Here is a 115,343-nt window from a genome sequence, read left to right as displayed (position 1 = left end):
GTTTCTTGGACATGATTAGAACCGTTATAGCAGGGACTTTAGTTTTCAAAGATACCGATGTCAGCATACAAGTTCCACCTAACCTCAATAACGAAACTGCACAAATATTTTTATTATGTGGCGCTGATGATTGGGGCGGTGTTTCACCGGTAAGCCCCGATTATGTAAATATTACATCACCGTGGCCAGGCATTGCCGAACTTGAAAAATTAACCGACGATGCTGGATTTGAATTAACAGAAAGGTTATGCGTTTATGAAAAATACATCAATGAGGAATGGCTGAGTAAGTGCATTCTAGACAAAATAGCTAACTTATCCTAGCATCAACAACCACATGCTCTACACCGGGAGCATATTTTTTTATCTTATTTATCTTCAACAGCTCAACATCCCTATCTCCAGCCTGTGCAACAATTCTCTCAATAGGCCTTTTATCCATTAATTTTTCAGGAACGGTTTCGTGATAATGAATTATTCCTCCCTCATTTAAACTGTCAATGGCCACCTTCAGGTAATGATGAGTGGTTTTCACATAACCCATTACAATGCGGTCGGCCTTTAACTTGGGAGTGTGTTCCTTGCAGTCGCCTAAAATCGGTGCGACATTATTCAGCTTATTCAGTTTTATATTTTCACACAGGTAATGGTAAGAATTGGGATTGATTTCGATTGCATAAACTTTTTGGGCATTCGAATGAACTCCAATAGGGATTGAAAAATAGCCAATTCCCGCAAACATGTCAATGACTGTTTCACCGTCCTCAACCAATTTGGCAATCCTTAATCTTTCATTGTTGTTTCCTTTAGACCACATTACTTTAGATAAATCCAGCTTAAATAGGCAACCGTTTTCTTTGTTAATCGTTTCGGTTTCATGTCCAAAAAGAATTTTATAAACCGGTTCCCTTCTTATTCCCTGAATATGGTCTATCCTCATGATCGTTTTCACATTATGCTTTCTAGCCAGATACTCACAATCTTCTTCCAAGTATTCATTATTTATGATAAGGATGTCACCGATTTTTTTATATTTCATTTACTCACCGTTTGAAAGAAAAGTTTATATATGCAAATGGATAATATTAATATTGTTAGTTTATACTAATAATTGATTCTGATTTTAAATAAAATTAATAAAAATATAAAAGATTTTAATATATTACCTATGAAGTAGTTGAAATTAGATATTTTAAATACTATATGAGGTGTGTTTAAATGGATGACAAAATATTAGAAGGTACAACAACCGTCGGAATTACTTGTAAAGATGGCGTTGTATTTGCAAGCGAAAGAAGAGCTAGTATGGGAAACTTAGTAGCTCACAAAGTCGCAGAAAAAATATTTAAAATTGACGATCATATTGTAACAACCATAGCTGGTTCTGTTGGAGATGCTCAAAGTCTCATGAAAGTCATTGAAGCTGAAGTATCATTATACCAAATGAGAAACAACGATGAAATTAGTGTTAAAGCAGCAGCATCCCTAACAGCAAACATATTGCGTTCCGGTCCAATGTATGTTCAAACATTACTTGGCGGAATGGATGGAGACAAACCATCTCTTTACTCATTAGATCCTGCAGGAGGTATGATTGAAGACACATACATTTCTACCGGATCCGGCTCCATTGTTGCTTACGGAGTTCTTGAAGATAGATTTAGAGATGATTTGACAACTGACGAAGGAATTGAAATAGCCATAAGAGCTATCAGAGCTGCCGCTGAACGTGACACATACTCCGGTAACGGATACTTAGTTGCTAAAGTGGATAAAGACGGCTTTGAAATGTTAGATAATGAAAAAATTAATGAGATTTTGGATAAGATATAAAGCAAAAGAGACTAATTTTTCATAACTAACTATTTTTTTATATAAATTGTGTAGATAGTTTATGAAATTCAACTGATTATAGCTAAATGCTTTTCATAAACTATAATAATACACATAACTTTTTTTGAAGGGATTATATGACTTCAGACATTTTAGAAGGAATTAAAAAAGAAATTTTGCAAAAGCTGCCGAATGAAATTCAGGTATCAAAAGTAGAATTTGAAGGACCTGAAGTGGTAGTTTATACCAAAAATCCAGAAATTATAACCGAAAACGGCGATTTAATAAGATCACTTGCTAAAGAATTAAGAAAAAGGATCATTATTAGATCAGACAAAAGTGCATTGCTTGAACCTGAAGCGACTATTAACAAAATTCATGAAATAGTTCCGGATGGTGCTGAAATTACTGATATTTATTTTGATACCGTGACCGGTGAAGTGGTAATCACCGCTAAAAAACCAGGACTCGTTATTGGAAAATATGGAGTGACTTCCAGAAATATTGTTAAGAACACCGGTTGGGCACCTAAAATATTAAGGACCCCTCCAATTAGTTCAGACATTATTGGAAAAATAAGAACCATTCAAAAGAATTACAGTAAAGAAAGGAAGAAAATGTTGCAACGCCTTGGACGTCAAATCCATCAAGGAAGCAAATACCCTAATGATTGGGCAAGAGTTACTTCAATGGGAGGATTTAAGGAAGTAGGACGTTCATCAATGCTTTTGCAAACACCAAACAGCCGTGTTTTATTGGATTGCGGTGTCAATGTTGCAGCATCAGACAATAAAAATGCATTTCCATATTTAAATGCTCCTGAATTTTCAATCGAGGAATTGGATGCTGTTATTATTTCTCACGCTCACTTGGACCACTGCGGATTTGTACCATACCTTTATCATTATGGATATGAAGGGCCTGTCTACTGTACAACTCCAACTAGAGATTTGACTACACTTTTACAATTCGATCATTTGGATATAGCCCACAGGGAAGGCAATCCCTTACCATTTACATCAAAACATGTAAAGCAAGCTATTAAAAATACCATTACTCTAGATTATGGAGAAGTGACTGACATATCCCCAGATATCAGATTAACATTACACAATGCAGGACACATTCTCGGTTCAGCAATATCACACATGCATATTGGTGACGGAGCCCATAACTTAGTCTACACTGGAGACTTTAAATATGAACCATCAAGATTACTTGAACCTGCGACAATCAGATTCCCACGTGCTGAAACCGTAATCATGGAAAGTACATACGGTGGAAGAGAAGATGTGCAGCCTTCCAGAAACAATGCTGAAAAAGAAATGATGAAAACCATCTACAGAACACTTAAACGTGGCGGAAAAGTATTGGTTCCGGTATTTGCCGTAGGAAGGGCGCAAGAGCTTATGGTAGTACTTGAAGAATACATGAGACATGGATTAATCGAAGAAGTACCAATTTACATTGACGGAATGATTTGGGAAGCTACCGCAATCCATACTGCAAGACCTGAATACTTAAGCAAAGATTTAAGAGACCAAATCTTCCACATGGGAAGAAACCCATTCGTTTCAGAAATGTTTAAAAAAGTTCAAAATTACGAACAAAGAAAAGAGATTGTTGAAAGCAGAGACCCTGCTATCATCTTATCCACTTCAGGTATGTTGACTGGAGGAAACTCCGTTGAATACTTCAAATGGTTATGTGAAGATGAAAGAAACACATTAATCTTTGTAGGATATCAATCTGAAGGATCAATGGGAAGAAGAGTTCAAAAAGGATGGAAAGAAATTCCTCTTGAAGATGATGATGGCAGAACTAGACAATTCTGTGTAAAGATGGAAGTAAAAACAATTAATGGATTCAGTGGACACTCTAACAGAAGACAATTAATGGAATACGTCAAAAGGCTTAATCCTAGACCTGAAAAGGTCATTACTTGTCACGGAGACCCTTACAAAACTGTGGACTTGGCCTCTTCAATACATAGAAGTTATAAAATTGAAACCAAAACTCCAATTAATTTAGATTGTGTTAGAATACATTAATAATTAAATAGTAAATAAGACATAATATTACTATAAAATAATGTTGTAAAAGATTACAACATTAATTAATTTTATTTTTAATGAACAAAATGAACCAATAGGTGTAAAAAATGGTTACTTATTCAGAATCTGGTGTTGACATAGACCTTGAAGCAGTCACTGTTTCAAAATTAGCTGACAAACTCAAGTCAACATTATCATGTAGAGATATTATTACAGACAGTGGTCATTATGCGGCTTTAGTGAAATTAGGAGATAAAGCCATTGCAATGAGTACTGACGGTGTTGGAAGTAAAATTTTGATTGCTGAAATGATGAATAAATACGATACAGTAGGTATCGACTGCATTGCCATGGTTGTAAATGACATTTTATGTGTCGGAGCAGAACCAATAGCCTTAGTTGATTACCTTGCTGTTGAAAAACCTGACCCTGAAAGAGCTTCCGAAATTGCAGAAGGACTTGTCAAAGGTGCAGAAGAATCAAGAATTGCAATTATCGGTGGAGAAACTGCGTCACTTCCGGGAATCATTAAGGATTTTGACCTTGCAGGAACAGGCATTGGATTCGTAGACATCGATAAAATAATCACTGGTGAAAATATCCAACCAGGAAATGTTTTAATAGGTATTGAAAGCAATGGAATCCATTCCAACGGATACAGTTTAGCAAGAAAAGCTTTATTTGATGATGCCGGATTTACTGTAGATGATAAGATGCCTAATGGTGAAACTACCATTGGGGAAGAATTGATAAGACCAACTGAACTTTACGTCAAACCTATTGTGGCATTATTTGAAAAAGAATATAAAATTAATGGACTTGCCCACATTACCGGAGGAGGTTTCACCAACCTTAGACGCCTGAAAAAAGGTGTTGGATATGACATAACCGACCTTCCAGAAGTTCCAGAAATATTCAAGTTAATATACGAACAAAATGTCGACATCAAAGAGATGTACAAAGTTTTCAATATGGGTGTCGGCTTTGTCGTTATTGCTGATGAAAGTGAAGCTGAAAAAATTATGGATACTTTAAAAGAATACTGCAACTGCCAAATTATAGGCAAAGTAACTGATGATGAAAAAATCACCGTCAAAGCTTTTGAAGGATCTGAAATCGAATACTGATTTGATAAAAATTAAGAGGTGTGTAAATGAAGATAATGAAAGATAAGGAAATAGCTCTCGTGAAGGAAATATTGAAAAAATTGGGAGCTAGTGAAGAAGACAGCGAATTTGTAGCTGAAGCAACAATAGATGCTGATTTAAAAGGATTTACATCACATGGGTTAGGTAGATTCCCACAATACTTAATTAGTATCGAAGCAGGAACCATAAACTTAGATGATGATATTGTTATTGAAAAAGAAACTCCTGCAATTGCTTTAATTAATGGTAACAGCGGATTTGGACAAGCAGTCTCATATAAAGCTATGCAATTAGCCATTAAAAAAGCCAAAGAAGTTGGTATTGGATGTGTTGGAGTACACAATACAAATCACTTTGGAGTCACTGGATTTTATTCTGATTTAGCATTAAGGGAAAACTGCATCGGTTTAGTGCTTGCAAATACCGACCCGGCAATCGCACCATTGGGAGGCAGTGAACCTTTAATCGGAACCAATCCTCTCGCATTAGGAATTCCTTCCAAGACATACATAACTGTAGATATGGCAACTTCCGTAACTGCACGTGGAAAAATCATCGAATCAAAAAGAAAAGGTCTCGATTTGCCTGACGGATGGGCATTAGATAAAGACGGAAACCCAACAAATGACCCTGAAGCAGCGCTTGAAGGATCAATCTTACCATTTGGTGGATTTAAGGGATATGCAATTGCAGCATTGATTGAGATATTAACTGGACCATTGGTACAGGCAGGATATGGACATGGCGTGACCGGAACCGCTTCACCAACCAAGGACTGTACTAAAGGGGACTTGTATGTTGCAGTCGACCCATCCAAATTTGGGGACTTCAATGAATTCGTCGAACATACCGAAGACTTTGTCTCACAAATTAGGGCAACCGGTGAAACTGTAGCAATTCCAGGAGATTTGGAAGTTAAAAGAATTGCTGAAGCTGAAGCCAATGGAATCGCTATTGATGATAAATTATATGAACAACTAAAAGAAATCTGTGGCAATTTAGACATTGACATCGATTCTTACATGGAAGAATAGGCTCTATTCTTCTTAAAACTCTTTTTTTATAAATTTCGAAGATATGATATTTCATGCCGATTCGAAATAAAATTCATTTTAAAAATAATAAAATGAAAATGATTATATAATATATGAACAAAGATATATATGCTAAAAACAACTTAAAGTTATAACACTAGAAAATTTAACTGTTTTTTAAAAAAAATTTTCTTTTCGAAAAGGAGGATTAAAAGTTATGAAACTTAAAAACTCTCATATCTTATTGATAGTAATGTCAATATTTCTATTGATAAGTATTGGATCTGTCAGTGCAGGCGATGCTGCAATGGATGCAGATGCACAATTAGCAAATGACGGACCTGATGTTGCATTAAATGATGCAGCACAAATAGATACAAAGGTAGTTTCCCAAGACGTAAAGATTAACGAAGGAGAAACTGCAAACATACCAGTAACAGTCCAAGACAATGAATCTCAAAGTTTGAAAATCACAACTAAAGATTTGAATGTTACTGAAAAGAATAAAACTATAAAATTCGATTATAACAATTCAATGATTACAATTAAAGATAAATTATCCGCTGGAAATCACAACCTAATCATTAGCTATTTAGGTAATGCGAATTACGCTAGCTCTTCAGTGAAAGTGACATTGTCCATCGTTGGAGACACCATACTTTCCACACCAGATTCCGTTAACGTTAACAGCACTAAAAAAGCTGTCATACCAATTAACCTTACGGATAGCGTTGATGTATATCCTATAGATAAGAATAACTTAACTTTAGTATTATCTTACAAAGACGGCAATGATACTGTTAACAAGACAATCAGTGAGTTTGAACTAAATGGAGCAATCAAATTCAACTATGACACAAAAATTACCAGTTCAACTTTAACAATTAATTACGCTAATGGAAATAAAACATTGACCAAGGAAGTTGCATTGAAATATCTCATTAATGCAAAAATAATTCCGATTAATCTTGAAGCGGAATACGTAAGCGGCAATTTTACTTTCAAACTGGAAGATATTGATGATTCCACCAATATTCTAGCAAATAAAAAGTTGTCATATTTAATCCCATCCGGTACTATCAATACTGGAGGATCAATAACTACCGATGCAAATGGTATAGCAACCCTTGACAATTCAAATTTAAGAATATACAAATTTGAAAACGGCACTCTTTCTTCAGAGGGACCTATCCCTGTTGGAAAACAGCCATTCACCATAAAGGGTGATGACTCCAGCATCAGCGCACCGACAATTGAAGATGATTTCACAATTATAAAGGCGAACATCAATATTGTAATAAACCCATATAAAGAGCCATATAAATCAGGTAAACAAGTAGTGATTAATGTTACCAATGCTAAATCAGGAGCGCCAATGAAAGGAATTATCCTTCACTTATACATGGCAAATACAACCGCAAAAGACTACTACCTCCAAACCGGCTCAAATGGAATATGTGAAATTAATGTATCAGGTTTAGTTTCTGGAGTGTACCCATTGACCATAAGTAACAACGATACCAAAAATATAAATTACAAAGAGGTTAATGGAACCATTACAATCACTGGAAAACCAGTTAAATTGACCACAAAAATGACAAATCCATACTACTACAATACTGGTATTTTAGGAACAGTCACTGTAACCGACAGGGCTACAGGAGAACCAGTGCCTAATGCTATATTATTAGTATATACTGATGCATCATCTCAAGGATACCTTTATCAGGCTAATGACAAGGGTGTTGTAACCATAGATTATGCTATTCTTCCTGTTGGAAGTCATAAGGTTACCATTACCAGTGCAGATTCCAGATACAGTTCTCCTGAGTTGACAAAAACTGTTAATGTTAAAAAAGCAAGTGGAAAATTCACTGCTCCGGCATTAACCACATATTACAAAAGTGGAGATAACTTTGTAATCAAATTGACTAACACTAAAACTCAACAAGCAATTTACGGTGCAAACGTGGATATTAAGGTCTACGTTTCCGGAGGTTACTACCAATATTCCGCTCAAACCGGAATGGAAGGTACTGTTCAACTTTCACTTGAATCCTTGACCCCTGGAACTTACAAGGTAGTAATTTCACCAAAAGATTCCAAAAACTATACTGCAAGCAAGGTTACTAGCAAAATTGTAATTAAAAAGACTCCTGCAAAATTAATTCCAACTAAAGTAACCGCTAAACAAGGAGAATCCAAATACTTCAAAGTTACTGTGAAAAACACAAAACTCAATAAGGTAATTTCTGGAGTTAAAGTGAAAATCAAAGTTTACACTGGTAAAACAGCTAAAACTTACACTGCTACCACCAATTCAAAAGGAATTGCACAAATAAATGTTAAGTCAATGAGTGTTGGAACTCATAAAGTTGTAGTAACATCTGGAGATAAATACTGTACAGCAAGTGCTGTTACATCCAGCATTACAATTAAAAAAGCTTAAAGAGAATTAATTTTCTCTTATTTTTTTTCTATTTTATATTTAGCGTAAAAACCATCCGTATCCGCATATATTGCATAAAATCCGTATTCTTCTGCTTTTTTTATAGATGATTTGATGTATTGCCTTCCCCATGAAGTAATGGCCTTTGCGCATTCAAAAGAATACCATCTGAATCTAGGGAAACCATAAATACCGTACATTGTATTTGCAAGCCGCTTAATGGCTTGTTGTTGAACATCCAAAGCTTTCTTTTCAGTTTCATCAGTTGATGCCTTCATTTCCCTTTTAATTCTGAAACGTTCCTGTAAAATCTTATCAATAACTGATGGAATAAACCCTTTCGGTGACTTTTTAAACTTTATTCCATGCTCGGGAGATATATTATATTCCTCTTCATCATCTACATCGCCTAAGGTCATGACATCCGGTGAAATATTTTTTGAGATTATGATGCTTGGATACAGGCTTCTAAAGTCAAATTGGACCAAATTCTCATGAAGGCCTGTTTCAGGTTCCTTTACATATCCTCCTTCATTATCCTCAGCATTAGCGCGATCTGCAAAATTAGAGCCTTGCTTGTTTGGAACCACTTCTCCATCAAAATAAGCCTGCTTTACTAAAAACCATTCCGCCTGCTGGCCGGTGGCCATACGGGAAACGTCAAATAAGGGTTGGCCAATAATACGGGTGAGCTCTAAATTAAGAGGCAATGTCTGTTCGGCGATCTTTAAAGTGGAAATTACATCATCAAGTGAATAATCAAATAAGTTATCCAGCGCTTCACCACCATTATCCCAGAATTCCCAGATTTTCTCGCCGGGAACATCAATCTTTTCTTCTCCAAACAATTCATAATAAACACGTTCCAACGTATATCTCTCTAGAGTCATGTAACGTCTCATGACAAGATACAGGTCTACATGAATCAAGCCTTTAAGGGAAGCTGCGTTGGCATATCCCCTTCTAATATACTTAACTTCTGATTCATCCATTCCAATGTCCAAATCAACACCCAATATCTTTGCACGGTCTTTGAGATATGGGAAATCAAAATTATCTGAATTGTAACCAACAATGATATCAACATTGTTTTCCTTGATGATTTTCACAAACTCCTGAATCATCTCACGCTCCGATGAAACCTGATTGACAAAATCATCCCTGCTTTCTGAATTAGTTTTTGTGGAAATAACCTGATTGATGCCAAAATTGCTAGCCACTCCTATCATGATAATTTCATCTTCTTCGGAGTTTGGCATGCCGTGAGGGTTTCTGACTTCCAAATCGAAGCTCAAAATTCTAAACTTTTGAGGATAATCCTTAACGCGCTTCAAATTTTCAGTTAATTTAATTATCGTAACATCCTGCTTTGAACTATCGAGATTTAAAAATGAATCCAATTTCTCACCGACTGCAACAACCTCTGTCATAGGAATCACATCACGGTCCATCAGATATCTTCTGTAAAATGGAATGTCAAACTCCCTTATCTGAACAACACTTTCCAAATCTCTTAATGCATCCCTATTTTTAGCTAGTTCCTGAGGATGCTTGAACGTTACTTTGATGAATTCCTTTTCAACCTGGAAATCTTTTTTAATGACTTTTTCCATGCGAACAACATCTAAATTCTCATTAATTTCATCAATGCACTCATCAAGATCATCAGATACGACATACAAATAAGGTTCGAATGTATCATCCAACAAAATTACATTTTTATCTCCATCTTTGGAGAATAATCTAATTACAGGCTTATCTTCAAAAGTAACATAATCAATGTCCAGGATGACAACATTCTTTTCCATTTTACTCCTCCTTAATAAGATATTCTCTCCTGTAGCTATCCAATACGGCATAGGTGATTCCTAAAATCAAAGGGCCCACTATAAAACCTACAATACCATAAACAAGTGGTCCTGCCAAAAATCCAATAAGCAAAATCAGCGGATGGATATCAGCATAATGGCTTGATAGAGCAGGCCTTATATACATGTCGATTGTGCTTAGGAAAAATCCGAACAATAGCACTACGATTGCCCTCGGATAATTTCCCATAGCCACATCAATAAAGAATAATGCCCAATAAATCGGCCAAGGCCCGAATACAGGAATCAGTTGCAGGATACCTGTTAGAACACCTAAAAATATTCCATATGGATATCCCAAAAGGGAATAACCGATGCATCCGAAAATACCTATGATTACTGAAGTCAAGAAATGTCCATAAAATATGCTTTTCAATACATCCTTAACCGATTCCACAGTATTGTCAAAGAAATCTTTGGAATCATCAGGCACAAATGATTTGATAAAATTTAAGCATTTTTCCCCATCACGAACAAAGTAAAACACGGAACAGACTAAAATGAATAAGTCTATGGTAATGTTTGCAAATTTACTGACAAATGTGACAATATACTTTAAAATATAGCTTCCGACATTATTGATTGTGGACTCGATGTAAGTGTTAAGTGATCCCACATCAATTTGAGACGGTAAAAATGATGATATGTTCGAAATAATGCCATTAATGTCTGAAGCGGAATTGTTAACCAAAATCCACGATACAAAAGTGGAGATTTCAAACAGAATGTATGCAATTAATAGGATCAATGGAATCAAGACCACTATCATTGCAATTATGATTGATAGTGATGAATATTTCAATTTGGATTGAATCTTGCGAGCCACAGGTCTTATTCCATAAGCCAAAATGGCTCCTAAGATAATCATGTTCAAAACTGGAGATATAAACATCAAAGAGATGACTAACAAGAACAATATTAACAAAATTGGTGGAGTCAAGTAATCTTTAATGTTAATTGCCATGATATCATCCATAAATTAATATTTCACGCCTGAAGCATCCCTTCTATATTTTCCGAATTCGGTAATCTGGTTAATCTTATCGTTTTCAAAAACAGGCCCTTCCACACAAATTCTCCATCCTTCACCATCAACACAACACTGGCCGCAAACTCCAAGAGCGCATTTCATGTATCTTTCAAGAGAATATTGGGCAGGTATTGACGCATCTTCAAGAATATCAAATATTCCTTTCATCATTATTTCAGGCCCGCAAACAAATGCATAATCATAGGTTGAATCTTCAAGCAAATCTAAAGTGCAATCAGTGGCAAATCCCTTGAATCCGAAACTTCCATCATCAGTGCAAGGATGGATATCAGCACCCAAATACTGAAGTGCATCAGTGAATAACAATTCATCCTGTGTAACTGCAGCAGCAACAACATCAACATTATTTCCTTTTTTAACTAAATCACTGGCTATTGCATTAATTGGCGCCATTCCAACACCACCTCCGATAGCCAAGATGTCTTTATCTTCAAATGAATTGTTGAAACCGTTTCCATAGCTTCCTCTAACGCCTATCTCATCACCGATTTTCAGTTCATGCAACTGGGAGGTGAACTCGCCGATATTCTTAACTGTTATTGCCAATTCATTATCGTTAATTTGGGAAATGGACATTGGTTTTTCATTTCTAAAATTCCAGACCATCACAAATTCACCAGGGTTTGGACGGCCCAATTCCTTCATGTCCCAATTGAATTTAAAAGTCTTTATTGTAGGAGTCTCTTCAATAATATCTTTGATTTCCACTATTTTCGGTTCGTTAATCATGTTTACAACTCCCTGTGTGCAAGACCTACCATTTCATCGATTGATGAATATCCTTTTTCGGCCATGAATTTTTCTAATCCAATATTTATTTTATCGAATACATCAACGCCTTCATCCATGATTGCAGTACCAATTTGAACTGCCCTTGCACCTGCAAAAATAAATTCGACAACATCTTCAAAAGTGTATATTCCTCCAACACCGATCAATGGAATATCAACTGCCTCATAAACGGAATAAACATTACTGATTGCTATCGGCTTGATTGCACGGCCACTCATTCCGCCGGATTTATGAAACAAAACCGGACGGGCAACATCAATATTAATCTTCATTCCAGGGCCCAGCGTGTTAATGAGAGACAATGCATCGGCACCTGCATCTTCACAGGTTTTTGCAATCTCAGTAATATCAGTTACGTTAGGAGTCAATTTTGCAATGATTGGAACCTTGGCCGCATCTTTTGCAGCAGCTACAATAGTATGGCTCAAATTACAGTCCTGCCCAATTGATGCCCCGAAACCTTCCATCGCATGAGGGCATGAGATATTCAATTCAATCATGTCAACATATTCCTGGACTTCACTGACCAATGTAGAAAATTCATCCGGAGTAGCCCCATAAATTGAAGCTATAACAACATTATTTTCCTTTTCAATTTTCTTTAATTCCTCTTTGAAATTATCTACTCCCGGATTTGAAAGCCCGATTGCATTCAATATGCCTCCTTCAACTGCAACAGTTGTAGGATTCGGATAACCCGGATGAGGATTTAATGAAAAAGATTTTGAAACCACTCCTCCAGCACCTGATTTTAAAATCCAATTCATAGATGAGGCATTACTTCCCATAATACCTGCAGCCAACATCAATGGATTTCTAAATTCTACTCCACAAACACTTGTTCTTAACATACTATCAACTTTGTAATTAGTTATTTAATTAGTTTTTGTTAATTTATCAATGATTTCTTGATACTTTTCATTTTGTAATTTCAAGCTGATTATATTGGTTTTATTTGATTTAATAATTTCTTCTTTGGATTTCATCAAGTTAGATATCTGTTCATCCTGTTTTTGTATAATCGCATCTTTCTGTTCGAGCAAATCATCGTAAGTTTTAGATATTTTTCTGATTTGAACCTCCAAGTTTTCCGTGTTTTCCTTTAATTGCCCCTTATAGTCATCAATTAGTGACCTTAAATACTTAACCTGGTCCTGCTTATCTTCAATAATCAAATCCTTCTCTTTTAATTTTTCAGTCAAATCGTCCAATTCCTTCATCCGGGATTTGTCATAGTCTATTTTGGTATCCAACTTATCCTCCAAATTTTTCTTTTCATATTTCAATTTGGTTGAATACAATTTAAACTTGTTAATTTCTTCAATCTTGTTTTGAAGGTCCATTGTAAGCTCATCAATTTCTGCATTCTTAAGTTCCAACTCATATCTTAAATCATCTAAACTTTCATCTGACATACAGTTAATAGTTTAAATTTCATCCTAAAAATACTTTGAAAACATTATTTTGAAAATGCTTATTAAAAATAAAATGAATAAATTATTGCATGGAATGCTATATTACTTACAGTGTCAACGGATTTTATGCTTTTAATAGTGAAAATAAACTAATTGCTAAAAAATTATTTCAGGAAACTGAAATAATTAACAGATTGATTGAAATAGATGATAAAAAAATCCCCCTTGAGGAAGAAGAGCTAATTTGTGAGGTATCAAAAGATTATGATGAAATCATGATTGAATCAAACAAAAGATTATCCGATTATGATAATGAAAAAATAACTATACAGACCCCAAATCAAGGTGGAGATTATTTAAGAAGCAATTATGAAGAGTTTGGATTGAATCAAACCGAAATTACTGAAACATATCAAAGATTAGCCATTTATAAAATTAAAAAGGAATCTGCAAGTGAAGACAAACACCTGATTCAGGCCATCAATTCCATAGATGAAATTGATGAAAGCATTTCCAAACTAATTGAAAGAATCAGAGAATGGTATGCACTATATTTCCCGGAAATGGATACTGTAAAAAACAATGAGACCTACATAAAACTAATTTCACAAAATGAAACAAAAGAAAAGATTATTGAAGCCAAACCTGAAGCATTCCCAACCAATGTCATGGACTTGGAAGATGACATTAATCCACAGGATTTGGAAATAATGAATACGTATGCAAAATCCATTTATGAACTTCAAAAAACAAGAAGGGAAATTGAAGAATATGTTGACACTAAAATGGAATCCATTGCCCCTAATTTAAGGCTTTTGGTCGGGCCGTCACTTGGTGCGAAGTTGATTTCACATGCCGGAGGACTAAAAAGACTAGCAATCTATCCTTCAAGCACCGTTCAGATAATGGGTGCTGAAAAAGCGTTATTCAGACATTTAAAAAGTGGAGACAGACCGCCGAAATACGGATTGATCTATCAACACCCCCAGGTAAGAGGCGCAAAATGGTGGAATCGGGGAAAGATTGCACGAATGCTTGCAGGCAAAATATCACTAGCAGCCAGACGGGACGTGTTCACCAAAACATTTGATGAAAATACTTATGATGATTTTATCCAAAAAGTAGAGGAAATCGAAAAGAACAATCCTTTTCCAACAAAAACCACCAAAAAAAGGAAAGAAGAAAAAGGAAAATCAAAAAATAAGAAGAGAAAAGGTAAAAAAAGAAAGAAAAGGAGATAAAGCATGAATGTTTATTTTAAAGATGGAAACATAGCAACTAAGAATTTAACTCCTGGAATTTCAGTTTACGGAGAGGAATTGATTAAGGAAGATGTAGAATACAGGATATGGAATCCTAGAAGGTCAAAATTGGCAGCTGCTCTTTTAAACGGATTGGAAAATCTAGAGATTCTAGACACTTCAAAAGTACTTTACTTAGGCGCATCAACCGGAACAACCGTTTCACACATTTCAGATATCGCAATTAATGGAAGAATATATGCAGTTGAATTTTCACCGACAACAGCCAAAAAATTGGTTCAGCTTTCACGTCAAAGATTTAATATTGCTCCGATTTTAGGAGATGCGACCAAACCAAAAGGATATCTCAACATTGTTGAAAAAGCTGACCTGGTATATTGTGATGTTGCCCAACCAACACAAAGCGAATTGTTCATGAAAAATATGAATTTATTCGCAAAAGATGATGGCGTCGGTCTTTTAATGATAAAAGCCAGAAGCATTGACGTTGTGCAAAAACCTAAAAAGATTTTCAAGGAACAGGAAAGGAAATTGAAAGAGAAAGGGTTTAAGATTATAGAAAAAGTTAAACTAGAACCTTACGAAAAAGACCATATTGCCTTTTTAGTGGAAAAAAATTTTTAAATATGAAAAATAACTAAAAAAACTAGAAAAAGTATTACTTAGATACTTATCAGAATATATCACACTGTGTTTCTCAACTAATACTTTGAATTTAAATAAATTTGAACTAATGGTGGATATGGTCCGCATTATAGTATTTTTAGCATTACCTGCAATATTTTACAAGAGAAAATCATCAAAAACTAGAATATAATCATTGAAACTTTTTAACACCTCATCAAAATCGATTAATCAATTTCATGACCTGACCTTTTTTTGAAAGATTAGAAAAAATTATTAGATATTATTTAAATACATATTAGTGAAAATATTTTTACTAATTGATTTTAGGTGCAGGGGTTTTTATGTTAAACAAATTTTTCAAATTGGACGAAAATAATACAGATTTAAGAACTGAGTTTCTGGCAGGTTTAACTACCTTTTTAGCAATGGCATATATTTTAGGTGTAAACCCAGCATTGCTTTCCCAGGGAGGAATGCCGGCAACAGGAGTATTTTTTGCAACAGCTGTTGCTTCAGGGATTTCCTGTATCATCATGGGACTTATTTCAAAATACCCCGTTGGCCTTGCACCCGGCATGGGAATAATCCCCGTGTTCGTATATACCATAATTATAAGTATGGGCAACACTTGGGAAACTGCTCTTGCAGCAGTGTTTGTTTCAAGCATACTCTTTTTATTGATTACCATATCCGGTTTAAGGGAAGCCATCCTTAATGCCATTCCCTTTGACCTAAAATTAGCAATTGGTGCAGGCATTGGTTTTTTCCTTGCATTTGTAGGTTTAAAAGGTGCCGGAATTATTGTAGGTAACCCTTCCACTTTAGTGGGAATGGGCAACATTTCATCCGCCCCTGCACTTTTAGCAGTTATCGGCATCATGCTTACTTTAATATTATACCTTAAAAAAGTGCCAGCAGCAGTATTCCTCGGTTTAGTGATAACTTCAATTATCGGAGTGATATTCACATTATTCGGCTTTGGTACTGGAGATGCTTTAATGCCCTCCATTCCAGTGCACTTCATTTCATTTAACTTTGATATATCCCTAGTCGGCGCGTTTATAAGTGGATTCGGCCAGTTATTCTCCAACATCCCTAATTTGCTCACAATCCTGTTCTCATTATTGTTTGTTACATTCTTTGACACTACAGGAACATTAATTCCCTTAGCAAATCAATGCGGTTTCATTGATGAAGAGGGCAATGCAGATGGTATTGATAGAGCCTTCCTCGCAGATGCACTTAGCGGGATCATCGGAGCCGTTTTAGGCACTTCAACATTAAATGCATATGTAGAAAGTGCAACAGGTATCGGTCTTGGAGGCAGAACCGGATTAACAGCCATATTCATAGGCATTTTCTTCCTACTTTCACTTGTCTTTGCCCCTACTGTCTTATCACTATTCACTTCATCAGTTACAGCGGCGGCATTAGTAATTGTAGGTATACTAATGGCCATTCAATTGAAAGAAGTGGACTGGAACAACATGGTAATGGCATCTTCCGTATTCATGACAACCATAATGATGATTTTATCCTACTCCATCACAATAGGAATCTCATGGGGATTCATCACTTACGCAATTGCATCCATTGCTACCGGAAAAACAAAAGAATTCAGTCTAATTACATGGCTAATGATTATCGTGTTCGCATTATCCCTATTTTTGGGACTTTAAGTTGTTAGAGGAAAAATTCAATTTCCTCAAACACTTCAGAATTTTTTCGACAATCGGCCAATCCCTTTTACACTATTATTACATAATTTTATAGCATGTCTCTTTCCATAATTTACATTTTTTCATTCAATGAAGATAAATTACCAAATATTACATTAAACTAAAAATTATAAATGGTTTTTATTTGAAATAAAATCAATTTTACAAATTTAAAGCGATATTACTATATTAATGAATTTCTTTCATGAAAAGTATAATCTTTTCAAAGTTAATGAAAATTGTGAAAAACAACCATACACAATAAAAAGAAAAAATCTTCTATTTAAAAAATTGAATGCATAAATCAAATCTAAATAAAAAAGAGATATGATTTTCAATTTCAAATAAGAATCAAAAAGATTACATCAATTTAATTTTTCATGAGTTCACAAAAAAGAGATGATATCAAGTAACATCTGAAAACACCACCCATAATACCCTAATAAATATCACCACCTTAAAAAATCACATGACTAAAAACATCAAAATATTTTACAATGAAGAATAGCTGACAAATAGTTTTACGCCGAAAATAAACCCCAGTCAAAATACATAAACTCTCAAACTAGAATCCCCCAGATATCCGATGAAAACAGTAGATAAATTTTTTAAAATCAACCAAATTCAAAAACTAGGGAAGTACAAAAAAGGCGATAATGCGTTGTCATTATAATAAAAATTTTTAAAAAAAACCACCCGTTTTTCAAGTGATAATCAACTAAAAAACACCTCTAAGAAATATAAAAAATTACTACAAAAACCGCCAGAAAGTATTACTTAGATATGTATCAATATATATCAAGCTTTTGCAATCTACTCAATTAATCAATACCACATTCCCCCATAGTTATGTTAAAAATAATTTATAAAATTATAAATATTTATATACATATATATAATAATATAAGATTTTTATACAAATAGGAGGAATTTTTATTAAGCATAAACTTATAATTGCTACTATAATTTTATTTGCTTTAATCAGTTTATCTGGTATAAGTGCAGTAGACAACAATGCAACTGCCGAAATAATATCACAAGATACTGGCATAAATGTTGATGAAATAGTAACACAAGACAAAGATATAAATACTGAAGAGATATTGACAAATGGAGAAAATGAGGTAATTTCATCTTCAAACGGAGAAATTTTAAATGCGAAAGATAACGGGACTTTCAAGGATTTGCAGATTAAAATCAATGCTGCCGGAGAAGGTGGTGCGATTAATTTAACAAATGATTATACTTACAATGGAACAGATGAAGAAATAATCATAAATAATGCCATTACTATCAATGGTAATGGTTTTACAATTAACGGTTTGGAAAAATCCAGAATATTCAACATAAATGCTTCCAGCAATATTTTTCTAAACAACATTACATTTGTAAACGGTAAATCTGATTTGGGTGGAGCCATCATATTCAATAATGACGTTTCAAATGTAGTCCTTGACAACTGTAAATTTATAAACAATATTGCTACTAAAAATGGTGGTGCATTATATGTTAATGGCGCTTTTACCAGCAGTACCATTAAAAATACGGAATTTACAAACAATGCCGCTGATAAAAATGGGGGTGCAGCCTATATTTTCAACAGTACCAGCAAAAGTCTGTTTGAAAACTTGACTTTTACAAACAACAAGGCAAAAGGCGCAGACGGTGGAGCAATTAATTTCCATTGGGAACTAATAAACACAAGGTTTAACAACATCACATTCTACAAAAACAGTGCTAAAAATGGTGGAGGAGCAATAAACACCGATCAAAATGTAAATGATAATAATGCATATGTTAATGTTAATTTCACTAGCAACACCGCATCCAAAGGCGGAGCATTAAACGGATATGGTCAATCACATGGCAACTCATTCAAAGGATGTTCATTTACCGACAACTCAGCCACCAATAATGGCGGAGCAATATATTACGCAAGAAACATACAATACAATATCTTTGAAAGCTGTTCATTCATCAAAAACACTGCAAGCAATGGTGGAGCAATAAACACCAATATGGCTTTCAATTACAATAAATTCTATAATGATTCATTCATTAACAATAGTGCAACAGCAAATGGTGGTGCTTTATATGTTTATGATAAATTTACCAAAAATGCCGTTGCAAATACTGATTTTATAGACAATGTTGCTGCCAACAATGGTGGTGCAGTTTATATTCGTGGAAGTTCCAGCGAAAGTCTGTTTGAAAACTTGACTTTTACAAACAACAAAGCAAAAGGCGCAGACGGTGGAGCAATTAATTTCCATGGAGAAACCTCCAAAACAAGTTTCAACAATGTTACATTCTATAAAAACAGTGCTAAAAATGGCGGAGGAGCAATAAACACCGACAATAATGTAAATAATGATAATACATATGTTAATGTTAATTTCACTAGCAACGCCGCATCCAAAGGTGGAGCATTAAACGGATATGGTCAATCCAAAAACAACACATTTGAGAAATGTTCATTTGACAACAACACAGCCATCAATGATGGTGGAGCAATATACTACAAAGGAAATATAGTATCCAATGTATTTGAAGACTGTTCCTTCATCAAAAACACCGCAGGTAATAATGGAGGCGCAATAGGTACTTATAGATCTTTTATTTCCAATAGATTCAATGAAAGTCAATTTATAAGGAATATTGCAACTGTAGATGGTGGTGCAATTTATATTAATGCTTCAGTTTCCAATTGTGAAATCAATTCCAAATTCATCAATAATAGTGCATATCGAGGCGGAGCAATATTCTTTAACAATGAAACTAATAATGTTATAATTAATGGTTATTTTGAAGGTAATGAGGCTGAAAGAATTGGAGGAGCCATAGTTTTCCAAGCTAAAGCATCCAATAACATAATTTCCGCTGAATTTAATAATAATATAGCAAACAAAGCCAGCGGTGGAGCCATATTCTTCCGCAATCTCGCTGAAAACAATCAATTCGAAGGTATCTTCACAGCCAACTATGCAAATCAGGGCGGAGCAATCTTCTTCTACAATAAAGCAAACAATAACAAATTCAACAGTGAATTCAAATCAAATATAGTTAATTCATCTGGAGGTGCAATTGTTTTCTATGGAGCCACAGACGGCAATAACTTCACAGGATCCTTCATCAACAACTCCGCTTGGGGAATAAGTTCTGGAGATAGTGTTGGTAACGGTGGAGCAATAACCTTCACCGGTGTGTCAAGCAATTGCATATTTACATGTGACTTAATCAACAACACTGCTGCTAAACATGGTGGAGCAATAAACTACAGACAAACCCCACAAAACATTACATTCAACAGCAATTTCATCAACAACAAAGCATCATATGGAGCAGGAATCAATTTCTTCAAAAGCATCGAAAATGCAGAATTTAACGGAGAATTCAATGGCAACACTGCTTTCCAAGCAGGTGCAATTTATATTAATGCTTCCGCTTCTAATTGTAAAATCAATTCCACATTCATCAATAATAATGCATATCAAGGTGGAGCAATATTCTTCAACAATGAAACTGACAATGTTATAATTAACGGTTATTTTGAAGGTAATGAAGCTGAAAGAATTGGTGGAGCAATAGTTTTCCAAGCCAAATCAACTAATAACATAATTTCCGCCGAATTTAATAATAATAAGGCAAACAAAGCCAGCGGTGGAGCCATATTTTTCCGCAATCTCGCTGAAAACAATCAATTCGAAGGAATTTTCACAGCCAACTATGCAAATCAAGGTGGAGCAATCTTCTTCTACAATAAAGCAAACAATAACAAATTCAACAGTGAATTCAAATCAAATATGGCCAATTCATCTGGAGGTGCAATTGTTTTCTATGGAGCCACAAACGGCAATAACTTCACAGGATCCTTCATCAACAACTCCGCTTGGGGAATAAGCTCCGAAGATGGCAGCGGTAACGGTGGAGCAATAACCTTCACCGGTGTGTCAAGCAATTGCATATTTACATGTGACTTAATCAACAACACTGCTGCTAAACATGGTGGAGCAATAAACTACAGACAAACCCCACAAAACATTGCATTCAACAGCAATTTCATCAACAACAAAGCCTCATATGGAGCAGGAATCAATTTCTTCGAAAACATCGAAAATGCAGTATTTAACGGAGAATTCATTGATAATAATGCTATTTATGGTGGGGCAATTGCTGCTAAATCCGGAGCCATTGAAAACATACTCTTTAAGAACAATATTGCGGAATTTGGTGGAGCAATTTTCTTTAATGGTACAAGTACTGTAGAAAATTGTAATTTTACTAATAATGTCGCTTCCCAATATGGTGGTGCCATATACTCTGAAGAGGGCAAACTAACAGTGTTAAATTCAAAATTCATCAATAACACTGCATATGTTACTGGAGGTGCCCTATCTTTTGAAGGAGAAGAATTGTCCATATTTGAATCTGAATTTGTCAACAATACTGCTTTAGATGATTGTGGTGCAATATTTACTTACTCTAACAAAGCAACCATTATTAAATCAAAATTTGAAAGAAATAATGCACCCGAAGTTGGAGCAGTATATGTATCCTGTGGCAATGCTTTGATTAATGAATCAGATTTCATCAGTAATGTCGCAACAGATTTCATTTCAGCAATACTGAATATAGGTAATCTAACTGTTGACAATTGCCAGTTCATTGACAGTTCTGCAGATTCAGGATGCACAATACGCAATGCAATGTATTCGACTTTAACATTGTCCAATTCAATATTTGAAAGCGATTGTCTTAAAGGAAAAACAGTTGACAACAATTACGGAATTTTATACCTGCATAACAACACAATAAACGTTCAATCCAGTGAAATCCACAATTATGGTGGAAACATTACCTCACCATGCACTGCAATAGTCGTGTCCCGCACACCTTTCGTTTATGGGGTTAAAACCAGGTTATTTGCTTTTATTACTGATGACAATGGAAATCTAATTGAAGAAGGATATTACGTATACTTCAATGTAAACGGCACTTTGGTTGAGGCTGAATTCAATTTAGAAATAAGTGGATATGTGGCTGAATATGTGTTCAATAATTTAGGTCCGGTCGAAATATTCACTGTATGTCCAAGCATCAACATAACCGATAATCAGGGCATTAACAGCACTGTTATTAAAGCAAAATCAACAATCAATGCATCAGATATTGTTTTTGATTACGGATTATTTGGCACTGCAACAGTTACAGTAAATGGAGCTACTGGATTTAATGCGAATGTTGTAAATTGTTCAGATGCTTTTGTAGCTATCAGCGGCAATCAAATTTTTGTTTCAAATTTAGATGCTGGAAATTATAGCTTAAATATCACAACCATTCCAGACAGAGACCATGAGTCTGTAAGCAATATTGTTAAAATAACTGTAAATAAGGCAAATGCAACACTAATCATCCCCGTAACTGCATTTGAGTATGGTAAGGACATTGTTATTGATCCTATTCTTAATGGTATTATCAAAATTGATTTGGCTTTTGTTCCATATCATGATGAGGCAGTTGTTAATATTTCTGAAAATAATGTCATCACCATTTCTGGTTTGAGCATTGGGGATTATAAATTGGTTGTTTCAGCAATTCCTGATAAAAACCATATAATGTCTACTATTGTTCAAGATATTAGTGTTACCAAATCAAAAACACAATTAACTGCATCAAGTGTAACTGCCACATATAATGTGGCTAAAAAACTTATCGTTACACTTAAAGATTCCAATGGAGTTTTAGCGAACAAAAAAGTGACAGTTAAAGTGGGCAAGATTTCAAAAACATTGAAAACCAATTCCAAAGGACAGGTTTCAGTTGATATCTCCAGTTTAGATCCAAAAGCATATACTGCATCAATCAAGTTTGCAGGAGATGCCAACTACAGCGCTTCAAGCAAATCTATCAAAGTAACTGTTAAAAAAGCTACTCCAAAATTGACTGCAAAAGCAAAATCATTCAAAAAATCAGTTAAAACCAAAAAATACAGCGTAACATTAAAAACCAACAAAAACAAAGCAATAAAAAAAGCAAAGGTTACCTTAAAAGTTAAAGGTAAAACATATGCTGCTAAAACCAACAGCAAAGGTAAAGCAACATTTAAAATTACCAAATTAGCTAAAAAAGGAACTTACAAAGCAATTATCAAATATAACGGAAACAGTTACTACAGCAAAGTAATCAAAAACATTAAAATTAAAATCAAGTAGGTGCAACACGCATCTACCCTTCTTCTTTTTTTCTAGTGTAGCAATCAATCATCTTTTAAATTTTGCAATATCCCTAATGATAATTTTGATAAAATAGATTGGATTTTAAGAATCTGTTAAAAAAAATAAATTTTTCAAATTTAAATAAAAATCAAAAGATTCGTATAGATTTAAATTTTTATGAAACTGCCAAAAAGAAATGTCATACCCCAATAGACAAAAATATATACCCAGAATACCTTAACAAATATCAAAACATTAAAAATCACCCCATTAAAAACACATGAAAATTTTGTCAAAAAGAATAATCGACCAATAGTTTTGCAATGAAAATCATCAAAACCAGAAATATATAAAATCCTAAAGGAAAATCCAACAAATATCAAAAGAAAACCTACGATAAATTTTTTAAAATTAACCAAATTTCAAAACAAATGCAGTACAAAAAAGGCAATAATGCATTGCCAATATAAAAAAATTTTTGAAAAAAATCACCCAATTTTTGAGTGATAATCAACTAAAAAACACCTCTAAGAAATATAAAAAATTACTACAAAAATCGCCGAAAAGTATTACTTAGATACCTTTTTATACTATAAAATAAAATATTATATATGCTAATGCAAATAAAATAAAAGTTCATTTAAGCGTCCTTTAGGTGGATTCACTCTATTAATCACTCCATTTAACTAAAGCCTAAAGGCATGAACTTATTTTATTGAAATAACTATTTTTACAAGAAAAATTTTAAAAGATTAATTTGCTTATTTTATTTGAAAAAGTATTACTATTTTGAGCTTAATATTGCATAATAAAATACATCCTAAAGCAAATAATTATAGGATTTCACCATACATATTCAAAACAAAATTGCATTTAAAATGTATTCACAATCAAAAAATCAAATATAACTACAATGGCAAATAACAAATAAGACAAATACAATGCAATTTAGTATGACCTAAAAAATTTTGAAAAAACAATCTAATGGTGTGAAAATAACTCCCCTTTATTTTGATTTTCCAGTTGATAAAATGAATAATATGAAAATAAGCATCCCAATAAATGACGCTACCATCAAAATAATGTAACTTGTTGATGAAAAAATAGGATTAATTAAAGTAGATGTAGATTAATCTATATCTTTTTGGATATTACATCAATGATTGTTTTCGCAACTTCCTTTTTCGAAGCCAATGGAACAGACATCACATCTTCATCCACAATTAAAACCTCATTATTATCAGATCCAAAATGACATCCGTTTTTAGACACGTCATTTGCAATGACCAAATCAGTGCCCGCATCTGAAATCTGCTTTCTTGCGCAATTAATAATATCCTCATGGGAAACATTAAACTCCGCCTTAAAGCCAACCAGAAATATATCCGGGTTAACCTTCTTAATCTGGCGAATAATTTTGGTTGTCGGTTTAAGATTTAAAAAAAGAGAACTGCTAGAATCAAGCTTTTTATCAGATTTTTGCCTAAATTCAAAATCAGACACTGCGGCAGTGGATATGAAAATATCATATTCAGATATCAAATCCAAGATTGCATCATTCATTTCACTGCTGGTTTCAACACGAACCACATCAAAAACAGAAGGAATATCGACACTCACATTAGCTACAACCAATTTTAAATCAGCACCTCTAATATATGCCTCTTTTGCAAGCTCCAAACCCATTTTTCCGGAAGACTTATTTGTAATTCCTCTCACAGAATCAATAGGTTCAAATGTTCCCCCCATACTTATTAAAACTTTTTTGCCTTTAATAAAATCAATCCTGTTTATTTAAATTAATTGTTCTTAAAGATTCCAAAACAATATCCTCTTTTGATGGGAATTTGGCTTTCCCCTCATCCATGCGAGGGTTTATGAATATTGCCGAACCCTCATTCTTAATCTTCTCAACATTCTCGCTAATGGCCTTATACATTGAATCATGCATTGACGGGACAAAAATAATTGGAGTGTCATGGCCATATGCAGTAATTAAAAGAGTGGAAATTGGATTGTCCGCTATCTTATATGCAAATTTTGAGATTGTATTTGCAGTGGCTGGAGCAACAAGTACTAAATCTTCCTGAGAATATTTAACATGCTCAATTTCTCCAGTGAGTTCAGTCACCACAGAATTGCCTGTTGCAAACTCCATAGAATTAGGATGTATAAGTTCACAAGCAGCATCACTCATAAAGCATTTAACTTCAACATCATTGCGTCTAAATTCACGGGCTAATTTAATAGCTTCACCGGCAGCAACACTACCAGTAACACATAAAATAATCATCATAACACCTAAAAAAAGAATTAAGTAATTTGAATTTTTGATAAAATAAAATCGAAAACATTCAAATTATCTTCAAATTGATCCAACGGAGCACTATACATTATAACATACGCTTGGCCTCCTTTTTCAAACCAAACCGCCTTGTGTTCCCTTTCAACGCCATTTTCGTTGGAAACATATATGTATTCTAATGCGTCATTACCATCAATAGAAACACTTCCAGATGAAACCAATTGGAATGAGGTATCCTTTTCCATGGATTTGTAACTATCATTAACGAACTTGTTAAAATTGCCACCTTCAATTTGCTTTTTTTCAACAAGGACATTGACCTGACCAACACCAAATGAATCCACAGAATCAATTTTGGAGATTGCCATTATGGAATAATTAGATGTTGCCTGTGAAACTCCCCAATTAGAAGGATAATAAAGAGTTATGCCTCCTTTTGATATGGACAATGTAGTCAAATCAGAATTATCGTCTTCAGCACTCACCATTGAAGTAGCAGAAATTAAAAATAATAAAAGTATGAAAGCTATAACACCTGCATTTAAAATTTTATTTTTCATAATCTCACCCCTAATGGAATAAATTACTATCCATTTCCTCCATGTCCAGATCCGCCTGAACCACTACCGGAACCGCCATTAGAACCGCCTGAACCACTACCAGAGCCACCAGAACCACTACCAGAACCTCCAGAACCACTACCAGAGCCACCAGAACCACTACCAGAACCTCCAGAACCTTGATGATTGTCTGAATTTGAGTCATCCGTAGTAGTTTCAACATCATTATTATTGTTAGTATTATGGCTGCTGGCATTGCTATTAGAGGAGGTTGTGTTATCTGTAACATCTTCGTTAATATCAGGGAAAGCTGTATCACTTACAATTGCAACAGCGTCAGAATCCGGCACAGATCCAAAATCTAAATTAAAAATGCCATAAGCAGTGCCTGCAGTAAATCCTATTACCAATATTAACACTAAGAATAATTTAAATGTACCACTATCCATTGAAGATTTTTCCTTCTTATTATATTTAGAATCATCCTTTTTAGGATTAATAATATATTTTTGAACTAAATCTTGTTCCTCTTTTCTCTTATTTTTGGTAGGTCTTCTACGTCTTCTTCTTTTACCGTCATTAGAAGCGGGTTTGCCTTGCATAGACCTGATTCTTTTTGTGGCGGCTTTAGCATCTATTGAATTTAGCTTATCTTCATATTTAGAACGGAAATAACTGTACTTTTCTGCAGATATCTTTCCGGATTTATAATCAGATTCTAAATTTTTCATGACCCGTAGAAGTTTTTCTCTTTCATCTGACATGCCTACCCCTCCATGGAATTAGTACATATATAAATCTATATAAACATTAATTTATAGTTTACTTATATTCAGGGTACGAACCTAAAACTTTTAAAAAATAAGTATTATCTTCAATCTCTTTTATGATATCTTGGATTGTTTTATCCTCAATATGGCCATTAAAGTCAACGAAAAACAAATATCTGCCCAAACCCTTTTTAGATGGTCGAGACTCGATTTTAGTCAAGTTTATATTATTTTTTTCAAAAATTCCCAATATTTTATATAGCTGACCTGGCTTATCTTCAAAAATAGAAAATATAATGGATGTTTTATCCTTTCCAGTCATTTCATGCTCTTTTTTTGAAACCACTACAAATCTGGTTTCATTATTGTCCATATCCTGAATGTTTGATTCAAGAATTTCCAAACCATATATTTCAACAATCTTCTTATTGCCAATAGCGGCCTTATTCCTATAGCCGATGATATCTTTAGCGGCTCTGGCAGTACTTACAGCATAATGTGGTTGAATTTCATGGGAATTTACAAAATCGCTGCATTGTGCTAATGCCTGAGAATGGGAGTAAACATCTTCAATATCCTCCATCTCACATCCCGGATTGACAATTAAATTTTGATTAATGGGAATAATGATTTCCCCATATATATTTAAATCAAATTTATGAGCCAATGAATCCAGGGTAACTCCAACTGGACCTTCTATAGAATTTTCAATTGGCACGACCCCATATTCACATTCATCATTTGCGACGCTTTCCATGACCGCAGGAATGGTGCAATATGGAATCAGATCATCCCCCATCAAATTGGCTGCCTCATGAGTGAATGTTCCTTTGGGACCTAAAAATGAGATATATGTAATAATGAAACCCCCTAAAAATAAAAAAAAGAAGTATAGTAAAAAACTATACTAAATTTAAGATTCTAATTTTTCAATTAGTTTTAAAATATCTGTTTGTGTAATAATACCTATTACATCGCCATCTTCAACAACAGGCAATCCATTGAATCCTGTTTCCATTATTATTTCAGACACTTCAGTAATAGACATTTCTTTTGACACGAACGTTGGATTAGTAGACATTATGTCTTCGACTAAAACCTCTTTAATTTGAGATTTTTGATACTTTTCCGGAACTTTTTTTCTAAAATCGATGAAGGCTCTCATCAAATCTTTAGATGTAATCATTCCAACAAGTTTTTCTTCATCAACAACAGGCAATCTTCCAACATGAGATTCAAGCATCACTCTTCTTGCATGAACTAACCTTTCTGTTGAAGAAACTGTAATCGAGCCTTTAGACATTATTTCTTTTACAGCAATTTTATCGAATGCAATTCCTGTTGCAAGAGTAACAAAATCTGCTTTTGAAACAATACCCACCATTTTATCATCATCCATGACAGGAACTGACCCAATGCCATTTTCTAACATTAATCTTGCTACCTCTTCCAATTGCATTGTTTGAGGTACTGTAAATACATCTTTAACCATTACAGATGAAATATGAAGTCTTGATGCTGGCATGCTTTCATATTTTGAAGAACCAAGCTTATCAGCTATATCCCTCTCTGAAATAATACCAACTAATTCTTTATTATTAGTTACAGGTAAACGTGAAACATTATGTTTACGCAATAATTTTAAAGCATCAGAAAGATTTTGATCTTTGTCTACAGTGATTAAATCCTCAGACATCAAATTCTTAATTTGCATATTATCATCTCCTTATTATTTTAATATTTAAACTCTTTTAACTGCGTTTAATATGTCTCTTTCAGTAATAATTCCAATTACATCATCATTTTTAACAACTGGCACTCCACCAATATTCTTATCAGCGAAAATTTCACATAATTCCCCAATGGTCATGGTAGGTCCAACAGTTATAGGTTCTTTAACCATGATATCTGAAATTGTTGTCTTTAAAACATCAGTTGCTAAATTAGAATTTAAATGATCAAATAATTCTTTTGCATTTAAGAATCTTATAACATCAGTAGAAGTTAAGATACCCAATAATTTTTTAGCCGCTTTAGAAATGTCTGCTTCTCCACCAATGACAGGAATTCTTCTTAAACCATTTCTTACCATGATTTTACATGCATCCCCAACTGGTGTTCCTGGAGTAGTATTGAACACTTTAGTACTCATATAATCTTGTACAGTTTCTTTGCCAGCCATTCCTGCAAGTGATAGGGCAATATCCCTTTCAGTTACAATACCTGCAAGTTTTCCATCACCATCAACAAGAGGTATAGCACCCAATTGATGGTCCAACATGGTTTGAATAGTCTCGCCAATAGATGCCTTATTAGACAAAGTAATCAAATCACGAGTCATAATTTCTTTAATAGGTTCGTTAATAGCTGCTAAGAAATTATCTTCGTATTTTTTCTCAATAATGTTGAATTTTTTTCCTCCACCAAAGAAATCTAATATATCCATTACTGTTACGATACCTAATAATTTACCAGAACCAGGATCAGCGATTGGCAATCTTCTAAATTCGTGTTCCATCATTACTTTAGCAGTGTCTTTGATACTTTTTGAAGGAGGAATAGAAACTACATCTCTGGTAGCAATTGCCATGATGTCCCCTTCCTTATCATGAACTTTAGTTTCGCGTTCAACTGCGCCTGTATTTGATTTTCTGTTAATGGATGTCTTATCTTTCATTTTCACACCTCAGTTTACGATTACGCTTCAAAAAAATAAAATCAATATTAAAAACAAAATTACTCAATATCCAAAATTTTATGGATTTGAGGAATGGTGGAAACTTCAAAATATTGCCCAACAATTTCAGAAAAGGTAAATAATCTAAAATTAATGTCCTTCCATTCAGTTAAAGGACTAGAGGGTTGGATAATAATTTTAAGGTCGCTTTTGTTTGAAATATTCTGTGATAATTTTTCAACTACCTCTTTAAATGACTTTATTTTTGTTGAAGGCAATATAACTACTTTACAATATACATTTATGCACTTCGCCATTAATAAATTTAGTGATTTAATCTCATTTAAAAATATTTCTTCATCAAAATCATCATCAAAATGCTCAGGTAATTTAATATCCAATGAAACAACATCTAATTTATCGATTAAATCAATATTGTCTGGCAAAGTCCCATTAGTTTCTAGCATAATCTTTAAATCGAAGTTTTTACTAACCTCAGAAATAAAGTCAGGATATAAGCTAGGTTCACCTCCAGTAAATGAAATAGTCCTACAATCAGGAGTTAAAATATTATTAATTTCCTCTGTGACCTCCTTGGAAGTCATCAATTTTCCTGAATCCCGTGATTTACTATCATTGGTGTCACAATAATTGCAATTTAGATTGCAACCTGCAAATCTAACAAATATCTGTCTTTCACCTATCAGAAGACCTTCGCCCTGAAAAGATGAAAATATTTCTATAATCGGAGCTTTCATCATAAATCTTTCCTATATTCGGCTCCTTGACCTATTCCCTCATTAACACAAACTGCAACATAACTTAAGTTATCATAAGTCTCTGAGAGTTTTTTGGCTAGAGTCTCTGCAAAAAACTTAGACAATTCTTCAGCAGAAGTGTAAGGAAGAGGTAAAAATACGCAATCTTCAGAGGGAATGGAATATCCCTTTCCATCGATTCTGAAATAAACAGAACCTTCTTTTTTTAAATCAAATATGGAATCTTTATCTTTGTCAAAATCTTTAAAGTCAATCAAATTATTATAGACCGGAATCAATAGCCTGTGATCCAACTCATCGCAAATTGCCTTAGTATATCCCTTAACATCTTTAAAATCGACTACAAATTCGAATTCACCTTCCCTTTCGCCTTCAATTTCAACATCCACAAAGTAGGAATGTCCATGAATAAATCCGCATGATTCATGTCCAGGAATAACATGAGCAGAAGAGAATCTTAAATTAGATTGAATACCATTTACTAAAATTTTCATCCTAACACCTTGGTTTTGCTTATATCATTTTCAATTGTTTCCAATTCATCTATGAATCTTTTTACAGTTTCATTAATTAACTCCAATAAATTATTATCATCAAATACTGGTTTATCATTGACTTTAATATCACATAATCCAATAGTTTCAACATCATTTGGAGTTCCCTTATCTTCAAGGTTAAGTGCAAAATGAATCTTTGCAGAGCTTAAAGAAACACTGGCTATTGAAATGGATAATTTTCTGCCATCAACAAAGATGTCATCTCCATCCCTCTTAGTTTGAACCCCATATTCTGTCAGAATTTCTCTAAAAATCATTACTAAAAGTCTTTGTCTTAAATAAGCAATCCTCATATTTGGAGGCTGCTGGTCAAAAAATTCACAAATAAAGTTAACCATGTAATCTGATTTGATTTCAAGCCCCACATCTGCAAAGTCCTTTAAATTATCAGGAGAGATATTGACCGGACCAATCCAGGTTATGATTGATGATCCGTAAATTCCAAACTCTTGAAATGCCCATGAAGGATCAATTTGACTTCCGTCATATTCAAAAATTTCATCAATATGTTTATGAGTGATTGTCATATTAAAAACCTATTCAAAATTAAGTATACTATTTAATATAGTAACCTCAAGGTATATAAACTAAACTCAAAAAAGTAATAACTTTAAATTATTCCAAAATCAAAATATCTAATTATATGAATACAATTGAAATTATTAAAAAGGCCGTTTCCCTACCATTTAGAGCCTACAAAGGGTTTATATTGGTTACATTTCTCTTTTTCGTGTCCGAAGTCATTAATGAAACCAATAACCTAGGAACCATTAATGAATTGACCCCAATAAAATTAGTTATTGGAGGAATAATAAGCATAATTGTTCTTGGAATCAGCATAGCAATTGTTTATCACTATATTTTCGATTCGTTTGATGTGCGAGAAGTATCTATCAAATACACCACCAAAGTAGGATTTAGAGATACATTAACAGAATTATATTATTATCTTTTGACATTTCTCTCTACAGGCATCATATGTTACGCATTAGGCATTTACCGCAACATCGATTCAATTTTAAACAATTTCGAGTATATAGACACGAAATTACATACATTGACTTTGCCGAAACTGATTAATTTATTATCCCCTGATACATATCAACACCTTGCATTCTCAGTTATGGTCACATTGGCAGTATTCATGATTATGTTTGCAATATTTTTCTCATATTGTTCACTTGCCAAAATCCGACTAAAAGAAACAGAATCCTTAAAAGAGTCAATGAATTTCATAAAGCTCACAAAAATTATTAGAAAGAACGGTATTAAAAAATATTTAAATTTCGTTATTTTAACTTTAATAGTATTTTCAGTGGCACTGATGTTAATGAAAACATTAGAATCTTATTTTATTGTAGGAAGTTTAATATCTGCACTTGCAGAAGCATTTGGCCTGTTTTTCATATTAGATTCATTTAGCCTATTCTATTTCACTTAGCAAAATATTAATTATTTAAAAAATTAACTTTAAACAAGGAGAAAAAATTATGAAACAAGTAAGAACAAGAGATTTTATTTATACAAGCGATGATTTATACTTCGCATCTACAAATTACATTCACCCGGAAAATAGGGTGATTTCATTTTTAAGGTATGTGCCTGACCCTGAAGGCGACCGTGAAAAAGGTGGCAAACGCTACAGAAAGGTAGGGTCTGAAGAAGCCTATACCTATTTAAGAGAAAATCATCCTGATTATTTATATTTCAGTGATGTGACCAATGTTGAAATGATGGGCGTTCCTTTAGATAAAGTTGAAAGAGTCATTAAACCAGAAGACAGACTTCATGGCCTTAAAAAGACCTTTGAAAGTGGAGGCGAAGTCAAAAATCCAGAATTGATAGCCAAACTAATGGATGTTGCTGACTTTTTCCACTTTATGGCAGGTATCCCCTATGACCATCTGGGAATTTCCGGCTCAATCTTGCCGGGCCTTCAAAAAAGGGATGTCAGTGATTTGGACTTCGTTGTTTATGGCCTTGACAACCACAGAAAGGCAATCGCCGCCTTTAAAGAGCATCGCGGAAAAGAAGTCTACATTGAAGAGGTGGACAAACACATTACCGTTGAAGGAATCACTAATGATTATTGGGATTTCGTATACGATAAAAGAATGTTCGATGAAAGCTTGACAAAAGAAGAATTCAGATGGTATGAAAACAGGAAAGCAAATAGGGGAACAATAAATGGAACTTTATTTGATATTTTAGCCACCAAAGATTATGATGAAATAGAAGGAACTTGGGGAGATACAGTTTATGAACCTCAAGGAATAGCTCAAATTGAATGTGACATTGTCAGTGCCCTTGGAGCATTCGATAACCCTTCACTTTATACAATTGAGAATGTTAAAGTCATTGATGGTGTTGATTTCCCATTAACTGAAGTTGTATCATTTACACACACCTACGCTGGAGAGGTCGTTGACGGTGAGCATGTAATAGCTAAAGGAAAAGTGGAAAAAGTCATTGTCAATGGTAAAGATTCACATTACCGTCTGGTTGTTGGAACTACCCGTGAAGCGATTGATGAATACTTAAAACTTAAAGAGAGTCCCGCTTAAAATATTACATTAATCAAAAATAAAAAAGAACTATTTATATACTTTAAAGCTCAAATACATTAATATAAAAGCATTTAGGTGATAAAATGGAATATGAGATAACTGGAGGTTCATTCCCTACTGTAGTATGCAAATTACAAAAAGGAGAAACCATGAAGGATGAAAGTGGTGCAATGGCATTCATGACATCCGACATTAAAATGGAAACCAATACTGGTGGAGGACTTTTAAAAGGACTTGGAAGAGCATTATCCGGAGATACAATATTTTTAAATTTCTTTACCGCAGAATCAGACAATCAAAAAATAGCATTCTCAGCCTGCTATCCTGGAAAGATTATTCCTATCAGATTAAACGGAAACAATACAATAATTGGTGAGAAAAATGCATTTTTAGCTGCTGAAGAGAGTGTTGACATTGACATATACTTCAAAAAGAGCCTTGGAGTAGGATTGTTCAGTGGTGAAGGATTCATTCTTCAAAAATTTACCGGAACAGGAATGCTATTTTTAGAAATTGACGGAGAAGTAATTGAACACGACTTACAACCGGGAGAACACTTGCTTGTAAATCAAGGACACGTTGCCGCAATGGAAGAAAGCGTCACTTTTGATGTCGAAAGAGTCAAAGGAGCCAAAAACATGATATTCGGTGGAGAAGGCCTATTTTTCACCAAATTAACCGGACCTGGAAAAGTGTGGATACAAACCATGCCGGTCAGCAAATTGGCTGAAGCAATAATTCCTTACATACCAACCAGCAAAGATTAAATATCATTCAAAAAGAGTTTATTTTTTAAAATAAACTTTTTTAAACTTTTTTTTTAACAATTAAATTAACATTTTAGAACTATTTTTCAAACAATAGGATATTATTTAAACTTCTATGACCTAAATAATAATATTCAACTTAATGTGATAAAATGACTGGAACAAAAAAACAACAATGGAATAGTAATTTTGCATTTATGATGGCGATGATTGGTTCTGCTGTTGGACTCGGAAACATTTGGCGTTTCCCATATATCCTATACTCCAATGGTGGAGGATCATTCATGATTCCTTATATCGTTTCACTATTTCTTTTAGGAATTTCCTTCGTTTTAGTTGAATATGCTGTCGGTTATAAGTTCAAACGATCCCTTGCAAGAATATTATTTTCAATCAGTAAAAAACTAGAGCCCGTTGCATGGTTTATACTTTTAATAGTTTTCCTAATCACAACGTATTACGTTTGCGTTGTTGGATGGGACTTGATTTACCTGATTTTAAGTTTCACTAAAGCTTGGGGAACAAATCCGGATTTGTTCTTTGCAAATAACGTTTTGCAAGCAACAGATTCCATTTCTGGAATATTTAATATTGTTCCAATTGTTATTGGAGCAACATTTGCAATTTGGTTTATGGCATGGTTCATCCTTAAAAGAGATTTGAATGATGGGATTGGCCGTGTGACAAAAACTTTAATACCATTACTCGCTTTGATAGTGGTAGGCATCGTCCTATTTTCATTAACATTACCTGGCGCATCTGCCGGATACTCACAGATTTTTACACCGGACTGGAGTGCCCTTGCAAACACTGACGTTTGGTTAGCTGCTTTCGGACAAATTGTGTTCTCACTCAGTTTGGGAATGGCAATAGCTATGACTTATGCAAGTTACCTTCCAGAAGAAACCAAACTAGTGGATAATGCCCTAATTGTTGCATTTTCAAATTCCGGTATTGAGGTGTTTAATTCAATTGGAATATTCTCCATTTTAGGATTTATGACAGTGACTAGCGGAATTCCATTTAATGAACTCGTAACTGAAGGGACAGGACTAGCATTCGTAGTTTTCCCACAGGTATTCAATACAATGGGAAGTGCCGCCTACATTATCGGACCATTATTCTTTTTATGCATTCTGTTTGCAGGAATCACATCCATCATTGCACTTCTGGAAGGAGTTTGCTACTCAATTTCGGAAAAATTCCTTATTGAACGTAAAAAGACTGCAACTGCAGTATGCCTCGTTGGATTCTTAATATCAATAATATTCACAACCGGCATTGGAAGCACAATATTGGGAGTGTTTGATGCTTACCTGAATAATTTCGCACTATTGTTTGCTGTACTTCTCGAATGCATAATCTTTGGTTGGATTTACAAATTCGATGATTTAATTGAAACATTAAATAAGAATACAACAATTAAAGTGGGAAAACTCTGGAAAACAGTTATCAAATACATATTGCCAGTCTGTATAGTCTTCCTTTGGATTCAGGGAGTATGGACAACAGTAAAATCTGCCGATAGTTTAAGTGCCACAATCATGATAATATTGACTGTCGTGCTAATAGTCGTTCCAATTATTTTTGCAAAATTGCCTGCAATAAACAAGGATTACTATAATGTGTAAAATTGATTTTAAATAGCTAAATAAATAGCTATTTACTTTTTTTATTTTATTTAAAAGAATTTACATTATTTATAACTTCTAATTATTTATATTATTAATAACTAAGTAATATTACGTAATTTAAGAGGTTATTTTATGATGAATGTTTCTTCGATTAAAACACATATGTACTGTCCAATGAAGCTATACATTCAAACTCATGTGGACACTAAAGAAAACAAGGATTACCAATTGGCAATTGAAATTAAAAAGCTTAAAATAGACATTCAGGATTTAATTCAAAAAAACATGCGCAAGATTAAAAAGGATATGGATTTAAACCAGATAGAGCAGATTCTATCACAAACCATCAACCCATATATCAAGAACACCTCCGATGCAATCAGGTCAATGGATTTAAACTTGGAGTTATCCCAAATAAATCAGATAATTGATGACACATATTTCAACATAAAAATTAAAGCGCTGAAAATCAAACAGGCTATGACAATACTTGACAAGAATGCATTTGAAATAATAGACATGTTTTTCCCAAACACAATGTATTCCTACCTTTTAAAAGACACCCAGCTTGAACTGATTGGCATGTGTGATAAAATAGAAATAATAGATGGAAAATACTATCCTGTTTCCATTAAAAGCTCAAATCCTCCAATTAAAGGCGTTTGGGATCAGGATGCCATAGAGCTGGTGGCTCATGCAATCCTTCTTGAAGAGGAATTTGAAACAGAGGTGTTTGTGGGTTTCATTGATTATGAAAAAATAGGTGACAGACGACCTGTCGTTATGGACGTTAATCTAAGAAAAGGACTATTTGATATAATGAGAGAGGTAAAAGAGATTACCGAGAATAAAAAGCTACCTAACGTTAAAAAAAACATTAAAAAATGTGAACTTTGCGAATACAAAGACATCTGTTTAAACGAGTAAATAAGGATTGTAAAAATCCTTATTCACCTAAAGGAGTTATAAAACTCCCCTATATGCCCATAAACATGAATTAAAATTTTATATTGTCTCCAAGTCGGTTGATATCAAAAACAGCAGTATCTGCTATTGACATTACGGCTATAACGCCAGCCTGAATTGGGTCTGTAATAATCAAATCAGCATGTTCCGTTACGCTTCCAGGCATATTAAGACAAATTACAATTAAATTGCTTTGCTCTTTGACTTTCTTAACGGCTTCTGTGATTTCTCCACCCATCAGTGATCCTGCTAAAACCAATGCGCTTACACGTGGAAGCCTTGAAATAGCTTCAACAGCTTCAGCCAAGTCACTTTCACCAACAAGCGGAATTGTATCTATACTAATACGTTCGCCACGTATATTATGCCTGTCCGCTTCGGTTATTGCACCCAAGGCAACTTGAGATACCTGTGCTCCTCCACCGACAATAATTATACGTTTACCATAAATGTCCAACTGAGAGCCATGAAGTTCAACCGATTTGATTTCTTCGATATTTTTCAAATCTGCAATCAAATCATCGATATTCTCAACATGTTCAAGTTCCAGATTGATTGAACCCATGTTATTTTTCTCTACGAAAAGATGGACATAACTGATATTAGCTCCGTGGGATGTGATAACATCAGTGATATCATCCAATACGCCTTTCTTTTCATCTGACTTTATAGTTAATGTATAATCACTCATTTTGCGGCCTTACTTTATCTAGTTCTGCATGTGCCCTTTTCCACATGCTTAAATAATTATCATCTTTAGTTACAGGAATGACTTCAAGACCTAAATTCCTGTGTTCCTCAATCCATTCTTCATGAAATACAGGTATTTCAATTTTAATTGGTTCAGAGGTTTTATTTACAACTATGAGATTTCTGTAAGGAAAATCCCATTCAACAATGTATCCTCCAAGACTTACCATATGATACGGCCTCATAACAAATTTCAAAATAATCACCTCATAACAATCCAATTATAACCGCCAATATTCCAAGCAGTGTTGCGCCAAGAATGGTTGGCAATAACTGCCTATTTGTAAATACCGGGCTGAATGCTGAAAAAATTCCCATCATGAACACAAATATCAAAGCAACTGCAATATTGACTAAAATACCCCATGACATGATGTTTGGAGGTATTCCAATGAACAATACTGAAAATATTGCTCCAAGCACAAACATGAAAAATCCTCTTGTTAAATATACGACAGCACGATATTTAGCGGCATATTCCATATATGGCCCTTCAATAACATCACATTTAGCCTTAATTATTGAAAATGGATATTCATTTAATATTATCATGTAACCAATGAAAAATACGATAGCTGCAATTCCACCAGCTACAGTGAACAAGAACGGTCCGTGAGCTTGCTGATATGCGACAATGTCTGCCAAAAATATGCTTCTAGCGGCGGTTACCGGTGCAAACAATGCCAAATACAATGGGAAAGACCCATAAGTAATCATCCTTAAAGACCTTTTTGCACTTATGTCTTCAACAAATGACCTGTTTGCCTTTTTATGAGCTGCACCTTTAATCTGGTCCGGAAACGGCATTCTAACAGACATTATGGATTTTGATAATGCCCCCATCAGCACGTAACAGATTTCCTCAACTTTCAAAAATCCAACAATAGCCACTAAACTTGCCAGTGCAGGTATCTTGTAAGCTTGAGGAGTTAATGCGACAAGGATGCATAAAACAACTATAAAGCAAATTATAGGCAATGACTTATATAACCCTGAAACAGGAGATGAAACCTCAACATTTTCCTTAAACATGAACTTAATAGGAGCCATTATTCCTGGAGAAATCACAAGAGGTCCAATCCTTTGTTGAATTCTTGCATGAATATATTTCCTTTCAATTCCAGGGAGCAATGTTGAAATCACAAAACAAACAAGTACTGTAACGACTACTGCGAAAACTGTATCGATAATTGCATTTCCAAACATTTTTCTATCTCCTAATTATTTCAATTGCCCTGTCCGTACATGTGAAACAAGGGTCACATTGTACAATACACAATTGGGCATCTGTAATCTGATCTCCAATGCAAGCATATTGCATTGCACCAATATTTGCCATTGAAGGAGTTCTTATAATACAGTGCCTTACTCTTCCACTTTCCAAAGCATAAGAATGATACAGGGTTCCCCTTGGAACTTCAATATAACTTTCGGTAATGTCAGTGTCAAACATTTCCCAATCCCTATTAATAACTTTGCCTTCAGGGAGATTGGCTATAGCCTGACGGATGATTTTAATTGATTCAAATGATTCAAGAGCCCTCATTATTAAGTTAGATTTCACATCCCCATCAGGCTGGGTAATCACATTATAATCAAAGTCATCATATTCAAACATTGTTGTTCTTAAATCTCTTGCAACACCTGTAGCCCTGAGAGTCGGTCCGGTTACAGCAAGCTCGATGGCTTGTTTTTGCGGTAAAACTCCAATTCCGGAAATCCTTGACATTACAATTGAATCTGAGGTGAATCTTTCAACAAAACCTGTAAGGCCCTCCTCTATTGCATCCATATCATTTTTAAGCCTTAAAATTTTTGCATCGTCCAAATCACATCTTGGTCTCACTCCACCTAAAACAGAACAGCCATATTGAACCCTGTTACCTCCAATCATTGCGAGCAATTCCATTACTAATTCTCTTAAGTAGAATACCCTCATGGAAAATGTTTCATGAGACAACACTTCACAACCATGTGCTAAATACAAGAAATGTGAATGTAAACGTTCAAGTTCCCCCATAATGACGCGAATATAAACAGCTCTTTGAGGAATTTCAATGCCTAAACCAATTTCTGCAGTTCTGCATGAATTCCATATATGTGAATTGGAACAGATCCCGCAAATTTTTTCAGTAAGTGAATTCGCTTTTTCAACCGGAAGCCCTTCCATAATTCTTTCAATACCACGATGGTTGACACCGATTGTGATTTCTGCTTCCTGAACTATCTCATCCTCAACGAAAAATCTTACCCTATAAGGTTCCAATGCAGCAGGGTGAACCGTACCCATTGGAATTTCCGTTTCAATAATATTGCTTCTTGGTACTTTTTCATCCATTTAATCCCCTCTTTAATCCGCATCCAATAATATAGGTAACAGTGATACAACTCCCGCCAGAACATCCTGTGGCCTTACGGCGCATCCCGGAATCTTTGCATTCACTGGTATAATATTTTCAACTGGCCCTTCGATTTCTTCTGATGGAATGTCCCCATAACAATTTTTGTATACTCCTCCCATCAAAGCGCAACTTCCCGCAGCCACAACTAATTTAGGATTAGGAATAGCTTCATAGATTGCCTCCAATGGTTTTCTATTCAAGTGTGTTACTGGTCCTGTGACAACCAATACATCCGCTTCACGAGGATTCCAGGTTAAAAACACATTATATTGTTCAGCATCAAATCTTGGTGATAATATTGAGTTTACAATTTCAATATCGCATCCATTACATCCACCGGTATAAACCAACATGACGTGTATTGCTCTTGCTCTTGAAAATGATTTAATACCCATCTAATCACCTTCCTCTTTATTTTTCAACACTGTTTTATCTGATAAATATTGTGCAATAATTTTAAGTTTGTCATCTGATATCTTGAACGGCTGTTCGAGACATTCGGAAATATTTACTTCTTGGTCTCCTACACAACTTGGGTGAATTGTTCCTTTTTCACCATAAAGTGAAAATACCGGACAGAAATCATGACAATAATAACATACAACACATTTTTCAAGATTAATTTCAGGTACTTCATCTTTAGTCCATCCATCAGTTAATTTAACAGGACTTGTCAATTTTTTCATCTCAATTGCACCGGTTGGACAGACATTTGCACAGCCCGCACATCCGATGCAGGCATTTTCATCGACCCTATCATCCACTTCTACTGAAAGTGTTGAGATTTGTCTTTTAAGTTCCATGTCTGTAACTCTATCTGCTGCAAAAAAGATTCTTTTAAAGTTAGTAAAAGCTCCTTCTAAAGCTATTCTAAGTACATTTCTCATTTAAATACCCTCTATTGAATCTTTAAAATTTCTTTCGAATAAAAATGCCCTTGCAGGACATGCATTCTTACATGCGCCACAATAAGTACATTTTTCATCGTTGACAACAAAATTACCATCAATTTCATCAATTGCATCATATGAACATGTCTTGTGACATAATCCGCAATGCATACACAATTCCTGTTCGATGAAATTAAATCCATCTTTAATTTCGTTTTTATACATTGTAGACTTAGGAATTGCATCAACAGGACAGTGAACAGCACAGTTTTCACATAAGATACATTTATCCAAATCGACTGAAATTGTTCCCCTGTGAAGAGTGATTGCATCTTCCTGACATACTTCAGAACAGATTCCACATGAAATACAATCATCTGAAACACTGCCATCCCAACTGGCAGTCATGAATTGACGAGCACCAACTTCATCACATACCTGGAAGCATTTTCCACAGGATACACAAAATCCAGATAGTGTAGGAAGTTCCTCATCGTCAAACTCGTCATAAATAAACATTTCCTCATCTTCCCTTAATGTATGGACAGGACATGCATTAATGGCCAATTCATGAGTAATGTTTTCCGTATCTTCTGTTGGATCATATCTTAATTTGCCTTCAATATTCTTAAGTGATTCATTTTCACATAAATCTGCACATAATCCGCAATTTAAACAAGATATTATTTTTCCAGTTGGTTTTTGATTGAGCTTATTGACAACAATCGCAAAATCATCAACAGAAATTGCATTGCGAGGGCAAGCCTTCATACAATTAAGACAAAGTGTACAGGTTGATGTATTAACCATCTGATGCTTATTCATTGATTCATTAGGACATACATCACTACATAATCTGCATTCACTGCAAATTCCTTCATCCCTATCGATTTTCACATGAATTGCAGTTGTTGGACAATATTCCTGACATCTTCCACATAAGATACACTTCTCCGTATCGGTTCCGAAGTAATTCCTTGTTACTTCTTTAACCTTACTTGATGTTTTATGTGGAACATTATCCAACGGAGGATATAATATTTTCAATGACTCAATTAAATTAAGCTGCTTTGATTTTTCAAGTTCATATCCATCAACTCTGGAGTGACTTGGACATGCCCCTTCACAAACCCCGCAACGTGAACAGATACCGTATACAATTCCATCCTCGATAGAAATATTATTTGTAGGACAATTGTACATGCACATTCCACAGCCATTACATTTAGCTCTGTCTACAACATATCCCCCATAGCTATTTTGGAATATAGCACCATTAGGACAGTTTTTATAACATATCCCACAGGTAAGACAGCTAAATGCTTTGCCATTAATCAATTTAATAGCTTTTGTAGGGCATTGTTTAATACATTCTCCTTTTCCATCACATGTATTAGCTGATAAAAACATTTTAAAAACCCCTTATTTACTCCTTGCAAATAGTAGTTTGCCTACAAAAATTCCTATTAAAGCAGATAAAAATGCAGTTGAAATAGGCAAATCGTTATAAAATGGATATGGACCTAATTGCCATGCTACAATAATTCCTGCAATTAATATTACCACAAATGAAGCGAGAGTGAACTTCACACCAAGTGCATCAAGTTTAATTTGAGATCCGATAATCAAACCCAATATAACACCAAATATGATTGGCCCTAGACTTAACATTATTCACCCTCCTCAACTAATTTCTTAAATCCTGCAAATGCTATAACAATTGAGGATAAACCTGCAAATACTTTTAAACCTACAAATATGTTGAGATATGGAATAATTCCAGCATTAGTGACATCAGGATAATGCAAGACATTCTGTATGGTTGCAGGAATGATATTCAATACATCGGTTCCGACATTGTAGAGATAAAATCCTCCGACAAACAAACCGATTAAACCCAATATCACAAAACCTAATGCGCCAATTGATTCTAATACTTCAACATAAAAGTGAGAAAATTCTAGCGGGGAATTGCCTATGCCATAAACAAGAATGGACAATATAATTCCACTAGTAATCATTGCACCACCTTGGAAACCTCCACCAGGAGTGATATGGCCTCCAAGAATAGTCATTATACCTAAACAAATCAATATAATTGAAATCGGCAAAGATATAATCTTTAAAATCATACTACCCTGACTCATTGTTTATCCCCCAATAATCCTCTGCCGAATATTAGTAAAACCACTAATCCGGCAGTTAATAAAATGATTGATTCTCCCAATGTATCATATGCTCTGAAATCAAAAATAACAACAGTTACCATGTTTGGAGCTATTTGAGTTCCCAAAGCATTGTAAATATTACTTACACCAGGATTAATTATGCTGCTTAGATGGAATATCGCATCCAATAAAGTAATAGAAAATATTGCTGTTAAAACCGCAGCAATCAAATTACGAACAGTACCCTTACTAGACAAGATTACCACCCCAGTATAAGAATATGATAATAATACTAAGTGTCACCACTGCATAGAACAGCATTTTCTCCAAAGAATCTTCCTGCTCAATTTTGAACTTTGGAATGAGCGGAATATTTGAAATCAATACGATTGCCAATATCAAAGTTACCAAACCTGCAAGAAGAATACTCACATGCCTTAATAAAACTGCCGCCAACACCAATGAAACAATTAAAAATATTTCTGCTGTGATACTGCCTGAAACATCAGCATTTGTTACAGGGCCTGGTGAGAACAGTTTTCTAAATTGCTTTACAACATTGAATATCTGATCATAAAGTTTCATAATATCCCTCCTACAAAGTTAGAAATTCCATTTGTCACAACATCTGGGAATATACCAAGTAAAACGATGATAATCAGTAACACTCCCATTGCAAAAATCATTGCACGTGGAACATCCTTTTTGCCAAGCTCCAAATCGTTTGGTTTTGGCCTTAAAAACATTGCATAGAATGTTTTTACAAACACTACGAATGTGGCTATACTTACCATGATTGCCAAAATGGATATTTCAGGGAATCCACAACTTAAAGATGCCTGAACAAGCATTAATTTTGATTGGAATCCGCTTAAAGGAGGAACTCCAGCCATTGCCAAACCACCAATCAGAAGCATTATGCTGACTTTTGGATGATATGCCAAAAGACCTCCGAGCTTACGGGTGTCCACTTCATTCGTTGCGTTCACTATTGCGCCAAATCCTATGAATAATAATGCAGTAATAATAATTTCATTCAACGCTTGGAAAAGCCCAGCAGTCAATGCATACTGAGTTCCAAGACCTATACCCAATCCAATGAATCCTAACTCACCGACAGCTAAAAATCCAATCATCCTTCTGAAGTCAGTTTGGGTAAGTGCAAGAGAGACGCCCAATATCATAGCCAAGATAGAGAAGAAGACTATGAGAACTTCAAATATTGGTAGGGATGAATAAATTCTAAACATGATTAATACGATTGAAATCATTGAGATAACTGTAAATGATTGAAGCAAAGCGGCTCCATGAGGTTCAGCTTTTGAATAAATTCCAGATTTTATAGTATGGAATGGTGGCAAACCAGAGGCATATAACCAACCAAAGAATATTAAGCCGAGTGAAAATAAAAATACTGGAGAAGTAATATCAACTAAACCATTATGTACCGCAGCTGCGATATCTGTAACATTTACACTACCTGTCAATGCAAGCAGGAATCCAATTCCCAAAAGCATTATAGGAGACCCAATTGATCCCAAAATCATATATTTTAAAGCCATTTCATAACTGTAGTCTATTGATGAAGCCGCAACGATACCCACCTGTGCCAGAGCCAATATCTCGAAGAACACAAACATGTGGAAAATATCATCTGTCAGCAGCATTGCAGTAACTGCAGCAGTGCCCAAGAACAGCAAGAACAAATAAGGTCCGGAAACTTTCTTATATTTGGTCAGGTAAATGAATACGACCAAAAATGTCAAAAGACCCACACCTGCAATAAATATTTGCTGCAAGAATGTGAATGAATAGGTAATTGCCGGATGATAGAATACACTTGTCACGTTATCCACTAATGGCTCATAACCTCCAAAGTAATGAAGACCATAATTAGAGGCTATAGGTATGATTGGAAGGCAGATTGCAACGACAAATGCAAAAATCTTAGTAGCCTTATTGAATCTTGAAAAAGCACTGATAAGTAATGCTGCCATCAATGGAACAATAACCATAAGTGGAATTAACTCATTCATCGTATTCCTCCTGTTTTGATGTGTCTGCCAACATTACTTTAGTAGATAATGTGCCGTATCTTCTGTATAAAACCATCACTAAAGCAAGCATTACAGCCAAAGTACTTGCACCAATTACAATACTAGTAAGTACCAAACCAAAAGGCAATGGATAAGCAGCATTTGTTGCAAACCAAGATGTATCCATTCCCGGCATTAAAATAGGAACAACACCACCTGGCTTATAACCAATAGCAACTATGAATAAATTAGCGCCTTCTTCAATAAAGCTAATACCAATTATCTTTTTTATGATATTGTCAATGAAAATCGCCGAATATAGTCCAATAATAACCAAAGCAGCGGATGTGACCAATATCGCAAGTTGAACGTATGCCATTAGCTATCCTCCCTTTGAGTCTTTTTAACAGCCAAAGCAATAAATACCGGGACAATCACCGCACCAACAATGGCTTGAGTTAAAGCAACATCGGGCGCAAGTAAAACTTGGAAAAGAACTGCAATAGCTCCACCAGCAAATCCTGTTAAAATTGCGGCCTTTAATAAGTCTTTTTGAACAAGAGCAAGAATTGCGCTTACAACTATAATTATCATTAATACAAACTCTAGCATCTTACTCCCCCTCATAAATTTCCAAAGTAGTAACTGAGAACCTGTCATCCGCTTTTAGTTTTTCTGAATCTTCACTTTCAAAAGCCTGCATCTTATCTTTAGGATGTATGAATGGATGATTATAATCAACTTCCTGTTCAACAGTTATCTCCTCTAAATTATTTTCTCTATCTTCCTTTTTCCAATAAGCATTAGCTATTGCATGTGCTGCAAACGGCGCTATAATAAAGTATATGCCCGCAAGCAGATATTGGCCAAGACCAATCATAGCAATAATACAAGCAATATCAAAAATACCGACAATGTGGATTCTTGCATAGACTGCATTTTTGGTATCTTTTGATATGCTGATAAGCCCTATTGCCGATACAATAATCAGAAATGCTGATATAATAAGAAGGGCAGATGATATATACTTAATCATTCGTCATTCCCTCCCAAAACAGCAGCGAAAGCAACAGTACCTATAAAACCAAAAAATATTAAAGCTAATGATATATCTTTATAGAATTCAAGATTATATATATCTCCCCCAACAAGCAATACCATAGCAAAAGCTACAACAACTACAGAGCTTCCTAAAAGCCCCATTGAGTTAGATTTATATGCACTTGCTCTTAAAGCGGCCAACATCATAATAATTAATGCTATAACCACAATATATTTCGAAATAAACAATATATCCATACTATCTCACTCGATTACTTTAAAAGAAAATGACTATTCAAGCATTTTCTTAATATATTTTTCAAAAGGAATAATATCCTCTTTTTCTCTTGGAGAAATAGCAGCTACTTTAATAATGTTATTTTCACTGTCCAAATCAACAGACAAAGTACCAGGAGTTAAAGAAATACTATTTGCTAATATTGTCTGTGAAACAGGTCTCTCCAATACTGTTTCAATGTCGACAACAACAGGATCAATATTTCTCCTCATTACTGAATTAAAAGCAACATCAATAGTTGATTTAATTATCTGATAAATAAGGTCTAAGAAATAAATAATTCCATAACCGATTCTTGTCAAAAACATTAAATAAGCTCCATTTCATTAATATTAATAATAGCCAAAATATTGACTAAATAATAATATTATTATTTATCATGATTATTTATTATAAATGTATGCTTTTTTAAAAAAATCATATGAATTTGAAATAAAGTAATAAAAAATTTATTGAAAAATTCTAAATGAACAAAATAATTGCTGGATATAAAAATCACGAATAGATTAATAGCCAAAGTTAAAATCAAACAAAAATTATCAAAATTAAAAAACATTATATATTACGATAACTAAATTTAGTCATGCCTAAAGTGATAATATGGAATTAATGGAAAAACTGGAACCCACAATAATATTTCTGGCAATCATCATCGGACTAGTATTTTCCAATGTTGACCTGATAGCTAAAAATGCCAGCTCTCTAATAACCATATTCCTATGTTTAATGCTTTATGGCCTATTTTTGGAGGTTCCTTTAAGCGAACTGAAAAACAGTTTTAAAAACACCAAATTCAGTATCACAAGCCTCTCAATCAATTTTATATGGACCCCATTGTTTGGATACTTTTTAGGTTCAATATTTTTTAAAGGAAACATTGACATTTTCATAGGCTTTTTCATGCTAATATTGACACCATGCACGGATTGGTACTTAGTATTTACAAAACTTGCAAAAGGCGACTTGAAATTAAGTTTATCAATACTGCCAATTAATCTAGTTTTGCAGTTAATCTTGCTTCCAATCTATCTAATACTATTTTTTGCAGCTGAAAATTCTATGGATTATTCACAACTTGCCTATTCACTTTTAACCGTTATTGTAATTCCATTTATTGCAGCGCAGATTACAAAATTCATTCTTAATGACAATTATAGGCAAAAAGCAACGGATTTATTTGCCAAAACTCAAATTTACTTTTTGGCGCTTGCGGTATTCTGCATATTCGCAAGTCAAGGAGAACTATTATTTTCAAATTTAAACTCGCTAACAACCATATTCATTCCATTAATCATATTTTTTGGCGTTAATGTTATTATTGACTTGCTGTTATCCGAAAAAATTAACTTCACTTACTCTGAATATGCCAGTCTGACAATGACAACCCTTGCACGCAACTCACCGCTGGCGCTGGCCATCGCAATAACATCTTTTCCTGGCCATGAGCTGATAGCCATCGCCCTTGTAATCGGACCGTTAATAGAACTGCCTGTGCTATATATTGTCTCAAAATTCTGCTTATGGGTTAAAGATTCAGGATTATTCTTTGTATGCATGAACAATTTATTTTAATGATGATGTAAATTTCCTTAATGGTTTGGTCACTTTCCAGCTTCTGGATTCCTGCATTGATTTGACCCTTCTTTTGCAATCATACAACTCTAAAGCCAACTTACATTCCTTTAAGTTGTCTGAATCGAGAACTATATTCATTTTGTCGAGGTCTTTATCTGCAATTGATAAAGATGCCGCATTGATATTTGATAGTTCGTCCTTAGCTTTCAGGTAATACACATCAGAATCCGCAAATCCCATATAATAAACCAGCTTAACCACCCTGAATGCATCAAATTCATCTTTAAACTCATCAAAAAAGTTATTTTCCCTCAAATAATTTTCGATAATGTCGGAAAGCTTGAAAAAATTAATAGTATTCGAAGACGAATGAACCAAAGAATCATCATTTTCACGATAATAATAGAGATATTCAGGGACAAATGATATCCTGGAGGCTTTCAGCATTGTCTTCACATGGAAAGGAGCATCAGAATACGATTTCATCTCAGGGAAAGTAAATTCTTCGCTGCCCTTTAAAAATCCGGCACTGTACAACTTAAGCCAAGGCGCAAACAAGTCATTTAGAACATGGCTTTTGATATCCTTATAAGTGAATGTGAACCTATTGAAATTGACCTTTTCAAACTCCTTATCCAAGTCAAAAGCGGGGAATTTATACTCCTCATCACCATTTACGAAAATCGCTTTCATGATGCAAAAATCAGAATTGTTTGAGGTGATATTGTCATGCAATTTTTTAAATGCATTCCTATCCAGGAAATCATCGGAATCCATGAAATAGACATAATTGCCATTGATTAATTCCAAGGCCTTGTTTCTGGTTTTTGCAACGCCCATGTTCTCTTGGCTAATTACAGTTATGCGATTGTCTGCTTTTTCATATTCCTTCAATATATCTGGGGACCCATCACTAGAGCCATCATCAATGCATAAAATTTCCATGTCCTTGAACGTCTGATTCAAAAGACTGTCCAAACACCCCTCCAAGTAATCTTCGCTATTGTAAACGGGAAGTATAACTGAAATTTCAACCATGATATTAATTATATGTCTTACTCCTTATTAAATGCCAACGATTAATAGTGAACCAGACACATATTGTTCAAAGAGATTGAATAGGAATGGGGCATGATACAGGATAGCCAAAACGATTAAGGCAAATATAGAACATCTGCCAAAATTCTTATAGACTTTCTTTGAAGACAGAGGAGCAAATATTTTAATTCCTGAAGGCGTGAAGGAATCAAGAACTATGTGAGAAAATACTCCTAAAAATAAGCTCATGACAATTTCAATATAAGAGATGCTGCCGGTTTTAAATATGAACAGGCTGATGAAAAATACTGGTAAAAATATTAACAGCATACGTTTATTCAAAAATAAAAAGCTTAAAAGAGCTATCAAAATTGCCATCAACAGATAATAATCAGATAAAAGAGATATGCTTGCAATTAACTCCAAGCCCCAAATCAGGATTAACGAGACGGCTGAGGTCAATGTCAAAACACCGAAAATCGAATGCGTAAAACTCCTATGCTCTGAAAAATAAAAAGTGACACCCAAAAACACTATCATAAGCCCGATATAATAAGGTAATTTAAGGATATAAAGTGAAATAAACACTATCAATCCTAAAATGATCAACTTATAGACATTATCCTTTTTGAACTTATGGTCAAAGTCTGGAATATTTGCACCAATCAGAGTTAAAGCAATTAACAGAGGACTATGAAAAAACATCAATGAAAGAATTAATGCAAATATGGAATGCCCTTTATAAGACGACATTTTCAAAATCACCTTATTTTTTAATATACCAATATTTAATTATAACATTTTTCCAAGAGCATTTGAAAAGTAATATTTTGAAAAAAAGATAAATAAAGATTTATTTACTAATAAACAATATATTAAAATATATGAATACTAATAGATTTGAAACTTTTTATGATGCAGTTTTGGCAATTGTTATAACAATTTTGGTGCTGAAAATTCCTCAACCTTTAAGTCCGGAATGGGGAGCTTTCTTTTCAAATTATTTGAATATCGCAACATATTTAATAGTGTTCCTATCAATTATCAATATCTGGTACAGCAACCAGAACCTATTTCAACATATTGACACTATAAACAACAAGGCCCTAATCACATATGGAGTTTCAATCTTCTTATTCTCACTATTTCCATATTTCGCATCATGGCTTTCTCTGAATTTGTATTCTTTAACTGCCGAGACAATTTTCGGATTACTAATCCTTTTTGCTAACATTTCCCATATCATATCCGTGGTTGTGGTCTATGGAGCTAACAAATCAAATGAAAAATTAAAAGAGTTGAACATTAAAAAGACTCACTTCATACTGCCTTTACTAATCATAATTATTGGTTTTATAATATCATATACAATATTTATTCCTGGAATCTATCTGGCCTGTTTAGTTGCCGTGGTCTTAAGCATTATCTACAATAGAATGCAGGGTAAGGAATTTGAAGATACTGAAAGATTTGAAGCATTGATTGATGCAATCATAGCCATTATCATAACAATCATTGTGCTTGAAATTCCAATAGCTGCAAATGGCAGTTTAAGCGGTTTATTGGAATTAAAACTTGAATTCATAGCATATGCAGTCAGTTTCATTGTTTGCTTTAATGTGTGGAACTTTACCTACAACTTATTCAGTATTGTAAACAAGATCAATTATAAAGCAATATGGACCATATCACTAGGACTATTCTTTTTATCATTAATCCCTTACTTAACAACATACGTTTCCATGAACTTTCACAGCTTTGTGCCACAATGCATCTATGGGATAGATTTTATCATTATCAATGTCTGCTCTCTAATTGCCACATATGAAATGAAAAAAATAGACCAATCAAACTCATTCCTGCAGGAAGCATTCCAGAACTACAACACCTATTTCTTAAACATCGTGTTCACATGCATTTTCATAATTATCGGCTACTATTTCTATCCTCCGATAATAATCATGTCCTGTATATTTTCAATTATTGTGACATGGATATTCATGCTGAAAAAAATAAACTTGCTCAAATACATTTAAATTTGCAAAAAAAATAATTTTTGAGGAAAATTAATTCCTCATAATTTTGATATTATAAAACAAACTTCTTTAAGCCAATAATACTTAAAATTATAGCTATTATATACCCAATTAAAGAAATCACAGGCATGTCAAATACCATTGGCCCAAATGAAACAACAGAAGAACCAATTAGAAGCGCGGATATCAAGGCGACTATTGAGACCTTATCGTTGATGTCAACTTCGAACTTCAATTTCAATTCTTCATTTTCAATCTTGTGAATTGTCCTTGTAAGAAGCTTCGGCAAGGCCCTAAACATGTGTTCATATAAGATTATGCTGCTCTTTTTGCCTTTCAAGTACTCTTTAGGATTGACTCTTTGTTTAGCTATTTGTTGGGCAATAGGTTTGATTGATGCGAAAACATCGATTTCCGGATCCAGATTGTGTGCAATAGCTTCAACCATGGATATTCCCCTTGCCATTGTAACAATTTCATTTGGAAGAATGACACCGTACTCCTGCATAAGCCCTAGCAGTGCCTCCAACACTCCGTCGAAACGATTTAATTGAACTCCAAAATACCTTCCGAACAAATCATTCAAGTCCCTTCTTAATGTTTTTGTGTCAATATCATAATCCAAGATGTCCATGTACATCAGCTGATTTATCAGTCCGTCTACATCCTGGTCTACAAACAATAACATTACTTCAGAGAGATTGCGTTTAAATTCTTCATCAAAGAATCCCATCATACCCAAATCAAGATAACATACAACATTATTCTCTAAAATCATGATGTTACCTGGATGAGGGTCTCCATGGAAAAATCCGTCGATGAACAGTTGTTGAAGATAAGAATCTAGAACATTCTTTGCCAAAAGTTTCTTATCGAATTCATCGCCTTCACTTTCATATACGTCGTTTAATTTTGCACCGGCTATAAATTCCATTGTTAAAACTTTTGATGAACAATATTTGGCATAGGTGGCTGGAATATGAATATCAGGATTGTCTTCGAAATTCAATTCTATGCGTTGCATATTCATGAATTCATTATTATAATCGATTTCCTTGTGAATTGAACGGTCAAACTCTTCCATGATTCCTGGCAAGTTCAATTTTCTTAAATCAGCATTCCATTTATCGGCACGGTTGGCAATATATTTCATTATCCTTAAATCAAGGTCTATCTTATCAGTGATGCCCTCTTTTTGGATTTTAACTGCAACCCTTTCACCAGTGCTTAATTTAGCTTCATGAACCTGACCAATGGATGCGGTTGCTAAATGTTCATGATGGAAATCTTCAAATAACTCGTCAATATTGCCGTTGAGCTCCCTTTCAACTATTGCCTTAACCTGTTCATAGGTTATGGCAGGATTATCATCTTGCAAGTTGGCCAATTCATCTGCAATTTTTTCGCCGACAATATCCGGCCTTGTACTTAACAGCTGGCCTAACTTAATGAAAGTAGTTCCCAATTCCTGAAGCATCAATCTTAATTTTTCAGGAATTTCATCATCCAACAAAAGACTATCTGAATCATCGTCTTTTGAACGTATTTTACTTTTAGCTGTTTGAGCTAAAATCTTATCAAAGCCATACTTTTTTAAAGCTGCTCTGATTTCTCCCAAACGTTGTTTTGTTTCCTTATCCATAAATATCACTTATCCAATTAATCCTCAACTGCACCAGTTGTCAAGAAAGCTATTCCTTCCAAAATCAGACATAATCCAACGAGGATTGATGTATATAGCGGTTGTGCGAGTGAATAAAAAGCAAGACCGCATGCTATTATGCCCAAGATTAAAATCAATACTGAGGTGATTTTTGATATTGACCCCACTCCGAAAATAATTCCTGATATACCAATAAATATCATTACAAATGCAATTAAATAAAATAAGAATCCAACAAGGAAAGACAATACATCAATTTCATAAATAAATAATAATCCAAATAGTATTGCACAAATTCCCAATAATATATTAATCACTGAAACATGAGCCATCATGCTCCATACAGAAAATCCGTCAATGATAGAGGCAAATCCAAATACTATTAAACATATGCCTGCAATCCAGGATACTGCTGCTGCACTATACAAGGGGCAAATTATAAAAATTAAACCCAATATAATCAATATAATTCCAAGCATTTTCTTATAATCCATAAAAATCACCTTATTTAAGATTATAGTAAAAAATATTATATATATTTTAATATAATATTTATTAAAAGTTAAAAAATTGAATATTAACTCTATTAATTAAAAAAAAGGTGGGAAAAAATGTCAAAAATGTCAAAAATTGTGGAAACCGCTTTGGACATAAAACATCGCGAATATGTCGACGATGCTGAGAAAGCTGATGAACATATGAAAGAGCGTTCCCTTGAAGAAGATGAAGATTATAAAATACCAAAAAGGATTTACCGCACTAAAGTTGAAAGCAAAGATTTGTTCGGATGCCAAATGGTGATTTTCAATGAAAATGAAGATGTTGAACGCCTGGTCATATATCTTCATGGAGGAATATATGTAAACGAGATTAGAAACCCTCACATCTCATTTTGCGATAAACTTGCAAAAAAAATTAATGCAACAGTATTTGCTCCACTTTATCCGCTTGCTCCAAATCATACTTATGAGGAAACCTATGAAATTGTTGAAAAATTGTATAAAGATTTACTAACAATTAACAAACCTATTATTGTCATGGGGGATTCTGCCGGAGGAGGATTGTCTGCAGCATTTTGTGAATATTTGGCGATGAATGAATTGCCTCAACCTAAAAACCTGATTTTGATATCACCATGGCTTGATGTATCAATGTCTGGGGATTATGATGAAGTCGAATTTGATCCTATGCTTGGGGTAGACGGCTTGCGCGAGATGGGTGAAACCTGGGCTGGTGACTTGGATCCAAAAGATTATAAAGTAAGTCCCCTATTTGGAGATATAAAAAAGCTTCCAAAAACTACACTATTTGTAGGAACCCATGAAATATTCTATCCGGACGTAGTTAAATTTTACAACAAACTAAAAGATAACGGCATTGACGTTGAGTTGAACATTGGCGAGGAAATGACTCATGTTTATCCTATCTATCCGTTAGTTCCGGAATCAAAAGAGGCGTTTAAACATATTGTTGAAATAATCTTAGAGAAACATTAAGATTTAAATATGTTTTGCCGAATTTAAAATTATTGTAAATACTCTAGAGTATTTTACATTCTTTTTAATGAAATTAGTTCAGTTCGCATGAAAATAAAATTTTCTAGCAATGCGAATATTACAATATTGAATTATACGATTATCTCTAGAAAGATTCATACCCCAAAATAATCAAGAAAACTTTTCATTTGCCCAATAGATGTCTTAACGCTACCTTCACTAACACTGGAAAAAGGACATAAGACTTCACATGTAACTGCTGGAATGCCTTTTAGATTACATACGTCTTCAACAGCACCTTTATAAGAAGTGCCTGCAAAATCAAAGGCAATCATTTCAGAGCCTACATCTTTTGAAATGTAATTAGCTATGAGATAACTTTCTGGAGATGGGGCTTTTGATGAGAAAACAGACTCAAAACCGGGATTTGAGTTATATGCAGTGGAGTGGAAATCACCTACAAAATTAACACCTAATTTCAATGCGGTCTGCAAAATCAAATTGCTAAGAGAATTATTAACATGAGCAGACCTATTCAAATCCAATGAATTGAAAGTTCTCTCACTGTTCATCGAAGACTTCGGAGCTGCAAACGGAATGAAATATATGGTATGTGAAAGGTCACGGCCAATTAATTCATTGAATAACTTAACGCTAGCTATTTGGGGAGGCAATTCGTTTCCATGAATACCGGATATCATTAACAGTTTATTGCCTCCATCACCCATCTTAAAAATCGGCGTTCCAAAAACAGACTTTTCCAAAATAAGTTTGCTTAAATCAGTCAATTCAATCTGTGAAAATAAATTCTTATTTCTGGAAATGTAGCCCCCTGAAAAATCACAAACATATGCCATTTCCAAATTTTCAAATTGACTAACTTTTTTAAATTCCATATATTTAATTACATTAACGCCCTTATTTATAAATTAGTATGAAATTGAAGAAATATATCAAAAATTTAATCAGATTGGTCAATTATGAAAGGGATGCTGAAATTGAACTGATGAGATTCGAAATAGCCCATATGTCCGGTCAAAAAAGAGAAGAGCTAGGCCGTGCCATAAACAAAGTTAAAGGAAAGTATATTGGAGAGGAATTAGGGCTTAAAATAGTTCAATTTGGAAGGTCTGAAATCATAGAAACCGAAATATCCGTTGGGGATATGGTATTGGTAAGCACTGCCAATCCATTAAGCAGCGATTTTACAGGAACTGTCACTGAAAAAGGCGCCCGTTTCATTAAAGTGGCATTCGACAAAAGAATCCCAAGATGGGTTTTAAAAAAGAAAGTGAGACTCGATTTATATGCCAATGACATCACATTCAGAAGGATGGAAGATAATCTAAAACACTTAAGCTTAAAAGGAAAAAATGCGCTAGAGTACATTTTAAGCGAAAGAAATCCTAAAAAAAATAGATCTACACCTTATATTGACTATATCGATGAATCACTTAACGAATCTCAAAAAAGCGCTATCGAAAATGCCCTTTCATGTGAAAACTTTTATCTGATTCACGGCCCCTTTGGAACTGGAAAAACAAGAACCCTAGTTGAATTGATATCGCAGGAAACCCGGCAAAATCATAAAGTACTGGCAACAGCTGAAAGCAATGCTGCAGTCGACAATATTCTAGAGAGATTGATGGAAAACAAAAAACTAAACCTAACAAGGCTAGGGCATCCTCAAAGAGTTTCAAAACACAACATCACACAAACTCTAGCGTATAAAGTTGAAAATCATAAGTTAAATAAGAAAATTAAAAAGATTCGCAAGAAGATTGATAACTTAATTGAAAAAAGAAGCGTTCATACGAAGCCAACTCCACAATACCGCAGAGGATATGGGGATTATGACATTTTATTCAATGCATCCAAAGGAAAAGGCGGTCGGGGAATTTCACCAGAGAAAATGAAATCAATGGCTCAATGGATTGAATATAACCAGCAGGTTGATGAGCTTCACGATGAGATAAGAAGGGTGGAAAATAAAATGATTCGAGATATCATTGAAACCAGTGATGTCATTCTATCCACAAACTCCTCTGCAGCACTGGAATCAATTGCAAGGACAAAATTCGATGTTGCAATCATCGATGAAGCTTCACAGGCCACCATTCCAAGCGTTTTGATTCCAATAGCCAAAGCCCATAGATTCATCCTTGCAGGAGACCATAAACAACTTCCACCGACAATAATAAGTGATAAAGCAGGGTCACTTGAGAAAACATTATTTGAAGAGCTGATCAGATTATATCCATTTAAATCACAATTATTGAATGTTCAATACCGTATGAATTCGCTTCTAATGAAATTTCCAAATGCAGAATTTTACAATAACAATTTAAAAAGTGACTCCTCAGTTGATGACATAACAATCAATGACATTATAAACACAGATAGTGAAGAGGAAGCTATGCTATTTGTCGATACTTCAAAACTAGATTCAGAAGGTGAAAGACATCTCAAAGATTCAAAATCAATCATTAATAGATTAGAAGCAGATATTGCCGTGAAATTAGCAGACGATTATTTAAATATCGGCCTTGAGGAGACCGACATCGGCATAATAAGCCCCTATGCTGACCAAGTGAAAATCATTCAGGATAAAACACCGGTTGAAGTGAAAACGGTTGACGGTTTTCAAGGAAGAGAAAAGGAAATCATCATCATATCAACTGTCAGAAGCAATGATGGCGGAAATATTGGTTTTTTAAGTGACCTTCGAAGATTAAATGTCGCAATAACACGTGCTAAAAGGAAACTCATAATTATCGGCAACATAAACACATTAGAAAGCAATCCGACATATTCCCGACTAATAGATTTTGCAAGGAAAAATAATGTTTTAGTGGAAATCTAATTTTTAGGCATACCTAAACTTTTATATACTAGTAACTACAACATTATAAACAAGAGAACAAAGTCAAAGCTTTCTTCTCTTATAACTCTTAATTGAGATTTCATTTTTAAAAAGCCCATATAACATTCAACCTCAATTATTAGCTCAATTAAGAGTTTTCTTCTGCCTCATTTTTTCAAAAATTATTAAATACTATTAAAAACAAAAATATTTTTTGATAATCATTCTTATCAAAACAATTATGGTGATTAAATGACTGATAAAGTACTTTTAGCATTCAGTGGTGGACTAGATACCTCTGTATGTGTTAAATTATTAGAAGAAGAATACAATGTAGAAGTTATCACTGCATGTGTAGATGTAGGACAAGGCGAAGAAGAAATGGAAAAAGCAAAAGCAAGTGCGGCCAAAATTGGAGGCTTAAAACATTATAATATAGATGCTAAAGAAGAATTTGCTAACGAATACATCGCACGTGGAATAAAAGCAAATGCCGAATACGAAGGATACCCATTAAGTACTGCATTTGCAAGACCCCTGATTGCTCAAAAACTTATAGAAGTAGCTGAAAAAGAAGGGGCAACAGCTATTGCACACGGCTGTACCGGAAAAGGAAACGATCAATTCAGATTCGAAGCAATTATTCTTGCAATGTCTGATTTGGATATCATTGCACCAATCAGAGAAATGAATCTAACAAGAACAGAAGAAAAGGCATATGCAGAATCAAAAGGTATCGAATTAAGCTATGATAAAATTTACAGTATCGATGAAAACCTTTGGGGAAGAGCAATAGAAGGAGACGTCTTAGAAGACCCTGCAAACGAACCTCCTGAAGACATTTACGAATGGACCGCATCATGGGAAGATGCTAAAGGCGAACCAGAAAAAGTATCCATTGAATTTGAAGAAGGCATTCCTGTAGCAATCAACGGCGAAATGATGCCTTTAATTGACATTATCAAAAAAGCAAATGAAATTGCAGGATCTCATGGCATCGGCAGAGTAGACACAATTGAAAACAGAATGATTGGCATTAAAAGTAGGGAAATCTACGAAACCCCTGGTGCAAAATTATTAATTGCAGCTCACCAAGCATTAGAAGAATTAGTTTTAACAACTGACGAATTAAGATTTGCTGAATACATGTCAACACTCTATGCTGATTTAGTCTACGGAGCACTATGGCAAGAACCTTTAAGAGAGGACCTTGACCAAGCAATCGATAAAATGCAGGAAAGAGTGAGTGGAGAAGTTGTAATGAAAATTTTCAAAGGCTCAATCCAACCAATAGTCAGAAAATCTCCATTCAGCTTACATAGCATAGAACAGATTACCTTTGAAGACAAGGAAACAGAACAAAGTGAAGTTGAAGGCATGATTAAATACCATGGTCTTCAAGCTGCAAATTATCAAAAATTAAACAGATAGCTTTCAAGCTATCACATTACTTCTTTTTTTGTACCGCTTCGATGAAATATTCATTGAAAAATCCACGATTATAATCAAATAACTGTTTAAAGCTGGAATCGATGATATACATTACACACCAATCATCCACATCCCTAATCCCACGGCCATATGCCTGCATTAGTGCCATGACTGTTTGATAATAAAACCATTTAGGGTCCAAATTTCTACGATATTTCACCTGCTCATTCAATTGAGGATAAGGAATCTTAAATACAATCTGGAACCTGCATAAATCCCCTTTAAAATCAACACCATCCTTAATGGATGCACCTATAAGAACAATACTTTCATTCGATTCTGTGAATTCCTTTAAAACGATGTTTCTATCTTCACCACCAACAAAAACCAATGGATAATCTTTTAGATTTTGAATAATCCAGAAAGCCTGTTCATTGCTTGACGTGTGAATAACACCTTTTTCATCCTGATGCTTATCCAGCAGTTCTTTAATCTTTTTGATGGCCCTCTTATTTTTCCAATTAGGAATGCCTCTTGTTTTTCCACTCATCCTGCCGACAAAATCTGTATAAATGGGCCTTTTAGCCACATCAAAAGGACTTTTCTCATAGATATAAAATGTTTCATCAGGATTGATATTATTCCATTCACAGAACTTATCCTTACTGCCCAATGTTCCTGTCAAAAATATGCGAATGTTGCCCAATTCCAGCAAGTTTTGAGTATCATCCAAAACGGAAAAGGGTTTGAATTCGGCGGAGATGTCCATCTCTCCAGATAAAATAGCATCCCTGTTAGGCAAATCAATGATTAAATCTTCAGATGACAGGCCCAAACTGATTGATGCAAAGGATTTCATGTCCTGCTCCAAATTTTGTTTTTCGACATAGTCGAAATTAGAATATTTGGAGGGGTCACTTTCAAATTCATCCAACGTGACCTGAACTGACTTATTGGCATCCCCTTCAATCTTTTTAATCCTTTTTTTACATTCCTTAACCAGGTCATCGCACAGTTGAATCCAATATGATGAATTTCTTTTCAAATCATTCATGGATTTAGTGGCATGCATTAATGGTTCGAAAATATCAATTCCAAACTTAGTTGATATGTATTCCCGATTCAGCTCTGAAGATGACAACATCAACATTTTACGCTCTAAATTATGAGCCTCATCTAAAATTAGCAGTTCGCGTGAGTCCAAAAGAGGATTGGCAACTCCAGCATAATAAAGAAAATCATAATTTGTGATGACATTTTTGGCTTCTGTCGCCTTTCTAAAAGCTATTTGATATTCGCAATCCGAACATCTTCTCAAATTATACTCTGCCTTAATACAAAAGTCGCAGCTGCCCTTATAGTTGCATTTGTAATTTCCACGACCTTTAATCTCAACAAGCATGTCGCCAAAATCATCCAAATACTGCTCCTGAAGCTGCTTTGTCATTGTCAATATATACGAATCGTCATACATGTTGGCAAGAGTTGTAGCTATGGCGCTCTTTCCAATGCCTGTTCCCGCCTCCAAAATAATGTTTTTAAAGCCTTCGCCAATTGCAAAATTGATTTGATTAATGAGTTTAATCTGGCTATTCCGGGGACTATATTTGGGAAGCGACCAATAGACCATCCAATCCAGATTAGAATTTGTATTTACCATGAATTTCCTCTAAAAGTTACTAACAACTTAATAATATTATGTAAAAAATTATATTTAAAACTTTATTTTTGAAATCGACAAAAGATTAATATTCATTAACAATATAAATAATAATATGTCTAAAATTAACGAATTACAAGAAATTATTGACTATTCAGACAATATCGTATTTTTTGGAGGGGCAGGCGTATCAACAGAAAGTGGGATTCCAGATTTTAGATCTGAAAGCGGAATTTTCAAAAGTTTGGAAAAATACGGAGACACACCTGAGAATCTAGTTTCACATAGCTATTATTTAGACCATACTGAAGAATTTTTCGAATATTACAAAGACAATCTTGTTTTCAAGGATGCAAAACCGAATCCTGCCCATTTAAAGCTTGCCGAGTTAGAAAAGAAAGGAAAATTAAAAGCTATCATCACCCAAAACATTGATGGACTTCATCAAAAGGCAGGCAGCAAGGAAGTATTGGAACTTCACGGAAGCATACACAGGAACTACTGTCAAATCTGCGGTAAAGAATATGGACTAGAATATGTTTTAGAAAGTGAAGGCATTCCTAGATGTGAATGTGGAGGAACTGTAAAGCCGGATGTTGTTTTATATGAAGAACCATTAAACAATGCTGTTTTAAGCTTTGCGACAGATTACATCTCTTCTGCAGACACGTTAATAATCGGAGGAACATCACTTGTCGTATATCCTGCCGCAGGCCTGGTCAATTACTTCAAAGGGGACAATCTCGTTTTGATTAACAAAAGCGAAACTCCTTATGACCGTCTTGCAACATTAGTCATCAACGATGCCATTGGCGAAACTTTGAGCCAAATCAAAATCTAAAGGTTCAGGCACTAAATCAATTCCCTCCAATCGATTATCGCACCTGTAAACAAGTATTTCAACTCCCTCATCATAAGCTTCATTTAAAGTTTGGCTAAATACAGGGTCATTTTCCCAATTTGGCCTGAAGAAATTGCCTGCAGGATGTTGAATTAAAAAAAACACGACACACCTATTTCCGTCTTTTTTAAGTTTTATCAATTCTTTCAAGTGCTTTGCACCCCTTTCAGTTGGAGCATCGGGAAATCTGGCCTCACCATCAACTATCAATGTTACGCCCTTTACTTCAACATAACATGAATCCTCTAAAAAGCTCATTCCGCAGCAATCATCTTCCCTGTTTGCCAGATATATATCGATTCTAGAGTCATCGACTGTCTTTTCTCTTTGATGATAATCATAACCTTGAAGTTCTTTGATTTTGCCATCAACTATGGCATCATATACAATGGCATTGGCTTGCTGAGAGAAAAGTGACACTAAAACTCCCTTGTTCTCAACAAAATGAAGTGAAAATTTTGTTTTCCTTTTTGGATTGTCCGATGGCTTAAGCCAAACAACTGCATCCTCAACCAAAAGTTCCTTACATCTACCGGTATTTGGTACATGAGCTATTTCTAACTTCCCATCAACTTCTACTACAGCAATGAATCTGTTAGGCCTTGCTTTAAAAATTCCTTTAACATAACCCATTTTTAATCACACTACCAATATGAGACACCAGATCTGTTGCTGAAAAGCCATTTCCCTTCTCATTAAATGCCTCTTCTCCTGCAAGACCGTTAATGAAAACTCCTAAACAAGATGAATCAAAAGCATTTAAACCTTGTGCAAGCAAACCAGTAGTTATTCCTGCTAAAGCATCTCCGGTTCCTCCAACAGTCATTCCAGGATTACCGGACTTGTTAATTCTAAATTTAGTTCCGGACAATATTAAGTCATACTGACCTTTAACAACTACAGAACCTTTAATTTTGCGAACAATCTGTTGAAACTCAGTTATGTTTTCATCAACCTTATTAAAGTCATATGAATCAATGTCCAGCTTCAAGTCATTTTCTACTTTAAAAAATGATTTAAACTCGAAAATATGTGGTGTTAATACAATATCTTCACGATTTTTAATTAATGAGATTTCTACCTGTTTTAAGGCATCTGCATCCAAAACAATTGGTTTTTTAATCTTTGTAACTAAAACATTAAACAATTTAGATGTGTCATCATCAATTCCAGAACCAGGTCCAATTAATATGGCATCCACATTTTCAGCTAAGTCAATTATATCTTCAGCATGATTTAAAGATAGCATATCGCCTTCAAGAGATTTTACAATCAAATCAGGGGATGTGGACTTGATAGCTTGAGCAGACTTTTCAGGTGATGCGACATAAACCAAGTCCGCACCTGCACCAATGGCTGCCATTCCTGCAATAGCTGGAGCCCCAGAATAATCTTTATTTCCTCCAACAATAAGTAAACGTCCATTATTTCCCTTATGTGATGAAGATTTTCTGTTCTTAAGCCTTAAAAAATCGCCATAGTTAACAAAATATTCTGCCTCAAATGGAATTCCAATATCTGCAGTGACAAGACCTCCAACAACTTCTTCATCGGCATTCCTCACACCGGTTTTAATCTTATGAAAGCTGATGGTATAATCCGGAACCACTGCCAAATCATCAATGCTGCCTGTTAAAGGATCCATTCCAGACGGCACATCAACACTGATTTTAATGCCTGAAGATTCATTGATGATTTCAATGGCTCTCCTAATATTAGTTTGCAATTCCCCTTTAATTCCAGTCCCCAAAAGACCGTCAACAATAATAAAATCCAAATCCTTGTTTTTTGCGACTTCACAGTTGTTAATGTCATCCAATGTTTTGAGATTATAAATATTTAAGCGTGACAAGCGAGGTTTCATGTTCTGCAAAATTTCAAAATTGGTTTTGGCTTCAGATGAATGTATATTATCCTTCAACATGTAGATGTCCACATCATAGCCCCTATTCAATAGATACCTTGCTGCAACAAAACCATCCCCACCATTTCCTCCGGAACCTGTAAATATTAGCACTTTAACAGGCTTTGAGAATGTATAAACTGCAATTTTGCCCACTTCTTCAGCTAGAGACTTTCCAGCGGATTCCATCAAACATAAACGGGATAATCCCAAATATTCACAATTATAATCCGTAACCATCATATCCATTGGATGCAAAAAATCACCTTTAAATTAAAATATAACAATTTAATATAAATATAATTATCTTAATTAAAGGAAATGACATATGAAAAAAATAATATTTAAATTTTTAACAAGATTGCCCTCAAAATATAGCATCAACGGATTAATACTAATTGTAGGATTATTTATTTATGGAATCGTTGGTTCATACTTCATAATGGGTTTAAATTTGATTGATTCTATTTATTATTCAGTTATTACAATGGCTACAGTTGGATATGGAGATTATATCCCCACCACTGGAATCCAAAAAATATTTGCAACAACATTAGCGCTTGCCGGTGTTGCATTGCTTGCATATGTGTTTAATATAATACTGACAAATTTCCAGGAAAAAATGAGATTATATTCTAAAGGAGCTAAGAAAATGAAATCTATAAAAGACATGGATGATTATTATATTCTTTGCGGTTACGGGAGAGTTGGAAAAGTAGTGCTTGAAGAATTAACCCAAAGAAATCAAAATGTGGTTGTTATTGAAAAAGATAAGGAAAGATATGATGGCATTGAAGAAAAGAAGAATGTAGTTTCAATTCACAAGGATGCGACTGAAGATGAGTTAATTTCCCACCTTGCGGGAGACAAATGTAACAGCATTATAGTAAGTACGGGCGATGATGTAAGTAACTTATTCATTGTTATGGCAATACGCGAAGCAAGCCCTAATGCATGGATTGTATCACGTGCCAGCAAAACAGAAAACATTTCAAGACTTAAAAAAGCGGGCGCCGATAAAGTAGTATCCCCTGAAATAATCGGAGGAAAAGACTTGTATTTTGAGTCAACCAGACCACATCTTTTAAAAATCACTGTAAGGCACACATCAGATGAGCTCCTTGATGAATTTGAAATAATATCCAAACATGGCTGTACGCTAGAAAATATCGAATATCACCTGCCGGGAATTGAAACCCCTCTTACACGTGAAATAAAAGCTATAGAATTTTCAGACGGCAAGGAATATCATAATTATCTAAAAACACATCCCGACGCGAAACAAGCTTTAGATAACTTATATAAAACTGTGAACAATATCCACTCACATTTAATTTCAGGCCCTGATAGGGCAACCTTCAAAAAACTCACAAAAGATTTAGAGAAAATAGATGAAATAATTGGAATAAACCTAACAAATAAAGAAATAGCCAAAATAACTAAAAAAGAAATCTAAAATTATTTTTTATAAAAAAAGAAATTAAAAGAGAGAAAATCTCTCTAGAATAAATCATGTAAGTTCATGATGTAGGAACCTAATTTACCGTCGAAGTTACCAGCTGAAATTTCAAGTACTCCATCAACAGCACAAGCTGCCTGAATACCTGCTTTCATAGCTGCTTTTACGGATTCTTCATCTACACCATCAATAACTATTTCGAATACACCGTCAGCATCTGCTCTAATGTCAGAGTCAACTTCATCTTTTAAAGTTACACACATTTTTTCGTTAGTGGATGCTGGTAAGAATGCATATTCATTGGATCCTACTTTGGAACCAGATGCAACCATACCACCAGGGAATGGAGTGATGACGCCTTCTACATTTGCAATTGCTGCAACAGCTAATTGAGCTGCTTTAACACCAGTCATTTGATCTTTAGCTAAAATGAAGAAGTTTCCTCCAGCAACACCATCTTTGAACCCGAATGTGGATTCAACTAAGAAGTCACCGGACATGATTGGAATGGAGTGTACGGTTTTTCCAGCAATTTCAAGGTCTTTTTCAAATCCGTCACCGAAGTATTTGAGTTTGAAACCAGTTTTTAAGACATCTTCTGAATCAAGTAAGTTGAATGCTGCTGCGGTAGGAGAGGTTAAAATACACATACCGATTCTTTCCATTAATTCATGGTCAAGTGCTTTTTTACCAGCGTGACAAATCATGATTGCATAACCTGGTCTTCCATCAGGAGTTTCATCTGCTGGTACAAAGCAGTCAATACCTGCTTCTGCAGGACATCCAATAACAGAAGTTCCGTAACCGGTAGCTTCAGTTGCTGCGATTTTTGCTAATTCTTGAGTTGCTGCAGTAACTAATATTCTAGTTACCTTAATTCCAAAACCTTCTGCGTAAGTTTCTTTAATTTCTACACCATTAATTTCCATATTTTCACCATAATTTTTACAAAAAATTAATTTTTTGTGATAATAGAATTTATGATTATAAATTAAAATAAAGTTTTCTATTTAGTTCAAGAATGGAAAATTTTAAAAGAATTGAAATTATTTAACGCCAACAAATTCATTAACATATGGGATTTTGGACAGTATGTAAATTATAAACCACGATAAGATGAAACCAACGAAGAATAGTATTAGATAGTCAATAGTGAAGTTAAATGATACGTGCAAAACCTTTCTAAATACCATAATAAGTTGACTATGAATCAAATACATTCCATAACTACACATTGCAATTGATGAAACGAACCTTTTAATGAAATCATTAGGGTTATTTAAATATTTGCTTGTCTTAAACAGACAGAATACTCCAATAACTTCGATTATAGGTAAAATTGCATACCTATGAAACGTGAACAGGATATTCGTATCCACAACAGAACATGAATAAACAAACATCACAATAGCGGGAACTATAATTAAAGCCAGGGCAATGAGGGCATTGTTAAATACCTTCCTTTCCGTATACCTTAGATAGTAACCTAAAACCACCAAACCGAATGGGCTTGTAAAATAAGACAATTTTACAGGGCATTCAACCATTAGAGTATAGTCAAATAATGTGGAAACAATCCAAATAACCAAAAAGTATTCCAACTCGGACAACTCGGAATGCTTAATCCATTTGTTCAATATCGGCATTGCCAAATACACACCCAACATCGTCCAGAAGAACCAGTATACTGCAGACCCCGGAGCCTTAAACATTAATGTGTCCCAAAACACCTTTAAAAATCCGTAAATACCATGCTGGTCAACAAGATTTAGGCTTGGAATAACATATGAAACAACAAATAGCATTACAGAAAATACCAATGACCAAAATACAAATGGCTTCGCAATGCGTGGAATTCTTTTAGATAAAAAACCTCTGATATCCCAATCACGTCCAAGCAGTAAAGCGCCGGACAACATGAAAAACAAATCAACACCTATTTTGAAAAAATTATTTCCGAATGTTTCAAATAAACCGCTGAATGAATAGATGGTGGAAACATTATAATTCATCATCTCGCCAAGATGGCCAGTAACATGCAATAAAACCACAAAAAGAATAGCCACAGCCCTCAAAGCATCAAAATAAAAAATTCGCTTGGATTGGCTAGAATTAACCATATTACTGCCCCTTATTCATCACTATCATCAGACGACTCTTCTATTTCATCAGATGAACTAAACGAAATTTTATCTAAAACTGATGATCCGTAATACGGTAAAATTACCATGCCCAAAATTGTTGCTAGCCAAAATGAAATTAATCTTTCAATAACGGTGGCAGCAGCACTTATGGATGGAGAAACACCAGCAGTTGAGAAAATCAGAATCATTGTCCCATCGATAGCGCCAAGACCTCCAGGAAGAAGAGGAATCATGCCAACCAAGGAGGATACAATGAATACCTCTGCAATAATAATGAAACTAACATTAGCGCCAAATGCTAAAAACACCAAATAAACTCTGAAGATTTCTAAAAACCATATGAAAAATGATAATGAAAGAGTGTAAATTAAACCTTTTTTATTGGAAATCAACAATTTCATGGTATCCTGAAAACCAAAAATTGCTTTATGAATTTGATTTTCCAATTTTTCAGAATTTTTCTTATAAAATCGTCTGACAAGACCGATAATCCATCCATCAACTCTTTTACCGAATTCTATATTGATACACATATAAATAAGAACGGCCAAAATGATAATGATAGCTATAACCGCTGCAACCATTACCACAATCAACCATAAATCAAAATTAAAAAATAAAGCCATGGATGCGATGGTAATCGCCGCCAATAAGACAAATGGAAGTGTATCCAAAGCCCTATCCGTGACAACAGTTGCTAAAGATTCTTCAAAATGATATTCCTCATTTTCTTTAGATAAAATATATGCCCTTACAGGTTCTCCACCGCCACGTCCGGACGGAGTAATATTATTAACAGCAAGACCCACTAAAACCATTGGAAGTAATTTTTTAATACTCACATCCATATCTGCCAATTTATTAAGTATTTGCCAGCGCAAAGTATACAAGAAATAAAGAAAGACCTGAACAAGCAAAGCTAAAAGTAGTAAAGTCATATTAGCCAATTTTAAAGCATCGATAACCTTATCTATTCCTACAAACCACAGCATTATTATAAGAATTAGAATACTTATACCCAAGAAAAATATTGATTTTTTATCCATCTTAATAATAATTTAATCTTTTAATACTTATAAATTTATATAGACATTTATTCAATATTTACACTATATGAGATATATTAACAAAACTGACTTATTTATAGTAGTCAGAAATTCCGGGATGATAATGATTGGAATAGGAGTGTTATGCCTTATCCCAATAATTGTTGACCTGCTATATCTCGAATTTAATTTTTTAGGATTTATAGTGCCTAGTTTAATATCAATAATTCTAGGATACATTTGCATAAAAGCATTTGACAAATATTCTTCACGAAAAATGCGATTAAAACATGGGATGATAATCTCCGCATTGGCTTGGTTATGGGCAAGTATCATAGGAGGACTTGTCATGCTGATGGTAAGCGATTTGAGCATGGTAAATGGTGTCTTTGAAAGCATGTCCGCTTTAACCGGAAGTGGAGTGACAATGTATCAAAATGTTGAAATTCTACCCCACAGCATATTGTTTTTCAGATCACTTGAACAGTGGGTTGGAGGTTTAGGGATAATCGTTATGATTGTTGCGATTTTAACAAGACCGGGAACCTCTTCTTCAAAATTATACCAATCAGAGGCACGGGAAGAAAAATTAAAGCCAAGTATCAAAACAACCCTAAAGCATACCATAAGGATTTATTTGATTTATACCACCTTTGGAATTATTCTATATTTGCTTGCAGGAATGCCCCTTTTCGATTCTGTTTGCAATACTTTCACAACCATATCAACCGGCGGAATGAGCATCAAGAATGCAAACATTGGATATTACCAAAGCGATGTGATTTATTTCATATCAATCATATTAATGATTCTTGGAGCGACAAGCTTTTTAGTGCATTACAAGGTTATCAAAACCAGAGGAAAATCATTGTTTCATGATCTGCAATTTAAAGTGATGATAACCGTAATAGCAATTGTCACATTAATGCTTTACTTTGCATCAAACATAATCCCTATGGACTTACTATTTACAGTAGTATCCGCTGCAACAACAACAGGATCAAGTATTAAAGGGGCGGAAATAATGGCTGGGTGGCCATCATTTGTCTTGATATGCATAATGGGCCTGATGTTAGTTGGCGGTTCAAGCGGTTCAACTGTAGGTGCAATCAAGCTTTCAAGAGTCATTATTTTCTTTAAAGGAATCTATAAGCACATCCGTGAAATTTTATCTCCCGAAGGAAGAGTCGTTCCAATAAAAATTTCAAATACAAAAGTATCCGAAAAGGCCGTTGGCGATAGTGGAAACTATATAACCCTGTATCTGATTTGCATTTTAATTACATGGTCTTTATTCTGTTTATATGGTCATGACCCATTCAATAGTCTATTCGACACTATTTCTATTCAAGGGAATGTAGGTTTAACGCTAGGAGAAATTGATTTTGGTCTTGAAGCCCCATTAAAGTTAATTAGCATATTTAATATGTGGACTGGAAGATTAGAAATATACCCTGCGCTAATCACATTAAGAGCAATCTTCGAAATTTTCAAAAGATAAATTTATATTAACATAAAATAAATATTGATTATTAATTGTTAATGAGGCGATTAGATGTATGCAATTATTATGGGAGGAGGTCGTGTTGGGCTTGCTCTTTCGAATTTATTGATTGAAGAAGGTTTTGACATTACTTTAATTGAAAATGACGAAACATTATGTGCAGAAGTCGCATCTGAATTGGATGCACTTGTTATTTGCGGAAATGGTACTAGTTCAAAATTACTTGAAGAAAGTAATATTGAAGACGCTGATTATTTTATAGCAACTACTGGAAATGATGAAGCAAACTTACTTTCATGCATTCTAGTTAGAAAATATGATGTTGAAACAATAATTGCACGTGTAAGTAATCCTGATCACGAAGAAGCATTTAAAGAAGTTGGGATTGATAGGGTAATCAGCCCAGAAATAAGTGCCGCCAGAGATTTAGCGCAATTTGTAACAAATCCAACAGCATCCAAATTAACAACACTTGGTGAAGGTGATGCGGAAATTATTGAAATGACAATAACCAACGATAAAGTTGTTGGGAAACGTTATAAAGACATTTCACCTACCAAAGATTATAATATCATCGCCATGTATGAAAATGGAAAATTAGTAATTCCACAACCAGACAATACAATCAGCCGTGGACAAAAAGTTTCAATTCTTGTTAGAAGAGGAACAATGAAAAAAGTATCTAGAAAATTAGAAAGATTATAGATAGGAATAAGACAACCTAATATGGTCTTTTCCATTTCTTTCCACTATCGGACCATGCCCAGGATAGATATTTTTAACGTCAAATTTCATTAATTTTTCAACGCTGTTTTTCATGTCCTGATAGTTACCGCCAATGTCCATCCTGCCGACACCTCCACCGGCAAATATAGTGTCTCCTGAAATTAAATTTTTGCCATCCCACATACAAATTCCGCCGCTGGTATGGCCGGGAGTATGTATAACTTCAAAATCTCCGATTTTATCTCCTTCTTCAAGCTCAATATCGACCCTTGAATTGTCAACACCCTCAAAAGCGGACATTGAAGTGCCTAAAGTATCCTCATTTCTAATGGAAATTGCATCCAATTTATGAACTGCAATTTTAGCATCTGGAAAGAAATGATTACCACCTATATGGTCAAAATGACAATGCGTATTTACAACCAATTCAATATCTTCGGCTTCAACACCATTTTCACGAAGTTTTGAGAACAAATAATCCTTATTTTGACCTGCACCGGTATCAACCAATATATTTTTATCAATCAAATAGCAATTTGAATCGTAGTTGAATCCCATTATAAAAACAATACTTGACATGAAAGATAATATAAACAAGAAAGTAATTAAAAGTTTTGAAAAAAATAGTTTTATATAAAAATGGGGTCACAGGGATTTGAACCCCGATCCTGGGATTTCTCTTGCCTCAGTACTCCAATTGTTCATCACAACGGATACTGTTCAGTTACGCGTATATTTCTTCAAAGACAACTGGAGTCCCAGATGATGCCAGGTTACACTATAACCCCACATATAACATACAGTAGTACATTTATTTTAATGATATATAAAGATTATCATTTATTCAAATTTCATTTGTTTGTCAATGCCTGCAATTTCATCGATTTCCAAACCTTTCTCCAATGCATAATCCTTTTCAACTTTGTAGTTGCCATTTCTAGTCCTTGGAGTATTTTTAGGCTCCAAAAAAAGCCATTTAGTATATTTAAATCTGACCCCGATATATGGTTTTGCACCAAATATCTTAGAAAATTCACACAATGCAGAAATTTGAGGCTCATCAATATAAACTTTATCTTTGGTTGTTGTTTTAACTTCAATAGCCAAATACAGTTTCCCATTTCCGGCAACGACATCAGGTAATGGATTTTTAGTTGCCCCTCCAGAGGCAGGAGCCCTCATTGCAGCAAAATTTCTCTCCCATAGTTTATGCACCAAATCCCTTTCTTCAGCAGACCCCTTTTTAGCCATAATAACACTCAATATCTAAAAGTTTTTTAATTAATTAATAATATTTTAACTAATAGTATTTAAAAAAAATGCGAGAGCATTTGAAAAGTAATTGGAAAAAAAAAACAAGTTTTATTAATGGGGCCGGGGCCGAGATTCGAACCCGAGTCCCGGGATCCACAGTCCCGGAGGATGACCACCTACCCTACCCCGGCAAGATACTATCAAATAAAAATTGTTAAAATGCGGGAGCAGGGATTTGAACCCTGGTAGACCTGCGTCAACAGGTCCTAAGCCTGTCCCCTTTGGCCTCTCGGGCACCCCCGCTTAAAACAAAAAGAAAGGATACAATAGAAACCATAAAAAATCTTAACAAATTTTTAAATGCTCCGGCCGGGATTCGAACCCGAGTCTTCGGCTCGAAAGGCCGAAATGATTGGCCGGACTACACCACCGGAGCATACACATACAAATAAAGTTTTAGTTAACATGGGCCCAATGGGGTTCGAACCCATGACCTTCCGGTTATGAGCCGGACGCTCTACCTGGCTAAGCTATGGGCCCAAAAGCGCCATCGACAGGGCTCGAACCTGTGACCAATCGGTTAACAGCCGAACGCTCTACCTACTGAGCTACGATGGCATGAGAATACCCATCTAACTTAACCAAATAAAACCCATGTTTAAAAATCAAAAGACTTTAAACAGTAATGATAAATATTATTTCAATAGTATTTAAATCTTTTGGTTTTTTGGACTTTTAATAGGAAATATTAAAAATCAACAAATTAATTTATCGCAAATTAATATATAAACTTTAAGAAACTTATATACAAATATGGATTATGACATATTTGATTTAATAAGAAATGCCAATAAAACAACATTAAGCAAGCATGGCAACTTAATAACACTTGAAAGAGCAGTATTTTTATCATGGTGGTGCGATAAGGGAGATTGTGCTTTTTGTTACATGTCAACACAAAAAGAGAAAATAAAAGATTCCACCAAAGCTAGACGAAACATCAATAACATCTATGCTGAAGCGGAGATGTGCAAACGTCTTGACTGGAATATAGAATTTTTATCCGGAGGATACAAATCATTTACAACACAGGAAATCAAGGAAATTGCCACCAATATAAAAGAAATTACTGGAGACGGAGTTTGGCTAAATACCGGAATAACAGATGAATTAAACGAATACGAATCTGAAATAAAAGGAATTACCGGCGCTGTCGAAGTGGCCAAACCAGAAATACATGAAAAAGTATGTCCATCCAAAAAACTAGAAGACATCAGCAATATGCTGGATGTTGCAGGAAGTTTGGGATTTAAAAAAGCGATTACAATAATTTTAGGGCTTGGTGAAACACTTGAAGATGTTCAATACATAATAGACTACATTAAAGACCATAAAATTGATAGAGTGATATTCTACTCACTGAATCCCCATAAAGAAACCGTTTATGCAAACTCTTCACAACCCGCTTCCCTTTATTACGCTCAAGTTGTAGCCCAAGTTAGATTGGCATTCCCAAATATAGAAATAATCTGTGGAACCTGGATTGACAATCTGGCGAATATAGGCATTTTAATTTTAAGCGGAGCCAATGGGATAACAAAATTCCCCCTATTTAAGATGTTTGGAACAAAATATGGAAAAAGAGTAGAAGAAGAAGTGAAATGGGCAGGACGTGACCTAAAGGGCACATTTACAGATGAAAATATGTTGGGTCCTAAAAAAAGTGAAGTTTCACCTGAACTGGATAAATTCATTAATCGATATATTAAAGAGTCTTTAAAAAATAAATATTAACCAATGGTGTTTATATGGTCAATGGAAAATTCGAATTAACTGATGAAATTATTAATAAGGCAAGAGCCAGCATAAGTAATTTAGCAGATAATCTCATTAAACTGAAAATGGAAGATATTGAATCATATGAATTCCCATTAGATGAAAAATTCGCTTTAGAAATAATCCATGAAGATGCACCATTCTATCTGATTATTAAATTCGCCTCAACAAACAAAAACATTATCTGCATGGCTCCTGGAGCATTTAGAAGAGACAAGGTAACCTCAGATGGAAAACCTATTGACCCACCCCATTTTCATAGATGGCGCTGGCCGGAATTATTCGATGAATCCGTTATAGTCTTTGCCGATCCAATGATATTCTGGGACGACAACATAAGCATTGGATGGATGATAGGTGACGCCAACCAGTGGTACATTGAAACATTATCTGAAATCATTAAAAAACTAGCCAAAAATCAAAATGTAATAAATGACAATATTCTATTCTTCGGGTCATCCGGAGGAGGATTCATTTCAGTGTGTCTTGCAACCCTAATAAAACATTCTAAAGTTCTGGTAAATAATTCACAATTTTCCATTTTAAACTACAAGCAACATTTAGTTAAAAGAGCATTGGATTTGATAACACCAAAATTTGACGGATTGACACAAGAGGAAGTAATTGAAAAAATTAAGTATAGGATTGATACTCCAGAATTATTTAAAAGAGAGAATTATGCTCCATACATAACATATTACGTTAATGTAAAATCTGAAATTGATATACAAGACCATTCAATACCTTTAATACAAGACCATTTTAATCAAGACCAATTCAAGGGACTGGATGTCATATTTTATAGTGAAGATAAGGAAATACCTCACCATCCATTTAAAGCAGGATTAATGATGAAAGTCATTGATTTATTTGCAAAGAATAACCTATACAATTCGGAACCTAATGTTGAGGAAAGAATAATCCTAAGGGACCGCTATCAAGGAAATTGCAAATACACCTTTGAGAAATTAAAAGAAGAGAATGAAGAACTAAAAAAGAAAAATCTAGAAATGGAAACATCTACAAGTTGGAAAATAACAGCCCCTTTAAGAAAAATAATGAGAAAGATAAGAAGAAAAAATTAACGACCATGACCATATTCAACCGATTAATATCAAAAAAATAATTTAAATTCCATGCTATTTTTGACAAAAAAGTCGTGACTTTCAAAAATCTTTATAAATTACATAAAATAAATATTATTATAATATAAAAATTACCCGATTGGAGGAATTATTATTAGTGACGATGTCGATATGATGTGTGGACTTGAAATCCACGTACAACTAGAAACTCAATCAAAATTATTCTGTGACTGTCCTACAAATTATCAGGACGCACCTATAAATACAAACATATGTCCTGTTTGTTTAAACCAACCAGGTGCCAAACCACATCCTACAAACGAAAAAGCATTAGAAAATGCTTTAATGATTGCATTAATGTTAAACTGTGAAATTGATCAAGGTGTAACATACTTCATGAGAAAACACTACGATTATCCGGATTTGCCTTCAGGTTACCAAAGAACTTCAATCCCTATTGGAATAAACGGTGAATTGAACGGAATTAGAATTAGAGAAATTCACGTTGAAGAAGACCCTGGTCAATATAACCCGGATAGAGGTACTGTTAACTTCAATCGTTCTGGAATTCCATTAGTTGAAATTGTTACAGAACCAGATATCAAATCTCCTGAAGAAGCAAGAACCTTCTTAAACGAATTAATAAGAGTTCTGCAATACAGTGGTGGAGCTCGCGGTGAAGGTACCATGAGAGCAGATGTAAACATCTCAATCAATGGTGGAAACAGAGTGGAAATGAAAAACATAAACTCCATCAAGGGCGCTTACAGAGCATTAATTTTTGAACGTAACAGACAGAAAAGAAACTTGGAAAGAGGAGTTGAAACAAAACAGGAAACTCGTGCATATGTTGAAAGTCAAATGATTACAACAGCAATGAGGTTAAAGGAAGATGCTGACGATTATAGATTCATTACAGATCCTGACTTGCCACCTATGCAAATTTCAGATGAAACAATACAAAGCATTTTAGACACAATGCCTGAAGCTCCTCACAACAAAGTAAAAAGATTTGTTGAAGATTATAAAATTGACGAAGAAACCGCTAAAGTCTTAACCTCCGAATTTGATTTAGGTATTGCATATGAAGAAGTTGTTAAAGAAATTGACCCTATATTTGCAGCAAAATGGATGAGAGATGAACTTAAAAGAGTCTTAACATATAACAAACTAGATTTCGCAAGTAGTGAAATTAGTGTTGAAAACCTCGTGGAATTATTCAATATGATTCAATCAAAAGAAATTACTGTTAAAGCAGGCCAAAGAATCATTGAGCAAATGCCAAACAATGAAAAATCTCCTAAAGCAATTGCTGAAGAATTAGGATTGCTTGGTGTTGTAAAAGATGATGAAATATTAGCCGCTGTAAAACAAGCCATTGAAGAAAATCCAAAAGCTGTAGATGATTACCTGTCCGGACAAAAAGCTTCAATTAACTTCTTGGTAGGTCAAGTAATGAGATTGACACGTGGAAAGGCAGACCCTGGTGAAACTGTAAAACTTTTAAAAGAAAATATTGAAGAGGAGTAAGAATGGGTGGAAAAAAATCTTATGTTAAAGATTACATGACCGAAAACGTAATCAGTGTTTCGCCAAAAACTAAAACTGATGAAGTTATTGATTTAATGAAAAAAAGCCACCACAACAGTTATCCAGTAGTAAAAGACAATAAATTAGTTGGAATGGTAACAGCATTCGATATCGTGGCCAAAAAAAGGACAGAAACTGTTGACGGAATAATGACCACCAAATTAGTTGTTGCCAACCAAAATTTAACCATTAATGATGCTTCAAGAGTCATGTTCAGAAGAGGAATTTCCAGGATGCCTGTTGTAGATGAAACAGGAGCGCTTGTAGGAATTATCACAAACACTGATATGGTAAGGTCACATATCGAAAGATCAACACCGAATAAGGTAGAGTATTTCAAAAAAACTTTAGAACAGTTATATGGAATCCACACAACTCTAAGGCATATGGAAGTTGAAACTAATAAACTAAGACCAACTCAAGACAGAGTTTATGCAGATGAGCTTGAAGGCAGAGCTTATGAATTAAAAAAAGGATTAGCCGAACCTGCAATTGTTGTGAAAACCGGTGATAGGTGGATTTTAGTAGACGGACATCACAGAGCAGTTGCATCAGCTCAAAACGGATATGAAACTGTAGATTCATACGTTATCGATTTGGGCCAAGACATTAAATTAGGAATGGAAAAAACAGCAGACAAAGCTGGTATAAGGACATTTGATGATATAGAAATTATCGATGACGACAAGCATCCTTTAATTGCACTTACTGAAAGCATGCAAGATCAAGAGTCCAAAGGTGACGATTAAATGGCTGATGATAAAATCATAAGAGAGGTTTATGAGGTTTTGGAATCCCGACGTGACAATCCGATTGATTCATATACTTCAAAAATCATGCAAGACAGCGATAAAAAAGCTGAAGACAAAATACTTGAAAAAATTGCTGAAGAAGCTGGAGAAGTGCTGCTTGCTGCAAAAAATGACGAAAATCTTGTATATGAATCTGTAGATTTGATTTTCCATACATTGCTCATATTAGTGTATAAAGGCGTTGAAATTGATGAAATATTTGAAGAGTTTGCAAGCAGAAGAAAATGACTCATCAATAAATACTAAATTTAATTAATAACCGGTTGAAAATATGTTTGACACATTTGCTGAGAAGAAATTTTTATTAAAACAATTAGTAAAAAGAGATTTAACCTCCAAATATAAAGATTCCGTTCTTGGAATAGCTTGGAGTTTTTTAAATCCTTTATTAATAATGATTGTATTTACAGCAATCTTTTCAATGATTTTCGGCCGTCAAATTGAAAATTATCCCGTTTATTTCTTATCAGGAAGAATAATATTTGATTTTTTTAAATCTGCATCAACAGGAGCAATGAAATCAATCAAAGGAAACGCAAACATACTTAAAAAGATTTATATCCCAAAATACATGCTCGCCGTTAGTAAGGTCTGTTACGAATTCATTAACTTTTTGATTTCAGTTGTAATTTTATTCGGAGTTATGTTGGTAACTGGTGCGCAATTCCATTTAACTGCATTATTGGCCATTATCCCTATATTTTTATTGGTCATGCTGATATTTGGAATTGGATTGATATTAGCCGTTTGCAATACCTACTTTACAGATATTGGGCATTTATACAATGTATTTGCATTAATCTTGATGTATGCTTCTGCATTGTTCTATCCTATGGAAATTGTTCCGGTGACCGTTCAGAAATTGTTTACATTGAATCCGATTTATTCTGCAATTTCATGCTTTAGGGAATGTGTCGTTTACGGAATATTTCCGAATATCTACACATTATCCTATTTGGCAGTGTTCGCCATAACAACTTTATTAATTGGAATCATTCTATTTAAGATGTATGATAAAAAATTAGCATTGGAACTATAATCAGGTTTTATTATGAAGTTAATAGAGAAAATAAAAAAATATTTTAAAAAGGAGGATAATAAAAAAAGGGCCAAACAAGAAAGTGTCCCTATGCCTGAATCCAAGTACAATAACATGATTATCCTCGCCCCATATAAGGCTGCATATGAAGGGGACGATTCTAGATTCTACATTTACACATTTGGTGAAGATGGCGAACCTATTACTGATGAAATCCTGACTATTAGCTTTCCAGATAAAAAATATGAACTTCAAACCGATTGGAAAGGAATGCTAAGAATTCCAATTAATCTTCCCGTTGGAAAATATGTTTTTGATATAGTATTCCCTAATGGAGATTATTCTCAAAGTATTGAAGGTAATTTAATTGTTAAAGCAGCTTCATCCAAACCAACTAGCCCTAAAAAACCAAAAAAACCAAAATCAACTCATTCTAAAAAGCCTTCTAAAATATCAACCAATTTCTATGCTCCAAATATGAAAATGTATTCGAAAAAGCAAACACAATATTATATTATGCTACGTGACGGCAATTATGATGCAATGCAAGGAGAGGAAATTAGGTTTATCGTAGATGATGAAGTTTACATCTCTAAAACTGATGAAAAAGGATTTGCCAGATTAGACAAAGAATTCCCACCTGGAAAAAATATAATAAAATATGAATACTTGGGTAACGAAAAATATGAGAAAAGTGAAGGGGAATCAACTATAAACGTGCTGGTAAGGAATGAAGACAAGGAACTGATGATTGATGTTGAACACTTATCAATGGAATTTAAAGTCACAAAAGATAAAATCGACACTTTAAAAGAATTCATCATTAGAACCGCTAAAAGAAATAAAGAGGAACATGAAAAAATAAAGGTTCTTGACGACATCTCATTTAAAGTTTATAAAGGGGACAGAGTAGGAATCCTCGGTTTCAACGGTGCTGGAAAAAGTACCCTATTAAAAATAATGTCTGGAATCTATGAGCCGACATCCGGAACCATAACAACCTACGGCAATATTGCGCCATTGCTTGAATTGGGTGCTGGTTTTGATAAAAACTACACCGGCAAAAACAATATTTTCCTAAACGGTGCTTTCTTGAGTATGAAGGAGGACTTCATCAAAGAGAAATATGATGAAATCGTGGAATTTTCGGAATTGGGGGAATTCATCGATTACCCTATCAAAAATTATTCTTCAGGTATGAAATCAAAATTAGGTTTTGCAATAGCTACAACTATCAATCCGGATATTTTAATCATTGATGAAATATTATCTGTCGGAGATATTAAATTCAGAAAAAAGAGCTCAGAAAAACTTAATTCAATGATGAAGGACGGAGCTACAGTATTGCTTGTTTCACATTCAATTTCACAAATTAGAAAGATATGCGGCAGATGCATTTGGCTTCAAGATGGCCAAATAATAATGGATGGAGAAACAAATGAAGTTTGCAATGCATATGTATCAAGTGCAAATGGAACAAATATTAAAAAAAGAAGAAAATAGGTTTTAAAATGGATAAACGATGGATATATATCATAATTATATTGATTATTGGAGTTTCAGCATTATACTCCATTGCCAGTTCGTCGAACACTATTGGAAGTGCCACTCTAGATGTGAGTACCTTTGTAATTACTTTACCTGACCAATTTCATATTGATCAGGCCGAAAACGATATGGCCGCACTTATCAACAGGGACACCAATGAAAAACTAATCATTACAGATTCTGGCAAAGGAGATTCCGTCGATTCTAATATTCAGGATACAATGAAGAAGTTTAAAAAGATAAACTCGGTTGAAATCGAAAACAACACTATCACATATAAAAATATTACAATTAAAACCGTTTACATGATTTTTGATGATGGTACTATAAATTCAACTACCTACTTCATGAAATTCAATCATACATTTAATATTAATGCAAATAATTTTAATGATAAAGAAAGCATTCTTGACAACATTAAATTTCTCATAGACTCATTGGAAAGAGATTATAAACAAACACAGGATTAGGGGAAAATAATGGATGAATTCAAATTTTCTATTATAATATCTGCTTACAACAGTGAGCCATGGATTTCCCAATCAATCAAATCAATTATCAGACAAACATTAGACTTTAAAGAAAATATAGAAATAATCCTAATTAATGATGGAAGTAAGGATAACACTGGAAAAATCTGTGAGGCATTTGCATCCAAATATCCTCACAATATAACCTACATATCTAAAAATCACGAAGGAAAAGGGCCTAGTAGAAATTTAGGAATAAAAAAATCAAAAGGAACCTACATTAACTTTTTAGATGCGGAAGACTATCTTTCAACAAATACATTGGAAAACATCTTAAAATACTTTAATAAGCATGAAAATATTGAAATCATCACAACCCCAATAAAGATAATTGGTTCCAACAAATCAAAAACAGAATCAAAATATCTCAATAGCCAAGTCGTGAACCTAATTGAAAATCCGGAATTTTATCAAATCCAAACTAAATCCTGTTTTATAAAAAAATCAGCAATAGCCAATATATCTTATTCGCCGCAACTTAAACTGTCCGAAGACATCACCCGTATAAACCAAATTTTAATAGAAAATCCTAATTTAGGCATTTGTAGCGAATGTACATATTACACCCATACAGAAAAAGACGGCAAATCTTTACTAAACATGCTGGCCACTTCTAAAGACTTTCAAACCCCAAGAGAATATTTCTTAAAAAATCTAATTAAAGAGAGTCTGGAAAAATATGGTGAAGTTCCACAATTCATCCAAAACACGATATTGTATTACTGCAATGAAATAATTGTAAATGAAGCCCTCCAAGAAAAGTTGACAAGCAAAGAAATTGAAGAGTTAAGCGATGAAATGAGATATATGCTGCAATACATTGATGATGAAACCATTTATGGGCAGGGTGAAATGAATGACCTGATAAAAACTTTTCTCATCTTCATGAAAAATGACTTTTCATACTCATATGAAGATCAAATTAAATTAACTAAAGACCTTAAATTAGACACAGTTTATTTAGACATCTACGAAATAATTGACGATGAATTATACTTGCTTGCAAACATCAATTCAATTTACAGCAATGAAAAAGTAGAGATATATGCAAATGGTGAAAAAATTAAAACGAAGGTCGTTGATTTTCCACAAAGAGAGAAGTATTACATGAATAAGAGATACTTATCCAACAACACCTTTGAAGCAAGAATTAAACTGGATGCAAATAAAAGATATAGTATTAAATTCAAATCAAATGTGAATGACAACTTAAAAATCGATTTCTCAAGGCCATGCAACTTCTCAAAAGCAGTGGGATATGCCAAAACCAAAAAATATCTGAGCACATTAAATAACAATGAAATTACGATTGAGAAGACAAAAACCGGAAAATGGATTAAACAAGAGGCCAAAACATTATTCAACATGCTGAAGAACAGAGTTCCAGGATTTGAAAGCGGAATTCCAATTAGAATTATTTACATGCTGTTATATCCGTTCCTAAAAAATAAACGCATATGGCTTTATTCGGATTTTCCAACAATAGCTGACGATAACGGAAAACATCTTTTCAAATATTCCATGGCGCAGGACGAAAAAGGAATCAAAAAATATTTCGTGGTAGACAAGAAAAGCAAGTACTACAATGAAATGAAAAAAATCGGCCCGGTTATCGGCTATAAATCCATGAAACATAGAATTCTAGGATTATTTGCAGAAAAAATAATAACATCACATCCGGACAATAATTACATTTATCCCTTTTGGGGACATTACCCTAACTTTGCTGGTCTTTTAAAATCAAGCACGATCTTTCTACAGCACGGAATAATCCTCAACAACATTTCCAGTTGGTTAAACAAGTCTGACAAGAATTTGGATTTCATATTGACTTCATCAAAAAAGGAATACGAATCATTTTTTAATTATCATTACAATTATGAAAAAGAGGTCATTCATCTGCTTGGACTTCCAAGATTCGATAGCCTGGAAAATGAAAAAACGAAAACCATACTTATAATGCCTTCCTGGAGACGTTACCTTACAAATGAAAACAAATATTCGATTAGTAACTCAAGCTACTTTAAAACATATAACTCCTTGATAAACAACGAAAAATTAATTGAAAAGGCAAAATCGTTAGGCTATGAAATAATATTCAGGCCACATCCCCACGTATATCAATATATCGGATTATTCGATGAAAACGAATTCATAAAAATTGATCATGAAAGAGAAAGCTATCAGGAATTATTTAAAAAAGGCGCATTGTTAATTACTGACTATTCATCCGTTTCATTTGACTTTGCATATCTCAAAAAACCTGTCCTTTATTACCACTATGGACAAGATTACCATTTTAATTTGGAGGAAAGCTATTTTGATTTCGAAACCATGGGCTTTGGGGAAGTGTGTAAAAGCGAAGAAGAATTAGTTGATTTGATTTGCCAATACATGGAAAATGACTGTAAGATGAAAGAAAAACATGTCAAAAACGTTGAAGACTATTTCATATTTACAGATAAAAACAATTGTAAGAGAGTTCACGAAGCCATCAAAGAGATGAAACCTAGAGCTTGAACTCCATATTATGCATTCCGCGCTCAAAACTGGCTATTTTAACTCTTTTTTTATTGAATTCCTTAAATCCTAATGATTCATAAAGTCTTTTTGCACCAGTATTTCTAAAATCGGCATCAATAATGACACGATTATAATTTTTGGATTTTGCATAACTTATTACATCACAGACAACCTTTCTTCCCAAACCCTTACCCCTTTGAGACTCATCAATGGCTATCTCTGCAAGATACAAATCATCCTTTTCGATGTCGCATAAAACGAAATGATCCAGGATATCCACTATGTACAATCTAAGAGATTTTAAATAAAATTTATGCTCATCATCATGCAGATATATGCTTACATATCCAATAATATTGTTGTCATCATCCAAAATAACTTTAAAGTATTTGTTTATTTCCTTTTTTGTTAAATATTTTGAAATGGCCCTGATAGCACTCTTATCGGATCTGAAAAGCATGTCAAATGTTCTATAATCCACATCATAAACTAATTTAGCAACATGACAAACGTCATGAATTTCAGGATCAAAAGTCTCATAAATCAAATTAATCACTATTAATGATAGTTAATGCAAAAACACCCGCTCCAAACCCATTGTCTATATTAACAACAGCAATTCCCGGAGCGCATGACTGAAGCATGGCATCCAAAGCTACACGTCCGCCTTCACCAACACCATAGCCTACAGATGTTGGAACGCCAATTACAGGAACGTCAACAAGACCTGCAACAACTGAAGGAAGAGCGCCTTCCATTCCAGCGCATACGATAAATACACGAACTCCTTCCTTTACCATGTGTGCAATCTGCGGGAACAATCTATGAATTCCCGCAACACCAATATCGTAAGAAACAATGGCTTCACAGCCACCCTCTTCAACAATTACGCGAGCTTCTTCGGCAATGTTAATATCTGAAGTGCCGGCCGTAATGATTCCTACTTTTGCAATTTTTTCTTTAGTTTTTTCCTCTCTTCTAATCACCAATATCTGAGCTCGCCTATTGTAGTCAAAAACAAACTCATTTTCACCAATGTCCTTTAAAATCTTTTCATACCTCTCACAAGAGAGCTTGGTTATAATTAGGTCCTTATCATTATTTTCAAGATATCTCCTAATTATCAACAATAAATCCTCATAATCTTTACTCGGTGAAAAGACCGCTTCGGGAAACCCTGCACGCTCACTACGTTTATTGTCAAATTGAGCAATGCCTTCAAAATCCAGAATAGAGTCTGCTTTTATAAGATTTTCGGCTTCATCAATACTAATTTCGCCACCAATCAATCTTTCAAGAATATCTTTCATATAATTAATATAGGATAAAATTTTATATAAAATTTAACTTAAATAATATATTTATGAAAGCCCGAAAGATTTTGACACAAGGTATAGTTCAGGGTGTGGGATTTAGGCCTTATGTTTACAGACTTGCATCCGATTTAAATCTGAGAGGATATGTTAGAAACCTTGGAAATGTAGTCGAAATCATAATTGAAGGCGAAAAAACTGATTTGTTTATTGAAAGATTGCTAAAAGAGCTGCCACCAATAGCTAAAATAACCACACTGAATGTGGAAGAAGTTGACATAAAGGAATATTCTGATTTTAAGATTATAGAAAGTGGAGACTCATATTCAGGAGTTAGCGTGATTCCACCAGACATAGCGATTTGTGACAAATGCCTGGAAGAAATAAGAAATCCTAAAGACAGGCGCTACAAATATGCATTCAATGCATGCACAGACTGCGGACCCAGATTTACCGTTATCGAAAGCGTGCCGTATGACAGAATCAGGACATCCATGGACGAATTCCCTCTATGTGATGACTGCCTTGTAGAATATAGGGAACCCCTTAACCGAAGATATCATGGAGAGGCCATTTGCTGCAGCGAATGCGGACCTAAAATGGCTTTTTATAAAGGCAAAACTAAAATTGATAGTGAAAATCCAATTAAATTAGGTGCAGATGTTTTAAAGGACGGAAAAATACTGGCCATCAAGGGAATTGGAGGAACACATCTAGTTGTTGATGCATATAATGATGATGCAGTAAAAGAATTGAGAAAACGTTTGAATCGTCCTAATCAAGCGTTTGCAGTGATGAGCAAAGATTTAAAGTCCGTTCAAAATTACGCTCAACTATCCGATAGGGAAATAGAAACAATCACATCCAACAAAAGACCAATTGTTATTCTAAAGAAAAATGACAATTATCCCTTCCCGGACAGCCTATCTCCAGGACTGCATAATATTGGAGTGATGCTGCCATATTCCCCAATGCATTACCTGCTATTTGATGAAGGAAATATTGACACATATGTAATGACTTCAGCCAACATTCCCGGAGAGCCAATGATGATTGAAAATGAAGAAATCATTGATGGGGTCAATGACTATTCATTAGTGCACAACCGGAAAATTTTAAACAGATGCGATGATTCCGTGATAAGATTCAGAAATAACGAATTGTCATTCATTAGAAGGTCCCGTGGCTATACTCCCGAACCGTATACCATAAATTATGAAGTCAACGATTCCAATGTCCTTGCTCTAGGCCCAGAACTTGATGTTACCTTTTCAATTGCAAAAAACAATATCGTGTATCCATCACAGCATATTGGAAATACAAACAAGCCAAAAACCTTAGAATTCCTAAAGCAGGCCGTAAAAAATATGGAAAGGATTACTAAAATCAACGAATTTGACATCATTGCATGCGACATGCACCCTCATTTTTTCACAACAAGGCTTGCCCATGAATTGTCAGAGAAATATGGCGCCGAAGTTATGGCCATACAACACCATCATGCCCACTCAATCGCGCTAGCCAATGACCATTCCATCGATGAAATGATTGCAATAACTGCCGATGGTGTTGGATACGGAAGTGACGGCACAAGTTGGGGAGGAGAAATACTCTACACCAATGTCAATGACTTCAAAAGAATGGCTCACCTGCAGCCTCAACTAATGCCCGGCGGAGATGTGGCGACAAAATATCCTGCACGAATGCTTGCAAGTATCCTAGGCGATGAAGAGTTGATTAAAAACTATTCCAACTATTTCAAGTATGGTGAAAGGGAAATAAAAACCATATTCAAACAGCTTGAATCCGGACTGAATGTCGGTCAGACAACCAGTACCGGAAGGGTTCTCGATTCAATGGCCGTGGCTCTTGAAGTGTGCCATGAAAGGACATATGAGGGAGAATGCTCCATGAAACTTGAATCATGCGCATATTACGCAACAAAAGATTTGGAAATTCCATATGTCATCGAAGGAAACACCTTAAATACCAGTGCAATTTTAGAAGATGTTGTAAAATTATATCAAAATGGAGAAAAAAAAGCAGACATTGCATGTGCCGGTCAAAATGCAGTGGCCAACGGTTTGGCTGAACTTGCCATTCGTTGCGCTGATAAAAAGAATATTCCAGATATTGGGGCTACCGGAGGAGTGTTCTACAACGAAGCCATCACAGACACCGTTAAAAATCACGTTGAAAGTAATGGATACAACTTCATTCAACACCTAAACACATGCGCTGGCGACGGATCAGTTTCACTTGGACAAGCCATCATTGCCAAGAAAATTTAAAATGAAAATAAGATGGTTTAAAATAGAGCATTTAAACCATAATATGGCCGCAAAACAATTTATCTATTATTTAAAGTTCTCTCAAGGATATATTCAGCCCTTTCCTTAAGATTGCCGTATAATCTAATTTGATTTTTTAACTCATCGATTGCTTCAAGCTGGCCGGAATCTATCCTTTTTTCGATATCCAAAAGTTTAGACCATTCGTCACCTGAAGGAAGCTGCAGAGTATTTAACATGTCCTCTGAAAGGTTAACATCGAAGGTATTCCTGTTAATAGTAATGTGGATATTGACCTCATTTTGCAAGTCATAATATTTACGTGGACGGCCCCTCAAGATTTTCTTATAGGAAGAATTCAAAATACCTATCTCTTCCATGGCCCTTAAGTGTTCAATGATTGCCTTTTGACCGATGTCCAGCTCATTTGATATTTCACTGACAAACATCGGCTCCTCTCTTAAAAGATTAATAATGTCTCTTCTAGTTTTACAACCCATCACGTCAAGGATATCTTCTTTATCAATCTCTCCTAAGTGGTCGTTATAGTTTCCTCTAATTTCAATGCGGCCATTAGAAGAATTGACATTTTTATGATACTTATCGTTTTCATTAATGTCGTTACTATTAGTCATGATTATAAATTATATTGATACCCTTATATAAAACATTATGTTTTTATTACAACATGTAAGAAAAGTTTTATTTTAATTAATTGAACTTTATATTTTTAAATAAACAATTAAATTAAATTTTATTAAAAATAACAGATATAAAATATCAAACATTAAAAATAAAATTATTTACGATTAAAATTAACTTAATGCATAACTTTACATTAGAATAACATCATGTTACAAAAACTCAAAATATCGAAACCTTTATATAACTTTTTGTTACTATAATAATGTAAGAGAAAGATAACTTTTTGTTACTTTAATATTTGGTTGAGAAAAACTTAAAGTAATAACTCTTATATGATGAACCATTTTCCTATATGTCCATAAATTCCCAAAACCAAATATTAAATAACTTAAAGAATGAATTCTCGGTTAAGAGTTATTACAAAGTTTTTTCCAAAAACCTAAAAAAGGTGTCCATATGACTGACGAAAATAAAAGTGAAACTGAAGTTGAAACCCAAGAAGAAGTTCTTGATGAGTTAGCTCTAAAAGATGAGGAGATTGCTAAACTCAAGGAAGATCTTGAAAAACAGGAAGCCGAAACTCAAGAGTATATTTCACTTTCCCAAAGACTTCAAGCAGATTTCGAAAACTTCAAAAAAATTACAGACAAGCAAAACAAGGAAATCATAAAATTTGCTAATGAAAATATTATAAAAGAGTTTCTTGATTGTTACGAAGACTTCGGTAGAGCTTTAGAAGTTGAAAACGATGATAATCTAAGAGAAGGTATAGAGCTTACTTATAATAAATTTAAAGATATCCTCACAAAAGAAGGTGTCGAGGAAATTCCTGCAAAAGGAGAGAAATTTGACTTAAACAAACATGAAGCATTAATGGTTCAAAAATCCGATGACGTTGAAAACGGATATATCATAGATGAACTGATGAAAGGATACATGTATAAAGATAAAGTTCTTAAATACTCAAAAGTTATTGTTTGTAAAAAATAAGATAATGTTTATTTAATTTATTAATAAAAAAAATGGTGATAATTATGTCTGACGCTAAAAAAGAAAAAATTATTGGAATCGATTTAGGTACAAGTAACTCAGCAGCATCTGTGCTTGTAGGAGGAAAACCAACCACAATTCCTTCAGCAGAAGGAGCAAGCCAATATGGTAAATCCTTCCCAAGTTACGTTGCATTTACTGACGACGGTCAAATGCTAGTGGGAGAACCTGCAAGAAGACAAGCGGTTACAAACCCGGAAAATACCATCAGTGCAATCAAAAGAAGCATGGGTACAGACCACAAGGTAACTGTAAACGGAAAACAATATTCCCCACAGGAAATCTCTGCATTCATCCTGCAAAAAATTAAAAAAGATGCTGAAACATTCCTCGGAGAACCTATTCAAAAAGCTGTAATTACAGTACCTGCTTACTTCGATGACAACCAAAGAACTGCAACAAAAGATGCAGGAACAATTGCCGGTCTTGATGTAGTGAGACTTGTAAACGAACCAACAGCAGCAAGCCTTGCATACGGTCTTGACAAATCAGATGAAGATGACATGAACATCATGGTTTACGATTTAGGTGGAGGTACCTTGGATGTAACCATCATGGAATTCGGTGGAGGAGTATTTGAAGTTAGATCCACCAGCGGTGACACACAACTCGGTGGTACCGATATGGATAATGTTTTAATCAAATACTTGGCTGATGAATTCAAAGCACAAGAAGGCATCGATTTAATGGATAATGACCAAGCAGTGCAAAGATTAAGAGAAGCTGCTGAAAAAGCAAAAATCGAATTGTCCACCACCACAACCACTGAAGTAAACTTACCGTTCATTGCAATGGGAACTGACGGAACTCCTAAAAACCTAATCATAACCCTTACAAGAGCAAAATTAGAAGAATTGGTAGATGCGATTGTTGAAAAATCAGGAAAACCAATGCAACAAGCATTAGACGATGCAAAAATGAGCAAAGGAGATATCGACAAAATCATTTTAGTTGGTGGACCTACCAGAATGCCAATCGTACAAAAATTCGTTGAAAAATTCATAGGAAAACCAGTTGAACGTGGTATCGACCCAATGGAATGTGTATCCATGGGTGCAGCTATTCAAGGAGGAGTATTAGCCGGTGAAATTAAAGATATTGTTCTTTTAGATGTAACTCCATTATCCCTAGGTATTGAAACCTTAGGCGGAGTATCCACTACTTTAATTGAAAGGAACACTACTATCCCTACCAAGAAAAGCCAAGTGTTCTCCACTGCTGCAGATAATCAGCCATCTGTTGACATCAATGTATTGCAAGGAGAAAGAAAAATGGCTGCAGACAATACCTCACTTGGACGTTTCCAACTTATCGGCATTCCACCTGCACCAAGAGGCGTTCCACAAATCGAAGTAACATTCGATATTGACGCTAACGGTATTATAAATGTAACCGCTAAAGATAAAGGAACAGGTAAAGAGCAAGCTATTACCATCACTTCCTCAACTAAATTGTCCGATGACGAAATCGAACAGAAAATCAAAGAAGCGGAAATGAATGCTGAAGCAGATGCAAAAAGACAAGAAGAAATTGAAATCAGAAACAATGCAGACTCATTAATTTACACTTCAGAAAAAACTTTAGATGAACTCAAAGACCAAGTATCTGAAGATGAAAAAACAAAAGTCGAAGGACTTGTAGCTGAATTAAGAGACCTTATAGCTGGCGATGATATTGATGCCATTAAAGAAAAGTCTGATGAACTATCAAATGTAGTTCAAGAAATTGGTGCTAAAATTTACCAACAAGCACAAGCTGAGGCTCAAGCTCAACAAGCACAACAACAAGATCCAAATGCTGGTGCTCAAGACAACAACGATGATGACACAATTGATGCAGACTATGAAGTAAAAGACTAGATTAAATAATACAGTTTTATTACATTGTTAGGGAATATATTAAATCAGAAATCAGAATCAATCAATTAAAACTAACAATATATAAAACTATTATTTTTTCTATCTATTTTAATTTTTTTAAGGTGAACAAATGGCAGACAAGCGAGATTATTACGAAGTTCTTGGAGTAGATAAAACTGCGGATGAAAAGACAATTAAAAAAGCTTATCGTAAATTAGCCAGAAAATACCATCCTGACGTTTGTGATGAAGAAGGCGCTGAAGAAAAATTTAAAGAGGTAAGTGAAGCATACGCTGTCTTGTCTGATGATGAAAAACGTCAAAGGTATGACCAATACGGTCATGCAGGAATGGATGGATTTACTGCAGAAGATTTCTATCAAAATGTAAACTTTGAAGATATTTTCCAAGGATTTGACATTGGAAACATATTTGAGATGTTTGGTTTTGGTGGCGGAAACCGCAACCGTGGAAGGACAGGACCTCAAAGAGGCTCAGATATCTATACAGAGATCCCTATTTCTTTAGAAGAAGCTTTCCAAGGATGCGAAAAGGAAATCAAGATTACCCGAAGTGAAATATGTCCAACATGTAATGGGTCAAAATCCAAACCGGGAGTTGAACCGCAGACATGTCCTACCTGTGGAGGAACCGGTCAAATTAAAGAAGTTAGCAACACTTTTTTAGGCCAAATGGTTAATGTTAGACCATGTAGAGAATGTGGAGGTACCGGAAAAATCATTACAGAACCGTGTGAAGATTGTCGTGGAAAAGGAAGTAAAAGAAAAACAAAAACAATTAAAATTGAAATCCCTGAAGGTGTCGATGAAGGCAACCACTTAAGAGTATCAGGTGAAGGAAACTGTGGTGAAGCACCAGGACTTGAAGGGGATCTGATTGTTACTGTCCATATAAAAGGACACAGAAGGTTCACACGTGAAGGAGACCACCTATACTTAGAACAGCAAATTAGTTTCCCACAAGCAGCATTAGGGGACAGGATTAGCATTCCAACAATTGAAGGAAATGAAGTCGAATTCAAGGTGAACCCGGGAACCCAAAGCGGAACCGTATTTAAATTGAAGGGACAGGGTATGAACTCTGTTAGACATCACAGCAGAGGACATATGTATGTTACCGTGAATGTGGTAGTCCCTAAAAAATTAAACTCCCAACAGAAAAAAATTCTCAAAGAATTTGCTGAGGTCAGCGGAGACGAAATCAAACATGTTGAAAAAGGACTCTTCGACAGAGTTAAAGATGCGATGAAATAAATTAGCTTCATGCTAATTTATCCAACTTTTTTTTGAAAATCATATTTTACCAAAATCACCATCAAAATTAATTGCGGGAGTGTCCGAAATTAGCAGATTATGTTAATACTAATCACTAAAATGGATATTACTAAAAATTTCAAATGGATTTAAGGTAAATTTTAAAAATCCACTAAATTTATTTTTTATATAATTAAAAAACAACTTTACATCATTAATATCAAATTTAACAATTAAACAATTAAATATTCAACATTTTACAGTGAAAATTGGTTATTTTTACAAGATTTGATATAGGTAAAACAAGTGAAAGATTAAAGGTTTAATAATTGCGTATTTATTAAAATAAATATTAAAAAAGCTTGATTTTACTTATAAAAGAATAATTATAAATATGAAGGGATTTATAATTATTTAACAACAACACATACAATAAAAATAAATCACCTTCAGTTATAATTTACTGTTTTTAATATGATTTATTTTTTTCGATTTTAACAAATTTTTTCCCAAAAAATGGGAAAAAATTATTAAAATTCTTTTTTTGTATTAATTGTTGTTAATTTTAAAAATAACAGATTATAAAAAGGAATGAATCAAAATGAGATTTGATAGTCAAACTTGTTTTATTTTAAAAGAAGTAGGTTCAAATTTGGATAAAAATCATATTGTTTTTACAGTTAAAATTCTATTTGAAATTTTTAAAGAAATTCGCCCAGAACTTTTTAAAAAAGATAAAAAAACACGGCCTGGTCCTAAACGAATATATAAAACTGGTGAAATGCTTACTTTCATCAGTTTTGGACACGTTATGGAAATAACAAGCTGCAGAAAGCTAGAAAACTGGTGGAAAAATAATGATGAAACATGTCAATTCTTACTCAACTGTAAAAAACCATCAAAAACAACAATAAATGACTTCATAAACGACAATATGTATCTTATTGATGAATTTGACAAATATCTTGTGGAATTTGGAATAAAAACAGGATTAATCGAAGGAAACATAATTTATGCAGACGGAACTGTATTAAAAGGATATTGCAATCCACTTAATAACATGAATCCAGATCAAATAAAATACCTTAAAAAGTTCATTTTAAAGCATTACAAGGAATATAAAAATAATACAGGAGATTTATGGATAAAACTCCATGAATTTTTTTACAATGACAAAAATCAGGAAGAATTAAAAGATTTATATAAAAAACTCAAAAAAACAATCAATTCATTTGGAATACACTTATTAAAATTAAGTTTAAAAGGCCATCAAAGCTTAAAAAGAGTTTTAAAACGAATCAAAAAAAATGGAAGCAAATATTAATAAAGATTACAGCATCAACACTGTTGATCCAGAAACACGACACATGGACGATAAAAAACGAATATCAGGATTAAATTACAATTATCAGCAAGCAATAGACGATAAATACGGAATGATAGTCACACACTACATAACACAACATCCAAACGATCAACAAGAAGCCATAGAAATAGTAAATCGCTTACAAAGAATATTAAACAAAAAAGAATTCACATTAGTAGTAGATCATGGATATTGGAACATAAACGTATTGCACCGGATATATAGAACCCCAACAAAGCTCATTATCCCCTGCAGAACAGAAGCGATGCGAAAAAATGCAAAACAAAGAGAAAAAAACAAAACAAAATTTGATGAAAAAGAAGCCAAAAAACAAAGATTCAAAAAATACAATTTCAAATACCTGCCAAAAGAAGACGCATATTTATGCCCCGCAGGCATAAAACTAACAAGAAAAGACAATGAAATAAGAAAAGAAGGCGCTAATAAAAGATATGGTTCCAAAAAATGTCAAACATGCAGATATATTGTAGAATGTGCGAAAAATGAATACGGAAGAACACTCGTAGACAAATTTGACCCAATTTTAGATAAAATAAAAAAAGAATATTACACAGAATATGGTCAAACAGCATATTCTGGCCGAGAATCACATGCAGAAGGAGGATTCGCAATTTTACTTGAATCTCGAAATTTCAGAGGAATAAAAACAAAAGGAGTGAAAAAAGCAAACAACGAAATGACACGAACAACAATAACCCACAACATCAAAAAAATACACAAACACATCAACAACAAAACCCTAAAAAAAATATTAAACGAAATAAAGAAAGAAAAACAAAAACAACACATAAACATGAACATATTTGACAAATGGAAAAATAACTACATAATAAAAAATGAAAAAATCATAGATTTCAAAAATTAAATTAAAAAAATTCAAAGGAGAAAATAGCGGACACTCCCATACCATTTTAATTAAAAGAACGATTAATTATATTAGGATTATTGGAAAATAATGTGAAAAATATCAACTGGAAATCTAATTAAATTAAGTATAGTGCTGTAAAAAATAAAAAAGAAATGTGATAATCTACATCAATTGATATAAATTTACTAATTTTTAAAAAAATAATAAAAATTAGGAAAGTTATTTCCTAAATCTTCTGATTTGAGTTGATCCGATAGCCAACAGGATCAATAACAATATTAAAATCGGATTTCCTGTCGGATATTTGGATAAATCTACGCCATCACCCTCTTGCGGATTGATTGGATTATCATGACCGTGGCCTTCAACAGTAATGGATGTTACTGTTTCGTTGGCGTCATAGTTATCATCACCTGAGTAATAGACATGAACTGTATAGACTCCTTTGCTTAATCCGGTAACTTTAAATACTGCTTTGCCGTCAACGACTTCAGAAGTGTAAGTTTTTCCGGCAACTTCAATGGTTACTGTTCCGGTCGCATCACTTGGAAGGTTTACAACCACAGTTCCATCCTCTCCAACTTTGATATTGTCTCCAGTAGCTGAAATAGGGGTTTTGTCCTTAACCACTCTAAATGAGGTTGTTGTAATGCTTGGTGAGTACTTGTCATCACCATCATATGTTACAACAGCATCATAATCTCCCGCAGGAAGGTCAGGGATAACGATGACCGCCTTACCATTGATTACTTCCCCTGAATATTTCACGCCATTGATTGTAACTGTTACATGACCGGTTGCATCTTTAGGAAGTTCAATCTTAATGGTTCCATCCTTACCGTATTTGATGTCCTTTGAGGTTGCGGTTACATTTGAAGGGAGCTTTTTGACTTCGAATTGAGCAGTGGTGAAGTTTCTGACATAGTTGTCATCACCATCATAGGTCACTGCGACTGTCTTGTTTCCAAATGCCAATCCTTCTATATCAAATACAGCTTTTCCATCTTTAATTGTGGCATTATATTGTTTAGCATTAATCTCTATGATTACAGTTCCGCTAGCCCCATCAGGAAGAGTTACAACAATGTGTTCTGTTTCTCCAACATTTATGTCCTCGACTGAAACGCTGATTGGAGTTAGTTTTTTAGGAATGTCCACTTCAGAGACGACTGTCTTGGCCGAATGTTTGTCATCGCCAGAGTATGTCACTTCTATTTGATGATTTCCAGAGGACAGATTATTTAAATCGATAACTGCCTCGCCATTTACGACAGGAGCAGTGTATGTCTCGTTTCCAACTTTGATTGTTACGTTACCAGTGGCATTGTCTGAAACGAATACTTTGACTGTGCCGTTTCCTAAATCAATGACATTCACTTCGCAATCACTTGCAGACACTCTGAATGTGGTTGAATTGCTTGAGTTCAAGTATTTATAGTTTCCGCCATAGGTTACAACCACATTGTATTCACCTGCAGACAGGCCTGACAATACCAGCACTCCTTCGCCATCGCTGATTGCAACTGTGAATCTGCTTTCGTAAACTGGAGCGCCTAAAGCATCATCCAAATCAACTGTGAAGCTTTCACCATTAATGATGACCTCTAAAGTGCCTGTTGCATCACTTGGAAGTGTGAACAGGATAACCTCATTTTCGCCGACAACAATGTCCTCTGCGGTTGGAATCACAAATGAAGGAATCTTATTCACATTGAATGATGATTTACTTGAGCTTGGCAAGTACTTGTCATCGCCAGTGTATGTGAGATTTACATCATAAACTCCATTAGGCATGCGAGGTATTTGGGCTACTCCGACACCGTTTGTCACATTTACATAGTATCCGACGCCGTCGATATCAATCAATACTTGGCCGGTAGCATCTTCAGGAACATTTACTGTAATGGTTACGTTTTCGCCAACGCCAATGTCAGTTATTGTTGCGGATACAGTTGAAGGGCATTTGGATATTGTGATATTTCCTGTTGTGTGGTTTGCAACATAATTTCCATCACCTGCATATTCTACGGCAATTGTTTTAGTTCCTGCAGTTAAGTTTTCGATTTCGAATACTGCTTTGCCGCCATTAATTTGTGAAACGTATTTCACACCATCAATTTCGATTGTGACATTGCCTGTTGCATTATCTGGAACGGACACTGTAATTACTGCTTTATCACCAACAAGACTTGCAGGTGCGCCCACTTTAATTGGAGTGTCGTATTTTGGAGCGGTTATTCTAGCGGTTGAAGTTGAATTAGCATATTTGCTGTCACCAGAGTAGAACACTTCAACATCATGAGCTCCAGGAGTTACATCATCTAACTGAACAACAGCAGTACCATTAACCACCTCAGCAGTGTAATCCTTACCGTCAACAGTGATAGTGACATTACCTGTAGCGTCCTCAGGGACAACAACTACAATTGTGCCGTTGCCTTGATCAACGACAGTAATATCCGGAACGATAGGAGATTGCTCAACAGTGAAATTGCCAACAGCATAACCTGAAGTGTAATTGCCATCACCAGAGTACTCGACAACAACAGTCTTATTGCCAGCAGTCAAGTTTCCAACCTCAACAACAGCAGTACCATTAACCACTTCTGCAATGTAAGTTTTACCGTCAACACTGACAGTAACATTACCAGTAGCATTCTCAGGAAGAGTGACAATAATTGTGCCGTTCTCACCTGACTTAATCTCGCCAACAGTGATGTTCATAGGAGAATCATACTTAGGAGCAGTCACATTAACCACTTTAGTAACATTAGCGTATTTACCGTCACCTGAATAGACCACTTCAACTTCATGAGTTCCAGGAGTTACGTTTTCTAACTTGACAATAGCAGTGCCGTTAACCACCTCAGCAGTGAAATTCTTACCGTCAACAGTGATAGTGACATTGCCTGTAGCATCCTCAGGAAGAACAACCACAACAGTGCCGTTACCATTATCTACAACAGTGAAAACATCAGGAACAACAGGAGATTGCTCAACAGTGAAATTACCTACAGCATAACCTGAGGTGTAATTGCCATCACCAGAGTACTCGACAACTACAGTCTTATTGCCTGCAGTCAAGTTTCCAACCTCAACAACAGCAGTACCATTAACAACCTCAGCAGTGTAAACTTTACCATCAACACTGACAGTAACATTACCAGTAGCATTCTCAGGAAGAGTAACAGTAATAGTGCCGTTCTCACCTGACTTAATCTCGCCAACAGTGATGTTCATAGGAGAATCATACTTAGGAGCAGTCACATTAACCACTTTAGTAACATTAGTGTATTTATCATCACCAGAATAAATCACTTCAACTTCATGAGTTCCAGGAGTTACGTTTTCTAACTTGACAATAGCAGTGCCGTTAACCACCTCAGCAGTGAAATTCTTACCGTCAACAGTGATAGTGACGTTACCTGTAGCATCCTCAGGAAGAACAACCACAACAGTGCCATTGCCATTATCTACAACAGTGAAAACATCAGGAACAACAGGAGACTGCACAACAGTGAAATTACCAACAGCATAAACAGGAACATAATTGTCATCACCAGAGTACTCAACGACAAAAGTCTTATTGCCAGCAGTCAAGTTTCCAACCTCAACAACAGCAACACCGTCAATAACCTCAACAACATATTGTTTGCCGTCAACGCTGACAGTAATATTGCCTGTAGCATTCTCAGGAAGAGTAACAGTAATAGTGCCGTTTTCACCTGACTTGATTTCGCCAACAGTGATGTTCATAGGAGAATCATACTTAGGAGCAGTCACATTAGCCAATTTGGTAGCATTAGCGTATTTATCATCACCTGAATAAGTCACTACAGCTTCATGAGTTCCAGGAGTTACATTATCCAACTGAACAACAGCAGTGCCGTTAACCACTTCAGCAGCGTAATTCTTACCGTCAACAGTGATAGTGACATTGCCGGAAGCATCCTCAGGAAGAACAACCACAACAGTGCCGTTGCCATTATCTACAACAGTGATATCAGGAACGATAGGAGACTGCACAACAGTGAAATTGCCTACAGCATAAACAGGAACATAATTATCATCACCAGCATACTCTACAACAAATGTCTTATTGCCTGCAGTCAAGTTTCCAATTTCAACAACGGCAACACCGTCAACAATCTCAACAGTGTAATTCTTACCGTCAACACGGACAGTAACATTGCCAGTAGCGTTCTCAGGAAGAGTGACAGTAACAGTACCATTTTCACCTGACTTGATTTCACTTACAGTAATGTTCATAGGAGAATCATACTTAGGAGCTGTTACAATAGCTGTTGTGTTAGCAGCATCGTGAGTGTCATCACCTGAATAGATTACTTCAGCATTGTGAGTTCCAGGAGTTACATTATCCAACTGAACAACAGCAGTGCCGTTAACAACATCGGCTGTGAAATTCTTACCGTCAACAGTGATAGTGACATTGCCAGTGGCATTTCCAGGAACAAGCACAATGACTGTGCCATTGCCTTGGTCAACTACCTTAATGTCATTTTCATTTAATTTGACCTTATTCACATTGAATGTTGTGGAGCTGTTGCTTGGTTCGTATTTTTTGCATCCGTCGAATGTTACATTGACTGTGTGTGGACCGACGCCTAAATCAGGAACTACCAATGTTCCGACACCACCTGAAACAAATACTGTGTGGTTTTTGCCATCTACACTTACAGTTACGTTTCCGCATAAGTCCTTAGGAGTTTCAATGTTAATTACTGCCTTGTCTCCAACTGTGATATCATCAACAGTTACATTGACGCTTGAAGATGTCTTGGATACTTTGAAGATTGTTGTGTTCTTGCCTTCAGTGTATTTGTCATCACCCAAGTATCTTGCAGTCACATTGTAATTGCCGCTAGCTAAGGAAGGCACGTATAATTTTCCTTTACCAGCAGTGATGTTTACATAGTATCCGACGCCATCGACATCCACAAGAATTGGGTTTTCAATATCGCCAGGAGCGGTGATTTCAATCAATACACTATCTCCAACAGTAATGTTGGTCGCATTGACTTTTATAACTGGGACCGCTTTGGATACTTTGAATACTGCTGAATCGTTTGATCCGTAGTAGTTGTGGTCTCCGTAATAGAATGCATGCACGAAGTACTCTTCAGCATGCAAGTTCGGAACTGTAATTGTCAAGCTGGTTGTATTGATAATGTGCTCAACGCCGTTTACGAATACTGAGATATTGCCTGTGGCTTCGCTTGGTCCGAATACAAGCTCGATTGTTGCGTTTTCACCTACAGTGATGTTTCTGATTTCCTTGATTGATATTGTGGAAGGCAATTTGGATACTGTAAATCTTCCACTGCCTGTGTGTTCGATTATTCTTGTTCCATTTCTTTCAAGGTATATTGCATCCACAGTGTAGTCGCCGGCAGGCAGCTTGTCCAATGTGAGTTTTGCTGAAGTCATGTTCACTTGTGAATTATAGAATTCGTCGAATGTTGCATTTTGCTCTGCAACAAGGGTTCCTTGGGAATCATAAACGAATATTGTTACATTCTCGCCTGTGCGGTTTCCGGATACCCATACCTTGATTGACTCGTTTCCGGCAACGGTTACATTTTCTGTTTCAACTGCAAGTGATTTTCCAGTGATGTAAACTTCAAATAGAGTTCTATTTTCGCTTCCGATGTATTTACCATCACCAAGATATTTTGCGGTCACGTTGTAGATTCCGATTTCAGGAGTCTCAAGATGCAGTACGCCCACGCCGTCGTTTACATAAATTGTGTAGGTGGTATTCTTAACGTCGTCTGAAACTGTTATGTTGACCTTGCCGGTTGCATCGACAGGAGCGTGTACTGTAATGTTCACGTCAGTGCCGTTTGCCACTATTCCGTCATGGGATATAGTGATGTTGATTTGTGAAGGATGCTTGCTTACTGTGAATGCACCGGCGGTTGAATTTGCGAAGTACTTGTAGTCGCCGTCATAGGTTGCGGTTACGTTGTACTCACCTGCAGCCAATCCGGTGATGTTGAATGTAGCCATACCGTTTGTTATGTTAGCGTAGTAGTGGTTGTCTCCAACATCAAGCACTACTCTTCCGGTTATGTTTTCTGTGAGTGTTACATTGATCTGTTCGACTTCACCGACTTTTGAGTTGGTTACATTGATGCTGATTGGAGCAGGGTTTTTATCAACTTTAAATATTGCTGATGCATTGGATCCGAGATACCATCTGTTTCCGTGATAGAATGCTTCAACAGTGTAGTTGCCTGCACCTAAACCTGGAACAGTGACCTTGAGGCTTGAAGTGTTTGTCTTATATTCCCTTCCATCCACGAATACTGAGATGTTGCCGTCATTTGCTTTTACGTCCAATACAATTTCAAGCTCGACTGTTGCATTTTCACCGACAGTGATGTTTCTGATTTCCTTAATCTTGATTTGGGAATCTAGTTTGGTTACATTGAAGCTGTTGTTGCCTTCATAAGTGTATACGTAATCTCCATCAGCTTCAGTGTAGATTGCTTTTACATCATAGCGGCCAGCATTCAAGAGTGGCAATGTCCAATCGGCGAAACTGGCATTTAAGTAAGTGGAGTACTGAGCAAATGGAACACTTTCATTTCTCAATATTTCACCGCCAGCATTGCTGATAATTATTGTCACATTACCGCCTGTGTGATTTCCAAGCAAACTAACAGTTACAGTTGTGGTTTGATCCACATAAACATCACGAGGGCGGACATCGAATTGTTTCTTATTGTCATAAACCTCAAATGAAGTGTAATTCTCATTTCCAAGGTATTTTCTGTTTTCAAGGTATGCTGCAGTAACCTTGTAGTTGCCGATGAGCGGAGCGCCAATGTGCAAAGTGCCGTTTCCATCATATACATGGACTGTGTAGGTAGTGTTCACATTTCTGTTAATATCCCAGACAGTCACATTTACCATACCGTTAATGTCGCCAGGAACCTTGATGTATATGACCGCATCGGTTCCGTTTGGAATGACTCCGTTATTGCTTACTGTCACGTTGATGAATGAAGCCAGCTTGTCGACATTGAATGTTGTGTTGGCTTCGCTTGACAGGTACTGGTCATCGCCGATGTAGGTTGCAGTCACATTGTAGAGACCCGCTTGTGTGACATTGACGGCGATTCTGTCCTGACCGTCAGTAAGGTTGATTGTGTAATTGGTTCCGTTGACATTTACAACGACATATCCTATAGCGTTTGCAGGAACTGTCACGTTAATTATTACTTCGCCATCGACAACGCCGTCGGTTGCATTCACTCTGATGAATGAATTGCGTTTGGACACTGTGAAGTTGGCTGTTGTGAAGTTTTCTGTGTAGTTTGAATTGCCCGCATAGTTTACGGCGACTGTCTTGTTGCCGTAGGCCAGGTTTTCAACCACGAATCTTGCAACTCCATTGGAGAATGATGTTGGAGCGTATGTTTTGCCGTTGATTTCGATTGTCACATCACCAGTAGGTGCTGTCACGTTAATGTATGCGACATCTCCAACGTAAATGTCAGTTACATTCATGGATATCGGTGAAGCGAGTCTTGGGATTGTCACATTGCCATAGGCAGTGACATTGGTGTAGTTTCCATCACCTGAGTATACCGCAGTGAGGTTGTGTTTTCCAGGAGTTACATTTTCTAATGTGACTACAGCTATACCATCTGTCACATTTGCAGTGAAGTTTTTGCCATCAACATAAATTGTCACATTTCCAGTTGCGTTTTGTGGCACTATGACAGTGACTGTGCCGTTTCCGTTGTCGACTATTTCAATATTTGATGTTGAATTTATTTTGCCTACGGAGAATGTGGTTGAGTTGTCATTAGGCAGGTACTTGCCGTCGCCGTTGTAGGTCACGTTAACTGTCTTGTCGCCGACAGTCAGGCCAGGCACAAGCACAGTGATTATGCCATCGGTTATGCCTACAGTCTTGTTGAACTCATTTCCTATTGTTACTGTCACATTGCCTGTTGCGCCAGGAGTTACAGTAATGTTTACTACTGCAACATCGCCTAAAGTAATGTTTTCCACTTTTACGGTTACATTGGATGCGACTTTAGTGACATTGAATTTGGTTTCAGATGTAGATCCATAGTAGTTTTCATCACCAAGATATCTGGCATCAACATCGTAAGTCTTATTAGTTAAATTACCTAATTCTAATGTTGCGAATTTGCCTACAATAGGCACATAATAATCCTTATCGTCAACAGTAATTACAACATATCCTGTAGCGCCATCAGTGACTTCAACCTTAATGGTTTGTTTTTCAAGAATTGTAATAGGGTCTTTTAAAGTAATTGTTGATGTAGAGTCTAGTTTGTCTACGTCAAATGTGGCTGATGTCCAGTTGCCGTTGAAGTTATTGTCTCCCTCATAGATTACAACGACTGAATGTGTTGCGCTGGACAATCCGCTTAAGGTCAAGTTTGCTTTGCCTTCTGATATGTTTCTTGTGTAGTTCTTGCCGTCCACATTTATGATTACATTACCTGTTGCATTGATGTTGCTTAATGTTACGTTGATTACTTCCTTGCCGTCAGCACGGATGTCTGCAACATCAACACCAACTGTCACATTGTCTTTTGTGACGAAGAATGTTGTCTTGATGGTTTTTGCATTGTAGTTTTCATTACCATTGTATGTTACAGTTACAGGATATTCTCCAACATTCAATCCTTTGACATCCAATACAGCTGTACCGTCAAATGTTTCGAGTGAGTTGACGATTGCCCTTAAAACGACAGTTACTGTTTGTCCATTTTTAAGAACAATAGTTTCTTCTCTTCCATCTACCTTAATTGTCACGTTTCCGGATGATTTGACATTGACTGTAATGTGTTCAATATCACCATAGGTAATGTTTTGGACTTCAACTGTCATTGTCGGATCTGCTTTTGCAACTTCGAAGTCTTTCTGAGCTGAACTACTGGTGTAGTTGACATTTCCGTTGTAGTCAACATATACTGTGTAGTTGCCTGCAGTCAAGTAATCATCGACATCAATAGTCACCTTGCCGTCAACGATTGGTTCATTAGTTACACTAAATGTATCTACAGTGACATTGACAGTTCCGGTTGCGTTGATGTAGATTACAATGGTTTCATGACCGCCGTAAGTGATGTTTTGAGGAACAATCACTATTCCTGTAGTGGTCTGATTGACTGTGAAGTTGTTCATTGCGCTCGCGGCAGGCAAGTACATGTTGTTTCCTTCGAAGTAAACGGTCACGTTGTAGTCTCCTGCAGGAAGACCGTAGACAGTCAAGTTGCCTTTGCCCTCATAAATGAATGCAGTGTAGTTCTTGTCATTGATTTCTACTTTGACAAGTCCTGTGATGTTGTCAGGAGTTTCAAATGTTATAAATTCGCTTGCTCCAACTGTGATGTTGGTTCCATTGATTTCAAATGTTGTGGTGAGCTTGTCGATTGCCAATTTGGTTGAATTGGTGCTTGACAAGTATTTTTCATCACCGATATAAGTTACATAAACGTCATAAGTAGTGTTTTCCAATCCATAAACTGTGACATTTCCTTTTCCGCCTGTCAGGTTTATGGTGTAGTTGGCGTTGTTGAGAGTTACAACCACATATCCTATCGCATCGTCAGGAACTGTGACATTGATGAATGCGCCGCTTCCTACAGTTGAGTTGGTTACGTTTACTTTAATGTATGAATTGCGTTTGTCCACTGTGAAGTTTTTGGTTGTAGTGTTTGCAAGATATTTGTCGCTTCCGCCATAAATGGCTATGACAGTCTTGTTGCCGTGTCCTAGACCTGATACCTCGAAGTAGGCAATGCCATTTTCATATTTAACCATATTATATGATTTGCCGTTGATTTCAATTGTCACATTGTCGCTAGGAGCTGTCACGTTGATGTATGCAACGTCGCCGACAAGTATTGAATCGACATCAATCACGAGAGGAGAGTCATGTTTGAATACCCAGAAGTCGCAGATTGCATATCTTGGACCGTACTTGGCGTCAGTGAATGTCACGTTTACTGTATGGTTGCCGTAAGGCCTGGTTACATTCAATTGAGCAATGCCATGATCAATTGTAGCATTTTCTTCAAATAGTCCATCGATGTAAATTGATACATTGCCTGTGGCATCGATTGGAACTTTAACAATGATTGTAGTGTTCACACCAACTTTGGTGTCGTTTGCAGTCACATTGATTTGATAGCAGCTTACTTTGGTTACTGTGAGTCCATTTGTAAGTGTTACCGGAACGGCTGCAGTGTAATTGTTGTCTCCATCATATTCGGCCTTGATGTCATATTGTCCTGAAAGCAGTTGGTCAATTGTGAATGTTGCCACACCATTTTCAATTGTAGCATTATATTTAGTTCCGTTAACTGTAATTGTAATGTTACCGGTAGCAGTCTCATTAATTTTAACAACGATTGTAGCGTTTGTAGCGGCATCGGCAGTTGACTCTTGGATTGTAATTGCTGAGATTACTTTAGTGACTTCAAATCCTTTACTGGTGCTGTTGATGTTGTATTTGCCGTTACCGGAGTAGCTAGCATAAACTGTATAGTTTCCGGCAGCAAGATCATCAACAGTAATATTCACCCAACCGCCAACAATGCCGTAGGTGCCAATCTCAGTATCATTCAATCTAATTGTGATATTTCCTTCAACACCTGCATCCACTTTAACGGTAATATTTACTTTATTGCCGTAGACTGTACTGTTAACATCAATTTCAACAGCAGTGTTTGATTTGGATACAGTGAAGTAAGTTTCTTTTAAACGATAACGATAATTATCATATGCATCTCCGAAGTATTCGACATTTACAAGATAAGTTCCTTCTTTTAAGTTTTTAGGATAAACCGCCGCGTGACCGTTGTTTGGATAAACAATATAAGCATTATCACCAATAACTTCAATTACGACATGACCAGTAGCGTTTGCAGGAAGTTCAACAGTAATATTTCCGTTTTGACCTACAGTAATGTTTTGGGCAGTCACATTCATGAATGGATTTCTTTGTTGTACTGTGAATGTTTTCATTGTTTTGTTTCCGATGAAGTTGATATCACCGTCATAGAATGCCCAAACAACTTTGCTTCCAACGCGAGAAGTGGTGATGTTGAATCTAGCCACACCATCAATAATCTTAGCACTATGTCTTTCTCCATCAATGTAAACAGTTATGTTTCCTGTCGCATTAACTGCGATGCCGCCAGTTGAATTTCTAACTGTTACATTGACATATTCATTATTCCATACAGGAACATCTTGAGTGTCAATGACTAAACCTGTGCTGACTTGTGATACAATGAATGTTGCTTTTGCACTAGCTTCATTATAATTCGCATTACCATGATAGATTACATCAACAGGATATACTCCAACATTCAGATTATATACATCTAAAGCGGCTTTGCCTTTATATTCTGAAATCGCATTGACAATAGCTCTTAATATTGTAGCCGGAACATCGCTTTCGTTAAGTTCGATTGTTTCATTTCTGCCATCTACAAAGATTGTCACATTACCTGTAGCGTTTACGAATACTTTAATATGTTCAATTTCGCCGTAGGTGATGTTTTGAACTTCAATGATTATTGTCCTGTTTGCTTTATATACTGTGAATTTTTGTTCGCCGCTTACAGCAGTGTGGTTAATGTCTCCACTGTATGTTGCCTTCAATGTGTAGTTTCCAGCGGTTAAATACTCTACGACAAATTCAACCCTGCCGTCTTTTACAGGTTTAGGTACATCGAATGGAGTTCCATCAATTTCAATGCTTACATTACCTTCAGTGCAGTCAGGAAGTGTTACGACAATGTGGGTGGAATTGCCATAAGTTACATTTTCAATATCTATAATCATTTCAGGAGTAACCCTGGTTACGTAGAATGTTGTCTTATTAGTTGCATTGTTATATTTGCCATCACCCTCATAGTATACGGTTACATTATATTCCCCGACGGCTAATTGTGGAAGCTCAATTGATGCTGTACCATTCACAATTCTTCCGAAGTATTCTTTTCCATCAACGAAAACTGAAACTACACCAGTAGTGTCATTTAAAAGAGTAATGTTGATTATTTCTTTTTGAATATGGGTAATGTTTGTAACATTGGCTGAAATTGTAGTATTATATTTATGTACTCTGAAATCAGCTTCACCTTTAGCAGGTTCTAAAAGTTTACTACCCTCATAGAATACAACTACCTTTTTAGGTCCTGCAGTCAGATTAGTTATGTTGAATTTAGCTGTTGCATTGTGAGGTCCCATGGTTAACGTTAAATTATAACCTTTATTATCCAAATAGAGAGTTACATTACCCGGTACATTATATCCATCCGGCGGAACGATAGTTACATTGATATAAATTGTATCATTCACCATAATGTCATATGCATTTACTTCAACGAAAACGGCAGCAAATTGTTTTTGTAGCAATGCATAACGGGTTGAATTGACTGAACTGTTATAGTTATGGTCATCGCTGAATGTTGTAATTACAGTGTAATTTCTAGGAAGCAAATCAGGAATCATTGTTTGACCGTAACCATTAACAATTTTAACTTCTGCAGATCTGACAAGAACTGTTGGATTGTTTTCACTATAAAACTTAACAGTTGCTGTTCCGTTAGCATCCCAATATGCTTTATCATCAAATTCATCGAAAATTGTAACATTCACATATAAATCATATCCAACATCATTGAAACCGACTGTTAAATTGGATTGCGCTTTAGTTACATTGAATGAAACTGTTGTGTTTGCCACATCAAAGTTTGCGTCACCCCAGTATTTTAAAAATACTGTGTGATTGCCAACTTCAAGGAATTTGCCGTCAGTGCCTAATCTAGCAGGAATATCTTCAAGAGTTCCTTTACTGTCTACAACAGTAATATTTCCAACAAATTCGCCGTCGAAGTAAATTGAAATTGTTCCATTTGCAGCTTGTCCAGTACCATTGTTTGGAGCAAGGATTTCTGCAGTAACTGTGGTATTTCTATGGAATATTGTATCCAATGCAGAAGCGTTAATAATATAAACGTTTTGGAATCTTGAAGTGCGTTCAGCCATAGTGTAATAATCTTCATTTGTAAGTCTTGCATTTACATAAATATTATCTGTTGAATATGGTGGAGTTAGAATTTTTTCAATATCCAAGTGGATTTTACCATTTTCATCGGTTGCATAAATACCTTCATGTAATTTATTGTTGTCCCCATCAAATATTTCAACGGTTACGCTTATACCTGCTTCAGGAACAGGAATAGCAGTATAACCTTGATTTGCATTTGTAACAGCTGTCTTACCAATTGATATGTTATTATTAGTCCAATATGTAACATTATTACACTTTACATTTATACCATTTACAGAAACATACATTGCATTTAAGCGATTATCCTTTCCTTCCAATAGTATGTCAATAGTGCCATTATTATTTCTATTAAAAGTTAAGTCAAATGTCTCAGTAGTTGCCGTATTTTCAAGAAGAACCGCATTTTTTAATGTGAAACCTTTTGATGCAGAAATTGCAGAACCCCTATCTGCCTTATTTTTTGTGAAATTAGCACCATCTACAACTAAATTACTGACACTATCAAAGACACATAAAGCTCCACCTTTATTAGCAGTATTGTTTATAAATGTAAGATTTTTAAAATCAGAATTAGTACATTGTTTAATCTGAATCGCACCCCCACCATTGATTAGGCTGTTGGTGTCTTTACCCTTAGCTTCAGCAACGTTATTTATGAATTTACAATTTTCAAGTGTAATCATATGGTCAGTACCGCTGGTTTTTCCTTGTATATACAATGCACCAGCTTCCTTAGAAGATGAACAATTTTCAAACAGACAATTTTTCACAGTATAGTTATTATTTGGCCTTAAATACATAGCTCCACCTTGAGCCCAATCCCATTCAGCAGCTGAGGCGGCTTGTTTACTATCACCATTAGTAGTGACGAAATTGCCTACAAACCTACAATTATCAACCAATGCATGATAACTTTTATCCCATAAAATAGCCCCTCCATCCACTTTCTTATCAATAGTGGATTGAACGGAATTATAATAGAATTCGGAATTTTTAACGGTACCATATTCTCCATTTTCAGACCAATAAATAGCACCACCACCTCTTGTCTGAGAAGCAGAAGTAGTATTACCGTGTGCGGTGTTATTTGTGAATATACAGCCATCAACAGTGTTATATTTAGAGTGAGCTCCACCATACCAATATAGAGCTCCTCCACTCTCTTCTGCCAGGTTATTTGTAAAGTTGGAATTGGATACAGTGGAGTTTGAACCGGTAGAGTACATTGCACCACCATTAGTCTTAGCATAGGAATCATTGAATGAAGAGTCACTTACTGTACAACTATCACCTTCAAGATATAATGTTCCACCAGTCTTTGCACTTGAAGATTCAAATACAGAAGATTTAATTATAGTATGATTACCGTCAATAAAGATAGTTCCTCCTTGACCAATACTGTTTGGCACTGTGGAATGTTTGAAAATAGATCCTTCAATTGAAGCATAATCCTCTTGAATATAAATGGCCCCACCACTAGGGGTTCCACCATTACCAGTAACGGAAGAATCAGTGAAGTTGGAATCTTTCACGGTAGCATTTAAACCGTTTATATAAATGGCCCCACCATTTAATACAGAAGTGGAGTTAATGAAGTTAGAACCTTCAACTGTAGTATTTTCACCTTTAATATAAATAGCCCCACCTTCAGAGCCAGGACTGTTAACAGAACATGTATCAAATTGAGAACCGTTGATAGTAGCATTAATACCGTTTACATAAATTGCTCCACCCTGTATATTGGAGTGGGCTTCTTTAAAGTTAGATTCAATTACATCAGTGTTGTTTCCATGGATGAAAATAGCTCCACCCCTGGCAAGATTGTTTCTGTTAGCATAGGTATGTGTGAAGTTGGATTTTTCAATGGTTGCGGATTGACCTTCTACGTAAATAGCTCCACCACCGTTACCGTCATGACCGAATGCATAAGTATTGTCGAAAGTGGAATTTATAATCCATGTGTTATTTCCATCTACATAAATAGAACCACCGGAAGTGGTAGCATTGGTATTCCTGAATTTGGCAGTGATTGTAGCGTTATTTCCTTCCACAAATATAGCTCCACCGTTTTCAGGTGCGAAAGTATCTTCAATGATACAGTTAAGGATTCCGGTACCGTTACCTAAAATGTGAATTGCTCCACCAGTACTGTTTCCAACTGTGGAATTCTTGAATGAGGAATCTGTAATATTTACGTCGTTTCCTGTCACATATATTGTTCCACCCAGAATAGCTGCATAACTGTTGGCGAAACTGGATTTGGAAACTGTAGTGTGGTCTCCGTTAATAATCATTGTTCCACCTTTGGTTGAGGAATGATTGCCTAAACCGTCACCTGTACCGTTGTTGTTTATGCAGACGATGTTGTAGATATCACCATAGTTACCTTCCCAGTAGATTGCTCCACCGTCATCACCTACAGTGTTGTTGGTGAAGTTGGAATTGTACAGTTTACCTCTTTGACCTGTGATATAGATTGCACCACCGTCCTCAACAGCTTCAATATTATGGAAATATGTATTGATGACTGTAACGTCATCTCCGGTAATGAATACTGCACCTCCGTCAACGGCAGTGGTGTAGCTCATTTCAGAATCATGGATAGTAGCACCGTTACCGGAAATATAGATTGCTCCACCACGTCCATCGGTTTCAGGAACAACCAAACTTTCTGCAAACTTGGAAAGATTGTTCAATTCATTTACAACTTCAGTGCAATCTAGACCTGTTAATGTATGTTGTGGATCAATTGCAGTTAACTTGGCATTTAAATCATCGATTAAGCTTAAAGCAACATCGATGCTTGAAGAATTGAATGCGCCACTGATGACTATCTTTTCAATAGCTTGTTCAATATCTTTTAATGTTTTGTTTAAAGTATCAATATCGGCAGTTGATATGGTTCCGGGAACAACTGTATCAAGATATGCAATCATGTCATCCACTTGTTTTTTCATATCCCCAGGAAGTTCCATATTCTGTGAAACATCATAAAGATCAGTCAATTCATCTCCAACAGCACTTATCTCACTTAATAGTTTAAGTATGATGTTTTTATCGCCGCCGTCAGATAATGTTGAATTGATTTGAGTTAGGTTTCCAATCAACTGATTTACTAAATTCAAAGCGATAGTGATGTTTGTGGTATTGACTCCATCACCGACTAATATATGACCAGTAATATCTTTAAGAGCGTTTAAAGTATTGTTTAAAGTTTTAACATTCTCGGCAGTGACATTTTCAAATGTTACGTTGTTGAGATATTCAATAATATCCTCAATGTCAAATCCAATCTCTTTGAGTGTGTCCTTGTAGTATTTCCTATCAATAGTAATATTATAGGATTCTTTGCCTAATGCCTGAGTATTTGTAATTACTGCAGAGATGGTAGCTCCGTCACCTTCAACATAAATAGCTCCACCCAATGTCGCGTTACAATTTTCGAATGTGGAGTCTATAATGTCCGTATTGTCACCTTGTACATAAATAGCTCCACCATTACTTGATGAATTACAATTTTCGAACACTGAATCGATGACATCAACATGATTACCGGATATGTAAATAGCTCCACCGTCATCCTTAGCGGAAGTGTTTTTGAATGTGGAGTTTGAAATGGTTACGTCATCACCTGTAAGACATATGGTTCCTCCTTTGGAATTGGATTCGTTGAAACTGATACCTTTGTTATTTTCACAGGTAATGTTATATATTGTACCTTTGTCACCATCCCAGTAGATTGCTCCACCGTCATCACCTGCAAAGTTATTGGTGAATGTGGAATTGTGCAATTCGGAATGGTGACCTAATACGTATAATGCTCCACCGTCACCTGTACCGTTGTTGTTGTTGAAAGTGGAATTAATAATTTTTATGTAGTTTCCTTCAGTGTAAACTGCATTACCTGCATCCGCATGACATTCTTCAAAGGTACAGTCACGAACCAGAGTGTTGTTACCTAGAAGGTGGAGAGCACCACCTGTTGAATCAGTTGCATTACAGTCTTTGAAGTCACTTCCTGTGATGTTTACATTATTACCTGTTACGAAAATTGCCCCACCAGTAACTTTTGCATAACTTTGCTTGAAGCTGGAGTCTGAAAGGGATATGTCGTTACCTGTAAGACAGATGGTTCCTCCTTTGGAGTTACCGTGGGTACTTAATCCTGAGTTATTGTTACAGGTGATATTATATATTGTACCTCCTTGACCTTTCCAGAATATGGCTCCACCGTCGTCACCTGCATAGTTATTGTCAAAAGTGGAATTGTGCAATTCACAGTCATCACCATCAATGTATAATGCACCACCATCTTCATTAGCGTGGTTTTTATCGAATGTGGAGTTTATAATTTTATCTTCAGATGCACCTTGCCTGAAGTGAACTGCACCACCGTAATTTAAAGCATAGTTGTTGACGAATGTGGATGAGATAATGGAACTCTCGGTTGCACCTACGTCAAAACCAATAGCACCACCTTCACCAGTGAGTTCACGATTAAGACCGCTTGAAGTGTCGTAAGGATCATTGAAAGTGTTATTTGCTATACCTAATGCACGGTTATTTTCAAACCAACATAATTCAAATGTAACATTATGGTTGTCTTGTAAAAATACTGCTCCTCCACGACCTGCAGCAGTACAGTCAGTGACATTAACATTATAAACAGTGATGTGGTCTCCAGTAAACATAATAGCTCCTGCGTCACCACCAGTAGTATTTGTATCCCAGTGGCTTAAGTCCCAGCCGGCATATTTGACTAGCTTATCAGCACTTTCATTAATTGCACCACCGTAAGAAGTGGCATTCTTAATGATTATGTTTCTCATTTCACCGTAGTCCCCATCGTAGTAGATTGCACCGGCAGAACGGGCGGCACGGGTGTTTGTGAAATTACAGTCTATAACCTTACCGTAGTTAGCGCCTGCTAACCAGTCAACACCTCCACCGTTAGTACCTGAAGTACAGTTTTCAAATGTACAGTTTGTAAACTCTATGTGATCCCCACCGGTCATGTATGCTGCACCACCACGGCGAGCGGAATCAGAGACTATGAACTTACAGCCGTCAACATGAGCAACATCTCCGTGCCATATGATGGAACCTCCGTTTCCACCGAAGAACTCATCAACAGCCCAATCGAAAGGAGAGGCTTTGATTTCGGTTGTTTCATCAAGTTTTACCCATACATGACCGTGTTCCCTTGCTTCAGATACATATAATTCATATTTAATTGGCTTTGTTCCTTCACGGATTACAAGAACATACAATTTACCGTCAGTTAATTTAGTAGCATCATCCAAAGTGTCATTTTTAACAATAACGTTATCCATGGTTATAGTCATATTGTAGAGATATACATCCCCAATAGCTCTGTTGTTTTTGAATGTTGAATTTCTGATGGTACCGTTGTAACCGTTCCAGTGTACTGCACCACCACTGACATGTGCAGTGTTATTGACAAATGTCACATTATATACATAACCGTTTTCAGCACCGATATCCCAGTTAATAGCACCACCTTCACTACCTGCAACATTACGTTCAAAGTATGAATTTTCAAATGTGGTATTATAACAATTTTCGATTTCGGTTCCTTCCAGGAATATACCTCCTCCACGTTTGGCAGCGGTATTGTTGATGAAGTTACAATCATCCACTAAACCTACAGCTCCGGACCACATAATTGCACCACCATCACCACCAGTGTTGTTATCTCCTAGAACTGATATAGCCCAAGCGATACCTTTTGCCTCATTTTGTGTGAAATTGGAGTGCATGATAGTACCGTTACGTCCATTCCAGAATACTGCACCTGCAGACCTATAAGCTATATTGTTTTCAAATGAACAATATTCTATAGTACCGTTAGCTGCACCCCTGTGCCAGTCGATAGCACCACCGTTAGTGCCTGCAGTGTTGTTGATGAATTTGGAATGACTGAATGTGGTGTTATAACAATTTTCTGTCGCACCTTCCTGCATGAACACTGCTCCACCACGTTTAGCTGCGGTGTTATTGATGAACATACATTCATCTATAGTACCAATAGCTCCGTTCCACATTAAAGCACCAGCATCTCCGCCTAAAGTTATAATACCTGCAGGTGTTTTTCCTTCAGCGATTCCTAATGCTTTGTTGTTTGTGAAGTTTGAGTTGTGAACTGTACCGTTGTGACCGCTCCAGAATACTGCACCACCTGATCTGTTAGCAATGTTGTTTTCAAATCTGGAATTAGATACATTACCGTGTGATGCTCCTTCTTGCCAGTCAATAGCACCACCATTAGTACCTGCATTATTGTCAATGAAGACACACCAATCAAATTTAACATTATCACAAGTTTCATTCGCTGCGGACTGCAAGAATACTGCTCCACCACGTTTGGCAGCAGTGTTGTTGATGAATCTAACATTTTCAACAGTACCTAAAGCACCAGACCACATTACAGCACCACCGTCACCACCAGAAGTGATGTCGCCTAAAACACTTGTAGCATTAACAATACCCAAAGCTCTGTTATTGGTGAAATTAGCATTCCTGATAGTACCGTTGTGACCGTTCCAGAAAATAGCACCACCAGAACGTTTAGCAGTGTTGTTGATAAATGTAGCGTTTTCAACAAGACCGTCATGTGCTCCTGAATGCCAGTCTACAGCACCACCGTTGGTGCCTGCAGTGTTGTTTTTAAAGTAGACATCCCTAAATGTGGTGTTTTCACAGTTGCCATGAGTACAGTTTTGTAGGTATATAGCACCACCACGACCACCGAAATCATAATTTTCATTCTTGTTAGCAGTATTGTCAATGAACCTACAGTTTTCAACAGTACCGTTAATACCTGACCAGATGACTGCACCACCATCACCAATATTACCATGTTCATCCTTAAGTAAACCTTTAGCAGTGTTATTTGTGAAGTTGGAATTCAATATTTCACCATGGTGACCACTCCAGAATACTGCACCACCATTGGAACCAGCAGCATTATTGTCAAATGAGGACTTGTATATACCACCATCATGTGAACCATCATGCCAATCTACAGCACCACCATTAATACCTGCATAGTTACTTACAAACATACAACAATACACAGTAATATTAGTACAGTTTTCGGTAGAGTTACCATGCAAGTATATTGCACCACCACGGTTCTTAGCATAGTTATCGGTAAAGATACAACTATTATTAATAATACCATAACTACCTACCCATACTATAGCACCACCATCACCGCCACCAGTGATACCACCAATCTCACTAGTTACCTCACCAGTAGCATTATTATTAGTAAATGTAGAGTTACTTATAATACCATAGTGACCACTCCAATGTACTGCACCACCACTACGTTTAGCAGTGTTATTGGTGAAAGTACAGTCTTCAATATAACCATGAGTAGCACCAGCGGCCCAATCAACAGCACCACCATTGGAACCGGCAGTGTTGTTTATGAAGGTACAAAGTACAAAACCAGTATTATTGTTTAGAGGATTATATGTTGTATTGGTTGAGAATGCTGCACCACCATGTTGTTTAGCAGTATTGTTAATGAAGGTACAGTTATATGCATAACTGTCCCAACCTCTCATTACTATTCCACCACCATTTCCAGGATACATAGTAAACATTCCTTTAGCTTCATTATATTTGAAGGTAGAATCACATACACGGAAGTTACTACTTTGCATACCTATACCACCAGCTGAACCATTAGCAGTATTGGAAGTGAAAGTACAGTTAGTTATAGTACAATTTTGGATACCGTTACCACTACTACCGACACCACCACCGTTCATTCCTGCCCAATTTTTAATAAATTCGGAATGTTTGATTGTGATGTTGGAAGCGTTCAGGAATACAGATCCACCTACACCAGTTTGCATGTTGTTAGGATTCTTGATAGCCCTGTTGTTTTCAAAGTAGGAATTGGTAATTGTACTGCCGAAACCGTTAATGAATACAGCACCACCATTAGCTTTAGTAGCAGTGTTATCCCTGAATATACAATTGTCAATGTGGACTACTCCTTTAGTAAATATAGACCCTCCGTGACCTACTAGAGTAGTGCCATCTGGCATAACAGTTGCATTTGCATTAACAAATGTAATTCCTTTCAATGTTACATTAGCGCCTGGTGCGATAAAGAATATTCTGGACATGTGATTTCCATCAATGATTACATTACCGTTACCATTGATTGTTTTAGTACCAGTTATTTTAACACCTGTTATGAGTGCGCTATCTGTAGCACTATTATAAGTATAGTTCTTAGCCAGAATAATATCTGACCCTCCGTTTACAATGCCTTGTAAGTCAGTAAATGAACCTTCATTCGCATTTCCTACCAGGCCATTCGATTCGGAGTTAGGAAGTGCGTATGAAGAGACATTATTATCAACTGACAAGACGTTACCGTCAGTGCTATCTGATCCACTGTCGGCAGCAGATACTGCCTGTAGTGAGAAGATAACACATATTAATAATATTATTGTCAATATCTCTTTTTTATTCATAATACACCCCCTCCATTATATAACGAGTGTTAATCTTTTAACACACATGGAGAGTCTATGGTGATATCTATATCAGATGCTATTAATATATAAACTTTACTTAATGAAATTAGGAAAAAAGTGAATATTTTATAAAATTTAATTAGAAGATTAAACATATTCAAATCTATGTTTTCAATAATAAACATATGAGAAATCGTGCACCTCTAAACTAAAAAGTATTAAAATTCATATTTATTGAATATACAAATATAATAATATTTTAAAAAAAATATTCACCGCTCCAACATATCATTCGCAAATCTGAAAACAATCCTAAAATTTAACAAAATAATGAAAATAATTAAAAATTAGTGAAAAGCATAGTAAAAATAATAAAAAAAATTAAAAAGAATATATAAAATTACCATTTTAAGATATATTACTGAATAAACGACACTACGGCATTTGATACATATATTACCAACATATAATTACCAATGTTTGAAAACAAGAAGTATTACTCCGCATGACTAAGGAAAAAAAATATTACACAATATTATAGTTTTTCTCGAAAAGTTTATACCATATGAAATACAAAGTTATATTCATGGTTGAACGAAGCAAAAAAATTGCAGGACATCTTGAATTGGATGAAATTAAAGATGTAATGAAAGAATACAAAGATTCTTATGACATGTATCGTAAATTGCTTGTCATAAGTATGGTATATCAAGGTGAAACGATTTCTCAGGCTTCTGATTAT

At 35.2% G+C, this 115,343-nt stretch carries 89 protein-coding genes and 6 tRNA genes (1 of these 95 running past the window's edge); 39 read left to right on the top strand and 56 right to left on the bottom strand.

Features of this window, described 5'->3' with window-relative positions; genetic code table 11:
* On the top strand, positions 1–323 hold the final stretch of the coding sequence (gene cofG, locus IJE64_RS00475; RefSeq protein WP_292780462.1) for a 7,8-didemethyl-8-hydroxy-5-deazariboflavin synthase subunit CofG. It extends 766 nt beyond the left edge of the window; the window shows 323 of its 1,089 coding nt (coding positions 767–1,089); its start codon lies beyond the left edge, outside the window; its stop codon occupies positions 321–323.
* On the opposite strand, the gene IJE64_RS00470 is transcribed toward cofG, so the two are convergent.
* Complete coding sequence (locus IJE64_RS00470; protein ID WP_292780459.1) at positions 310–1,038, bottom strand: class I SAM-dependent methyltransferase family protein; 729 nt, start codon at positions 1,036–1,038, stop codon at positions 310–312. The genes cofG and IJE64_RS00470 overlap by 14 nt on opposite strands.
* 179 nt (positions 1,039–1,217) lie before the next feature.
* On the opposite strand from IJE64_RS00470, the gene psmB reads away from it, so the two are divergent.
* From psmB to IJE64_RS00445, 5 genes are all read left to right on the top strand, one after another.
* A complete protein-coding gene (gene psmB, locus IJE64_RS00465) occupies positions 1,218–1,832 on the top strand; it encodes an archaeal proteasome endopeptidase complex subunit beta (RefSeq protein WP_292780456.1) in 615 nt (204 codons plus the stop codon).
* Between the two features lie 137 nt (positions 1,833–1,969).
* Positions 1,970–3,883: a beta-CASP ribonuclease aCPSF1 gene (locus tag IJE64_RS00460; protein WP_292780453.1), complete on the top strand. Its 1,914-nt coding sequence runs from the start codon at positions 1,970–1,972 to the stop codon at positions 3,881–3,883.
* Between the two features lie 110 nt (positions 3,884–3,993).
* A complete protein-coding gene (gene purM / locus IJE64_RS00455; protein WP_292780448.1) occupies positions 3,994–5,013 on the top strand; it encodes a phosphoribosylformylglycinamidine cyclo-ligase in 1,020 nt (339 codons plus the stop codon).
* 26 nt (positions 5,014–5,039) lie between these two features.
* Positions 5,040–6,068, top strand: coding sequence for an L-sulfolactate dehydrogenase (gene comC / locus IJE64_RS00450; RefSeq protein ID WP_292780445.1), 1,029 nt, complete (start codon positions 5,040–5,042; stop codon positions 6,066–6,068).
* A 217-nt stretch (positions 6,069–6,285) separates the two neighbouring features.
* Positions 6,286–8,517 (top strand): hypothetical protein, encoded by a 2,232-nt coding sequence (locus IJE64_RS00445; RefSeq protein ID WP_292780442.1) that lies wholly within the window; start codon positions 6,286–6,288, stop codon positions 8,515–8,517.
* A gap of 17 nt (positions 8,518–8,534) precedes the next feature.
* Here IJE64_RS00445 and IJE64_RS00440 read toward each other — a convergent pair whose 3' ends face one another.
* The 5 genes from IJE64_RS00440 to IJE64_RS00420 are packed head-to-tail and all read right to left on the bottom strand — an operon-like array spanning position 8,535 to position 13,643.
* Positions 8,535–10,325, bottom strand: coding sequence for a DNA-directed DNA polymerase (locus IJE64_RS00440; RefSeq protein WP_292780440.1), 1,791 nt, complete (start codon positions 10,323–10,325; stop codon positions 8,535–8,537).
* Between the two features lies 1 nt (position 10,326).
* On the bottom strand, positions 10,327–11,349 hold the full coding sequence (locus tag IJE64_RS00435) for an AI-2E family transporter (RefSeq protein ID WP_292780438.1): 1,023 nt from the start codon (positions 11,347–11,349) through the stop codon (positions 10,327–10,329).
* A gap of 15 nt (positions 11,350–11,364) precedes the next feature.
* The gene (locus tag IJE64_RS00430; protein WP_292780435.1) at positions 11,365–12,165 is read right to left on the bottom strand and encodes a dihydroorotate dehydrogenase electron transfer subunit; all 801 of its coding nucleotides are present in this window, start codon (positions 12,163–12,165) and stop codon (positions 11,365–11,367) included.
* A gap of 2 nt (positions 12,166–12,167) precedes the next feature.
* Complete coding sequence (locus IJE64_RS00425) at positions 12,168–13,079, bottom strand: dihydroorotate dehydrogenase (RefSeq protein WP_292780432.1); 912 nt, start codon at positions 13,077–13,079, stop codon at positions 12,168–12,170.
* Positions 13,080–13,103: 24 nt separating this feature from the next.
* Positions 13,104–13,643, bottom strand: coding sequence for a glycosyl transferase (locus tag IJE64_RS00420; RefSeq protein WP_292780429.1), 540 nt, complete (start codon positions 13,641–13,643; stop codon positions 13,104–13,106).
* An 89-nt stretch (positions 13,644–13,732) separates the two neighbouring features.
* Here IJE64_RS00420 and IJE64_RS00415 point away from each other — a divergent pair, with 89 nt between their 5' ends.
* From IJE64_RS00415 to IJE64_RS00400, 4 genes are all read left to right on the top strand, one after another.
* A complete protein-coding gene (locus tag IJE64_RS00415) occupies positions 13,733–14,884 on the top strand; it encodes an NOP5/NOP56 family protein (protein ID WP_292780426.1) in 1,152 nt (383 codons plus the stop codon).
* A 3-nt stretch (positions 14,885–14,887) separates the two neighbouring features.
* Positions 14,888–15,529, top strand: a complete 642-nt coding sequence (locus tag IJE64_RS00410) for a fibrillarin-like rRNA/tRNA 2'-O-methyltransferase (protein ID WP_292780423.1) — start codon at positions 14,888–14,890, stop codon at positions 15,527–15,529.
* A 344-nt stretch (positions 15,530–15,873) separates the two neighbouring features.
* The gene (locus IJE64_RS00405; protein WP_292780419.1) at positions 15,874–17,211 is read left to right on the top strand and encodes an NCS2 family permease; all 1,338 of its coding nucleotides are present in this window, start codon (positions 15,874–15,876) and stop codon (positions 17,209–17,211) included.
* Positions 17,212–18,353: 1,142 nt separating this feature from the next.
* Positions 18,354–23,462, top strand: coding sequence for a hypothetical protein (locus IJE64_RS00400; protein WP_292780417.1), 5,109 nt, complete (start codon positions 18,354–18,356; stop codon positions 23,460–23,462).
* 1,137 nt (positions 23,463–24,599) lie between these two features.
* Here the strand turns inward: IJE64_RS00400 and IJE64_RS00395 are convergent.
* The 10 genes from IJE64_RS00395 to IJE64_RS00350 are packed head-to-tail and all read right to left on the bottom strand — an operon-like array spanning position 24,600 to position 31,640.
* Positions 24,600–25,214: a phosphopantothenoylcysteine decarboxylase gene (locus IJE64_RS00395; RefSeq protein ID WP_292780415.1), complete on the bottom strand. Its 615-nt coding sequence runs from the start codon at positions 25,212–25,214 to the stop codon at positions 24,600–24,602.
* 31 nt (positions 25,215–25,245) lie between these two features.
* Positions 25,246–25,758: a flavoprotein gene (locus tag IJE64_RS00390; protein WP_292780535.1), complete on the bottom strand. Its 513-nt coding sequence runs from the start codon at positions 25,756–25,758 to the stop codon at positions 25,246–25,248.
* A gap of 20 nt (positions 25,759–25,778) precedes the next feature.
* Positions 25,779–26,330 (bottom strand): PsbP-related protein, encoded by a 552-nt coding sequence (locus IJE64_RS00385; RefSeq protein WP_292780413.1) that lies wholly within the window; start codon positions 26,328–26,330, stop codon positions 25,779–25,781.
* Between the two features lie 26 nt (positions 26,331–26,356).
* On the bottom strand, positions 26,357–27,094 hold the full coding sequence (locus tag IJE64_RS00380; protein ID WP_292780412.1) for an endoglucanase: 738 nt from the start codon (positions 27,092–27,094) through the stop codon (positions 26,357–26,359).
* A gap of 58 nt (positions 27,095–27,152) precedes the next feature.
* Positions 27,153–27,962, bottom strand: a complete 810-nt coding sequence (pheA, locus tag IJE64_RS00375) for a prephenate dehydratase (protein ID WP_292780531.1) — start codon at positions 27,960–27,962, stop codon at positions 27,153–27,155.
* Positions 27,963–28,013: 51 nt separating this feature from the next.
* A complete protein-coding gene (locus IJE64_RS00370; RefSeq protein ID WP_292780410.1) occupies positions 28,014–28,814 on the bottom strand; it encodes a CBS domain-containing protein in 801 nt (266 codons plus the stop codon).
* 27 nt (positions 28,815–28,841) lie between these two features.
* Complete coding sequence (locus IJE64_RS00365) at positions 28,842–29,777, bottom strand: CBS domain-containing protein (protein ID WP_292780406.1); 936 nt, start codon at positions 29,775–29,777, stop codon at positions 28,842–28,844.
* A gap of 59 nt (positions 29,778–29,836) precedes the next feature.
* Entirely contained in the window at positions 29,837–30,535 is a 699-nt protein-coding gene (locus tag IJE64_RS00360) for a 7-carboxy-7-deazaguanine synthase QueE (protein WP_342764981.1), read from the bottom strand.
* Complete coding sequence (locus IJE64_RS00355; protein ID WP_292780402.1) at positions 30,535–31,050, bottom strand: 6-pyruvoyl tetrahydropterin synthase family protein; 516 nt, start codon at positions 31,048–31,050, stop codon at positions 30,535–30,537. The genes IJE64_RS00360 and IJE64_RS00355 overlap by 1 nt, the downstream gene beginning before the upstream one ends.
* Positions 31,047–31,640: a DUF366 family protein gene (locus IJE64_RS00350; RefSeq protein WP_292780400.1), complete on the bottom strand. Its 594-nt coding sequence runs from the start codon at positions 31,638–31,640 to the stop codon at positions 31,047–31,049. Before IJE64_RS00350 ends, IJE64_RS00355 begins: the two co-directional genes overlap by 4 nt.
* Before the next feature lie 116 nt (positions 31,641–31,756).
* On the opposite strand from IJE64_RS00350, the gene IJE64_RS00345 reads away from it, so the two are divergent.
* The 5 genes from IJE64_RS00345 to cas4 all read left to right on the top strand — a co-directional run bounded on the left by IJE64_RS00345 (position 31,757) and on the right by cas4 (position 37,008).
* Complete coding sequence (locus IJE64_RS00345; RefSeq protein WP_292780397.1) at positions 31,757–32,554, top strand: DUF4013 domain-containing protein; 798 nt, start codon at positions 31,757–31,759, stop codon at positions 32,552–32,554.
* Positions 32,555–32,603: 49 nt separating this feature from the next.
* Entirely contained in the window at positions 32,604–33,677 is a 1,074-nt protein-coding gene (locus IJE64_RS00340; RefSeq protein WP_292780395.1) for a DNA polymerase subunit beta, read from the top strand.
* Between the two features lie 86 nt (positions 33,678–33,763).
* On the top strand, positions 33,764–34,447 hold the full coding sequence (locus tag IJE64_RS00335; RefSeq protein WP_292780393.1) for a TIGR00266 family protein: 684 nt from the start codon (positions 33,764–33,766) through the stop codon (positions 34,445–34,447).
* Positions 34,448–34,599: 152 nt separating this feature from the next.
* Complete coding sequence (locus IJE64_RS00330; RefSeq protein ID WP_292780390.1) at positions 34,600–36,078, top strand: sodium-dependent transporter; 1,479 nt, start codon at positions 34,600–34,602, stop codon at positions 36,076–36,078.
* 135 nt (positions 36,079–36,213) lie between these two features.
* Complete coding sequence (gene cas4, locus IJE64_RS00325; RefSeq protein ID WP_292780387.1) at positions 36,214–37,008, top strand: CRISPR-associated protein Cas4; 795 nt, start codon at positions 36,214–36,216, stop codon at positions 37,006–37,008.
* 70 nt (positions 37,009–37,078) lie between these two features.
* On the opposite strand, the gene IJE64_RS00320 is transcribed toward cas4, so the two are convergent.
* Genes IJE64_RS00320 through IJE64_RS00240 form a run of 17 tightly spaced genes read right to left on the bottom strand, consistent with a single transcriptional unit; the run spans position 37,079 to position 46,940 of the window.
* Positions 37,079–37,738: a DUF5612 domain-containing protein gene (locus IJE64_RS00320; RefSeq protein ID WP_292780384.1), complete on the bottom strand. Its 660-nt coding sequence runs from the start codon at positions 37,736–37,738 to the stop codon at positions 37,079–37,081.
* A complete protein-coding gene (locus IJE64_RS00315) occupies positions 37,731–37,994 on the bottom strand; it encodes an energy-converting hydrogenase B subunit P (RefSeq protein WP_292780381.1) in 264 nt (87 codons plus the stop codon). Before IJE64_RS00315 ends, IJE64_RS00320 begins: the two co-directional genes overlap by 8 nt.
* Positions 37,995–38,004: 10 nt before the next feature.
* Positions 38,005–39,003: a respiratory chain complex I subunit 1 family protein gene (locus IJE64_RS00310; protein ID WP_292780378.1), complete on the bottom strand. Its 999-nt coding sequence runs from the start codon at positions 39,001–39,003 to the stop codon at positions 38,005–38,007.
* A gap of 4 nt (positions 39,004–39,007) precedes the next feature.
* The gene (locus IJE64_RS00305; RefSeq protein WP_292780375.1) at positions 39,008–40,135 is read right to left on the bottom strand and encodes a nickel-dependent hydrogenase large subunit; all 1,128 of its coding nucleotides are present in this window, start codon (positions 40,133–40,135) and stop codon (positions 39,008–39,010) included.
* A 12-nt stretch (positions 40,136–40,147) separates the two neighbouring features.
* Positions 40,148–40,594 carry an NADH-quinone oxidoreductase subunit B family protein gene (locus tag IJE64_RS00300; RefSeq protein WP_292780372.1) on the bottom strand — a complete coding sequence of 149 codons (447 nt, stop codon included), beginning with the start codon at positions 40,592–40,594 and terminating at the stop codon, positions 40,148–40,150.
* Positions 40,595–41,086, bottom strand: coding sequence for a 4Fe-4S binding protein (locus IJE64_RS00295; protein ID WP_292780369.1), 492 nt, complete (start codon positions 41,084–41,086; stop codon positions 40,595–40,597).
* Complete coding sequence (locus IJE64_RS00290; protein ID WP_292780366.1) at positions 41,087–42,499, bottom strand: 4Fe-4S binding protein; 1,413 nt, start codon at positions 42,497–42,499, stop codon at positions 41,087–41,089.
* Between the two features lie 12 nt (positions 42,500–42,511).
* Entirely contained in the window at positions 42,512–42,760 is a 249-nt protein-coding gene (locus tag IJE64_RS00285; RefSeq protein ID WP_292780364.1) for an energy-converting hydrogenase B subunit J, read from the bottom strand.
* Positions 42,760–43,236: an MnhB domain-containing protein gene (locus tag IJE64_RS00280; protein ID WP_292780361.1), complete on the bottom strand. Its 477-nt coding sequence runs from the start codon at positions 43,234–43,236 to the stop codon at positions 42,760–42,762. The genes IJE64_RS00285 and IJE64_RS00280 overlap by 1 nt, the downstream gene beginning before the upstream one ends.
* Positions 43,233–43,517, bottom strand: a complete 285-nt coding sequence (locus tag IJE64_RS00275; protein ID WP_394355581.1) for an EhbH — start codon at positions 43,515–43,517, stop codon at positions 43,233–43,235. The genes IJE64_RS00280 and IJE64_RS00275 overlap by 4 nt, the downstream gene beginning before the upstream one ends.
* Entirely contained in the window at positions 43,507–43,842 is a 336-nt protein-coding gene (locus tag IJE64_RS00270) for a hydrogenase (RefSeq protein ID WP_292780356.1), read from the bottom strand. The genes IJE64_RS00275 and IJE64_RS00270 overlap by 11 nt, the downstream gene beginning before the upstream one ends.
* A complete protein-coding gene (gene ehbF / locus IJE64_RS00265) occupies positions 43,839–45,293 on the bottom strand; it encodes an energy conserving hydrogenase EhbF (RefSeq protein WP_292780354.1) in 1,455 nt (484 codons plus the stop codon). Before ehbF ends, IJE64_RS00270 begins: the two co-directional genes overlap by 4 nt.
* Positions 45,286–45,672 (bottom strand): cation:proton antiporter subunit C, encoded by a 387-nt coding sequence (locus IJE64_RS00260; RefSeq protein ID WP_292780350.1) that lies wholly within the window; start codon positions 45,670–45,672, stop codon positions 45,286–45,288. The genes ehbF and IJE64_RS00260 overlap by 8 nt, the downstream gene beginning before the upstream one ends.
* Complete coding sequence (locus IJE64_RS00255; protein ID WP_292780347.1) at positions 45,672–45,905, bottom strand: DUF4040 domain-containing protein; 234 nt, start codon at positions 45,903–45,905, stop codon at positions 45,672–45,674. Before IJE64_RS00255 ends, IJE64_RS00260 begins: the two co-directional genes overlap by 1 nt.
* 1 nt (position 45,906) lies before the next feature.
* Positions 45,907–46,329 carry a cation:proton antiporter gene (locus IJE64_RS00250; protein ID WP_292780345.1) on the bottom strand — a complete coding sequence of 141 codons (423 nt, stop codon included), beginning with the start codon at positions 46,327–46,329 and terminating at the stop codon, positions 45,907–45,909.
* Positions 46,326–46,592 carry a hypothetical protein gene (locus IJE64_RS00245; RefSeq protein ID WP_292780343.1) on the bottom strand — a complete coding sequence of 89 codons (267 nt, stop codon included), beginning with the start codon at positions 46,590–46,592 and terminating at the stop codon, positions 46,326–46,328. The genes IJE64_RS00250 and IJE64_RS00245 overlap by 4 nt, the downstream gene beginning before the upstream one ends.
* A gap of 33 nt (positions 46,593–46,625) precedes the next feature.
* Entirely contained in the window at positions 46,626–46,940 is a 315-nt protein-coding gene (locus IJE64_RS00240) for a monovalent cation/H+ antiporter subunit E (RefSeq protein ID WP_292780341.1), read from the bottom strand.
* A 292-nt stretch (positions 46,941–47,232) separates the two neighbouring features.
* Here IJE64_RS00240 and IJE64_RS00235 point away from each other — a divergent pair, with 292 nt between their 5' ends.
* Positions 47,233–48,204: an arsenic resistance protein gene (locus tag IJE64_RS00235; RefSeq protein WP_292780338.1), complete on the top strand. Its 972-nt coding sequence runs from the start codon at positions 47,233–47,235 to the stop codon at positions 48,202–48,204.
* Here IJE64_RS00235 and IJE64_RS00230 read toward each other — a convergent pair.
* Entirely contained in the window at positions 48,196–49,245 is a 1,050-nt protein-coding gene (locus IJE64_RS00230; RefSeq protein ID WP_292780335.1) for a glycosyltransferase family A protein, read from the bottom strand. The two genes, IJE64_RS00235 and IJE64_RS00230, sit on opposite strands and share 9 nt — an antisense overlap.
* Positions 49,246–49,272: 27 nt before the next feature.
* Complete coding sequence (locus tag IJE64_RS00225; RefSeq protein WP_292780333.1) at positions 49,273–49,998, bottom strand: metal-dependent hydrolase; 726 nt, start codon at positions 49,996–49,998, stop codon at positions 49,273–49,275.
* 131 nt (positions 49,999–50,129) lie between these two features.
* On the opposite strand from IJE64_RS00225, the gene IJE64_RS00220 reads away from it, so the two are divergent.
* Entirely contained in the window at positions 50,130–51,281 is a 1,152-nt protein-coding gene (locus IJE64_RS00220) for a TMEM175 family protein (protein ID WP_292780330.1), read from the top strand.
* 52 nt (positions 51,282–51,333) lie between these two features.
* Here the strand turns inward: IJE64_RS00220 and IJE64_RS00215 are convergent, their stop codons facing one another.
* The gene (locus tag IJE64_RS00215; protein ID WP_292780327.1) at positions 51,334–52,923 is read right to left on the bottom strand and encodes an AarF/ABC1/UbiB kinase family protein; all 1,590 of its coding nucleotides are present in this window, start codon (positions 52,921–52,923) and stop codon (positions 51,334–51,336) included.
* 17 nt (positions 52,924–52,940) lie between these two features.
* Positions 52,941–53,438: a DUF308 domain-containing protein gene (locus tag IJE64_RS00210; RefSeq protein ID WP_292780324.1), complete on the bottom strand. Its 498-nt coding sequence runs from the start codon at positions 53,436–53,438 to the stop codon at positions 52,941–52,943.
* A 117-nt stretch (positions 53,439–53,555) separates the two neighbouring features.
* Here IJE64_RS00210 and IJE64_RS00205 point away from each other — a divergent pair, with 117 nt between their 5' ends.
* Positions 53,556–54,440 (top strand): alpha/beta hydrolase, encoded by an 885-nt coding sequence (locus tag IJE64_RS00205; RefSeq protein ID WP_292780321.1) that lies wholly within the window; start codon positions 53,556–53,558, stop codon positions 54,438–54,440.
* A gap of 155 nt (positions 54,441–54,595) precedes the next feature.
* On the opposite strand, the gene IJE64_RS00200 is transcribed toward IJE64_RS00205, so the two are convergent.
* Positions 54,596–55,336, bottom strand: a complete 741-nt coding sequence (locus IJE64_RS00200) for a succinylglutamate desuccinylase/aspartoacylase family protein (RefSeq protein ID WP_292780318.1) — start codon at positions 55,334–55,336, stop codon at positions 54,596–54,598.
* A gap of 44 nt (positions 55,337–55,380) precedes the next feature.
* On the opposite strand from IJE64_RS00200, the gene IJE64_RS00195 reads away from it, so the two are divergent.
* Together IJE64_RS00195 and IJE64_RS00190 are read left to right on the top strand one after the other, a co-directional pair.
* The gene (locus IJE64_RS00195; RefSeq protein ID WP_342764980.1) at positions 55,381–57,303 is read left to right on the top strand and encodes an IGHMBP2 family helicase; all 1,923 of its coding nucleotides are present in this window, start codon (positions 55,381–55,383) and stop codon (positions 57,301–57,303) included.
* Between the two features lie 252 nt (positions 57,304–57,555).
* Complete coding sequence (locus IJE64_RS00190; protein WP_292780312.1) at positions 57,556–58,734, top strand: argininosuccinate synthase; 1,179 nt, start codon at positions 57,556–57,558, stop codon at positions 58,732–58,734.
* 16 nt (positions 58,735–58,750) lie between these two features.
* Here IJE64_RS00190 and IJE64_RS00185 read toward each other — a convergent pair whose 3' ends face one another.
* The gene (locus IJE64_RS00185; RefSeq protein ID WP_292780309.1) at positions 58,751–60,394 is read right to left on the bottom strand and encodes a helicase C-terminal domain-containing protein; all 1,644 of its coding nucleotides are present in this window, start codon (positions 60,392–60,394) and stop codon (positions 58,751–58,753) included.
* A 115-nt stretch (positions 60,395–60,509) separates the two neighbouring features.
* Between IJE64_RS00185 and IJE64_RS00180 the strand changes: the two genes are divergently transcribed.
* Entirely contained in the window at positions 60,510–61,235 is a 726-nt protein-coding gene (locus IJE64_RS00180; RefSeq protein ID WP_292780306.1) for an NAD-dependent protein deacylase, read from the top strand.
* On the opposite strand, the gene sfsA is transcribed toward IJE64_RS00180, so the two are convergent.
* Both sfsA and IJE64_RS00170 read right to left on the bottom strand, forming a co-directional pair.
* Positions 61,185–61,928, bottom strand: a complete 744-nt coding sequence (gene sfsA / locus IJE64_RS00175; protein ID WP_292780304.1) for a DNA/RNA nuclease SfsA — start codon at positions 61,926–61,928, stop codon at positions 61,185–61,187. The genes IJE64_RS00180 and sfsA overlap by 51 nt on opposite strands.
* Complete coding sequence (locus IJE64_RS00170) at positions 61,915–63,456, bottom strand: NAD(P)H-hydrate dehydratase (RefSeq protein WP_342764979.1); 1,542 nt, start codon at positions 63,454–63,456, stop codon at positions 61,915–61,917. The genes sfsA and IJE64_RS00170 overlap by 14 nt, the downstream gene beginning before the upstream one ends.
* A 70-nt stretch (positions 63,457–63,526) precedes the next feature.
* On the opposite strand from IJE64_RS00170, the gene IJE64_RS00165 reads away from it, so the two are divergent.
* A complete protein-coding gene (locus IJE64_RS00165; RefSeq protein WP_292780301.1) occupies positions 63,527–64,654 on the top strand; it encodes an NAD-binding protein in 1,128 nt (375 codons plus the stop codon).
* 44 nt (positions 64,655–64,698) lie between these two features.
* On the opposite strand, the gene fhcD is transcribed toward IJE64_RS00165, so the two are convergent.
* The 3 genes from fhcD to IJE64_RS00150 form a co-directional block, all read right to left on the bottom strand.
* Positions 64,699–65,586, bottom strand: coding sequence for a formylmethanofuran--tetrahydromethanopterin N-formyltransferase (fhcD, locus tag IJE64_RS00160; protein WP_292780297.1), 888 nt, complete (start codon positions 65,584–65,586; stop codon positions 64,699–64,701).
* A gap of 117 nt (positions 65,587–65,703) precedes the next feature.
* Positions 65,704–66,777, bottom strand: a complete 1,074-nt coding sequence (locus IJE64_RS00155) for an acyltransferase (protein ID WP_292780294.1) — start codon at positions 66,775–66,777, stop codon at positions 65,704–65,706.
* Between the two features lie 11 nt (positions 66,778–66,788).
* Positions 66,789–67,847: a UPF0104 family protein gene (locus tag IJE64_RS00150; protein WP_292780292.1), complete on the bottom strand. Its 1,059-nt coding sequence runs from the start codon at positions 67,845–67,847 to the stop codon at positions 66,789–66,791.
* Positions 67,848–67,914: 67 nt separating this feature from the next.
* Between IJE64_RS00150 and IJE64_RS00145 the strand changes: the two genes are divergently transcribed.
* Together IJE64_RS00145 and IJE64_RS00140 are read left to right on the top strand one after the other, a co-directional pair.
* Entirely contained in the window at positions 67,915–69,348 is a 1,434-nt protein-coding gene (locus tag IJE64_RS00145; RefSeq protein WP_292780289.1) for a TrkH family potassium uptake protein, read from the top strand.
* A 54-nt stretch (positions 69,349–69,402) separates the two neighbouring features.
* Complete coding sequence (locus tag IJE64_RS00140; protein ID WP_292780286.1) at positions 69,403–70,056, top strand: TrkA family potassium uptake protein; 654 nt, start codon at positions 69,403–69,405, stop codon at positions 70,054–70,056.
* On the opposite strand, the gene IJE64_RS00135 is transcribed toward IJE64_RS00140, so the two are convergent.
* From IJE64_RS00135 to IJE64_RS00100, 8 genes are all read right to left on the bottom strand, one after another.
* Positions 70,051–70,656 (bottom strand): MBL fold metallo-hydrolase, encoded by a 606-nt coding sequence (locus IJE64_RS00135; RefSeq protein ID WP_292780283.1) that lies wholly within the window; start codon positions 70,654–70,656, stop codon positions 70,051–70,053. The genes IJE64_RS00140 and IJE64_RS00135 overlap by 6 nt on opposite strands.
* Positions 70,657–70,717: 61 nt before the next feature.
* Positions 70,718–70,865 (bottom strand) — tRNA-Trp (locus tag IJE64_RS00130).
* A gap of 52 nt (positions 70,866–70,917) precedes the next feature.
* Positions 70,918–71,328 (bottom strand): Holliday junction resolvase Hjc, encoded by a 411-nt coding sequence (gene hjc, locus IJE64_RS00125; RefSeq protein WP_292780280.1) that lies wholly within the window; start codon positions 71,326–71,328, stop codon positions 70,918–70,920.
* A gap of 118 nt (positions 71,329–71,446) precedes the next feature.
* Positions 71,447–71,522: transfer RNA gene (locus IJE64_RS00120), tRNA-His, on the bottom strand.
* 29 nt (positions 71,523–71,551) lie between these two features.
* Positions 71,552–71,634, bottom strand: a tRNA-Leu gene (locus IJE64_RS00115).
* Positions 71,635–71,692: 58 nt separating this feature from the next.
* Positions 71,693–71,767, bottom strand: a tRNA-Glu gene (locus tag IJE64_RS00110).
* A gap of 30 nt (positions 71,768–71,797) precedes the next feature.
* A tRNA-Ile gene (locus tag IJE64_RS00105) sits at positions 71,798–71,871 on the bottom strand.
* 5 nt (positions 71,872–71,876) lie between these two features.
* Positions 71,877–71,949: transfer RNA gene (locus IJE64_RS00100), tRNA-Asn, on the bottom strand.
* A 195-nt stretch (positions 71,950–72,144) separates the two neighbouring features.
* Here IJE64_RS00100 and IJE64_RS00095 point away from each other — a divergent pair.
* The 9 genes from IJE64_RS00095 (at position 72,145) to IJE64_RS00055 (ending at position 82,291) form a co-directional block, all read left to right on the top strand.
* Positions 72,145–73,125: a radical SAM protein gene (locus IJE64_RS00095; RefSeq protein ID WP_292780278.1), complete on the top strand. Its 981-nt coding sequence runs from the start codon at positions 72,145–72,147 to the stop codon at positions 73,123–73,125.
* Between the two features lie 14 nt (positions 73,126–73,139).
* Positions 73,140–74,252: a hypothetical protein gene (locus tag IJE64_RS00090; protein ID WP_292780274.1), complete on the top strand. Its 1,113-nt coding sequence runs from the start codon at positions 73,140–73,142 to the stop codon at positions 74,250–74,252.
* A gap of 171 nt (positions 74,253–74,423) precedes the next feature.
* The gene (gatB, locus tag IJE64_RS00085; RefSeq protein WP_292780272.1) at positions 74,424–75,782 is read left to right on the top strand and encodes an Asp-tRNA(Asn)/Glu-tRNA(Gln) amidotransferase subunit GatB; all 1,359 of its coding nucleotides are present in this window, start codon (positions 74,424–74,426) and stop codon (positions 75,780–75,782) included.
* A gap of 2 nt (positions 75,783–75,784) precedes the next feature.
* Entirely contained in the window at positions 75,785–76,591 is an 807-nt protein-coding gene (locus IJE64_RS00080; protein WP_292780269.1) for a CBS domain-containing protein, read from the top strand.
* Positions 76,592–76,882 carry a phosphoribosyl-ATP diphosphatase gene (gene hisE, locus IJE64_RS00075; protein ID WP_292780267.1) on the top strand — a complete coding sequence of 97 codons (291 nt, stop codon included), beginning with the start codon at positions 76,592–76,594 and terminating at the stop codon, positions 76,880–76,882.
* 43 nt (positions 76,883–76,925) lie between these two features.
* On the top strand, positions 76,926–77,693 hold the full coding sequence (locus IJE64_RS00070) for an ABC transporter permease (RefSeq protein WP_292780265.1): 768 nt from the start codon (positions 76,926–76,928) through the stop codon (positions 77,691–77,693).
* A gap of 12 nt (positions 77,694–77,705) precedes the next feature.
* Complete coding sequence (locus IJE64_RS00065) at positions 77,706–79,196, top strand: ABC transporter ATP-binding protein (protein WP_292780263.1); 1,491 nt, start codon at positions 77,706–77,708, stop codon at positions 79,194–79,196.
* Between the two features lie 8 nt (positions 79,197–79,204).
* Positions 79,205–79,711: a hypothetical protein gene (locus IJE64_RS00060; protein ID WP_292780261.1), complete on the top strand. Its 507-nt coding sequence runs from the start codon at positions 79,205–79,207 to the stop codon at positions 79,709–79,711.
* Between the two features lie 9 nt (positions 79,712–79,720).
* On the top strand, positions 79,721–82,291 hold the full coding sequence (locus tag IJE64_RS00055; protein WP_292780258.1) for a CDP-glycerol glycerophosphotransferase family protein: 2,571 nt from the start codon (positions 79,721–79,723) through the stop codon (positions 82,289–82,291).
* On the opposite strand, the gene IJE64_RS00050 is transcribed toward IJE64_RS00055, so the two are convergent.
* Complete coding sequence (locus IJE64_RS00050; RefSeq protein WP_292780255.1) at positions 82,281–82,850, bottom strand: GNAT family N-acetyltransferase; 570 nt, start codon at positions 82,848–82,850, stop codon at positions 82,281–82,283. The genes IJE64_RS00055 and IJE64_RS00050 overlap by 11 nt on opposite strands.
* A complete protein-coding gene (larB, locus tag IJE64_RS00045) occupies positions 82,843–83,604 on the bottom strand; it encodes a nickel pincer cofactor biosynthesis protein LarB (protein ID WP_292780251.1) in 762 nt (253 codons plus the stop codon). The genes IJE64_RS00050 and larB overlap by 8 nt, the downstream gene beginning before the upstream one ends.
* A gap of 53 nt (positions 83,605–83,657) precedes the next feature.
* Between larB and hypF the strand changes: the two genes are divergently transcribed.
* Positions 83,658–85,898, top strand: coding sequence for a carbamoyltransferase HypF (gene hypF, locus IJE64_RS00040; RefSeq protein WP_292780249.1), 2,241 nt, complete (start codon positions 83,658–83,660; stop codon positions 85,896–85,898).
* 59 nt (positions 85,899–85,957) lie between these two features.
* Here the strand turns inward: hypF and IJE64_RS00035 are convergent, their stop codons facing one another.
* Positions 85,958–86,533 carry an ArsR family transcriptional regulator gene (locus IJE64_RS00035; protein WP_292780247.1) on the bottom strand — a complete coding sequence of 192 codons (576 nt, stop codon included), beginning with the start codon at positions 86,531–86,533 and terminating at the stop codon, positions 85,958–85,960.
* A gap of 466 nt (positions 86,534–86,999) precedes the next feature.
* Between IJE64_RS00035 and IJE64_RS00030 the strand changes: the two genes are divergently transcribed.
* The 5 genes from IJE64_RS00030 (at position 87,000) to IJE64_RS00010 (ending at position 92,977) form a co-directional block, all read left to right on the top strand.
* Positions 87,000–87,533, top strand: coding sequence for a nucleotide exchange factor GrpE (locus IJE64_RS00030; RefSeq protein WP_292780245.1), 534 nt, complete (start codon positions 87,000–87,002; stop codon positions 87,531–87,533).
* A 44-nt stretch (positions 87,534–87,577) separates the two neighbouring features.
* Positions 87,578–89,452, top strand: coding sequence for a molecular chaperone DnaK (dnaK, locus tag IJE64_RS00025; protein WP_292780242.1), 1,875 nt, complete (start codon positions 87,578–87,580; stop codon positions 89,450–89,452).
* Positions 89,453–89,582: 130 nt separating this feature from the next.
* Positions 89,583–90,725, top strand: a complete 1,143-nt coding sequence (gene dnaJ, locus IJE64_RS00020) for a molecular chaperone DnaJ (RefSeq protein WP_292780240.1) — start codon at positions 89,583–89,585, stop codon at positions 90,723–90,725.
* 652 nt (positions 90,726–91,377) lie between these two features.
* Positions 91,378–92,049 (top strand): hypothetical protein, encoded by a 672-nt coding sequence (locus IJE64_RS00015; protein ID WP_292780238.1) that lies wholly within the window; start codon positions 91,378–91,380, stop codon positions 92,047–92,049.
* Positions 92,033–92,977, top strand: coding sequence for a transposase (locus IJE64_RS00010; protein ID WP_292780236.1), 945 nt, complete (start codon positions 92,033–92,035; stop codon positions 92,975–92,977). The genes IJE64_RS00015 and IJE64_RS00010 overlap by 17 nt, the downstream gene beginning before the upstream one ends.
* 222 nt (positions 92,978–93,199) lie before the next feature.
* On the opposite strand, the gene IJE64_RS00005 is transcribed toward IJE64_RS00010, so the two are convergent.
* Positions 93,200–114,598: an Ig-like domain repeat protein gene (locus IJE64_RS00005; RefSeq protein WP_292780233.1), complete on the bottom strand. Its 21,399-nt coding sequence runs from the start codon at positions 114,596–114,598 to the stop codon at positions 93,200–93,202.
* Positions 114,599–115,343: the final 745 nt, after the last annotated feature.

This window comes from Methanobrevibacter sp., assembly GCF_017409525.1.
In the GTDB taxonomy this organism is placed as follows: Archaea; Methanobacteriota; Methanobacteria; order Methanobacteriales; family Methanobacteriaceae; genus Methanocatella.
Note: the sequence above shows the minus strand (reverse complement) of the source record. Positions and strands in the feature narration are given on the sequence as shown.

Bases quoted from the DNA above. Each gene is read 5' to 3' on its own strand.
- IJE64_RS00470 (WP_292780459.1), bottom strand. From the start codon at position 1,038: ATGAAATATAAAAAAATCGGTGACATCCTTATCATAAATAATGAATAC.
- psmB (WP_292780456.1), top strand. From the start codon at position 1,218: ATGGATGACAAAATATTAGAAGGTACAACAACCGTCGGAATTACTTGT.
- IJE64_RS00460 (WP_292780453.1), top strand. From the start codon at position 1,970: ATGACTTCAGACATTTTAGAAGGAATTAAAAAAGAAATTTTGCAAAAG.
- purM (WP_292780448.1), top strand. From the start codon at position 3,994: ATGGTTACTTATTCAGAATCTGGTGTTGACATAGACCTTGAAGCAGTC.
- comC (WP_292780445.1), top strand. From the start codon at position 5,040: ATGAAGATAATGAAAGATAAGGAAATAGCTCTCGTGAAGGAAATATTG.
- IJE64_RS00445 (WP_292780442.1), top strand. From the start codon at position 6,286: ATGAAACTTAAAAACTCTCATATCTTATTGATAGTAATGTCAATATTT.
- IJE64_RS00440 (WP_292780440.1), bottom strand. From the start codon at position 10,325: ATGGAAAAGAATGTTGTCATCCTGGACATTGATTATGTTACTTTTGAA.
- IJE64_RS00435 (WP_292780438.1), bottom strand. From the start codon at position 11,349: ATGGCAATTAACATTAAAGATTACTTGACTCCACCAATTTTGTTAATA.
- IJE64_RS00430 (WP_292780435.1), bottom strand. From the start codon at position 12,165: ATGATTAACGAACCGAAAATAGTGGAAATCAAAGATATTATTGAAGAG.
- IJE64_RS00425 (WP_292780432.1), bottom strand. From the start codon at position 13,079: ATGTTAAGAACAAGTGTTTGTGGAGTAGAATTTAGAAATCCATTGATG.
- IJE64_RS00420 (WP_292780429.1), bottom strand. From the start codon at position 13,643: ATGTCAGATGAAAGTTTAGATGATTTAAGATATGAGTTGGAACTTAAG.
- IJE64_RS00415 (WP_292780426.1), top strand. From the start codon at position 13,733: ATGGAATGCTATATTACTTACAGTGTCAACGGATTTTATGCTTTTAAT.
- IJE64_RS00410 (WP_292780423.1), top strand. From the start codon at position 14,888: ATGAATGTTTATTTTAAAGATGGAAACATAGCAACTAAGAATTTAACT.
- IJE64_RS00405 (WP_292780419.1), top strand. From the start codon at position 15,874: ATGTTAAACAAATTTTTCAAATTGGACGAAAATAATACAGATTTAAGA.
- IJE64_RS00395 (WP_292780415.1), bottom strand. From the start codon at position 25,214: ATGGGGGGAACATTTGAACCTATTGATTCTGTGAGAGGAATTACAAAT.
- IJE64_RS00390 (WP_292780535.1), bottom strand. From the start codon at position 25,758: ATGATTATTTTATGTGTTACTGGTAGTGTTGCTGCCGGTGAAGCTATT.
- IJE64_RS00385 (WP_292780413.1), bottom strand. From the start codon at position 26,330: ATGAAAAATAAAATTTTAAATGCAGGTGTTATAGCTTTCATACTTTTA.
- IJE64_RS00380 (WP_292780412.1), bottom strand. From the start codon at position 27,094: ATGTCAGATGAAAGAGAAAAACTTCTACGGGTCATGAAAAATTTAGAA.
- IJE64_RS00370 (WP_292780410.1), bottom strand. From the start codon at position 28,814: ATGCAAATTAAGAATTTGATGTCTGAGGATTTAATCACTGTAGACAAA.
- IJE64_RS00365 (WP_292780406.1), bottom strand. From the start codon at position 29,777: ATGAAAGATAAGACATCCATTAACAGAAAATCAAATACAGGCGCAGTT.
- IJE64_RS00360 (WP_342764981.1), bottom strand. From the start codon at position 30,535: ATGAAAGCTCCGATTATAGAAATATTTTCATCTTTTCAGGGCGAAGGT.
- IJE64_RS00355 (WP_292780402.1), bottom strand. From the start codon at position 31,050: ATGAAAATTTTAGTAAATGGTATTCAATCTAATTTAAGATTCTCTTCT.
- IJE64_RS00350 (WP_292780400.1), bottom strand. From the start codon at position 31,640: ATGACAATCACTCATAAACATATTGATGAAATTTTTGAATATGACGGA.
- IJE64_RS00345 (WP_292780397.1), top strand. From the start codon at position 31,757: ATGAATACAATTGAAATTATTAAAAAGGCCGTTTCCCTACCATTTAGA.
- IJE64_RS00340 (WP_292780395.1), top strand. From the start codon at position 32,604: ATGAAACAAGTAAGAACAAGAGATTTTATTTATACAAGCGATGATTTA.
- IJE64_RS00335 (WP_292780393.1), top strand. From the start codon at position 33,764: ATGGAATATGAGATAACTGGAGGTTCATTCCCTACTGTAGTATGCAAA.
- IJE64_RS00330 (WP_292780390.1), top strand. From the start codon at position 34,600: ATGACTGGAACAAAAAAACAACAATGGAATAGTAATTTTGCATTTATG.
- cas4 (WP_292780387.1), top strand. From the start codon at position 36,214: ATGATGAATGTTTCTTCGATTAAAACACATATGTACTGTCCAATGAAG.
- IJE64_RS00320 (WP_292780384.1), bottom strand. From the start codon at position 37,738: ATGAGTGATTATACATTAACTATAAAGTCAGATGAAAAGAAAGGCGTA.
- IJE64_RS00310 (WP_292780378.1), bottom strand. From the start codon at position 39,003: ATGTTTGGAAATGCAATTATCGATACAGTTTTCGCAGTAGTCGTTACA.
- IJE64_RS00305 (WP_292780375.1), bottom strand. From the start codon at position 40,135: ATGGATGAAAAAGTACCAAGAAGCAATATTATTGAAACGGAAATTCCA.
- IJE64_RS00300 (WP_292780372.1), bottom strand. From the start codon at position 40,594: ATGGGTATTAAATCATTTTCAAGAGCAAGAGCAATACACGTCATGTTG.
- IJE64_RS00295 (WP_292780369.1), bottom strand. From the start codon at position 41,086: ATGAGAAATGTACTTAGAATAGCTTTAGAAGGAGCTTTTACTAACTTT.
- IJE64_RS00290 (WP_292780366.1), bottom strand. From the start codon at position 42,499: ATGTTTTTATCAGCTAATACATGTGATGGAAAAGGAGAATGTATTAAA.
- IJE64_RS00285 (WP_292780364.1), bottom strand. From the start codon at position 42,760: ATGTTAAGTCTAGGGCCAATCATATTTGGTGTTATATTGGGTTTGATT.
- IJE64_RS00280 (WP_292780361.1), bottom strand. From the start codon at position 43,236: ATGAGTCAGGGTAGTATGATTTTAAAGATTATATCTTTGCCGATTTCA.
- IJE64_RS00270 (WP_292780356.1), bottom strand. From the start codon at position 43,842: ATGAAACTTTATGATCAGATATTCAATGTTGTAAAGCAATTTAGAAAA.
- ehbF (WP_292780354.1), bottom strand. From the start codon at position 45,293: ATGAATGAGTTAATTCCACTTATGGTTATTGTTCCATTGATGGCAGCA.
- IJE64_RS00260 (WP_292780350.1), bottom strand. From the start codon at position 45,672: ATGGCATACGTTCAACTTGCGATATTGGTCACATCCGCTGCTTTGGTT.
- IJE64_RS00255 (WP_292780347.1), bottom strand. From the start codon at position 45,905: ATGCTAGAGTTTGTATTAATGATAATTATAGTTGTAAGCGCAATTCTT.
- IJE64_RS00250 (WP_292780345.1), bottom strand. From the start codon at position 46,329: ATGATTAAGTATATATCATCTGCCCTTCTTATTATATCAGCATTTCTG.
- IJE64_RS00245 (WP_292780343.1), bottom strand. From the start codon at position 46,592: ATGGATATATTGTTTATTTCGAAATATATTGTGGTTATAGCATTAATT.
- IJE64_RS00240 (WP_292780341.1), bottom strand. From the start codon at position 46,940: ATGTTTTTGACAAGAATCGGTTATGGAATTATTTATTTCTTAGACCTT.
- IJE64_RS00235 (WP_292780338.1), top strand. From the start codon at position 47,233: ATGGAATTAATGGAAAAACTGGAACCCACAATAATATTTCTGGCAATC.
- IJE64_RS00230 (WP_292780335.1), bottom strand. From the start codon at position 49,245: ATGGTTGAAATTTCAGTTATACTTCCCGTTTACAATAGCGAAGATTAC.
- IJE64_RS00225 (WP_292780333.1), bottom strand. From the start codon at position 49,998: ATGTCGTCTTATAAAGGGCATTCCATATTTGCATTAATTCTTTCATTG.
- IJE64_RS00220 (WP_292780330.1), top strand. From the start codon at position 50,130: ATGAATACTAATAGATTTGAAACTTTTTATGATGCAGTTTTGGCAATT.
- IJE64_RS00215 (WP_292780327.1), bottom strand. From the start codon at position 52,923: ATGGATAAGGAAACAAAACAACGTTTGGGAGAAATCAGAGCAGCTTTA.
- IJE64_RS00210 (WP_292780324.1), bottom strand. From the start codon at position 53,438: ATGGATTATAAGAAAATGCTTGGAATTATATTGATTATATTGGGTTTA.
- IJE64_RS00205 (WP_292780321.1), top strand. From the start codon at position 53,556: ATGTCAAAAATGTCAAAAATTGTGGAAACCGCTTTGGACATAAAACAT.
- IJE64_RS00200 (WP_292780318.1), bottom strand. From the start codon at position 55,336: ATGGAATTTAAAAAAGTTAGTCAATTTGAAAATTTGGAAATGGCATAT.
- IJE64_RS00190 (WP_292780312.1), top strand. From the start codon at position 57,556: ATGACTGATAAAGTACTTTTAGCATTCAGTGGTGGACTAGATACCTCT.
- IJE64_RS00185 (WP_292780309.1), bottom strand. From the start codon at position 60,394: ATGGTAAATACAAATTCTAATCTGGATTGGATGGTCTATTGGTCGCTT.
- IJE64_RS00180 (WP_292780306.1), top strand. From the start codon at position 60,510: ATGTCTAAAATTAACGAATTACAAGAAATTATTGACTATTCAGACAAT.
- sfsA (WP_292780304.1), bottom strand. From the start codon at position 61,928: ATGGGTTATGTTAAAGGAATTTTTAAAGCAAGGCCTAACAGATTCATT.
- IJE64_RS00165 (WP_292780301.1), top strand. From the start codon at position 63,527: ATGAAAAAAATAATATTTAAATTTTTAACAAGATTGCCCTCAAAATAT.
- fhcD (WP_292780297.1), bottom strand. From the start codon at position 65,586: ATGGAAATTAATGGTGTAGAAATTAAAGAAACTTACGCAGAAGGTTTT.
- IJE64_RS00155 (WP_292780294.1), bottom strand. From the start codon at position 66,777: ATGGTTAATTCTAGCCAATCCAAGCGAATTTTTTATTTTGATGCTTTG.
- IJE64_RS00150 (WP_292780292.1), bottom strand. From the start codon at position 67,847: ATGGATAAAAAATCAATATTTTTCTTGGGTATAAGTATTCTAATTCTT.
- IJE64_RS00145 (WP_292780289.1), top strand. From the start codon at position 67,915: ATGAGATATATTAACAAAACTGACTTATTTATAGTAGTCAGAAATTCC.
- IJE64_RS00140 (WP_292780286.1), top strand. From the start codon at position 69,403: ATGTATGCAATTATTATGGGAGGAGGTCGTGTTGGGCTTGCTCTTTCG.
- IJE64_RS00135 (WP_292780283.1), bottom strand. From the start codon at position 70,656: ATGTCAAGTATTGTTTTTATAATGGGATTCAACTACGATTCAAATTGC.
- hjc (WP_292780280.1), bottom strand. From the start codon at position 71,328: ATGGCTAAAAAGGGGTCTGCTGAAGAAAGGGATTTGGTGCATAAACTA.
- IJE64_RS00095 (WP_292780278.1), top strand. From the start codon at position 72,145: ATGGATTATGACATATTTGATTTAATAAGAAATGCCAATAAAACAACA.
- IJE64_RS00090 (WP_292780274.1), top strand. From the start codon at position 73,140: ATGGTCAATGGAAAATTCGAATTAACTGATGAAATTATTAATAAGGCA.
- gatB (WP_292780272.1), top strand. From the start codon at position 74,424: ATGATGTGTGGACTTGAAATCCACGTACAACTAGAAACTCAATCAAAA.
- IJE64_RS00080 (WP_292780269.1), top strand. From the start codon at position 75,785: ATGGGTGGAAAAAAATCTTATGTTAAAGATTACATGACCGAAAACGTA.
- hisE (WP_292780267.1), top strand. From the start codon at position 76,592: ATGGCTGATGATAAAATCATAAGAGAGGTTTATGAGGTTTTGGAATCC.
- IJE64_RS00070 (WP_292780265.1), top strand. From the start codon at position 76,926: ATGTTTGACACATTTGCTGAGAAGAAATTTTTATTAAAACAATTAGTA.
- IJE64_RS00065 (WP_292780263.1), top strand. From the start codon at position 77,706: ATGAAGTTAATAGAGAAAATAAAAAAATATTTTAAAAAGGAGGATAAT.
- IJE64_RS00060 (WP_292780261.1), top strand. From the start codon at position 79,205: ATGGATAAACGATGGATATATATCATAATTATATTGATTATTGGAGTT.
- IJE64_RS00055 (WP_292780258.1), top strand. From the start codon at position 79,721: ATGGATGAATTCAAATTTTCTATTATAATATCTGCTTACAACAGTGAG.
- larB (WP_292780251.1), bottom strand. From the start codon at position 83,604: ATGAAAGATATTCTTGAAAGATTGATTGGTGGCGAAATTAGTATTGAT.
- hypF (WP_292780249.1), top strand. From the start codon at position 83,658: ATGAAAGCCCGAAAGATTTTGACACAAGGTATAGTTCAGGGTGTGGGA.
- IJE64_RS00035 (WP_292780247.1), bottom strand. From the start codon at position 86,533: ATGACTAATAGTAACGACATTAATGAAAACGATAAGTATCATAAAAAT.
- IJE64_RS00030 (WP_292780245.1), top strand. From the start codon at position 87,000: ATGACTGACGAAAATAAAAGTGAAACTGAAGTTGAAACCCAAGAAGAA.
- dnaK (WP_292780242.1), top strand. From the start codon at position 87,578: ATGTCTGACGCTAAAAAAGAAAAAATTATTGGAATCGATTTAGGTACA.
- dnaJ (WP_292780240.1), top strand. From the start codon at position 89,583: ATGGCAGACAAGCGAGATTATTACGAAGTTCTTGGAGTAGATAAAACT.
- IJE64_RS00010 (WP_292780236.1), top strand. From the start codon at position 92,033: ATGGAAGCAAATATTAATAAAGATTACAGCATCAACACTGTTGATCCA.
- IJE64_RS00005 (WP_292780233.1), bottom strand. From the start codon at position 114,598: ATGAATAAAAAAGAGATATTGACAATAATATTATTAATATGTGTTATC.